The 115,343-nt window shown below is 70.2% G+C and carries 98 protein-coding genes, 5 pseudogenes and 1 riboswitch (2 of these 104 only partly in view); of the genes and pseudogenes, 51 read left to right on the top strand and 52 right to left on the bottom strand.

Annotated elements, in window-relative coordinates:
- The 6 genes from V1460_RS03535 to V1460_RS03510 form a co-directional block, all read right to left on the bottom strand.
- On the bottom strand, positions 1 to 453 hold the 5' end (the start) of the coding sequence (locus tag V1460_RS03535) for an acyl-CoA dehydrogenase family protein (protein WP_407077589.1). It extends 693 nt beyond the left edge of the window; only the first 453 of its 1,146 coding nucleotides appear in the window; it begins with the start codon at positions 451 to 453; the stop codon falls past the left edge of the window.
- A 20-nt stretch (positions 454 to 473) separates the two neighbouring features.
- Positions 474 to 2,396, bottom strand: coding sequence for a biotin carboxylase N-terminal domain-containing protein (locus V1460_RS03530; protein ID WP_338672064.1), 1,923 nt, complete (start codon positions 2,394 to 2,396; stop codon positions 474 to 476).
- A 153-nt stretch (positions 2,397 to 2,549) separates the two neighbouring features.
- Positions 2,550 to 4,160 carry a carboxyl transferase domain-containing protein gene (locus V1460_RS03525; RefSeq protein WP_338672063.1) on the bottom strand — a complete coding sequence of 537 codons (1,611 nt, stop codon included), beginning with the start codon at positions 4,158 to 4,160 and terminating at the stop codon, positions 2,550 to 2,552.
- Positions 4,157 to 5,941: an acyclic terpene utilization AtuA family protein gene (locus tag V1460_RS03520; RefSeq protein WP_338672061.1), complete on the bottom strand. Its 1,785-nt coding sequence runs from the start codon at positions 5,939 to 5,941 to the stop codon at positions 4,157 to 4,159. Before V1460_RS03520 ends, V1460_RS03525 begins: the two co-directional genes overlap by 4 nt.
- A gap of 6 nt (positions 5,942 to 5,947) precedes the next feature.
- On the bottom strand, positions 5,948 to 6,736 hold the full coding sequence (locus V1460_RS03515; RefSeq protein ID WP_338672060.1) for a TIGR03084 family metal-binding protein: 789 nt from the start codon (positions 6,734 to 6,736) through the stop codon (positions 5,948 to 5,950).
- Positions 6,737 to 6,832: 96 nt separating this feature from the next.
- A complete protein-coding gene (locus V1460_RS03510) occupies positions 6,833 to 7,936 on the bottom strand; it encodes an EamA family transporter (protein ID WP_338672058.1) in 1,104 nt (367 codons plus the stop codon).
- Between the two features lie 82 nt (positions 7,937 to 8,018).
- Between V1460_RS03510 and V1460_RS03505 the strand changes: the two are divergent.
- The 3 genes and pseudogenes from V1460_RS03505 to V1460_RS03495 all read left to right on the top strand — a co-directional run.
- Positions 8,019 to 8,210, top strand: a pseudogene (locus tag V1460_RS03505) (LysR family transcriptional regulator); the annotation flags it as partial.
- A 202-nt stretch (positions 8,211 to 8,412) separates the two neighbouring features.
- Entirely contained in the window at positions 8,413 to 9,012 is a 600-nt protein-coding gene (locus V1460_RS03500; protein ID WP_338672057.1) for a hypothetical protein, read from the top strand.
- Between the two features lie 227 nt (positions 9,013 to 9,239).
- Positions 9,240 to 9,911, top strand: coding sequence for a DUF3800 domain-containing protein (locus tag V1460_RS03495; RefSeq protein WP_338672056.1), 672 nt, complete (start codon positions 9,240 to 9,242; stop codon positions 9,909 to 9,911).
- A 271-nt stretch (positions 9,912 to 10,182) separates the two neighbouring features.
- On the opposite strand, the gene V1460_RS03490 is transcribed toward V1460_RS03495, so the two are convergent.
- The 3 genes from V1460_RS03490 to V1460_RS03480 all read right to left on the bottom strand — a co-directional run bounded on the left by V1460_RS03490 (position 10,183) and on the right by V1460_RS03480 (position 13,086).
- Positions 10,183 to 10,929 (bottom strand): class I SAM-dependent methyltransferase, encoded by a 747-nt coding sequence (locus tag V1460_RS03490; protein WP_338672055.1) that lies wholly within the window; start codon positions 10,927 to 10,929, stop codon positions 10,183 to 10,185.
- Entirely contained in the window at positions 10,926 to 12,398 is a 1,473-nt protein-coding gene (locus tag V1460_RS03485) for an asparagine synthase-related protein (protein ID WP_338672054.1), read from the bottom strand. Before V1460_RS03485 ends, V1460_RS03490 begins: the two co-directional genes overlap by 4 nt.
- A 523-nt stretch (positions 12,399 to 12,921) precedes the next feature.
- Entirely contained in the window at positions 12,922 to 13,086 is a 165-nt protein-coding gene (locus V1460_RS03480) for a hypothetical protein (protein ID WP_338672053.1), read from the bottom strand.
- Between the two features lie 150 nt (positions 13,087 to 13,236).
- Here V1460_RS03480 and V1460_RS03475 point away from each other — a divergent pair, with 150 nt between their 5' ends.
- The gene (locus V1460_RS03475; protein WP_338672052.1) at positions 13,237 to 14,577 is read left to right on the top strand and encodes a tetratricopeptide repeat protein; all 1,341 of its coding nucleotides are present in this window, start codon (positions 13,237 to 13,239) and stop codon (positions 14,575 to 14,577) included.
- Positions 14,578 to 15,395: 818 nt separating this feature from the next.
- A pseudogene (locus V1460_RS03470) lies at positions 15,396 to 15,870 on the top strand (tyrosine-type recombinase/integrase); the annotation flags it as partial.
- A gap of 116 nt (positions 15,871 to 15,986) precedes the next feature.
- Here the strand turns inward: V1460_RS03470 and V1460_RS03465 are convergent.
- From V1460_RS03465 to V1460_RS03455, 3 genes are read right to left on the bottom strand one after another with little or no spacing between them, the layout of a single operon-like run.
- On the bottom strand, positions 15,987 to 16,493 hold the full coding sequence (locus tag V1460_RS03465; protein ID WP_338672050.1) for a hypothetical protein: 507 nt from the start codon (positions 16,491 to 16,493) through the stop codon (positions 15,987 to 15,989).
- A gap of 12 nt (positions 16,494 to 16,505) precedes the next feature.
- On the bottom strand, positions 16,506 to 18,581 hold the full coding sequence (locus V1460_RS03460) for a polymorphic toxin-type HINT domain-containing protein (protein WP_338672049.1): 2,076 nt from the start codon (positions 18,579 to 18,581) through the stop codon (positions 16,506 to 16,508).
- The gene (locus tag V1460_RS03455) at positions 18,581 to 19,135 is read right to left on the bottom strand and encodes a hypothetical protein (RefSeq protein ID WP_338672048.1); all 555 of its coding nucleotides are present in this window, start codon (positions 19,133 to 19,135) and stop codon (positions 18,581 to 18,583) included. Before V1460_RS03455 ends, V1460_RS03460 begins: the two co-directional genes overlap by 1 nt.
- A gap of 123 nt (positions 19,136 to 19,258) precedes the next feature.
- Here V1460_RS03455 and V1460_RS03450 point away from each other — a divergent pair, with 123 nt between their 5' ends.
- Both V1460_RS03450 and V1460_RS03445 read left to right on the top strand, forming a co-directional pair.
- Complete coding sequence (locus V1460_RS03450) at positions 19,259 to 22,255, top strand: BTAD domain-containing putative transcriptional regulator (protein WP_338672047.1); 2,997 nt, start codon at positions 19,259 to 19,261, stop codon at positions 22,253 to 22,255.
- 36 nt (positions 22,256 to 22,291) lie between these two features.
- A complete protein-coding gene (locus V1460_RS03445; RefSeq protein ID WP_338672046.1) occupies positions 22,292 to 23,101 on the top strand; it encodes a Cof-type HAD-IIB family hydrolase in 810 nt (269 codons plus the stop codon).
- Between the two features lie 27 nt (positions 23,102 to 23,128).
- Here V1460_RS03445 and V1460_RS03440 read toward each other — a convergent pair whose 3' ends face one another.
- Positions 23,129 to 23,800, bottom strand: a complete 672-nt coding sequence (locus V1460_RS03440; RefSeq protein ID WP_338672044.1) for an HAD family hydrolase — start codon at positions 23,798 to 23,800, stop codon at positions 23,129 to 23,131.
- A gap of 266 nt (positions 23,801 to 24,066) precedes the next feature.
- Entirely contained in the window at positions 24,067 to 26,982 is a 2,916-nt protein-coding gene (locus V1460_RS03435) for an FAD-binding and (Fe-S)-binding domain-containing protein (RefSeq protein ID WP_338672042.1), read from the bottom strand.
- A gap of 200 nt (positions 26,983 to 27,182) precedes the next feature.
- Between V1460_RS03435 and serC the strand changes: the two genes are divergently transcribed.
- Together serC and V1460_RS03425 are read left to right on the top strand one after the other, a co-directional pair.
- Positions 27,183 to 28,301, top strand: coding sequence for a phosphoserine transaminase (gene serC, locus V1460_RS03430; RefSeq protein WP_338672041.1), 1,119 nt, complete (start codon positions 27,183 to 27,185; stop codon positions 28,299 to 28,301).
- Between the two features lie 335 nt (positions 28,302 to 28,636).
- Complete coding sequence (locus tag V1460_RS03425; protein ID WP_338672040.1) at positions 28,637 to 29,302, top strand: DUF4360 domain-containing protein; 666 nt, start codon at positions 28,637 to 28,639, stop codon at positions 29,300 to 29,302.
- Between the two features lie 336 nt (positions 29,303 to 29,638).
- Here the strand turns inward: V1460_RS03425 and V1460_RS03420 are convergent, their stop codons facing one another.
- Positions 29,639 to 30,649 carry a WD40 repeat domain-containing protein gene (locus tag V1460_RS03420; RefSeq protein WP_338672039.1) on the bottom strand — a complete coding sequence of 337 codons (1,011 nt, stop codon included), beginning with the start codon at positions 30,647 to 30,649 and terminating at the stop codon, positions 29,639 to 29,641.
- Positions 30,650 to 30,718: 69 nt separating this feature from the next.
- On the opposite strand from V1460_RS03420, the gene V1460_RS03415 reads away from it, so the two are divergent.
- Positions 30,719 to 31,432 (top strand): GDSL-type esterase/lipase family protein, encoded by a 714-nt coding sequence (locus V1460_RS03415; protein ID WP_338672037.1) that lies wholly within the window; start codon positions 30,719 to 30,721, stop codon positions 31,430 to 31,432.
- Here V1460_RS03415 and V1460_RS03410 read toward each other — a convergent pair.
- Entirely contained in the window at positions 31,387 to 31,671 is a 285-nt protein-coding gene (locus V1460_RS03410) for a DUF2087 domain-containing protein (RefSeq protein WP_338672036.1), read from the bottom strand. The two genes, V1460_RS03415 and V1460_RS03410, sit on opposite strands and share 46 nt — an antisense overlap.
- 134 nt (positions 31,672 to 31,805) lie before the next feature.
- Here V1460_RS03410 and V1460_RS03405 point away from each other — a divergent pair, with 134 nt between their 5' ends.
- Positions 31,806 to 32,018 carry an antitoxin gene (locus tag V1460_RS03405; protein WP_338672035.1) on the top strand — a complete coding sequence of 71 codons (213 nt, stop codon included), beginning with the start codon at positions 31,806 to 31,808 and terminating at the stop codon, positions 32,016 to 32,018.
- A gap of 69 nt (positions 32,019 to 32,087) precedes the next feature.
- Complete coding sequence (locus tag V1460_RS03400; protein WP_338672034.1) at positions 32,088 to 32,525, top strand: CBS domain-containing protein; 438 nt, start codon at positions 32,088 to 32,090, stop codon at positions 32,523 to 32,525.
- Between the two features lie 124 nt (positions 32,526 to 32,649).
- Here V1460_RS03400 and V1460_RS03395 read toward each other — a convergent pair whose 3' ends face one another.
- The 3 genes from V1460_RS03395 to V1460_RS03385 form a co-directional block, all read right to left on the bottom strand.
- Complete coding sequence (locus tag V1460_RS03395; RefSeq protein ID WP_338672033.1) at positions 32,650 to 33,357, bottom strand: class F sortase; 708 nt, start codon at positions 33,355 to 33,357, stop codon at positions 32,650 to 32,652.
- Between the two features lie 125 nt (positions 33,358 to 33,482).
- Positions 33,483 to 34,625, bottom strand: a complete 1,143-nt coding sequence (locus V1460_RS03390; protein ID WP_338672032.1) for a hypothetical protein — start codon at positions 34,623 to 34,625, stop codon at positions 33,483 to 33,485.
- Positions 34,626 to 35,046: 421 nt separating this feature from the next.
- The gene (locus V1460_RS03385; protein WP_338672031.1) at positions 35,047 to 35,571 is read right to left on the bottom strand and encodes a carboxymuconolactone decarboxylase family protein; all 525 of its coding nucleotides are present in this window, start codon (positions 35,569 to 35,571) and stop codon (positions 35,047 to 35,049) included.
- Positions 35,572 to 35,587: 16 nt separating this feature from the next.
- On the opposite strand from V1460_RS03385, the gene V1460_RS03380 reads away from it, so the two are divergent.
- Both V1460_RS03380 and V1460_RS03375 read left to right on the top strand, forming a co-directional pair.
- A complete protein-coding gene (locus V1460_RS03380; RefSeq protein WP_338672030.1) occupies positions 35,588 to 36,130 on the top strand; it encodes a MarR family winged helix-turn-helix transcriptional regulator in 543 nt (180 codons plus the stop codon).
- A gap of 74 nt (positions 36,131 to 36,204) precedes the next feature.
- The gene (locus tag V1460_RS03375) at positions 36,205 to 37,194 is read left to right on the top strand and encodes an aldo/keto reductase (protein ID WP_338672029.1); all 990 of its coding nucleotides are present in this window, start codon (positions 36,205 to 36,207) and stop codon (positions 37,192 to 37,194) included.
- 217 nt (positions 37,195 to 37,411) lie between these two features.
- On the opposite strand, the gene thpR is transcribed toward V1460_RS03375, so the two are convergent.
- On the bottom strand, positions 37,412 to 37,981 hold the full coding sequence (thpR, locus tag V1460_RS03370) for an RNA 2',3'-cyclic phosphodiesterase (RefSeq protein ID WP_338672027.1): 570 nt from the start codon (positions 37,979 to 37,981) through the stop codon (positions 37,412 to 37,414).
- A gap of 163 nt (positions 37,982 to 38,144) precedes the next feature.
- On the opposite strand from thpR, the gene V1460_RS03365 reads away from it, so the two are divergent.
- Positions 38,145 to 38,279 carry a hypothetical protein gene (locus tag V1460_RS03365; RefSeq protein WP_338672026.1) on the top strand — a complete coding sequence of 45 codons (135 nt, stop codon included), beginning with the start codon at positions 38,145 to 38,147 and terminating at the stop codon, positions 38,277 to 38,279.
- A gap of 168 nt (positions 38,280 to 38,447) precedes the next feature.
- On the opposite strand, the gene murQ is transcribed toward V1460_RS03365, so the two are convergent.
- Positions 38,448 to 39,404: an N-acetylmuramic acid 6-phosphate etherase gene (gene murQ / locus V1460_RS03360; RefSeq protein ID WP_338672024.1), complete on the bottom strand. Its 957-nt coding sequence runs from the start codon at positions 39,402 to 39,404 to the stop codon at positions 38,448 to 38,450.
- Between the two features lie 116 nt (positions 39,405 to 39,520).
- Positions 39,521 to 40,465: a MurR/RpiR family transcriptional regulator gene (locus tag V1460_RS03355; RefSeq protein ID WP_338672022.1), complete on the bottom strand. Its 945-nt coding sequence runs from the start codon at positions 40,463 to 40,465 to the stop codon at positions 39,521 to 39,523.
- Positions 40,466 to 40,531: 66 nt separating this feature from the next.
- Between V1460_RS03355 and V1460_RS03350 the strand changes: the two genes are divergently transcribed.
- Positions 40,532 to 40,888 carry a hypothetical protein gene (locus V1460_RS03350; protein WP_338672020.1) on the top strand — a complete coding sequence of 119 codons (357 nt, stop codon included), beginning with the start codon at positions 40,532 to 40,534 and terminating at the stop codon, positions 40,886 to 40,888.
- Positions 40,885 to 41,208 (top strand): DUF4031 domain-containing protein, encoded by a 324-nt coding sequence (locus tag V1460_RS03345; protein ID WP_338672019.1) that lies wholly within the window; start codon positions 40,885 to 40,887, stop codon positions 41,206 to 41,208. Before V1460_RS03350 ends, V1460_RS03345 begins: the two co-directional genes overlap by 4 nt.
- Before the next feature lie 25 nt (positions 41,209 to 41,233).
- On the opposite strand, the gene V1460_RS03340 is transcribed toward V1460_RS03345, so the two are convergent.
- Positions 41,234 to 41,881, bottom strand: coding sequence for a hypothetical protein (locus V1460_RS03340; RefSeq protein WP_338672017.1), 648 nt, complete (start codon positions 41,879 to 41,881; stop codon positions 41,234 to 41,236).
- A 172-nt stretch (positions 41,882 to 42,053) separates the two neighbouring features.
- Between V1460_RS03340 and V1460_RS03335 the strand changes: the two genes are divergently transcribed.
- Entirely contained in the window at positions 42,054 to 42,425 is a 372-nt protein-coding gene (locus V1460_RS03335; protein WP_338672015.1) for a DUF6479 family protein, read from the top strand.
- Between the two features lie 12 nt (positions 42,426 to 42,437).
- Positions 42,438 to 43,136 (top strand): copper homeostasis protein CutC, encoded by a 699-nt coding sequence (locus V1460_RS03330; RefSeq protein ID WP_338672014.1) that lies wholly within the window; start codon positions 42,438 to 42,440, stop codon positions 43,134 to 43,136.
- A 145-nt stretch (positions 43,137 to 43,281) separates the two neighbouring features.
- Here the strand turns inward: V1460_RS03330 and V1460_RS03325 are convergent, their stop codons facing one another.
- The gene (locus V1460_RS03325; protein WP_338677877.1) at positions 43,282 to 45,228 is read right to left on the bottom strand and encodes a UvrD-helicase domain-containing protein; all 1,947 of its coding nucleotides are present in this window, start codon (positions 45,226 to 45,228) and stop codon (positions 43,282 to 43,284) included.
- 405 nt (positions 45,229 to 45,633) lie between these two features.
- On the opposite strand from V1460_RS03325, the gene V1460_RS03320 reads away from it, so the two are divergent.
- Complete coding sequence (locus V1460_RS03320; protein WP_338672012.1) at positions 45,634 to 45,825, top strand: hypothetical protein; 192 nt, start codon at positions 45,634 to 45,636, stop codon at positions 45,823 to 45,825.
- 52 nt (positions 45,826 to 45,877) lie between these two features.
- Here V1460_RS03320 and V1460_RS03315 read toward each other — a convergent pair whose 3' ends face one another.
- Positions 45,878 to 47,368: a membrane-associated oxidoreductase gene (locus V1460_RS03315; RefSeq protein WP_338672011.1), complete on the bottom strand. Its 1,491-nt coding sequence runs from the start codon at positions 47,366 to 47,368 to the stop codon at positions 45,878 to 45,880.
- A gap of 37 nt (positions 47,369 to 47,405) precedes the next feature.
- Positions 47,406 to 49,049, bottom strand: coding sequence for a DNA repair helicase XPB (locus tag V1460_RS03310; protein ID WP_338672009.1), 1,644 nt, complete (start codon positions 49,047 to 49,049; stop codon positions 47,406 to 47,408).
- 108 nt (positions 49,050 to 49,157) lie between these two features.
- Between V1460_RS03310 and V1460_RS36220 the strand changes: the two are divergent.
- Positions 49,158 to 49,343 (top strand): annotated as a pseudogene (locus V1460_RS36220) (recombinase family protein); the annotation flags it as partial.
- A gap of 34 nt (positions 49,344 to 49,377) precedes the next feature.
- On the opposite strand, the gene V1460_RS03305 reads toward V1460_RS36220, so the two are convergent.
- On the bottom strand, positions 49,378 to 49,887 hold the full coding sequence (locus V1460_RS03305) for a hypothetical protein (RefSeq protein WP_338672008.1): 510 nt from the start codon (positions 49,885 to 49,887) through the stop codon (positions 49,378 to 49,380).
- Between the two features lie 150 nt (positions 49,888 to 50,037).
- Here V1460_RS03305 and V1460_RS03300 point away from each other — a divergent pair.
- Positions 50,038 to 50,184: pseudogene (locus V1460_RS03300) on the top strand (XRE family transcriptional regulator); the annotation flags it as partial.
- A gap of 396 nt (positions 50,185 to 50,580) precedes the next feature.
- On the opposite strand, the gene V1460_RS03295 reads toward V1460_RS03300, so the two are convergent.
- The gene (locus tag V1460_RS03295; protein WP_338672007.1) at positions 50,581 to 53,160 is read right to left on the bottom strand and encodes a helicase C-terminal domain-containing protein; all 2,580 of its coding nucleotides are present in this window, start codon (positions 53,158 to 53,160) and stop codon (positions 50,581 to 50,583) included.
- Between the two features lie 42 nt (positions 53,161 to 53,202).
- Between V1460_RS03295 and V1460_RS03290 the strand changes: the two genes are divergently transcribed.
- A complete protein-coding gene (locus V1460_RS03290) occupies positions 53,203 to 54,201 on the top strand; it encodes a hypothetical protein (protein WP_338672006.1) in 999 nt (332 codons plus the stop codon).
- A gap of 151 nt (positions 54,202 to 54,352) precedes the next feature.
- Positions 54,353 to 55,000 carry an HAD hydrolase-like protein gene (locus V1460_RS03285; RefSeq protein ID WP_338672005.1) on the top strand — a complete coding sequence of 216 codons (648 nt, stop codon included), beginning with the start codon at positions 54,353 to 54,355 and terminating at the stop codon, positions 54,998 to 55,000.
- On the opposite strand, the gene V1460_RS03280 is transcribed toward V1460_RS03285, so the two are convergent.
- Positions 54,949 to 55,230, bottom strand: a complete 282-nt coding sequence (locus V1460_RS03280) for a hypothetical protein (protein ID WP_338672004.1) — start codon at positions 55,228 to 55,230, stop codon at positions 54,949 to 54,951. The genes V1460_RS03285 and V1460_RS03280 overlap by 52 nt on opposite strands.
- A gap of 212 nt (positions 55,231 to 55,442) precedes the next feature.
- Between V1460_RS03280 and V1460_RS03275 the strand changes: the two genes are divergently transcribed.
- Complete coding sequence (locus tag V1460_RS03275; RefSeq protein WP_338672003.1) at positions 55,443 to 55,826, top strand: cold-shock protein; 384 nt, start codon at positions 55,443 to 55,445, stop codon at positions 55,824 to 55,826.
- Positions 55,827 to 55,893: 67 nt separating this feature from the next.
- Here V1460_RS03275 and V1460_RS03270 read toward each other — a convergent pair whose 3' ends face one another.
- From V1460_RS03270 to V1460_RS03255, 4 genes are all read right to left on the bottom strand, one after another.
- Entirely contained in the window at positions 55,894 to 56,748 is an 855-nt protein-coding gene (locus V1460_RS03270) for a 1,4-dihydroxy-6-naphthoate synthase (protein WP_338672002.1), read from the bottom strand.
- The gene (locus tag V1460_RS03265; RefSeq protein ID WP_338672001.1) at positions 56,745 to 57,566 is read right to left on the bottom strand and encodes a futalosine hydrolase; all 822 of its coding nucleotides are present in this window, start codon (positions 57,564 to 57,566) and stop codon (positions 56,745 to 56,747) included. The genes V1460_RS03270 and V1460_RS03265 overlap by 4 nt, the downstream gene beginning before the upstream one ends.
- Positions 57,567 to 57,611: 45 nt before the next feature.
- Positions 57,612 to 58,091, bottom strand: a complete 480-nt coding sequence (locus V1460_RS03260; RefSeq protein WP_338672000.1) for a DUF2771 domain-containing protein — start codon at positions 58,089 to 58,091, stop codon at positions 57,612 to 57,614.
- A gap of 111 nt (positions 58,092 to 58,202) precedes the next feature.
- Positions 58,203 to 59,609, bottom strand: coding sequence for an MFS transporter (locus V1460_RS03255; RefSeq protein ID WP_338671999.1), 1,407 nt, complete (start codon positions 59,607 to 59,609; stop codon positions 58,203 to 58,205).
- A gap of 338 nt (positions 59,610 to 59,947) precedes the next feature.
- On the opposite strand from V1460_RS03255, the gene V1460_RS03250 reads away from it, so the two are divergent.
- A complete protein-coding gene (locus V1460_RS03250; protein WP_338671998.1) occupies positions 59,948 to 60,853 on the top strand; it encodes a DUF3027 domain-containing protein in 906 nt (301 codons plus the stop codon).
- 698 nt (positions 60,854 to 61,551) lie between these two features.
- Entirely contained in the window at positions 61,552 to 64,764 is a 3,213-nt protein-coding gene (locus V1460_RS03245; RefSeq protein WP_338671997.1) for a sacsin N-terminal ATP-binding-like domain-containing protein, read from the top strand.
- 80 nt (positions 64,765 to 64,844) lie between these two features.
- Here V1460_RS03245 and V1460_RS03240 read toward each other — a convergent pair whose 3' ends face one another.
- Both V1460_RS03240 and V1460_RS03235 read right to left on the bottom strand, forming a co-directional pair.
- Positions 64,845 to 67,313 carry an HAD-IC family P-type ATPase gene (locus tag V1460_RS03240; RefSeq protein ID WP_338671996.1) on the bottom strand — a complete coding sequence of 823 codons (2,469 nt, stop codon included), beginning with the start codon at positions 67,311 to 67,313 and terminating at the stop codon, positions 64,845 to 64,847.
- Between the two features lie 98 nt (positions 67,314 to 67,411).
- Positions 67,412 to 67,696, bottom strand: a complete 285-nt coding sequence (locus V1460_RS03235; protein ID WP_338671995.1) for a DUF2530 domain-containing protein — start codon at positions 67,694 to 67,696, stop codon at positions 67,412 to 67,414.
- Between the two features lie 227 nt (positions 67,697 to 67,923).
- On the opposite strand from V1460_RS03235, the gene V1460_RS03230 reads away from it, so the two are divergent.
- On the top strand, positions 67,924 to 69,405 hold the full coding sequence (locus tag V1460_RS03230; RefSeq protein ID WP_338671994.1) for an NCS2 family permease: 1,482 nt from the start codon (positions 67,924 to 67,926) through the stop codon (positions 69,403 to 69,405).
- Positions 69,406 to 69,563: 158 nt separating this feature from the next.
- Here the strand turns inward: V1460_RS03230 and V1460_RS03225 are convergent, their stop codons facing one another.
- Positions 69,564 to 69,809 carry a ribbon-helix-helix protein, CopG family gene (locus V1460_RS03225; protein WP_407077393.1) on the bottom strand — a complete coding sequence of 82 codons (246 nt, stop codon included), beginning with the start codon at positions 69,807 to 69,809 and terminating at the stop codon, positions 69,564 to 69,566.
- Positions 69,810 to 69,952: 143 nt separating this feature from the next.
- Between V1460_RS03225 and V1460_RS03220 the strand changes: the two genes are divergently transcribed.
- On the top strand, positions 69,953 to 70,453 hold the full coding sequence (locus V1460_RS03220; RefSeq protein WP_407077392.1) for a MarR family winged helix-turn-helix transcriptional regulator: 501 nt from the start codon (positions 69,953 to 69,955) through the stop codon (positions 70,451 to 70,453).
- A gap of 58 nt (positions 70,454 to 70,511) precedes the next feature.
- Positions 70,512 to 71,900 carry an MFS transporter gene (locus V1460_RS03215; protein ID WP_338671993.1) on the top strand — a complete coding sequence of 463 codons (1,389 nt, stop codon included), beginning with the start codon at positions 70,512 to 70,514 and terminating at the stop codon, positions 71,898 to 71,900.
- Between the two features lie 114 nt (positions 71,901 to 72,014).
- Here V1460_RS03215 and V1460_RS03210 read toward each other — a convergent pair whose 3' ends face one another.
- Entirely contained in the window at positions 72,015 to 72,824 is an 810-nt protein-coding gene (locus V1460_RS03210) for a putative protein N(5)-glutamine methyltransferase (protein WP_338677875.1), read from the bottom strand.
- A 364-nt stretch (positions 72,825 to 73,188) separates the two neighbouring features.
- On the opposite strand from V1460_RS03210, the gene V1460_RS03205 reads away from it, so the two are divergent.
- Positions 73,189 to 73,746 carry a flavoprotein gene (locus V1460_RS03205; protein WP_338671992.1) on the top strand — a complete coding sequence of 186 codons (558 nt, stop codon included), beginning with the start codon at positions 73,189 to 73,191 and terminating at the stop codon, positions 73,744 to 73,746.
- A 60-nt stretch (positions 73,747 to 73,806) separates the two neighbouring features.
- Here V1460_RS03205 and V1460_RS03200 read toward each other — a convergent pair whose 3' ends face one another.
- The 3 genes from V1460_RS03200 to V1460_RS03190 form a co-directional block, all read right to left on the bottom strand.
- Complete coding sequence (locus V1460_RS03200) at positions 73,807 to 74,262, bottom strand: PIN domain-containing protein (RefSeq protein WP_338671991.1); 456 nt, start codon at positions 74,260 to 74,262, stop codon at positions 73,807 to 73,809.
- A gap of 101 nt (positions 74,263 to 74,363) precedes the next feature.
- Positions 74,364 to 74,597: a hypothetical protein gene (locus V1460_RS03195; protein WP_338671990.1), complete on the bottom strand. Its 234-nt coding sequence runs from the start codon at positions 74,595 to 74,597 to the stop codon at positions 74,364 to 74,366.
- Positions 74,597 to 74,812 carry a hypothetical protein gene (locus V1460_RS03190; RefSeq protein ID WP_338671989.1) on the bottom strand — a complete coding sequence of 72 codons (216 nt, stop codon included), beginning with the start codon at positions 74,810 to 74,812 and terminating at the stop codon, positions 74,597 to 74,599. Before V1460_RS03190 ends, V1460_RS03195 begins: the two co-directional genes overlap by 1 nt.
- A 111-nt stretch (positions 74,813 to 74,923) precedes the next feature.
- On the opposite strand from V1460_RS03190, the pseudogene V1460_RS03185 reads away from it, so the two are divergent.
- The 7 genes and pseudogenes from V1460_RS03185 to V1460_RS03155 all read left to right on the top strand — a co-directional run.
- Positions 74,924 to 75,205 (top strand): annotated as a pseudogene (locus tag V1460_RS03185) (helix-turn-helix domain-containing protein); the annotation flags it as partial.
- On the top strand, positions 75,194 to 75,376 hold the full coding sequence (locus tag V1460_RS03180; RefSeq protein WP_338677873.1) for a DUF397 domain-containing protein: 183 nt from the start codon (positions 75,194 to 75,196) through the stop codon (positions 75,374 to 75,376). The pseudogene V1460_RS03185 and the gene V1460_RS03180, both read left to right, overlap by 12 nt.
- 674 nt (positions 75,377 to 76,050) lie before the next feature.
- On the top strand, positions 76,051 to 76,575 hold the full coding sequence (locus tag V1460_RS03175) for a SigE family RNA polymerase sigma factor (protein WP_338671988.1): 525 nt from the start codon (positions 76,051 to 76,053) through the stop codon (positions 76,573 to 76,575).
- A complete protein-coding gene (locus V1460_RS03170; protein WP_338671986.1) occupies positions 76,572 to 77,609 on the top strand; it encodes a hypothetical protein in 1,038 nt (345 codons plus the stop codon). Before V1460_RS03175 ends, V1460_RS03170 begins: the two co-directional genes overlap by 4 nt.
- Before the next feature lie 512 nt (positions 77,610 to 78,121).
- Positions 78,122 to 79,582: a hypothetical protein gene (locus tag V1460_RS03165; protein ID WP_338671985.1), complete on the top strand. Its 1,461-nt coding sequence runs from the start codon at positions 78,122 to 78,124 to the stop codon at positions 79,580 to 79,582.
- A complete protein-coding gene (locus V1460_RS03160; RefSeq protein WP_338671984.1) occupies positions 79,572 to 79,778 on the top strand; it encodes a hypothetical protein in 207 nt (68 codons plus the stop codon). The genes V1460_RS03165 and V1460_RS03160 overlap by 11 nt, the downstream gene beginning before the upstream one ends.
- 45 nt (positions 79,779 to 79,823) lie before the next feature.
- The gene (locus tag V1460_RS03155; protein WP_338671983.1) at positions 79,824 to 79,973 is read left to right on the top strand and encodes a hypothetical protein; all 150 of its coding nucleotides are present in this window, start codon (positions 79,824 to 79,826) and stop codon (positions 79,971 to 79,973) included.
- 541 nt (positions 79,974 to 80,514) lie between these two features.
- On the opposite strand, the gene V1460_RS03150 is transcribed toward V1460_RS03155, so the two are convergent.
- Entirely contained in the window at positions 80,515 to 81,543 is a 1,029-nt protein-coding gene (locus V1460_RS03150) for a S66 peptidase family protein (RefSeq protein WP_338671981.1), read from the bottom strand.
- Positions 81,544 to 81,973: 430 nt separating this feature from the next.
- On the opposite strand from V1460_RS03150, the gene V1460_RS03145 reads away from it, so the two are divergent.
- A complete protein-coding gene (locus V1460_RS03145) occupies positions 81,974 to 83,998 on the top strand; it encodes a PAS domain S-box protein (protein ID WP_338671980.1) in 2,025 nt (674 codons plus the stop codon).
- A 126-nt stretch (positions 83,999 to 84,124) separates the two neighbouring features.
- Here V1460_RS03145 and groL read toward each other — a convergent pair whose 3' ends face one another.
- The 4 genes from groL to thrC all read right to left on the bottom strand — a co-directional run bounded on the left by groL (position 84,125) and on the right by thrC (position 88,546).
- Positions 84,125 to 85,747: a chaperonin GroEL gene (gene groL, locus V1460_RS03140; RefSeq protein WP_338671979.1), complete on the bottom strand. Its 1,623-nt coding sequence runs from the start codon at positions 85,745 to 85,747 to the stop codon at positions 84,125 to 84,127.
- A 417-nt stretch (positions 85,748 to 86,164) separates the two neighbouring features.
- Positions 86,165 to 86,368: a cold-shock protein gene (locus V1460_RS03135; protein ID WP_009339379.1), complete on the bottom strand. Its 204-nt coding sequence runs from the start codon at positions 86,366 to 86,368 to the stop codon at positions 86,165 to 86,167.
- 595 nt (positions 86,369 to 86,963) lie between these two features.
- Positions 86,964 to 87,242 (bottom strand): MoaD/ThiS family protein, encoded by a 279-nt coding sequence (locus V1460_RS03130; protein ID WP_338671978.1) that lies wholly within the window; start codon positions 87,240 to 87,242, stop codon positions 86,964 to 86,966.
- Positions 87,239 to 88,546: a threonine synthase gene (thrC, locus tag V1460_RS03125; protein ID WP_338671976.1), complete on the bottom strand. Its 1,308-nt coding sequence runs from the start codon at positions 88,544 to 88,546 to the stop codon at positions 87,239 to 87,241. The genes V1460_RS03130 and thrC overlap by 4 nt, the downstream gene beginning before the upstream one ends.
- 17 nt (positions 88,547 to 88,563) lie before the next feature.
- Positions 88,564 to 88,722: riboswitch (SAM riboswitch) on the bottom strand.
- A 213-nt stretch (positions 88,723 to 88,935) separates the two neighbouring features.
- On the opposite strand from thrC, the gene V1460_RS03120 reads away from it, so the two are divergent.
- The 3 genes from V1460_RS03120 to V1460_RS03110 all read left to right on the top strand — a co-directional run bounded on the left by V1460_RS03120 (position 88,936) and on the right by V1460_RS03110 (position 91,921).
- Entirely contained in the window at positions 88,936 to 89,889 is a 954-nt protein-coding gene (locus V1460_RS03120; protein WP_338671975.1) for a glucosyl-3-phosphoglycerate synthase, read from the top strand.
- Positions 89,890 to 90,126: 237 nt separating this feature from the next.
- A complete protein-coding gene (locus V1460_RS03115) occupies positions 90,127 to 90,348 on the top strand; it encodes a hypothetical protein (RefSeq protein WP_338671974.1) in 222 nt (73 codons plus the stop codon).
- Between the two features lie 70 nt (positions 90,349 to 90,418).
- Positions 90,419 to 91,921: a trehalose-6-phosphate synthase gene (locus V1460_RS03110; RefSeq protein ID WP_338671972.1), complete on the top strand. Its 1,503-nt coding sequence runs from the start codon at positions 90,419 to 90,421 to the stop codon at positions 91,919 to 91,921.
- On the opposite strand, the gene otsB is transcribed toward V1460_RS03110, so the two are convergent.
- Entirely contained in the window at positions 91,859 to 92,719 is an 861-nt protein-coding gene (gene otsB, locus V1460_RS03105) for a trehalose-phosphatase (RefSeq protein ID WP_338671971.1), read from the bottom strand. The two genes, V1460_RS03110 and otsB, sit on opposite strands and share 63 nt — an antisense overlap.
- A gap of 10 nt (positions 92,720 to 92,729) precedes the next feature.
- The gene (locus tag V1460_RS03100) at positions 92,730 to 92,966 is read right to left on the bottom strand and encodes a DUF3263 domain-containing protein (protein WP_338671970.1); all 237 of its coding nucleotides are present in this window, start codon (positions 92,964 to 92,966) and stop codon (positions 92,730 to 92,732) included.
- Positions 92,967 to 93,102: 136 nt separating this feature from the next.
- Between V1460_RS03100 and V1460_RS03095 the strand changes: the two genes are divergently transcribed.
- The 3 genes from V1460_RS03095 (at position 93,103) to V1460_RS03085 (ending at position 96,270) form a co-directional block, all read left to right on the top strand.
- Positions 93,103 to 94,071 (top strand): ROK family protein, encoded by a 969-nt coding sequence (locus V1460_RS03095; RefSeq protein WP_338671969.1) that lies wholly within the window; start codon positions 93,103 to 93,105, stop codon positions 94,069 to 94,071.
- A complete protein-coding gene (nagA, locus tag V1460_RS03090) occupies positions 94,071 to 95,216 on the top strand; it encodes an N-acetylglucosamine-6-phosphate deacetylase (protein ID WP_338671968.1) in 1,146 nt (381 codons plus the stop codon). Before V1460_RS03095 ends, nagA begins: the two co-directional genes overlap by 1 nt.
- A 115-nt stretch (positions 95,217 to 95,331) precedes the next feature.
- On the top strand, positions 95,332 to 96,270 hold the full coding sequence (locus tag V1460_RS03085) for a 1-phosphofructokinase family hexose kinase (RefSeq protein WP_338671967.1): 939 nt from the start codon (positions 95,332 to 95,334) through the stop codon (positions 96,268 to 96,270).
- A gap of 203 nt (positions 96,271 to 96,473) precedes the next feature.
- Here the strand turns inward: V1460_RS03085 and V1460_RS03080 are convergent, their stop codons facing one another.
- Both V1460_RS03080 and cdgB read right to left on the bottom strand, forming a co-directional pair.
- The gene (locus V1460_RS03080) at positions 96,474 to 97,481 is read right to left on the bottom strand and encodes a carbohydrate-binding protein (protein WP_338671966.1); all 1,008 of its coding nucleotides are present in this window, start codon (positions 97,479 to 97,481) and stop codon (positions 96,474 to 96,476) included.
- 122 nt (positions 97,482 to 97,603) lie between these two features.
- Positions 97,604 to 99,361, bottom strand: a complete 1,758-nt coding sequence (cdgB, locus tag V1460_RS03075) for a diguanylate cyclase CdgB (protein WP_338671965.1) — start codon at positions 99,359 to 99,361, stop codon at positions 97,604 to 97,606.
- A gap of 376 nt (positions 99,362 to 99,737) precedes the next feature.
- Here cdgB and V1460_RS03070 point away from each other — a divergent pair, with 376 nt between their 5' ends.
- Positions 99,738 to 100,253 (top strand): flavin reductase family protein, encoded by a 516-nt coding sequence (locus tag V1460_RS03070; RefSeq protein WP_407077391.1) that lies wholly within the window; start codon positions 99,738 to 99,740, stop codon positions 100,251 to 100,253.
- A gap of 246 nt (positions 100,254 to 100,499) precedes the next feature.
- Here V1460_RS03070 and arfB read toward each other — a convergent pair whose 3' ends face one another.
- Positions 100,500 to 100,934 (bottom strand): alternative ribosome rescue aminoacyl-tRNA hydrolase ArfB, encoded by a 435-nt coding sequence (arfB, locus tag V1460_RS03065; RefSeq protein ID WP_338677872.1) that lies wholly within the window; start codon positions 100,932 to 100,934, stop codon positions 100,500 to 100,502.
- A gap of 147 nt (positions 100,935 to 101,081) precedes the next feature.
- Between arfB and V1460_RS03060 the strand changes: the two genes are divergently transcribed.
- The 4 genes from V1460_RS03060 (at position 101,082) to V1460_RS03045 (ending at position 103,667) form a co-directional block, all read left to right on the top strand.
- On the top strand, positions 101,082 to 101,657 hold the full coding sequence (locus V1460_RS03060) for a TerD family protein (RefSeq protein WP_338671963.1): 576 nt from the start codon (positions 101,082 to 101,084) through the stop codon (positions 101,655 to 101,657).
- A gap of 244 nt (positions 101,658 to 101,901) precedes the next feature.
- Positions 101,902 to 102,444 (top strand): winged helix-turn-helix domain-containing protein, encoded by a 543-nt coding sequence (locus tag V1460_RS03055; RefSeq protein WP_338671432.1) that lies wholly within the window; start codon positions 101,902 to 101,904, stop codon positions 102,442 to 102,444.
- A complete protein-coding gene (locus tag V1460_RS03050) occupies positions 102,354 to 102,971 on the top strand; it encodes a transposase (RefSeq protein WP_338671433.1) in 618 nt (205 codons plus the stop codon). The genes V1460_RS03055 and V1460_RS03050 overlap by 91 nt, the downstream gene beginning before the upstream one ends.
- Before the next feature lie 198 nt (positions 102,972 to 103,169).
- On the top strand, positions 103,170 to 103,667 hold the full coding sequence (locus V1460_RS03045) for a DUF5959 family protein (RefSeq protein WP_338671962.1): 498 nt from the start codon (positions 103,170 to 103,172) through the stop codon (positions 103,665 to 103,667).
- Positions 103,668 to 103,821: 154 nt separating this feature from the next.
- Here V1460_RS03045 and V1460_RS03040 read toward each other — a convergent pair whose 3' ends face one another.
- Complete coding sequence (locus V1460_RS03040) at positions 103,822 to 111,093, bottom strand: polymorphic toxin-type HINT domain-containing protein (protein ID WP_338677871.1); 7,272 nt, start codon at positions 111,091 to 111,093, stop codon at positions 103,822 to 103,824.
- Between the two features lie 596 nt (positions 111,094 to 111,689).
- Between V1460_RS03040 and V1460_RS03035 the strand changes: the two genes are divergently transcribed.
- Positions 111,690 to 115,184, top strand: a complete 3,495-nt coding sequence (locus V1460_RS03035) for a DNRLRE domain-containing protein (RefSeq protein WP_338671961.1) — start codon at positions 111,690 to 111,692, stop codon at positions 115,182 to 115,184.
- A 141-nt stretch (positions 115,185 to 115,325) separates the two neighbouring features.
- On the opposite strand, the gene V1460_RS03030 is transcribed toward V1460_RS03035, so the two are convergent.
- Positions 115,326 to 115,343: the end of a M1 family metallopeptidase gene (locus tag V1460_RS03030; RefSeq protein WP_338671960.1), read on the bottom strand. 1,368 nt of this gene lie beyond the right edge of the window; 18 of the gene's 1,386 nt are visible here — the last part of the coding sequence; the start codon falls outside the window, past its right edge — the gene reads right to left on this strand; its stop codon occupies positions 115,326 to 115,328.

Here is a 115,343-nt window from a genome sequence, read left to right as displayed (position 1 = left end):
GAACACCTTGCGGCCGGTGAGCACCCAGCCGTCCTCGGTACGGCGCGCCGTGGTGGTGATCCGGTGGGAGTTGGAGCCGGCGTCGGGCTCGGTGATGCCGAAGGCCATGGTGCGGCTGCCGTCGGCGAGCCCCGGCAGCCACGCCCGCTTCTGCTCCTCGGTACCGAAGCGGGAGATGACCGTGCCGCAGATGGCGGGCGAGACCACCATCATCAGCAGCGGGCAGCCGGCCGCGCCGAGCTCCTCCAGCACGATGGACAGTTCGGCCATGCCGCAGCCACCGCCGCCGTACTCCTCGGGGAGGTTGACCCCGAGGTAGCCCAGCTTGGCGGCCTCGGCCCACAGGGCGTCACGGTCGTGGCCGGTGGCATGGGCCGATCCATGGCGCTTGCCGAGCGCCGCGACGGCGGCGCGCAGTGCGGCCTGTTCTTCGCTCTCGATGACGCTGCCCATGGTCGGGCTCTTGCTCGTGCTCATGAGGTTTCGTCCTCCTGTACGACGGCGAGAAGGGCGCCGACCTCGACCTGGAGGCCCGGGACGGCGTGGAGCGCGGTGAGCGTGCCGGTGGCGGGAGCGGAGATCCGGTGCTCCATCTTCATCGCCTCCAGCCAGACGAGCGGCTGCCCGGCGGTGACACGCGCGCCGGTGGCGAGGCCATCGGCGACACGGACGACGGTGCCGGGCATGGGTGCCAGCAGCGAGCCGGGCGCCGGCTGGGCGGTGGGATCGAGGAAGCGAGGCGCCTCCGTGAAGGTGTACGCCCCGGTCGGGGTGTCCACGTTGACCTGGTCGGCGCCGTACCGGCTGACCTCGAACTTCCGGCGCACGCCGTTGACTTCGAGGAGTACGGAGCCGTCGGACGTCGCGTCCAGGACCCGCACCCCGGGGAGGCCGACGGCTTCGCTGCCGGTGCGGGTGGTGCGGTAGCGGGCCTCGTACTCGGTGCCGCCCGTGAGGTAGCGCCTGGTCTGCGGCTGGGACGGCAGATTGCGCCAGCCGCCGACACGGGCGGTGACACCAGCTGCCGCACCGCGGCGACGGGCCGCCGCGTCGGCCAGGGCGGCGGCTAGCGCGGCGGTCTCCGTGCCGTCGGCGGCCCGGGTCAGCTCGGGCAGCCGGCGGTCGTAGAAGCCGGTGTCCACCCCGGCCTCGCGGAACTCGGGATGCCGCAGGGACCGCACGAGCAGCTCCCGGTTGGTCACCGGGCCGTGCACCCTGGCCCGTTCCAGCGCCCCGGCCAGTTTGCGTACGGCCTCGGCCCGGGTCGGCGCCCAGGCGATGACCTTGGCGAGCATGGCGTCGTAGTGGACGCCGATGGTGTCGCCGTCCGTGAATCCGGTGTCGAGGCGAAGGCCAGGACCTGCGGGCAAGCAGAGCCGGTGCAGGGTGCCGGTCTGCGGGGCCCAGCCGCGCGCCGGATCCTCGGCGTAGAGGCGGGCTTCGACGGCGTGCCCGTGCGGGGTGGGCGGCTCGGCGGACGGGAGGGCCTCGCCTTCGGCGATCCTGATCTGCAGGGCGACCAGGTCGATCCCGAACACCTCCTCGGTGACGGGGTGTTCGACTTGGAGGCGGGTGTTCATCTCCAGGAAGTGCGCCGCGCCGTCGGCGATCAGGAACTCGACGGTGCCCGCGCCCCTGTAGTCCGTCGCCCGAGCCGCTCGCAGGGCCATCTCGGCCAGGGCTACGCGCAGTTCGCCGTCGAGGCCGGGGGCAGGCGCCTCCTCGATCACCTTCTGGTGACGTCGCTGGAGTGAGCAGTCGCGGGTACCGAGGGCCCAGACGGTGCCGTGGGCGTCGGCGAGTATCTGCACCTCGACATGGCGGCCGTTCTCGACATACGGCTCGACGAACACCTCGCCGTCACCGAACGCGCTGAGCGCCTCCGCCCGAGCTGCCTCCAACTCGGACTTCAAGTCGGGGAGTTCGCGGACGATGCGCATTCCGCGTCCGCCGCCGCCCGCCGCGGCCTTCACGAGCACGGGCAGCTCGGCCTCGGTGATCGCGTCCTCGGCGAGCGGCTCGATCCCCATCAGCTGCTTGGCCCGGATCTTGGACGCCATCGCCTCGATGGCCTCCGGCGGCGGGCCGATCCAGACCAGCCCCGCGCCGATGACGGCACGGGCGAAGTCGGCGTTCTCGGACAGGAAGCCGTATCCGGGGTGCACGGCGTCCGCACCCGCCGCGAGGGCCGCCCGCACGATCAGGTCGCCGCGCAGATAGGTCTCCGCCGGGGTCGCCCCCGGCAGCCGTACGGCCTCGTCCGCGTCCCGTACGTGCAGGGCGCCGGCGTCCGCGTCGGAGTACACCGCGACCGTGGCGATGCCCAGCTCACGGCAGGTGCGCACGACACGGCAGGCGATCTCGCCGCGGTTGGCGACGAGCAGCTTCTCGATCATCGAGGTCGTCCGGGTCGTCGGGGTCGGCTGGGGCGTCGGAGTCGTCCCGGGCTTCGGATGTGTCCGGGACCGGGGCTGGGTCGTCGGTGTCATAGGGGTCGTCGGCGCTTTCGAGGTCATCGGGGAGCTCCGTGGCGTCGGGGGCATCGAGCCTCACATCCGGAAGACGCCGAAGCCGCCGCGCGCGCCTTCGACCGGGGCCGTGTGGATCGCCGACAGGCAGATCCCGAGGACGGTGCGGGTGTCGCGCGGATCGATCACTCCGTCGTCGTAGAGCCGCCCGGACAGGAACGCGGGCAGCGACTCAGCCTCGATCTGCTGCTCCACCATCGCCCGCAGACCGGCGTCCGCATCATCGTCGTAGGGCTGCCCCTTCGCGGCGGCCGACGCACGCGCCACGATCGACAGCACACCGGCGAGCTGCTGCGGGCCCATCACCGCGGACTTGGCGCTGGGCCAGGCGAAGAGGAAGCGCGGGTCGTAGGCCCGGCCGCACATTCCGTAGTGCCCGGCTCCGTAGGACGCGCCCATCAGCACGGACAGGTGCGGGACCTTGGAGTTCGACACCGCGTTGATCATCATCGCGCCGTGCTTGATGATGCCGCCCTGCTCGTACTCCTTGCCGACCATGTAGCCGGTGGTGTTGTGCAGGAACAGCAGCGGGATGTCGCGCTGGTTGGCGAGCTGGATGAACTGCGCGGCCTTCTGCGACTCGGCGCTGAACAGCACCCCCTGCGCGTTGGCGAGTATGCCGACCGGATAGCCGTGCAGCCGGGCCCAGCCGGTCACCAGGCTGGTCCCGTAGAGCGGTTTGAACTCGTCGAAGTCCGACGCGTCCACGAGCCTGGCGATCACATCGCGCGGGTCGAAGGGCGTCTTCAGGTCCTCGGGGATGATGCCGAGCAGCTCTTCCTCGTCGTATTCGGGCGGCTCGGGCAGCCCGGCGATCGCCACCGGATCGGCGTGCGCCTTGCGGTGGTTGAGCCTGGCGACGATACGGCGGGCATGGCGCAGGGCGTCCAGCTCATCCACCGCGAAGTGGTCGGCGAGCCCCGAGGTGCGGGCGTGCATCTCGGCGCCGCCGAGCGACTCGTCATCGCTCTCCTCGCCGGTGGCCATCTTCACCAGCGGCGGTCCGCCGAGGAAGACCTTCGACTGCTCCTTGATCATCACCGCGTGATCGGACATCCCGGGTACGTAGGCCCCGCCCGCGGTCGAATTGCCGAAGACCACGGCGATGGTGGGGATTCCGGCGGCGGACAGCCGGGTGAGGTCGCGGAACACCGCGCCGCCCGGGATGAAGATCTCCTTCTGGCTGGGCAGATCGGCGCCGCCGGACTCGACCAGGCTGACCAGCGGCAGCCGGTTGCTGAGCGCCACCTCGTGGGCGCGCAGGATCTTCTTCAGCGTCCAGGGATTGCTGGCGCCGCCTCGTACGGTCGGGTCGTTCGCGGTGACCAGACACTCGACGCCCTCGACGGTGCCGATCCCGGTGACGATGGAGGCACCGACGGGATAGTCGCTGCCCCAGGCTGCGAGCGGGGACAGTTCGAGGAACGGGGTGTCCGGGTCGAGCAGCAGCTCGATGCGTTCCCGGGCGAGGAGCTTGCCGCGTTTGCGGTGCCGGGCCGTGTACTTCTCGCCGCCGCCGGCAAGGGCCTTGGCGTGCTCGGCGTCGAGTGCCTCCAGCCTGGCGAGCATGGCGGCGCGCTGGGCGGCGTACTCAGGGGACGCGGTGTCCAGGGTGCTGGCGAGAACGGTCACGGGGTCACCTCCGGTGCGAGGGTCTTCTCGGGTACGGTCACAGCGGGTGCCCCGGACAGCAGGGACTCCGGGATCTCCATGTGCCGTGCGCGCAGCCACTCCCCGAGTCCCTTCGCCTGGGGGTCGAAGCGCGCCTGGGAGGCGACGCCGTCGCCGAGCAACCCGTGGATGACGAAGTTCAGCGCCCTCAGGTTGGGCAGGACATGCCGCTCCACGGTCAGATCGGCTGTTTCCGGAAGCAGTTCGCGAAGTCGCCGCACGGTCAGCTCGTGGGCGAGCCAGCGCCATTCCTCGTCCGTGCGCACCCAGACGCCCACGTTGGCGTCCCCGCCTTTGTCCCCGCTGCGAGCCCCCGCGATCAGGCCCAGCGGTGCGCGGCGCACCGGCCCCGGCGGCAGCGGCGCGGGCGGCTCGGGCTCCGGGACGGGCACGAGCTCCCGGGTGCGGTGCGGTGGCGGTGCGGGGACGGTCAGCCGCCGCCCGTCCGGAGTCACGGCGATATGCTCGACCGACCCCGCGTCCACGTACTCCGCGCCGAACACCCCGTACGGGGCGCCCTTGCCTGGGGGCGCGGTCACATGGAAGCCGGGGTAGCTGCCGAGTGCCAGCTCGATCGCGGCGCCGCTGACCACCCGGCCGACGGCCGCCGCTTCCTGGTCCCGGACCACGAGCCGCAGCAGCGCGCTGGCGGTCTCCTCGGTGGCGGCGTCCGGCCGGTCGGTACGGGCGAGCTCCCAGACGACGCTCGCGGGACGGGACTTGCCCCGGTCGAAGGCGTCCTCGACCTGCGCCCGCACCAGATCCGCCTTGGCCTCGATGTCGAGCCCGGTGAGCACGAACACCACCTCGTTGCGCCAGCCGCCCAGCTTCGCCAGACCCGCCTTGAGCGTGGGAGGCGGGGCTTCGCCCCGCACCCCGGTGACCCTGACCCGGTCGGTGTCCTCCTGGGTGAGCCGCACGGAGTCCAGTCGGACGGTGGCGTCGGGCCCCGCGTAGCGGGCACCGCCGGTCTCGTACAGCAGTTGCGCGGTGACGGTGCCGAGGTCCACGACCCCGCCGGTGCCGGGGTGCTTGGTGATCACCGACGAGCCGTCGGCGTACAGCTCGGCGAGCGGGAAGCCGGGGCGGCGCAGGTCGTGCCCCCGCAGGTGCTGTCCGGCGAAGAAGGCGTAGTTGCCGCCCGTCACCTGGGTCGCGCACTCCAGCAGATGCCCGGCGACGACGGCGCCCGCGAGCGCGTCGTGGTACCCGGGGTCGTCGGGCCGCCAGCCGAAGTACCACTGCGCCGACCCGCTGACGAGGGCCGCGTCGGTGACCCGACCGGTGACGACGACATCCGCCCCGGCACGCAGGCACTCGGCGATCCCACCGCCGCCGAGGTAGGCGTTGGCGGCGAGCGCTTCCGGGAAGCGGGCGGCGAGGTCGTCGCCCTCGACGTGCGCGACGCGTGCCGGCACGCCGACCCGTTCGGCCAGCTCGCGCACGGCGTCGGCGAGGCCCCCGGGGTTCAGCCCGCCCGCGTTGGCGACGATCCGCACCCCGCGTTCCCTGGCCAGCCCGAGGCCGTCCTCAAGCTGCCGCAGGAAGGTCTTGGCATAGCCGAGGCCGGGGTCCTTCATCCGGTCCCGGCCGAGGATGAGCATGGTGAGCTCGGCGAGGTAGTCGCCGGTGAGGATGTCGAGTTCGCCTCCGGTGAGCATCTCGCGTACGGCGTCGAAACGGTCGCCGTAGAACCCGGAGGCGTTGCCGATCCGCAAGGGCACCCGCCTGGGCTGCTCCACCACCGCTCAGGCCTCCTTCGGCGTTCGGCCCTGACCGGCCGGGCCCGCGAAGGCCTGCGCGATGTCCAGCCACCGGTCGGCCTCCTCGCCATCCGCCTGTACGGCGAGGTCGGCGCGGTTCGCCCGCTGGGTCACCAGCAGGCAGAAGTCCAGGGCCGGTCCTGTGACCTTCTGGGACGCGTCATCCGGCCCATATGTCCACAGCTCGCCGCCGGGACCGATCAGCTCCACCCGGAATGCCTGCTGCGGCGGCTCGATTCCGCGCACGAAGTAGGCGTAGTCGCGGGCGCGGACGCCGATGTGCGCGATATGCCTCAGCCGGGCGGTCGGTTCGCGTACGACCCCGACGGCGTCGGCGATGTCCTGCCCGTGCGCCCAGGTCTCCATCAACCGGGCGGTGGCCATCGATGCGGCGCTCATGGGCGGCCCGTACCAGGGGAAACGCGACCCCGGCGGCGCGGTGCGCAGCGCCTGCTCAAGCCGCTCGCGGCCCTCGCGCCAGCGGGCGAGCAGCTCGGCGGGCGGCTGCACGGCACCGGCGTCGGCCGCGCGGTCCACGAAGGTGTCGGGCTCGCTGAGGGCCTCCTCGACGTGCTTGGCGAACGCGCCCGGGTCGGTACCGGCGAGGAGCGCGACCTCGTCGGTCCAGGCGAGGTGGGCGATCTGATGGGCGATGTCCCACCCGGCGGCGGGTGTGCTGGTGGCCCACTGCTCCGCATCCAGGTCCGCGACGATCCGGTCGAGTTCCTCGCTCTCCGTACGCAGGTCGTCGAGCACGACGGCAGGGTCGGACACTGTGCGCTCCCCTCGGGACATGTCCCTCGGCCTCGGGCATGGGACCAGTGCCCCGGAGCATGGCAGCGCTCAGAGAAACAAGCAAGCGTGCTTGCTTTACATTTTTCGGACGTTCTCCCGCGCCCCGTCCACCCGGGTCTCCGTGCGGGACGCTCCGCTCGGCGCCTCACGGGCCGCTTCTCGGGACTCGCGGGCTTCCCTGGCTTCGCGGGCTTCCCGGGACTCGTCCCGGACGGCTTCAGCCGCCCGGCCGGCCTGTGTCCGCACCGCCCCCATGCTGGCCGCGATCACCAGAGTGATCGCCAGTACGTCGGCCCAGGACAGCGCCTGGTCGAGCACCAGGAACCCGGCCGAAGCGGCGACCGCCGGCTCCAGGCTCATCAGCACGGCGAAGGTCTGGGCGGGCATTCGGCGCAGCGCGAGCAGCTCCAGGGTGTACGGCAGCACCGACGACATCAGCGCGACCGCGAGCCCGAGACCGATCGTGGACGGCACCAGCAGCGCCTTGCCCGCCACGGCGATCCCGAGAGGCAGGCTGAGCACCGCGCCCACGCCCATGGCGAGGGCGAGCCCGTCCGCTTGCGGGAAGCGGCGCCCGGTGCGCGCGCTGAAGACGATGTACGCGGCCCACAACGCGCCGGCCGCAAGGGCGCAGAGCACACCGACCGGGTCGAGCCCGGACCCGCCGCCGAACCCGCCGAACCCGAGCAGGCCGACCCCTCCGAGCGCCAGCCCCGCCCACAGGAGGTTGATGAGCCTGCGCGAGACCAGTACCGAGAGCGTCAGCGGGCCCAGCACTTCGAGGGTGACCGCCACACCGAGCGGGATACGCTCCACGGCCTGGTAGAAGACCATGTTCATGGCGGCCAGAGCGGTGCCGAAGGCCAGCACGGTGCCCCAGTCGGCACGGCCGTAACCGCGCAACCGAGGACGGCAGACCAGCAGCAGCACGACTGCCCCGAGCACCAGCCGCAGGGTGACGACCCCGACGGCGCCGGCCACGGGCATCAGCATCACGGCGATCGCCGCGCCGAACTGAACGGACAGCGCACCGGCGACGACCAGGGCAACCGGCCCGAGCCCGCCGCCGCCTCCGGGCCCGCGCGGCCTCCCGCCTCGACCGGCGCCACCGTCCAGCGCGCCCGCCGCCTCGGGCAGCACGACCGCCGCGACGGCAGCCTGTTCCGTACCCGTACCCATGCCCGCCATTCCGCCCACCGATCCCACCGCTTCGCACGCGCCTGCTCCCATCCACGCTACGCAACCCCACGCCGCTGATGAAATGCTTTCTGGTCTGCGGTTATGCTCCCCACGCATAAGCATCGGGCTGCGTCATCCGCGCTGCTTCCTCGCCATCGCGGAGGAGCGAAACCTCACCAGGGCGGCCGCCACGCTGCATCTCACGCAACCCGCCGCGTCTCGCACCCTGGCCTCGCTGGAACAGCAGCTCGACGTCCGGCTGGCCTGGCGCGCCGGCGCCCCCACCCCTCGACCGGCGCACTCGTCGGGCTGGCCCGCGAACTCAGCCACGGCGAGTGAACGGTGACGGGACGGCAGCCTGATGACATGGGACCCTGAGCGCCCGTCACCTGGATGGCCACCCGAAGTCGCGCCACTCCGTCGACCGCCCGAAGCTGGCCTGGCAACCGCCCGCCGCCAGCCCTGGGAGCCCCATCGTGCCTCGCCTCAAGCACCCCGCCCGGAACGGCGCCGTGGGACTGGCCGCCGCCCTCCTGATGTGCGCTCAGCCCGTCGCCGTCGCAGCCGACGACGACACGGGCGACACACTCCGGCACGAGAGACACGACGCGGATCGGGAGAGGGACAGGGGCAGGGACGGGGACGTGCGTGGCGAGCGGCGCGACCGGGACATGAAGGGCGAAGAGGTCGAGGAAGTCTTCGTCCTGGTGGCACGGACGGCGCAGAACACCTTCATCGACATCGACGACTCCGGCGGGCTCTCCCAGGGCGACGAGTTCATCAACGGCGGCACGCTGCTTCGGGCCGACGAGGAGGTCGGCACATACGGAGAGGTCTGCACCCTGACCCGGACCGCTCCCGGCGACGAGTACGACATGCAGTGCCTGGCCACTCTGAAGCTGCCCAGGGGCTCCCTCACCCTCCAGAGCCTGATCACGTTCACCGGGACCGACCCCGGCGAGATCACCTTCGCGCTCGACGGCGGCACGGGGAAGTACCGCAAGGCCCGGGGCTTCGTGGACGCGGTCAACATCAGCGACACGGAGACACGGCTGACGGTGCACCTCAGCGACTGAGTGACACCGGCTGCCCCCTCGGAACGGCCTGTCGGCTGACGCTTGGCACGGCACTTCCGGAACACCCGAGCGTGTGGTGCCCGGGGTGCGGCGGTCGGATGCCCACCGGTCCGGTACACAGGGCCTCGTCACCCACACGGGTGAGCCGCAAGACGAAGCGCCTGCTGGCGGCATGCGACCGGTGGATAACTCCCCTTCCACGCATGGCAGATCGGTAGTTTGAGCTGGTGGCAGGACGCATCTTCTACATCGACGACTCCGGCGCCGAGAGCACCGGATTCATCGTCTACGGCTGGGCTGAGATCAATCTCGCGCACTGGAGTGCCGCTCTGCGGTGCTGGCTCGACTTTCGCAAGAAGCTGTACACGGACACCGGCATCCCGGCCGACTACGAGCTGCACGCCACCAGCTTCATCCCCGGCCGGAGCAACCCCTCGACGCATCCCGAGTGGAACCGGCAGAAGCGGCTCCGTGGCCCCGTGGTCCAGAACGCGCTCGCCACGATCGAGATCATGCCGGGCACCCGGGCCGGAGCCGTGTGGCGGCACACCACCAAGAAGGGCCGGGCCTACTACGGCGAGCGCGCCGCCGTGTACGAGGGCCTGCTGCACCGTCTGGACTACGACCTCGCCGCCACGGGCGACCACGGCATCATCGTGATGGACGGGGACGGCACGGACACCGCCTATCAGCGCGAGCACCGCAAGTTGAAACTGGCCACCCGGCACATCGTCGAGGACCCCTGGTTCATCGGCTCCCACACCAGCCAACCCGTGCAGGCCGCCGACCTGCTCGCCTACACCGCCTACCAACGCGTCCTACGGCACCCCGGCAAGCGCTTCATGTGGCACTGGTGGCCTGCGCTGCTCCCGAACGCGTACGGACCGTTCGAGATCTGAGCGGCAAGAAGGGCCCGGCGCGTGCGCCAGGCCCTTCCCGGAGACTCCAAAAGCTAGACCTGGTGATCCCGCGTACGCAGGCCAGGTCCGCACTCTGAGTATGCCATAGGAAGCCCAACGTCACACATGCTCGCCCTGGCCCGACGGCCTCCAGGCCGTGGTCTGCGTCGACGCGGCCGGGCACGACAACGTCCTGCAAGGGTGGTTGTTGCCGTCGCTACTGCCGTCAGGAGTGGGGGGCTGGTGCTGGTGCCATTTCTCGCTCCGCCGGTCACCGCGGAGTTTGTCGGGCCACCGTGTACGCGGTGGGGCCAGTAAGCCCTGTCCCTGTGTCGTCGAGCATGTCCAGGACCTCGAAGCCGGCGGCCTCCGCGTAGCGTTCGAGCTCCTGGGGGAACAGGACGCGTCTGCGGATCTCGTCTCGGGCCTCGTCGCCCGAGGGAAGCGTCCAGTGCCGGTGCATGGTGTTGATCTGGGTCCGCAGGTTCCACGTGTGGCGGATGGTGACGGTCGCGGGGCCTCTCGGGGTGTCGACCGTGGCGGTGGTCGGCTCGGTCCGGGTGATCGGGGCAATGGGGGAACACAGCACGAGCAACGCTGTCGGCTGGGCATGAGCGGCGAAGGTGGCGAAGACCTGGCTGATGTCGTTGTTGTCGTGGACGTAGGCAAGGCTGTTGCCCATGCAGGTCACTACGTCCATGCGTTTGCCGAGTCGTGCGGTGCGCATGTCGCCGGTGCGGATGTCCAGCTCGGGCCGGGCTTGGTGGGCGTATTCGACCATGCCGGGCTGGAGGTCCACGCCGATGCACTCGTATCGCTTGGCGAGGATCTCCAGGTCGCGACCGGTACCGCATCCGAAGTCGACCATGGTCCGGGCGTCCGGCTGGTGCAGCTCGATCAGGGTCTGGCACATTCCGGCGCTCGTGCTGTCGGACTGGACCACGTCGTAGAGTGCCGGATCGCGGTAGAGGAGGTTGGTGGCTTCCACGTGCTCGGCTTCCGTGTCGGGGCTGGTCACATGAGGCTTCGCAGTCCAACCTCCAGGGCGAGTACATCGCACAGCAGATCGGGGACGACCGGCGCGGAGTCGGCGTTCCTCCCCGCCTTGGCGAGAGCCTTGCCGTCAACGTAGCCGAGGTCCACCAGGATGGACTCCTTCAGCATGTCGTCCAAAACCGGCAAGCCGGAAGACCGCAAACCCTTCTCCAGGACAGCCAGGAAGTTCTCCGGTTCGGCCGGCGCGGCCACCCACTCGGGCAGCCCAGCCTGTCTGATCCGGTCGCGGAACAGCGCCTTGCCTCGCTTGTGCTCGTGCGGCAGTTGCTCCATGAACCGCACGATCCGCGGGTGTGCGAGCGGGCTCACCGGCCAGATACCGGATCGGAGGAATCCGGGGTTGTGCATCCCGAACGCCATCAGGGTCGGTACGGGCAGTGCCGGGATGGGGGCCAGGTGCTCGTTGACCTCGGCGAGCGCTCGGACTGCTCTGTTGCCGAGCCACGGTACGGGTTCGGGTGCCGGCAGTTCGGCCTGTGTCCTGGAGTGGTGGGCATTGACTTCGTCCCCGCCGCTGCCCGTGAACATCACCTCGCACCGCCGGGCGGCTGCCTGCTCGCGTACGACGTCGAACGCCTCCTGGTAGAAGGCTCCCGCCGGATCGTGCGGCTTGCGCAGAGCGCGTACGCCTCCGGGACAGAAGGGTGGGTGCTGCATGGCGGGGGTGGCCGTGTCGCGGAAGCCGCAGTGCTGCACAAGGGCCCGGCGCCGCTCGCGCTGTTGCCTGCCGGTGCTTCCTCCCACCAGCAGGCCGAAGCTATACACCTCCGGGTAGCGCGCTGCTTTCACGGCCAGGGCGACGTTCCCGGAGTCCGCGCCGCCGGACAGTTCGACGCCCACGCATCCGGTTGCCGTCGGCGCCTGGCGGATCACGTCGGTCAGCAACTCGTCCAGAGCGGCGAGTGGATCGACGCTGGGCCGCAGCGTGCGTGGCTCAAGTACGTGTTCGGCGGGCTCCGGGTAGTGGATGCTGAGCCCCGAGGAGCTGAACGTGGCTGATGCCCGTTCGGTTAGGCGGTAGACGCCTTCGAACAGCGTCTCGGACGTGTAGCGGTGCTGCCTCGTCAGCGTGCGGGCGACGACGTGCGGCACCAGGCGGTCGGCCCGCAGATGCGGTCGCAGCAGTGTCAGGTCCCACGAGGCGTGCAGTTCGCCGGCCTTCTCTGTCAGGTAGAGCGGGGCCGTACCGAAGACGCCCGCCGCCAGGCGGGCTTGTCCGGGCTCCATGGTGAGTTCGACGAAGTCGGCGTCGCCCCGTTTGTACTCCTTCGCGCGGATCCGTACGCGCGGCGCTTGGTCGTCGTTGATCTCCATGACCAGAGTGGACACGTTCGCGGGTTCGATCCAGCTCAGTCCGTTGATCCAACGGCCGCCTTCTGATCCCCACTTGGGCTCCTGGAGATCGGACAGGCGCAGACGCATCGACAACATGTAGTCCCTTTCCGATGTCGTGCGGCGAGGCGGGGCCGCGTACGGCCCCGCCCCGCCTGGCGTCAGCCCTGGCTCACTTGCTGCAGTGGTCGCCGTTGTTGTCGCCGCCACCCGGCATCTTGTCGAGCAGCGCGGCCTCGACGGCCGGGACTCCGGTGATCAGGTCGCCGGTGAACAGCTCGTCCACGTTCATCGTTTTCTCCCTTACGGTTTTCAGTGGACTCCGCGGCGGATGCTGCGGAGTTGGACCCGTCCGGCTGCCGGACCCTTGCGAAGAAGGCAGCCGGACGGAGTGCCCACCGCTTCCGACGGCGGGCCCTCCCTCATCACAGGTGGGGAGCCTGCATGCGTGACGGGGAGGAGTCAGGTAGGGGTGGATGCGGCGGCCACGCCCAGGACGAAGCCGACCGATCCCGAGATGGTGATGATCAGGAGCGGTCCTGCGTAGCGGCCGACGACTGCGGCCAACCGGTTCATAGCCGCTCCCCACGGCTGCGCTCGTTGGCCTCGCGCACTGCGGCGCTCAGCCTCGCCGCGCCGCACTGCGGTGCTGCGGGCAGAGACACGGCGAGAACCGGTTCGAGCCCGGCGGCAGGTCCGCGCCCTCGTAGGTGTCGATCCTCAATACCCCGTCCATGCCTCGCTCCTCGGTCATCCGGGCCAGACGGGCCCGTGCTTCGCTTCTCATCCCTTGAGTCCCTCAGACGACGGCTGCGGCGAGGTCTCGCCGTTCCCTGCTGCCTCTACGCAACCGCACGACCACGCTCAGCGGTACCGTTGCCGCAGCGTCAGGACTTGAAAGCCTTGAAAGTTCGTAAGGGCACGGGGAGTTGAGGGCATGGCCAAGCGTGAACCGAATGTGGCGCTCGGGCGCCTGCTCGCCGAGAGCCGGTGGACTCACCGCCAGTTCGCACGGGCGGTGAACCGCGTCGGTACGGAGACCGGAATCCCCCTGCGCTACGACGAGTCGGCAGTGAGCCACTGGCTCGGCGGCACCGTCCCTCGCGGTGCGGTGCGCGCGTGCATCCTCGAAGCCCTCTCCCGCCGCCTCAGTCGACCGGTCACCCATGCCGAGGCCGGGCTGCCCGTTCCACGCGATCGCTCCTCCGCGGCTGCGGATACCGTGGAAGGGGTGATCGACCTGGGGAGGCTGGATATGGACCCGTCCCGCCGCAGTGTCCTGGGGGCCGGCCTGTTCTCCGTGGCCGTCACCGTTCCCGGCTGGCCTGATGTGGTCGGGCGTGCAGATGCCGTCCAGTCCGGCCGCACGAGTCGCATCGGCATGAACGAAGTGGACATGGTCATCGCCATGACCGAACGTGTCTCGGAACTGGACGACGAGTTCGGCGGTCGTCACGCACGCCCCATGGCGGCCTCTTTCATGGTCAACACCGTGACCTCCTACCTACGCGCCGACGCGTCCGAGGACGTACGCAAGGCGATGCTGTCCGCCGCCTCGGACCTGCTCTACCTGACCGGCTACATGGCCGTGGACGAAGGGCTGCACGGTCTCGCGCAGCGCTACTACGTCAAGGCTCTGGAGCTGGCGGGCGCTGCCGAGGACCACCTGACGTACTGCACCACCCTGCGGGGCATGAGTGTCCAGGCAGTCGACCTCCGCCACGGGGCGAAGGCCATGGAGCTGGCCGACGCCGCTGCCGCCGCCTCCCCGAAAGCCGGCCCCCGGATGCTGGCCTTCCTCGTCGGCCAACAGGCACACGCCGCCGCGCAGACCGGCGACCGTACGGGTGCGCTTCGCTACATCCGCGAAGCCGAGGCGGCCATGGACCGTGCCGAGTCACGCGGAAAGGCGTTCGGCTCGTACGACCCCTCTTCGCTCAACTACCACGTCAGCCAGGTACGTTACGAACTCGGTGACAAGGCCGGAGCCGTCGAAGCCATGCAGCAAGCGGACCGGCTCCGCCCCGGCGTGTACCAGCGCACACGAGTACACCGTCGTGGCCTGCTGGCAGAGCGGCAGTTGGAACTCGGCCACCTGGAAGCGGCCTGCGCCACCTGGCACCAGGCCCTCGACGACTACCCCAAGGTGCAGTCCGACCGCGCCGACGACCGCGTGAAGACGATGTTCGGTCTCCTGCGTCCTCATCTGAAGAACGCGGCGGTCCGCGACCTGTACGACCGGGCACGGACGCTCGCACCACCGTCGCTGGTCACCTGACCCCATCGCACCTTCAAGCTCAGCCACGGAAAGTCAGCCACGACGGCGGGTGCGCCGAGAGATCACCCGCCACGTGTGCTTCCAGCAACCCCGCACCGGCCTCAACCACGCCTCTTCCTTCCGTCACGGCATCCACCCTGCTCCGGCCTAGCCGTTCAGCAGCGGGCTGGGCTAGTCGATCTGTGGCCTCGCCTGTGACCGCACGCCTACAACGATCGTGGCTTTCGGCTGCCGCAGCCTGACGTGGTGCTGTGCGGCGTTCAGCAGAGTCGGCCTGGCAGCGCCGCTGCGGCCGATGCGGTGCCTCCGGGATCGGGGTCGGCCCGCTTGCCTGCCACTGCGCGCCGAGTGGCCGGTGGGCGTCGCCAGCGGGGCGGCAGACAGGAGCGGGCGGCGGTCACCGGCCGCCGGCGCGCGGCGGCCCGCGCCAGCGGGACGCCCTTGAATCAAGTAAAGAAACTCCGAACAGCTCACCCACTGGCCGAGCTGTCAGCCTGGTCGTCAGGGGCCTTGCTGGCGGCGCCTCTTCGCGTCGGCGCGTCTGTCTTCGAGTTCCTTGCGGGCGGCTGCGGGATCTTCGTGGAGCGGTGGAGCGAGTCGGCCACGGCGGGCCAGTTCGCGGGTGATCTTCCGGCCTTTCTCAACCGCTGCTTAGTACGCCGTGCGGGCCTGGTTGAGCTCGTTATGGATTTGGTCGGCAAGCGCTTTGAGCTCGGCGTCGGAGAGGTGCTCGAATTCGGCGGCGGTCCTACGGGCCTGGCGTTCGATCTCCTCGCGCTGGAGGTGCTGGACGACCTTGGAGCTGTAGTTCTTGCCGGACTGCCCTCCCGACCAAGACCCGCGCCTCCGAACGCCGCGTCGCCCTCCCCACCCGTTGCCTCCACTCGCTGAAGCACCACCACGAGCAGCAGCAGCGCGAACGGGAAGCCGCAGGCACCACGTGGCAGGACAGCGGGCACGTGTTCGCCACCGCGCAGGGCAGAGCGATCGACCCGACCAACCTCACCCGCACCTTCACCACGCTCCTACGCAAGGCCGGCCTCCGCCGCATCCGCTTCCACGACCTCAGACACTCCACGGCCACCCTGCTCCCGAACAGGGCGTCGAGCTCGTCGTCATCAAGGAACTCCTCGGCCACGCCCACATCGGCGTCACCGCCACCGTCTACTACACGTCCGACTCCGCCTCCAGCGAGACGCCATCGACACCCTCAGCACCGCTCTTGATCGTCCCGTCAACGACGAGTCGAACCGCGACGACGACCCGCCGCTGTGTGGAGCCACCGTCCGCTGACGTTGCCGTCAACTACTGCCGTCACCCCATGCAGAAGCCCCGCCAGGACACACCTGACGGGGCTTCAGTTTTGCTGCTGCTATCCAGCGCGAGGGTCGCGGGATCGGGCAGCAAGGCTACACCTCACCCTCCAGCCAACGTTCGAACGGCGCAACCTCCGACAGTTCGGAATTGATCACCTTCAACCCTCTGGCGAAGTCTTCGGCCAATTTCGAGAGCATCGCGACTAGCTCACTCCGCGCAATGCTCTCGTGCCCTGGGATTGGAACCCAATTGGTCCGCGAATCGCAGTGAATCACCACGAGATCCCCGCTTGGACGGAAAGTCAAGGTCCTCTCGATACCTTGCGAGTAGAGATCAACCTCGACTTCGCGACGGTCGCGCACACCCACCAGAAGCGACGGGAGCTGCTCCATGAAGGCAGACAAGTCATACGCGACATCGAGCGGCCACTCATCACTCCCGAAGCCGCCAATGTGGAATGTGCCACCTCCAGCGTCAGAGAGGACGCTACATGCCTCCATGACCAGGGTTTCGTAATTGTCACCCGGCTCCAGACCCGCTGAAGCGAGAGCCACAGCACCAGACGGAACGGCCAGATTGAACGACACAGAGAAGCTCATCTCTCCAGCCTCCTAGTTCGGACCAATGATCGGGAATCCCGTCTTGTACAACCCATTTGGACTCGGGACGATGGTAGCGGCCCGCGCTTGGACGATACTCCCATCCGGCATGATCACCTGCCCCAACCCGTCCGGAATGCGCACCGACCTGGGCCCGGCTCCTTCGACATGGAGTCCCTTCAAGAACTCTGCAGCGGCGTCATTGTTCAGCCACTGGCCTTGCTGATTCCCGGTGCTACGAGCTCGATCGGTCAGAGCCTTCGTGTTCTTCGCTCCGGCGCCATGAGTCTTGAATGTATGACCCCACGTTTTAACGCTGTTGGAGGCCCAGTTCACGCAGCCGTTGCTGTTGTGAACGAGTACCGGAGTCTTACCCGCCAGCACATAGTACGTGTGGAAGCCGTCCACCGTGAGGTCATGGGTGCGCTGCCGGCCGTACCGGTCACGGACCTCGCGGACCTGAACGTCCGTGCCGTCGGAGGTGCGCAGGGCATCGCCGGGGCGGAGGTCCTTCGCGTCCTTCCAGCGCTTGGCGCCTGCCAGCCGGAACGGGTGGTTACCGGTCGCGGTGACCGTGGCGGGGCCGCGGGCGGTGGTCACGGTGAGGCGGGTGAAGTCCTTGTCGCCGTCCGTGGTGATGGTGTCGACCACCGGCCGTGCGGCGGTCTGCCCGCGCTCCGGGTCGGTCGCGGTCACCCGATCGCCGACGCGGATGTCCTCGATGGCCCGGTGGGTGCCGTCGGCGAGCAGGACCTGGGTGCCCGGCGGGAAGCTGTGGGGGCGTACGCATTCCGCGGAGTCCCGCTCCCGGCTGACCCGGGCGACGAGTCGGGTCACCTCGACCGCCGCGAGGGCGCGGGCGTCGATCAGGGTGTTGGCGCGCAGCGGGATGCTGTAGCGGACCGACCGGCCGCCGCTGGCCCGGGACTCCGCCTCGGCCTGGGCCTTGTACCGGGCTGCGACCGAGGAGTACACCGCACCGGCGCCCGGGTTGGAACAGGTCAGCGAGCCGGAGACCTGGTTGCCGCGGACCGGGAACGTGCCGCGTGCGCTGGTGCAGCGGCCCGCGGGCTGCCCGCCGACGGAGAAGTCCGCGCTCAGGACGGCGCTCACTTCACCCCGCGTGATGCGCCCCCTCGCCTTGCTGGAGACCTCGCCGGTGAACCGCTGGCTGGCGGTGCAGCCCGAGACGCCGCAGTTCATCCGGCCCGAGCCGTTGAGGGTGAAGTTGATGCCGTGGTCGGTCGCGTCGCCGAGCTGCCGTGTGTACTGGAGCAGCGTGTCGAACATCGCGTCGATGGCGGCTCCGGCGATCGGGGAAAGGTCCATCCCCTCGGACTTCCCCGACGCGAGTGGTCCGGTGGTCACCCGGGGGATCTCGGCGGGCACCTCCCCGCTCCGGAACCGGTCGGCCATCTCCGAGATGTCGTAGGGCTCCAGGCGCAGGACGCGGTACGGCCGCTGCTTGCTCACCAGCAACCGGCCCGCCGAGGTGTCGACTGCGAGAGCCGGCGTGCGCCCGACGGCCGGCAGGCGCTGCTGATGCCCGGAGGCTTCGGCCGAGGGTGCCTTCTCCGCCCGGTCCAGGGCCTCGGACAGCACAACCGCGAGCGCCGATGGGCTCGGCATCCGGCCCAGGGCCTCGTCCAGCAGTACGGAGCCGTCGTCAAGACCGGTCATCCACTCACTGGGGATCTTCGCCCCGGGCTTGGCCGCGGCCTTGGCCTCCGGGCCCGGAGCGGGATCCACCTGCCACCGTGTGAAGGTCTTTCCCTCGACCCGCAGGACGTCCCTGCCGTGCTCTCCGTTGCCGGAACTCGTGGTGCCGAACTGGCTCCCGCCCGCGGTGACGGTGATCTCGTTCTGCGTGATACCGGCGAGCGAGGTGTCCTCGTAACGCAGCCCCGGGGCTTGGGCCAGCGCCTCCACGGCCTGCCTGAACGGCTTCAGTTCGCGTTTGGTCGCTGCCGCGCCCGGCTGCCCGGATCCCGGGCCGTACTGCCAGACGAGCAGCCCGGCCACCATCGCCAGGAGCAGCGCACCGATCCCCCCGAACAGCAGCACGCCCCGGCGTGCCGTCTCGCGCATCAGTCGGCCCTGACAAAGCTGAGCAGCACGCCGGTGCCGAGCCACGGCTCGACCCCGCAGCATTTCCAGCCCGAGCTCTCCACCGCCCTGATCGCTTCGTCGACCCCCCGGTCCGCCCGCCCGACGGCACGTTTCCCGTACACAGGGCGGTTGAGGTAGAGCTGCACGGTGTGCGTGAACTCCCCTGCCTCCAGGGCCCTGCGGGCCTCTCGGGCCAGGGCCCAGAGGTGGCGTCGCTTCATGCTCGTCATCGGGTACCTCCGTGTTCTCTCGCGTGGCGTCTCGGCGGGGCCGACTCGCGGCAGGTCGTCCCACTCGGCGTGGTCGGCGACCGCGCACACCGCCGCATTGCGGCTGGGCAGATCGGTGGCGACCAGGGCTTGACGGCCGTCGTGCCGCCGCCTCGCCCAGGCGCTCCACGCACCCTCGCCGCCCTCGATCCGGCCGACTTCAGAACCACCGGCGACGTGGATCCGGCAAGCGCCGTCATCGAGGCCGTGGCCGTACAGGACGAGGCCGCAGCGCCCCAGGAGCAGCGCAACCTCAGGGGTCATGCCGCCTCCACCGGCGCAGTCCGCCCTTCTTCGAGCTCTGACTTGCCAACCGTGGGGCCCGTCGCTGCAATAGCGTTGAAATTCTGATGATCCGCGATGCTCGTGATGACCCTGGGAGCCCAGATGGCAGTGAGGTCGCCGGATGAACCGCCGCACCTGCGTATCTCGTTACTCGGCCCCGTGCTGGCATGGCGCGGCGCAGGAGAGACGCCGATCGGTCCGACCCGCCGACAGGCGGTGCTGGCGGCACTGGTGCTGCGCGGCGGCCGGCTGGTCAGCAACGAGCAGCTGATCGACGGGGTGTGGGGCGATCAGCCGCCGCCGACCGGACGGCGGGTCCTGCCCAGCTACGTGTACGCGTTGCGGCGCGCCCTGGACGCGCCGGATACGGGACAGGACGGCTCGGTGATCCGGGGCGGCCCGGGCGGCTACCGGTTCGCGGCCCCGGTCCGACTCGATACGGCGCACCTCGCCGAACTCGCCCTGGAATCAGGAAGGCTATTGGACTCCGGGGATGCCACGGGGGCACTGGAGGTGGCCGGTCGGGGCCTCAGCCTGTTCCGCGGGGAACCTTTGGCCGGGCTGCCCGGCCCGTACGCGCTCGGGGAACGGCAGCGGCTGCTGCTCGAACGTCGTTCTCTGCGGCAGCGGCGTCTGGAGTGCCTGCTGCGGCTCGACCGCGGCAACGAGGTGCTCGCCGAACTGGCCGCCGCCCCGGATCCGGACTCCGCCGCAGAGCCGCTGGACGAGACCGTGTTGGCGCTGAGGATACGAGCGCTGTACGGCACTGGACGGCAGGGCGAGGCGCTCGCCGCCTACGAGGAGCTGCGGCGCCGGCTCCGGGAGGAACTGGGAACCACCCCGTCAGCCGCGCTGCGGGAGTTGCACACCGCGGTGCTCCGGCACGACGACACCGCGGTCATCGGCCGCGCCCCCGCACTCCGGGGTGCGGCGCCGAGGCGGGCCGCACGCCCATCCCGCACGGTCAACGAATTGCCCGGCAACGCAGGCAGGTTGGTCGGACGCGCCGCCGAGGTCGCCAGCCTCACCGCACCCGGACCCGACAACGCCGTGACCATCGCCACCGTGGACGGACCCGCCGGCGTCGGGAAGACCTCGCTGCTGGTGCACGCGGCATGGACGCTCCGCCCCCAGCACCCGGACGGCGCCCTTTTCCTCGATCTGCGTACCCATCACTCCCCGGACGGTGGCGATCGCGACCGCCGCCCCTCCACCACCCGGCTGCTTCAGCGGCTGCTGCGCACCCTCGGAACGGCCGACTCCGATGTCCCCGACGAACGCGACGACCTGATCGCCGCCTGGCGTGGCGCCACCAGCGGGCTGCGGCTGCTGTTCGTCCTGGACGACGTGGAAAGCGCCGCACAGGTAAGGCCGTTGCTCCCAGCCGGTCCGGGCAGCCGGGTGCTGGTGGCCGGACGGCATCGGCTGACCGGACTGGACGCGGACCGCTGCGTCACCCTGGAGCCGCTGTCGGCCACCGACTCGGTCGGGCTGCTGCGCCGACTCATCGGTGACGCGCGCTCGGCGGCCGACCCCAGCGCGGTCGGCGACCTGGCCCGGTTGTGCGGCGGGCTGCCGCTGGCCCTGCGGATCGCGGGCGCGCGGCTGCAGCACCGGCCGTCGTGGTCCCCCGCCCACCTGGTGACACGGATGGCGTTGGAGGAGCGGCGCCTTGGCGAGCTCAGCGCCGGGGACCGCAGTGTGGAGGCCGCCTTCCTCATGTCGTACGAGCAGTTGAGCGAGGACCGGCAGCGGGCGTTCCGGCTGCTCGGGCACGCGCCGACACCGGAGTTCGATGCGTGGACACCCGCGGTGATGCTCGGGGTGGGAGTCGACGAGGCCGAGACCGTACTGGAGGAGCTGTACGACGCGAGCCTCGTGCTGCAACCGGGCCCGGGGCGGTACCGCCTGCACGACCTGGTGCGGGTGCACGCCCGGAAGCTGGCCGCCGCCCGGCCCGAGGAGACCGCGCGGGCCCGCCGCAGAGCACTCCACTTGTACGTCCGGGCCGGCTGGCTCACCAGCGACGACGCCCTGGGGCCGGCGGCACTGGCGGCGGCGGTGGGGGCGGCACCTCAGTGGTTCGGCTCCGCGCGGGACGCGACGCGCTGGCTGCAAGAGGCCGGGACCGACCTGGTCGACCTTCCGGGGTTCGCGGCCGCGCACGGCGAGGACGCTCTGGCGGCGCTGCTGGGGGTGGCGCTGCGGGACCACTTCCTCCACCACGACCGCTACGACGAGGGCCGTACGGCGGTGACGACGGCGCTGCACGCCACCGAACGCGACGGGGACCCGGCGCTGCGCGTCATGCTGGCCTCCTCACTCGGGCTGCTCGACTACCAGCAGGGCAGGCACGCGCAGGGCGGCGACTGGTTCCGGCGGGCGGTGCAGTACGCCCGCGACAGCGGTGACCAGACCCTGACCGCGCAGCCGCTGGCCGGCCTCGCCGTCCAGGACTACATCCGGGGGCGGCACGACACCGTCGCCGCCACGGTGGCCGAGGTGTTGCCGGGACTCGAACAGTGCGGTGACGCCTGGGGGTTGTCGCTGGCGCTGTCGCTCCGGGCGATGAGCCTGTTCGCACAGGGCGACGCGGAGGCAGCTCGTGCCGACGCGCTGGCGGCACTCGCCTGGGCCGAGCGCAACGGCCGGCCCATCCCGATCAGCCAGCGCCTGGTGATACTCGCGGACGGGTACATCGCGCTGGGCGAGCTCGCCGAGGCGCGCGAGGCGCTGCTTCGCGGTGAGGCGCTGCTTCGGCAGGCCGGGGACACGCTGCTGCTGGCGCTGACGCTGACCCGGCTGGGGTCGGTGGCCGTCGACCTCCCGGAGGCGGAGCGCCGCCACCGCCAGGCACTGGAGCTGCACTCGCGTATCTCAAGGCGTTCGGAGCCGCACCGCACCCGGCTGGAGATGGAGATCCGGCGCCGACTCGGGCAGTCGTACGCGGCGGCGGGGGCACGGTCGAAGGCGCGGCGGGAGTTCCGTACGGCGCTGGCCGTGGAGCGGGCGGCGGAACACCCGGTACTGCGGGAGCAGTTGAGGACCGCCCTGGCTGAGGTAGAGGAGGAGGTGGGAGCAGGGAGGAACGAGGGCTGAGCCGGTGCCCGCCGTCAACCGTCGCTACGATGAGCCATGACGCACCACCATCCCCGACTGATCGCCACCGACCTTGACGGCACCCTTCTGCGCCGCGGCGGAACCGTCTCCCCGCGCACCGTGCGCGCCCTGCGCACCGCAGTCGAAGCAGGAGCCGAGGTGGTCATCGTCACCGCCCGCCCGCCCCGCTACATCGACGCGGTGGCCGCCGCGACCGGAGTGGTGGGGACGGCGGTGTGCAGCAACGGTGCGCAGTTGTACGACATCACTCCGCGCAGCGTCATCAGTTCCCGCACTCTGGCCCTGACCACAGCCCGTCGCCTCGCCGCCGTGCTGGCCGAGTCCGCCCCCGGTCTCGGCTTCGCCGTGGAGACCGGCCACCAGATCCGCTACGAACCGGCCTACCAGCTCCGCCACGGCGAGCACCTCAGTGCCGAGTCCCCGGTCGCCTCGCTGGCGGACCTGTGGCTGCTGGACGTACCGATCGTCAAGCTCCTCGCCCACTCCACGCGGTTCGCGGCGGAGGAGCTGGTCGCGATGGCCGAGCAAGCGGCGGGCGGCGAAGCGCAGTTCACACACTCGGGCGGGCGCGGACTGCTGGAGGTCAGCGCCCCCGGCGTCACCAAGGCCGACGCCATCGCCGCCCTGTGCGCCGAGCGCGGCATCAGCCCGTCCGAGGTCGTGGCCTTCGGGGACATGCCCAACGACCTCTCGTTCCTGAGCTGGGCCGGGCTGGGGTACGCCATGGGCAACGCCCACCCGGACGTACTCGCCGCCGTGCCCCGGCGCACGTCCAGCAATGAGGAGGACGGCGTGGCGGCGGTCCTGGAGCGGCTCTTCCACTGAGCCTGCCGCCAGATCGGCCCGAACGGCTCAGTCGCCGGAGGCCGTCAACAGCGCTGGGAGCGTCCGCATGTCATCGAACACCACGGTGCCAGGCCCCGCCAGCCGCGCTTCGGGGGTGAGCCCACCGCAGTACCCGAAGGAACGCATCCCGGCGGCACGGGCCGCCCGCACCCCATAGGCGCTGTCCTCGACCACCGCGCACCGTGCAGGCTCGACCCCCATCGAACGCGCCGCGTGCAGGAACAGATCGGGCTCCGGTTTTCCCCGCGCCACGTCCCGGGCGCTGAACACACGATCCACCCCGAACCGCTCGCTCAGCGCGGTCCGCCGGAGGCTGCGCCGGATGCCGCCGTGGTCGCCGTTCGATGCCACGCAGTAGGGCAGGCCGAGCGTCGAGAGGCGGTCCAACGCGTCCGTGATCCCGTCGACCGGGGTCAGTCCGGCCTCCAGTGCCTCCTCGTAGAGGTGGTCGTAGGCCTGGAGCCAACCGTCCTCCAGGCGGCGCCCCAGCCGCTTCTCGATCTCGGCCGTGTACACCTCGGTGGAGGATCCGACGAAGAGTTCGAGGATCTCGGCCTCGGTGAAGGGGCACCCGAGATCGGCGGTGATGGCGGCGTCCACCGCGACGCATATCCGCTCGCTGTCGACGAGCACACCATCGCAGTCGAAGATCACCAGTTCGATGGGAGGTCGGGGCATGGCGGCCAGCCTAACGCCCCTGGACAACGCCCTTGGTGTGGCACAGGCGCCGCCCGGGGCCGACGAGTCGCTCGGCCCCGGGGGAGTTCGCCGGTCACCAGGCTGAGGCCGACAGGTGTACCGGTGAGGTCGGCGTCCGTGGTGAAGGCGACGGTCGTCTGGACGGCGTAGTCGCCGTCCTCGGGGCCGGTGCAGACGCGGCACTTGCCCGGACATCGGACTTGATACGGGCCCGCGCCACGGGGCGCCGAGTTCCAGGCGCCGGTTCACCGGTCGAGCGCCTCCGCCAGGACCTCGGCCAGATGCCGCCCCCTACGACCCGCCAGCTGTTCCAGCTGCGTACGGCAGGAGAAGCCGTCCGCGAGCAGCACCGCGTCGTCCGCCGCGGCCCGGACCGACGGCAGCAACTGGTCATCGGCGCAGGCCACCGACACCGCGTAATGGCCGCGGGTGAAGCCGAAATCGCCCGCGAGGCCGCAGCAGCCGCCGCTGAGTTCACCGATGAGGCCCGCGCTTTCACGCAGGCGGCGTTCGGGGGCTTCGCCCAGGATCGCGTGCTGGTGGCAGTGGGTCTGGCCGACGACCGGGCGGTCGACACGGGGCGGGATCCAGTCGGGGGCGTACTCGTCCAGGGCTCCCGCGAAGGTGCGCACGGAGCCGGCCAGCGTCCGGGCGCGAGGGTCCCCGGGGAGCAGTTCGGGCAGGTCGGTCCTGAGCGTGGCCGCACAGCTCGGTTCGAGCACGACGACGCCCACCGGCCCGTCTCCGCGTTCCAGGACCGGGGTCATGGTGTCCAGAGTGCCGCGCATCACGGTGCGGGCGCGGTCGAGCTGGCCGGTCGAGACATAGGTCAGTCCGCAGCAGACCCGGCCCGGCGGCAGGGACACGTCGAGACCGGCGGCCTCGAACACGGCGACCGCCGCACGGCCCACCGAGGGCGAGAGGTACTCGGTGAAGGTGTCGGGCCACAGCACGAGGCCCGTCCCCGTTGGCTGCTCCGTCCGCGTGCGCTGCCCCGGACCCGTGCGGCGCCACCAGTCGGTGAAGGTGCGGCGCGCCAGGGTCGGCAGGTCCCGCTCCGGCGCCACTGCGGACAGGCGTTTCACCAGTGCCGCCAGCGGCGGGATCCTGGCCGCCGCGTTGAGCGCAGGGGCGTACGGGGCGGCGGCGCGCAACCACTGCGGCAGGCGGCCCATGGTGTAGTGCGCGGCGGGACGCCGTCGGCCCGCGTAGTGGTGGTGCAGGAACTCCGCCTTGTACGTGGCCATGTCGACGCCGACCGGGCAGTCACTGCGGCAGCCCTTGCATGACAGGCACAGATCGAGCGCGTCCCGTACCTCCCGGGAACGCCAGCCGTCCGTCACCACCTCACCGGCCAGCATCTCGTGCAGCAGCCGGGCGCGTCCACGTGTGGAATGCTGCTCGTCGCCGGTCGCCCGGAACGAGGGGCACATCACCCCCGGACCTGGGCCTCCGCTCTCCACCCTGCACTTGGCGACACCGACACAACGCCGCACCGCTGCAGCGAAGTCCCCGCCGTCCTGCGGGTAGCCGAACCGCACATCCACCGGCGTCCTCGGCAGCACATCGAACCTGAGGTTCTCGTCCAACCGCGCGGGCCGGACCAGGATCCCCGGATTGAGCCCGCCCGCCGGATCCCACAGGTCCTTGAACCGGGCGAAGAGGTCGCTCAGTTCGGCTCCGTACATCCGCGGCAGGAGTTCCGCCCTCGCCTGCCCGTCGCCGTGTTCACCCGACAGCGAGCCGCCGTGTGCCGCCACGAGCCCGGCCAGGTCCTCCGAGAAGGCGCGGAAGCGGCGCACGCCCGGCCCGCTCAACAGGTCGAAGTCGATCCGGACGTGGATACAGCCGTCGCCGAAGTGTCCGTACGGCGTGCCGCGCAGGCCGTGCTGCGCCAGCAGCGCCCTGAAGTCCCTCAGATATCCGCCGAGTCGGGCCGGTGGCACCGCGCAGTCCTCCCAACCGGGCCAGGCTTCCGAGCCGTCCGGCATCCGGGTCGCGGTGCCGGCCGCGTCCTCCCGCACCCGCCACAGCGTCCGTTGCCCGGCCGCATCGGTGACCACGGTGCCGTCGAGCGCGTCGGCGCCGCGCAGGACCCGCTCGGCATGCGCCCGGGCCTCGGCGGCTGCGGTGCCGCCCGTCTCCACGAACAGCCAGGCACCGCCCCGAGGCAGCAGGCCCCGTACGCCCGGGTCGGGCACCAGGTCAGCCGCCATGCCTTCCACGGTGAGTGGTTCGAAGGGCAGCAGGCCGGAGGCCGCGTCGGCGGCGGCGGACTCGTCCGCGTATCCGAGCACGGCGAGCGCCCGGTGCGGCGGGGACTCGACCAGGCGCACGGTCGCCTCCGTCAGCACCGCCAGCGTGCCCTCACTGCCGCAGAAGGCTCGGGCGAGGTCGGCGCCGTTCTCGGGCAGCAGGGCGTCGAGCGCGTAGCCCGAGATACGGCGCGGCAGCCCCTGGGGGAATCCGGTACGCAACAGTGCCAGATGGCGTTCGACCAGCTCCCGCAGCCCGTTCGGCGCGGTCCCCGGGGTGTCGGGTCCGGCTCCGCGGCCGAGGCGCAGCCGGGCGCCGCCGTAGGTCACCACCGACAACTCACGCACGTTGTCGGCGGTGGTCCCCCAGGCCACGGAGTGCGAGCCGCAGGCGTTGTTCCCGATCATGCCGCCGAGCGTGCAGCGGCTGTGGGTGGAGGGATCGGGGCCGAACGTCAGACCGTGGACTTCCGCGGCGGCGCGCAGCACGTCGAGCACCACGCCCGGCTGGACCACCGCCGTACGTGAGCGGGGATCGATGTCCAGCACGGTGTTCATATGGCGGGTGAAGTCGAGTACGACGCCCGTGCCCGTGGCCTGCCCCGCGATCGACGTCCCGGCGCCGCGCGGCACCACCGGCACCCCGTGGTCGCGGCAGACGGCCAGCGCGGCGGCGACGTCGTCCACGTCGCACGGGGCGACGACCGCATCCGGGACACGGCGGTAGTTGGAGGCGTCCATGGTCATCAGCGCCCGCGCGGTGGCGCTGAAGTCCACTCCGCCGCTCAGCGCCGCACCCAGGTCGCGTTCCAGCGTCGTGACATCGTGATTCGGCGTCCTGAGGCCGCGTTCCCACGCCGTGCGACCACGCTCAGGCGCCCCGCGGTCCCGCTCAAGGCCCGTCATCGGCCTTCCTCCTCACCTCGCCGCCATGCACCCAGCCTGCCCCCGCTCACGCCTTCCCGCCCGCACGATCGAGTGAACCCGCGCATGCGTGCCGCCCGCGGTCCCTCCCTCGCGCACCGCCCGTCCCGGCCTGTGACCGCTTGTCTCATCCGCCGGACACCAGCCCCTGCGACCTGGCAGTACCGACTAGGCTCCGGCTCGTGGCCGATATCCAGATTCCCGCTGACATCAAGCCCGCCGACGGCCGTTTCGGCGCAGGCCCCTCCAAGGTGCGGACGGAGGCGCTGGACGCCCTGGCCGCCACCGGTACGTCTCTGCTCGGTACGTCCCACCGCCAGGCCCCGGTCAAGAACCTGGTCGGCTCGGTACGCGAGGGCGTGTCCGAGCTGTTCCGGCTCCCCGACGGCTACGAGGTGATCCTCGGCAACGGCGGCTCCACCGCCTTCTGGGACATCGCGACGCACGGTCTCATCGAGAACAAGTCGCAGCACCTCACCTTCGGCGAGTTCTCCTCGAAGTTCGCCAAGGCCGCGAAGCTGGCCCCCTGGCTGGCCGAGCCGACCGTGATCTCATCGGCTCCGGGTACGCACCCGGAGCCGCGTGCCGAGGCGGGCGCCGACGTCTACGCCTTCACCCACAACGAGACCTCGACCGGTGTCGCAGCCCCGCTCAAGCGGGTCGCCGGTGCCGACGATGGTGCGCTGGTACTGGTGGACGCCACGTCCGGGGCGGGTGGACTGCCGGTCGACATCGCCGAGACAGACGTCTACTACTTCGCCCCGCAGAAGTCGTTCGCCTCCGAAGGCGGCCTGTGGATCGGTGTGTTCTCGCCCGCCGCGCTGGAGCGCGCCGAGCGGATCCACGCGTCCGGGCGGCACATCCCGGAGTTCTTCAGCCTGCCGACGGCGATCGACAACTCCCGGAAGAACCAGACGTACAACACCCCCGCCCTGTCGACCCTCTTCCTGCTCGACCAGCAGCTGAAGTGGATCAACGGTCAGGGCGGGCTGGACTGGGCGGTTCGCCGCACGGCGACTTCCGCGCGGGCGCTCTACGGCTGGGCCGAGGAGTCGAAGTACGCGGAGCCGTTCGTCACCGACCCGGCCAAGCGGTCCCAGGTCATCGGAACCATCGACTTCTCGGACGACATCGACGCGGCGGCGATCGCGAAGGTGCTGCGGGCGAACGGGATCGTGGACACCGACCCGTACCGCAAGCTGGGGCGCAACCAGCTGCGCGTGGCGATGTTCCCGGCTGTCGACCCGGCGGACGTGCAGGCGCTGACGGCCTGCGTCGACCACGTCATCGAGAAGCTGTAGGCGGCGACGCTGCTCCAGGCGAGGGTCCGGCCGTGACGGCCGGGCCCTCGCCTGCGTTTCGACGCATCCGGCGTGCGTACGCGGTGCCGGATGCGTGTAGGTGGCGTGCAGGCCGCGTGTGCGTACGGCTGATATCCGCCCTATCGGGCTCCGTGCGCCCTCCCTACGATCGGCAGCGATCCGACGCAGCGAGACACCCGCGTCATGGGATCGGCTGGACCCCCCACGGTTCACCGCGTGCACCCGGTACGCCTACCGGACCACGTGGTGCACCAGGTGCACCACATGCACCATCGACAGGCCACCGACCACCATCACCGATCGGAGCGCTCAGCATGCCCCGTGCCTTACGCACCGGCGCCGCCGTCACAGCGGTACTCGCCTCCACACTCGTCGCCGGCAACGCCGGCGCCGCCAGCGCGTCCAGTTCCAGCATCGTCGCGCCCCCCGACAAGATCGTCATCGAGATCGCCACGGTGAACGGATCGGGGTGCAAGGAGGGGACGGCGGCCGTCGCGGTCTCTCCCGACAACACCGCGTTCACGGTCACCTACAGCGACTATCTGGCCAAGGTCGGAGGCAACGCCGACCCCACCGACTTCCGCAAGAACTGCCAGCTCAACCTGATCGTCTACGTCCCGTCGGGCTTCACCTACGCCGTCGCCAGCGCGGACTACCGCGGCTATGCCAGCCTCCAGCCCGGCGCCAGCGCCATCCAGAAGGCCTCGTACTACTTCCAGGGGTCGCCGGACACGGCGGCGAGGAACCACGCTTTCGCCGGACCGTACGACGACAACTGGCAGGCCACCGACACCACCGAGTGGGGACAGCTGGTCTGGGCTCCCTGCGGTGTGAAGCGCAACTTCAACATCAACACCGAACTCCGGGTGAGCGCCGGCACGTCCAGCCCGTCGGCGGTCAGCTTCATGACGATGGACTCGACGGACGGTGAGATCAACACCGTCTACCAGCTGGCCTGGAAGGAGTGCCCGGAGCCCTGACCGGCAGACCCGACCGGGCCTGACCGGGCCTGACCGGGCCTGACCGGGCCTGACCGGGCCTGAGCCTCCCCCGCCCCCTGACCCGAGTCGGGTGAAGCAGCGTGCTGAGCACGGAGCCCGCAGAGCTGAACGGAGCATCGCACAGCACCGCTCCACGGACCGAGGTCCACGGCACGTGCAAACATGGCGCGGGCTCGGGGCGGCCGTCGGAACGCTGTCCACGCGCTTCCGATCGGGCGCCCCGGGCCACCGGCCCGACAGGCCACGATTCCGAGTTGCGCCGTCCGCCCGTTGGACGCGGGCAGGCGGGGCCGTCGAGACGCGGCGCGGGTCGCTCTACCGGCCACCCCGCCGTCTGGCCCGCACCGCGAACACCACCACCGCCACAGCGACCAGCAGACCGGCGGGCACAGCCAGTCGCTCCCCGTTCACGTCACCGCCGCCCGTGCCGGAGGCACCTCCGGTCCCGGAGCCCCCCGACGAGTCGGCCGCCCCGCCCCCGCCGTCGCCGCCCTTGCCGGGTAGTTCCCGGCGGACGACATCGCTCTGCTCCCCCTCCGTGCCGAACATCAGCGCCTTGCCGTCGGACGTGTACGTCACCGACTCGGACTGCCCTTGCAGCGGAGCGCTGACCGCGTGGTCGGCGCCGAGCCGGCCATCGGTCCAGGCGTAGCCGCGAGCGCTGAAGTAGGAGCGCAACACCAGCTCCTTGCCATCGGGCGAGAACGCGCCGTCCGTCACCCATGGCACCTCGCCGATCCTGCGGAAGACGTTGGTCCCGCTTGACACGAGCCGCTCGGGGCCCTCGTAGAGCCCTCCCCCGCCGTCCTTCTTGCTGGCGATGTAGACCCGTCCCGTCTTCGGATGGACCATCAGCGCCTCGGCGTCGCGCGGCCCGTCGGCGTACCGCACGGTGTACTGCGTGGCGCGGACGGTCGCGTCCTTCAGCTCGCTCGGTTCGGCGAAGCGGTAGATCCAGACATGGTCCCAGCTGCCGTTCAGGTTGTCGCCGATGTCGCCGACGTAGACATCGCCGTCCGGGCCGACGGAGATCGCCTCCATGTCACGGGGTTTGCCGACACCCTTGAGGGTGATGGTGGCAACGGTCTCGCCGGTCTTCGAGTCGACAGCGAAGACCCGGGGCTCGTCCTGGTCGTTGTGCGTCCAGTAGATGCCCGGGTGGGCGCGGCTCGCGGCGAGACCGCTGGATTCGGTGATCCTGGGGTCCTTGATCGTGAAGTCTCCCCCACCGTCGTCGGCGGCGGCGACCGCGGGCATGGCGACGCCGGCAGCCATCAGCGAGACGGCGGCAGCGGCGGTGATCACAGTCCTACGCAACGAACGCATGCCCCAAGTGTCCATCGTCACGTCACCGGCCAGGACCGCGCCCCGCGGGGGTCGGCGATGATGGGGCCCATGCGTTTCATGTTCGTCGGTGACTCCATGACCATCGGCCGCGCCGGCGACTACACCTGGCGCTATCGGATGTGGCAGCACCTCAATCGGTCGTTCGGTGGCCCGTACAAGATCGTCGGCCCGCGCTGCGAGCTGTACGACGCCATGGCCGACGCCGCTGTTTCGACGGACTACGCCGACCCGGACTTCCCGTCCCACGCCCGCCGCCACCTGGCCGGCTGGGGCGAGGGCTGGCTGCACATGGCCCCGCTGATCGGGGACGCGGTGCGCACGTCACGCGCGGACGTCCTGCTGGTCTCACTCGGACTGATAGACCTCGGCTTCTACACGAACAGCGACCAGACGGCCGACAACGTCCGGAGGTTCGTCGCCGCCGCCCGCAGCGCGAACCCGCATGTCAGGGCTGTACTGCTGCCCGTCATCCCCAACGTCAGGGCGCTGGCGGACGCGCCCTTCGCCGCCGAGTGCGAGCGCTTCAACGAGCTGCTCGCCAAGACCGTGGCCGACCTGGACACCGACACCGCGCCGCTGCTGTTGTCCTCCACGCCCGACGCGTACGACATCCACACCGACACCTACGACGGAACCCACCCCGGTCCTTCGGGCGAGCACAAGCTGGCGGGCGCGTTCGCCGACGCGATGCACCAGGCGTGGGGCCTCGGCGGTCCCTACTCGGCCGTCGCCGAGCCCTGGGCCTCGGCGACGCGGCCGTAGCTGCGGCCGTCCCTGGTACGGGCCAGCAGTCCGGCGACAACCAGGTAGCGGCGCAGCGCGGCGGCGTCGTCGTGCACCGTGCGCAATGCGTCGTTGACCTCGGACTCGGTGTAGTCGCGATCCGTCTCGAAAAGGGTGCGCGCGAGGTGTCTGAGCAGCTGTTCACGCCGAACGGGCCTGCGGGGGATGGTGGTGAGCCGCCCATGCGAGAAGAGGGCGGCCACGTCATTGGCGGACATGGCGGGAAGCCTCCAGCACCGCCGACCGGCGCGGCAACGGGTTTTCCCTGACGGGCCGCGAAGGTGCGGGCAACCGGCCGGGGGGTGACCCTGGGAGGCGGGGGGCACATCTCAAGACCTCAGGGAGGTCGTCCATGTCCATGATGGACAAGATCAAGCAGATGCTGAAGGGCCACGAGCACCAGGCGTCGCAGGGCATCGACAAGGGCGGCGACACGGTGGACGAGCGGACCCAGGGCAAGTACAGCAGGCAGGTCGACACAGCCCAGGACAAGCTCAAGCAGCAGCTCGGCGAGCAGCCGGGACAGACGGGCCAGCCCGGCCAGGACCGGCCCCCGCAGCCCTGACCAGCGCACAGACTCACCGCGCTCACCGGCTCACGGCAGGAGGGGCGCGGAAGGGCACGGAAGGGAACCATGACCCGGAACCAGCTCACCGCCCGCGACATCATGACCAGCGGCGTCCAGTGCATCGGCGCACACCAGTCCCTGCGTGACGCGTCGCGGATGATGCGTGATCTGAACGTCGGCTGTCTGCCCATCTGCGGTGACAACAACAGGCTCACCGGCCTGATCACCGACCGCGACATCGTCGTCCAGTGCTGCGCTGAGGGCATCGACCCCTCGACCGTCCAGGCGGGCTCACTCGCCGGGGAACTCCACTGGATCGACGCGGGCGCGGGTGCCGACGAAGCCCTCGCAATGATGGAACAGCATCTGATCAAGCGCCTTCCGGTGATCGACGTGGCGCATGGCCACCAGCTCATCGGCATGATCACGGAGGCGAATCTGGCGAAGAACCTCACGGACTCGCAGATCGCGGAATTCGCCACCCGCGTGTACGCGAACGTCTGACATCCGGCACCGTCAGGGCGGCGCCTCGTACGTGCACGTCATACGACGTCTGCGTCCGGGTGCCGCTCAGACCGCGCCGGACCCGGTCAACGGCGTCGGCACGTCGAAGGGTTGGCGCTCGGAGTCAGGCCTTGCGTGAGGATTCGAGGTGAGCGAAGACCACCACGTTCTCCTTGTAGTCCTTGGCCTTGTGGTCGTACTGCCCCCCGCAGGTGATCAGCCGCAGTTGGGCGGTCGGGGCGTCGTTGTAGACACGGGCGCTGGGGAACTTCGCCTTGCTGAAGGACTCCACAGAGTCGACCTTGAAGGTGGCGACCTTGCCATCCGCACGGGTGACCTCGACCTTGCTGCCCTTCTTGAGCGCCTTGAGGTTCACGAACACCGCCGGGCCCGTCTTCGTGTCGAAGTGGCCCGCGACGATGGCCGTGCCGCGTTCGCCCGGTGTGGCACCGCCGTTGTACCAGCCCACGAGGTTCTTGTCGTTGGCCGGCGGAGCGTTGAGCTGGCCCGATGCGGCAAGTGTCAACGGGGTGAAGGGCGCGTTCACGGAAATGGTGGGGATCGAGATCCGCTGGGGGATGGAGCGGATCATGGCAGGCCCGGGACCCGCGGGGGGACTGGCCGTGAGGGGGTTGGGGCCGATGAGGCTGGGCGTGACCACCACAACGGGCTGGGCCGGCTGGAGTTGGAGCGTGGACGCGTCGAAGGAGCCGTAGACAAGGAGCGCGCCCGTACCCACGGTGGCGGCGGGCCACAACAGGGCCTGCCGAAGAGAGGTGAGTGACCCGATGAATGACGGGGCCGGCTCATCGGACGGCTGCCGGAAAGTCATGTGTCCGCCTTTCTGTGCTGTGAACCGGCCTGACGGGGGCAGGAAGACGTCTGCGCCGCGGCCACCGTCCGGTTTCCGGACGGTGGCCGCGACAACGCGGCGATACGGCTGCGGGACGAGCCGTATCAGGCGCCGGCACCACCGGAGGCGTTGCGGCGACGCAGCTTGTACACAGCAGCGCCCACACCGCCGAGCATCAGGATCGAACCGGCTGCCAGAGCGCTGCCGTTCGAGGCGAGGCCACCGCCACCGGTCTTGACACCACCGTCAGGCTTGTTGCCGTTGCCGTAATCGCCCTTGCCCCCCTTGTCGTAGCCACCCTTGTCGCCCTTGTCGTAGCCACCCTTGTCGCCCTTGTCGCCCTTGTCGTAGCCACCCTTGTCGCCCTTGTCGTAGCCACCCTTGTCGTGACCACCCTTGTCCCAGTCGCCCTTGTCGCCCTTGTCCCAGTCATCGCTGTTCACGACGCCGTTGAGGGCACCACCACCGGCCTTGACGCCACCGTCAGGCTTGTTGCCCTTGTCGTAGCCACCCTTGTCGCCCTTGTCGTAGCCACCCTTGTCGTAGCCACCCTTGCCGTGACCACCCTTGTCGTAGCCACCCTTGTCGCCCTTGTCGTAGCCACCCTTGTCGTAGCCACCCTTGTCGTAGCCACCCTTGTCGTGGTCACCCTTGTCCCAGTCGCCATCGGCTACGACACCGGCAAGAGCGCCACCACCGGTCTTGACGCCACCCGAGGGCTTGTCGCCCTTGTCGTAGCCACCCTTGTCGTAGCCACCCTTGCCGTAGCCACCCTTGTCGCCCTTGTCGTAGCCACCCTTGTCGCCCTTGTCGTAGCCACCCTTGCCGTAGCCACCCTTGCCGTAGCCACCCTTGCCGTAGTCGTCCTTGCCGTAGTCGGACTTCGAGTAGTCGTCCTTGCCGTAGTCGGACTTCGAGTAGTCGTCCTTGCCGTAGTCGGACTTCGAGTAGTCGTCCTTGCCGTAGTCGGACTTCGAGTAGTCGTCCTTGCCGTAGTCGGACTTCGAGTAGTCGTCCTTGCCGTAGTCGTCCTTGGAGTAGTCGGACTTGCCGTAGTCGTCCTTGCCGTAGTCGTCCTTGCCGTAGTCGGACTTCGAGTAGTCGTCGCCGTAGTCGCCATCGCGGCTGGAAGCGGCGCCGGTGGCACCACGGTCGTCGGCGACGGCGATGGCATAGGCGGCAGGAGCGGTGACCGACAGGACCGCGGTGACCGCGGCCGAAATCCACAGGGTGCGGGCAGAGCGCATGGATCCATTCCTTTCGCCGCGACTGCGACGGCCGACACATCATCAGCTCATCGATTCGCAGCAGCGACTGCCTTCACCGTCAGCCGAATTCCGGGGACGCACCATTCGAGAACGCCGCATTCGAGCTACACCGTGGGCTTTTCGGGTGGCGATCGGGCCGATAATCACCCATTGGACGGCCCCCCGAACCGCACCCCCTCACCCGGACCGACGGGCGCGCCCTGCCCCGAAGCCCGCCCCCAGCCTTCCGCCACCCCCGGCAGGGGGCCCACGAAGCCCGGAATAACCGGGGAATTCCCGGCAACGCCCCGCTCGCAGGCCCGGCGCCATCGCCTAGCACGCCGTCCGGCATGACCTGATGCTGCGTCGGGACCTTGGCGTGTCGCCGATCGTCGGCGTGTCGCGGGTCGGTGCCGCGGGATCAGTCCCCGAGCCCCGCGCCCGTCAGACGGTTGGCGTACGTGGACATCGTGTAGGCCCCGATGCCGAGCACGACCTCCAGGGCGTTGCGCTTCGTGTAGCCGAGCGTCAGGAACCGCCGCAGCTCATCGTCACTCACGGCCCCGCCCGCGGCGACAACGGCGAGAGTGAACTGCCGCACCCCTTCGAGGCGCTCATCGGGCAGCGGACGCTGCTCGCACAGCGCCGCAGTCAGGTGCTCGTCCGCACCGAGGGCACGGAGCTTGCCCGTGTGCATCACCACGCACACATGACAGTCGTTGCGCACGGCGATGGTCATGATGACCACCTCGCGAGCCACCGGCTCCAGCGTGCCACGCTCGAACGCCCCGCTGACATGCAGGAATCCCGTGAGCAGCTCGGGCGACTCGGCGAGTCGCGCCACGGCTGACACCGCCTCGGGCAGATGCCCGAGGTTGGCCGACACCGTCTCCAGGGCCTTGCGGGCCGCCTGCGGAGCGCTCTCCAGGGTGTGCTCGGTGAACATGCCTCCCCCTCCTAGAATGGACAACATGGTTGACCAAAATAAAGTAAACCTGGTTGTCGAATTCGGCAAGGGGGGCAAGGCTGGCACGAACAGCAAGGGCTATGAGCTGCCCCTGCTCCTCTTCGCGGGCTTCCGTACCCTCATCGACCGTCTCCACAGCGAGCTGGCACGACAGGGTCATCCGGACCTCAGGCCCGCATACGGCTTCGCGCTCCAGGCGATCGCGGCACCCGGAGGCGGCCACCCCACGGCGAGCGAGGTGGGGCGGCGTCTCGGGGTGTCAAAGCAGGCGGCCGGGAAGACCGTCGACCGGCTGGTCGTGCTGGGGTACGCCGAGCGCACCGACGATCCCGCCGATGCCCGTCGCAAGACCATCCGCCTCACCCCGCACGGCGCGGACGCCCTGGCCAGGTCGGCGGCCGTCTTCGACGAACTGCGCGCCGAGTGGGCCATGGCCCTGGGTACGAAGCAGCTGTCCCAGGTGGAGGACGGGTTGCGGACGGTCGTGGCGGCGGACTCGTTCCGGCTCGACGCGGCGAGCTGGTTCGGCGCCATGTGACACGGCTGATCCGATGGCGGCGATCAGGTGAGCACCCTTGCCCCGAGCGGACCTGACGCAGTTGGCTTGAGCCCATGGAGTACACGCAGCTCGGACGCACGGGACTCAAGGTCAGCCGACTCGTCCTCGGCACGATGAACTTCGGACCACAGACCGACGAGGCGAACAGCCATACGATCATGGATGCCGCACTCGACGCGGGCGTCAACTTCCTCGACACCGCCAACGCCTACGGCTGGGGGGCGAACAAGGGCCGCACCGAGGAGATCATCGGCAACTGGTTCGCCCAGGGTGGCGACCGCCGGGACAAGGTCGTGCTCGCCACCAAGGGCTACGCCAACATGGGCGCGGACGGTGCCGCCTGGCCCAACCACGACAAGCTCTCGGCGCTCAACATCCGGCGCGCCGTGGACGCCAGCCTCAAGCGCCTCCGGACGGACCACATCGACCTGTACCAGTTCCACCACGTCGACCGGGACACCCCGGTCGAGGAGATCTGGCAGGCCGTCGACGTACTGATCAAGCAGGGCAAGATCCTCTACGCCGGCTCATCCAACTTCCCCGGATGGAAGATCGCCCAGGCCAACGAGGGAGCCACCCGGCTGGGCATGGTCGGGCTGGTCAGCGAGCAGTGCCTGTACAACCTCGCCGAGCGGCGCGCCGAGATGGAGGTCATCCCCGCCGCCCAGGAGTACGGCCTCGGGGTCATCCCCTGGTCGCCGCTGCACGGCGGGCTGCTCGGTGGCGTGATCAGGAAGGAGGCCGCGGGCGGGCGCCGATCCGAGGGGCGCTCCGCGGCTTCGCTCGCCGACACGTCCGTACGGGAGAAGGTGCAGGCTTACGAGGACCTGGTGGACAAGCACGGGCTGGCTCCGGGCGAGGTGGCTCTTGCCTGGCTGCTCACCCGTCCGGGCGTGACCGGGCCGATCGTCGGGCCCCGCACGGTGGAGCAGGTGGCTTCGGCGCTGCGCGCGGTCGAGCTGAAGCTGAGCGAGGACCTGCTGGGCCAGCTGGACGAGATCTTCCCGGGACCTGGGCCGTCACCGGAGGCCTTCGCCTGGTAGCCGGTAGCCGGGATGATCCCGGAGAGCCACGACTGGCAGTCGCGCTCGGTCCTCAGCCTCGGTCAGCGGCCGAGCGCGGCTGCCACCGCCACGATCGCGAACATCAGCACGAGCACACCGGCCATGATCCGGTTCCTGGTCTTCGGGTCCACCCTTCGAGCGTAACCGGCGCGCCGGAGTGATCCGCCCACGGGGCCCTGAGCGGGAGCGCCCGCACTCAGCCCCCGGAGCCCAGCGGCCAGTTGCCGACGACCTCGTAACGCGGCTGGGCGCCAGGTTCACCGCCGCCCGGCAGGTTGCTGCGGATCAGCAGCAGCTCGCCCACAGCCCACGGGGCGCCCTCAAAGGCGTGCAGCTCGTTCACGTACGGCACGAGGTCCACATCCGCGCGGGCCCTGGCAATGGTCAGATGGGCCTGGTAGCGGCGGTGCTCCTCCATCGCCACGCCTGCCCGCCGGGCCGCGGCGTCCGCTCGCTCGGCCAGCATGCGCATGGCGTCGATACCGCCCGCCGCACCGACCCAGAGCGCCCGTCGGCCGAAATGACCGCCGCCGTGCAGCCGCAGCGGGAACGCCTCGCTGCGGTGTGCCGCACGCCTGAGCCGCTCGCGCAGGTCGGGCAGCAGCGACTCGTCGACCTCCCCCATGAAGGCAAGGGTGAAGTGCCAGCCGGGACGCCCCGTCCAGCGCAGCCCTTCGGAGCCGGGCAGGGTGTGCAGGCGATCGACGACGCGGCTGAGTTCGCTGACGGCGTCCGCGGGCGGCACCAGGCCGGCGAAAAGTCTCATACGGCGAGTCTGGCAGCCCCGCCGAGGTGAGGAGACCCTTTGTCCGCCTGTCCGCACCGCCTGTCCGCGCTGTCCGGCGGCCCGTTCGGCGGTGCCCGCCCGCCACTCGCGCCCTGTCGCCCGCCTCAGCGCCGGATACACGCCCACGTATCGGAACGGCTTGATGCACACCATATGGACGGCGCCGAAGATCCCGTTGGCCGCCGACCACGGCAGACTCGACCGCGCTCAGCTGCTGGAGCTGACCAGGAAGTGGCTGCTGAGGTTGGGCCGGGCCGCGATCACGACGACCGCGTAGCCCAACGCCGAGGCAGGCGTCGACCCTCCCGTGGGGAGGTCGGGAGGGACGGCCGGCCCGCCGTGGCAGGATGCGCTCAGGATGCGCAGGAAGCACGCCGCCGCGACAGAGGTGTGCACCGAATATCTCGGACGCATATGCGATTCACCCCCGGCGACCCGCCTCGTCTCATTCACGCAGGGCGGCCCGCAGATGGCCGCTCGCCTTGTCGAGACGGGCCGTGGCCGTCGGAGCGTCCACGTCGGCGAGGAGCATGAGGATCGCCGGCTTCACCTCACCGTCGGCCGCCGTCAGCGCCGCCTCGACCTCTTCGACCGGCGCGCCAGTCGCCAGCGAGACGATCCGGCGGGAGCGTGCACGCAGCTTGTCGTTGCTGGCGCGTACATCGACCATCAGGTTTCCGTAGGTCTTGCCCAGGCGGATCATGGTGATGGTCGACAGCATGTTGAGCACGAGCTTCTGTGCCGTACCCGCCTTAAGACGCGTGGACCCGGTGAGAAGTTCAGGTCCCACCACGACCTCGATACCGTGATCGGCGGCAGCGGCGAGCGCGCTGCCGGAGTTGCAGGACAAGCCGATCGTCAGCGCCCCGGCGGCACGGGCGTGCTCGACCGCCCCAAGGGCGTACGGAGTGCGGCCGGAGGCCGAGACTCCGACCACCGTGTCATCGGCGCCGAGACCGATGCCTTCCAGGTCCCGCACCGCCAGCTCCACCGAGTCCTCGGCACCCTCGACGGCACACGTCAGCGCATCGGAGCCGCCCGCGATCAGACCGATGACCTCGTCGGGTCCGGTGTTGAAGGTCGGCGGACACTCGCTGGCGTCCAGCACACCGATCCGGCCCGCCGTGCCCGCGCCCGCGTAGACCAGCCGCCCGCCCCGGGCCATGCGCTCCGCCGTGGCGTCGATCGCGGCCACGATGGCGGGGAGCTGCGCGGCCACAGCGCCGGGAACGGACCGGTCGTCGCCATTCATGATTCGGGCGATCTCATACGTCGGCAGCCGGTCGATCTCGGCCAGCTCGGGGCGGTACGCCTCGGTGGTGAGGGTGGCGAGCTGGGCACGGAGCTGCTCGATGTCCTGCGCCAGGCCTTCTGCGTCCTCTGCGTCGTACGGGGAGGTCATGACCGAGTCGACTCCTTCGAATGCGACGGGGGTTGCCACTGGAGACGGCGGGGCTGGGGGCTCGGGACCGGGGACTGGACCTGTTTCGGCTTCGGGGGGGGTGGCCGGGGCGGCGGTCAGCGGTTGCGCGGTGCATGGCGGTGCGCCAGCGCCTCGTACGAAGCGGACAGGGCCGGCGCCGCCGTGTCGTAGGTACGCTGGGCCACACCGATGAACAGACAGTCGACCACGAGCAGCTGACTCGTGCGCGACGACATCGCCGCCGGGCGCAGCTCGCTCTCCCGCGCCGTGGAGGTGGTCAGGATGTGGTCCGCGTACTGCGCGACGGGGCCGTCGGGCCGGCAGGTGATGGCGATGGTGGCGGCGCCGCGGTCGAAGGCCACCCGCAACGGCTCGATGATGTCGCCGGTCGAGCCGGAGTGGCTGATCGCCACGGCCGCGTCGCCGCCGCGCAGCTGCACGGCGTTGGTGACGGCGAGGTGCGGATCGCTGTGGGCATGCGCGATCAGGCCGATCCGCAGCAGCTTCTGTGCGAGGTCCTGGGCGACCAGCCCGGACGCTCCGACACCGTAGACATCGATACGGCGCGCACCGGCGAGCACGCCCACGGCGGCGGAGAGCTGGGCGGGGTCGAGACCTTCCGCGGTGTCGGCGAGGGTCTGCTGCTCGTCATGGGCGAGCTTGGCGACGACATCGGCGATCGGGTCGTCCACGGCGATGTCCGCCGTGACGGCCGGGGCGCGACCCGACTGCTGCTGGGCGGCGATACCGGCGAGGGCGAGCCGCAGATCCCGGTAGCCGGGATAGCCGAGGAGCCGGGCCGTGCGGACGACGGTGGCCTCGCTGGTGCCGGTACGCACGGCGAGTGCGGTGACCGTGAGGGCCGCGCAACCGGCCGGGTCGCCGGCGACGGCCTCGGCGACCGCCCGCATGGAGCGGGTCATCGAAGGGCCGAGCATGCGCACCTTCGCCGCGAGCGCGGCAGGTGCGACCGGCACGACCCGCGAAGACGGCGGCGCCTCCGACGCTTCGGTGAAGGTTTCCTTCACATCACCTGTCACCACTGAAAGATATTTTCGGCGCCGGGGGCCCGTCAACCGCTCCCAGCCCCGGGGGACAATGACGCCATGAACGACGTCGAACCGCTGGAGCAGGCACTGCACGCGGCCCGCGCCCTCGTGCTCGCCGACCTCGCGGCTCGCGATGTCGCCCATGCCGAAGTCGTCTCGATGGTCGAGCAAGCGGTCACACACCGCCGCTGGTGGGTGGAGCAGTGGCCGGAAGGAGCGGAATACGTCGCCGGGCTGATAGCCCAGGACGTCCAGGACGCGCTGCTGGAACGGTACGGACGTTGGCCGCTGTGCCCGGTCTGCGTGTCGGGCGAACCCCACGCGCTGGATGTCGAACCGGAGCTGGGCCCCGACCCCCACTGGGTGTGCGGCAAGGCGGGCGTGATCGTCGCCCCGGTCGGCCGGCTGCCGTGACGGTCTACATCGACCCGCCGAACCGGCCGGGCCATGGACGTATGTGGTCGCACCTGGTCAGCGACGCGTCGTTCGATGAGCTGCATGCCTTCGCCGAGGCCATCGGCTGCCCACCGCGCGCCTTCGAGCGCGACCACTACGACATCCCCGCGCACCGCTACACCGACGCGGTGCGGGCGGGCGCGGTGGAGATCGGCTCGAAGGAGCTCGTGCGCCGCCTCACACAGGCGGGACTGCGGCGGCGCAAGCACGGTCGCGGCGAGGGCCTCGACGACGGCCGCCAGGAAGGCCACGGCAAGGGCCGCAGCCACGGCGAGTAAGCCGCCCGCGGGTCACCCTCGCGGATCACCCCGGCCCCAGCAGTTCCAGTTCGGTAGCCAGATTGTGCCGGGCAGCCGCTTCCCACTCCCGTTCCCCGTGGGGCGTACGGAAGAGGCGGGGCAGTGCGAGCAGATGCCGGAGCACGTCCGCACGTCCGACGCGGAAAGCCTCGTCCGGGACGAAGCCGTACTCCTCGCGGACGGCGGCGGCGTAGGCGGCGTACCCCTCCGGCGCCGACGCCAGGACCGCGAGGTCGGCGTCGCACAGGACGGCGCCGTTGCGGTCGCCGTCCTCGGCCGCGTGGCTGACGGTGAGGCGGACCAGTCTGGCGACCTCCTCGGTGTCCCGCCGCGCCAGTCCGGCCTCGGGCAGGGCCTTCTCTGCGAGCCGCGCGCTGCGCTCCTCGTTCATCGAACGCTCCGGGTCGTACACCGCGTCATGGAACCAGGCGGCGAGACGCACGAGGTCGGCGTTCTCCGCGTATGCGGCGAGGGTGTCGACATGGCCGAGCACAGCCGCCAGATGGTCGACGGTGTGGTACCTGCGCTGGGGCTCCGACCAGCGACGGAGCAGATTGTCGGCATAGCGGTACGGATCGGGGAGACACGCGTCCTCGCGGGCCGCGAGCAGAGCGCTGCACCAGCGGGAACGAAGATCATCGAGGTCGGCCATGCCCCCATTCTCACGGCCCCTCCCCCACCTCCCGCAGCACTTTCCGCGCCACCCTTCTCGCCCACTTCAGCCATATCGGACGATAATGGGCATATCGGACTCCTGTGCCGTTGTTGCTGTTGTCCTCAGTTTCCTTGTTGCCGTTGCGCCGACGTGAAGGCCGGAGGCAGACATGAACTCCATGACGATCACCGATCAGGCAGCCGCATCGCAGCTGGCCGGGATCGGCCCCTTCATCATCGGACTCGTCCTGATCGCGCTGCTCGCGGGTGCCATGTGGTACGAGGGGCGGCGCCGGGCCCAGCAGAAGCCGCCGCTCCCCGAGGAGCAGCCGGTCCGACCGGATCACCCGACGCACATCGAGGAAGCCAGGGAGCCGGATGACGACGCCTTCCCCACGGACGGCGCGAACCTGCTGCCGTACAACATGAAGACCTACAGCAGCCATGCCGTACCCACCACCGCCGCCGAACCGGCGGCGAAGCCCGCCGGGCCCGACGCGCACGGTGAACCCGGCGAACGCGATGACCCCAACACGCCCTAGGTGGGGAGGCATATGGGCAACCGCGCCCTCCTGGAAGTGATCGCCCTCGACGCGCTCGACGCGGTGGCGGCGGAGGCCGCGGGAGCGGACCGCATCGAGCTGGTCGCCGACATGGCGTCCGACGGGATCACTCCCACCCGCGGCACCTTCGCGTCGGTGCGCGCGGCGGTGGACATCCCGGTGCGGGTGATGCTGCGGCTCAGCGGTCTGCTGACGGCCGGTGACGCACGGGACGTGGATGCGCTGGTCCGCGTGGCGCAGGGGTTGCGGACCGCGGGCGCCGACGAGTTCGTCATGGGCTTCCTGGACACCCGGGGCAACCCCGATCTGGTGACCATCGAACGGCTCGCCGCCGAGATCGAGGGCTGCCGGTGGACGTTCCACCGGGCGATCGACGGCGCGGTGGACCGGGACGCACTGCGCAGACACCTCGCCGAAATCCCGGGGCTCGACACATACCTCACCGCGGGCTCACCGGCGGGCGTGTCCGAGGGGCTACCGGTCCTGCTCTCGGAGGTAGCCCGGCAGGGACGGCCGGGCTACCAGGCACGGATCATGGTGGGCGGCGGCCTGCGCCTCGAACACCTCCCCGCGCTGCGCGCCGGAGGTCTCGACGCCTTCCACATCGGCAGCGCGGCCCGGCCGGACGGCTGGGCCGCGCCGGTGGCCCGGTCAGCCGTCCGGGCCTGGCGTGCGGCACTGGACGGCTGACCGGGCGGCGGACGCCGTGTCCGGGCGACGGGTCGAATCCCGAACGGCCCGAAGTCGGTCAGAACGGTCAGGACCGCCTGCGGGGCGCCGGGTGACGAGCGTCCGAGGGATGCGGTAAGGGCGGCGGCCACTGCGGCCAGGCGCCTCAGTCCGCGAGTTGCGCCGGGAGCGGCGCCGCGTGCAGGACCACAAGCCCCGACACGGCACGGGTCAGCGCCACATAGAGGCGGCGCAGCCCGGTGCGTTCGTCGGGTTCGCCGTCCACGACCGCCGCGGGCTCGTCCAGCACCACGTAGTCGTACTCCAGGCCCTTCGCGAGCGATGCCGGTACCAGCGTCAGCCGTGCGTCGGGCGTCGTCTCCGCACCCGGCGACAGATACGGCATCCCCGCGTCCGCGAGCGCCAACGCCAACTCCGGCAGACGCGCGTCGGCGGCGATCAGCCCGATCGAGCCCTCGTGGCGCAGCGCCTCCGCACACGCGGCCACCACATCGGCCGCGCCCGTGGACCGCCGGACCTCCAGGGAACCGGGCGACTCACGCACCGAACGGACCTCGGCCAGCCCGGGCGACATGTGCGACAGCAGCCGCGAGGCGTACGCGATCACCTCGCGCGGCACGCGGAAGCCCGCCGTCAGCTCCTCCACCGCGGCGTCCGGCTTGCCGAGATGCGCGAGCGCCTCGGCCCAGCTCGCGGTGGCCCAGGGAGTGGTCCCCTGCGCCAGGTCGCCGAGCACCGTCGCGGAACCGGTCGTACACCGCCGCCCCACCGCCCGGTACTGCATCGGGGACAGGTCCTGCGCCTCGTCCAGGACGACATGCCCGAGCGAGTGGGTGCGCTCCACCAGGTCCTTCGCCTCGTCGATCAGCACGGCGTCGGCCAGTGACCACTTCGCGCTCCGGGCGGAGCGCGGCGGCTTGAGCCACAAGATGGTCTTCTGCTCGTCGCCGGTCAGCACACCGTCCGCGTGCGCGGCGAGGAAGTCGGCGTCCGAGAGCAGCCGCAGCAGCAGCTTCACCGGGTCGACGGCGGGCCAGATCTGATTGACCGCCGCCTTCACGGCCGCGCTGCGGGCCACCGCGTCCTGCACCCGGTCGTCCGGCGCCTCACCGGCCTGCTCCATGCGTACGAGCACGGCGTGCGCGATGCGCTGCGGAAGGGCGTCGCGGGCGGCGCCGTAGCGGATGTCCCGTTCCAGCAGTTCCCTGACGATCTCCTCCACCTCATAGGCCGGGATACGCCAGCGGCGCGAGCCGCGCACCACCACCAGGGACTCCGACGGCATCACCACATGGGAGCGGAGCGCCCTGCGCAGCACCTCCGCCATCCGGGCGTCGCCCTTGACGATCGCGGCCTCCGCATCGTCCTCGCCCCCCACCTCCACATGTGCGACGAGGTCCTCGACCGTGGCCTGCGCGACCTCCAGCTCACCGAGTGCGGGCAGGACCTGCTCGATGTAGTGCAGGAAGGAGCGGTTGGGCCCGATGACGAGGGTGCCGGTGCGGGCGAGCCGCTCGCGGTGCGCGTACAGCAGATACGCCACCCGGTGCAGTCCGACGGCGGTCTTCCCGGTGCCGGGACCGCCCTGGACGCACACGGTGCCGGACAGGTCCGAGCGGACGATCTCGTCCTGCTCGGGCTGGATGGTGGCCACGATGTCGCGCATGGGCCCGACGCGCGGACGCTCGATCTCCCGCTGGAGCAGCAGGCTGGTGCGCTCGGCCTCGGCCGGGTCGGTGAGGTGCTCGTCCTCGTACGCCGTGAGGTCGCCGCCGGTGTAGCCGAAACGGCGGCGCAGGGACACGTCCTGCGGGTCCTTCTTGGACGCCCGGTAGAACGGCTGGGAGACCGGCGCACGCCAGTCGATCACCATCGGGTCGCCCTCGGCGTCGTGGACGTGCCGCCGGCCGATGTAGAACTTCTGCCCTTCCTGAGTGGTGTGCAGATAGTCGAGCCGCCCGAAGAACAAGGGGGTGTGGGCGTGATCCGCGAGCGCCTTGACGCGCTCCTCGATCTGCGCTTCGAGTACGGCGGCGTTGACCCAGTTCGCGGTGACATCGCGGATGTCGAGGGACTCGACGTCCTCCCGCATGCGGGTGAGCGCGGTGCGGGACGCCGCCAGATGGGCGCGCTCGCGGGAAAGGGGGTCAGGGGCGTGATCGACGGAATCGTGCGCGGGCACGGGACTGCCTCCGGAGGCTGCGGCAAAGGTACGTGTCGTCTACAGCGGTACTCGGTGAACTACGGCGTCAGGTACTGCACGACCGGTTTCCGTCCGGACGGCGGCTCTCCGCGGAGGGAGGCGGGCAAGACCGGCGATTCTATCCAGCCCGTGGGGGCGGGTCGAACGAATTCACTCCCCGGTCCCTTGGGAGTCCCCTTGGGTCGGGTGCCCGTCTCAGGAATGACCACGTATGCCGAAAGTGGTAGAGGTCCGCACGAAGAGACGGGACCTTGGACCGATGTATCGAAGACGCAAGAGCACGACCATGGAGTCATGAGCACAGCGACCTTCCACACAGCCGCCGGCCCGGGCCGAGGCGCCACCGCGACGGGCGCCGCGAGCCGTCACTCCCACCTACTCGGCGACGCGCTGCGAGCGGTCAAGGTCTTCGCGGAGGCGGCCGTCGGCATCGTCATCCTCGGCGAGTACGGCGAAGAGGCCGGGGTCGCACGCCGACGCCGCTGAGTACGCCTCGTCCGCCCTCACCGGCATCGTCGCGGGCGTCGCCCCACGGGACCTACTGACGTCTGAGCGAACGGCTCACGCCCGCCGCCGTGGTCGTGGCCAGGATCCAGCCGGTGACGATCAGCAGATACGACAGCCACTGGTATCCACCCTGCGGCGCGAAAGCCCCTTCCTGCCCGAATCCGATGATCGGCAGCAGCAGATCCAGGGTGTAGAAGACCGGATTGAAGTCCGGCGCCTCATCAGACTTCAGCGGCGGCGGATGTTCCAGCGCGAACGCCGCACTCCCCACCAGCAGCAGCGCCACCAGCCATCCGGCCGCCCTCATCGGGCGGAAGCCGTAGCCGACGGTCACGTCCTGGAGGTGCCCCCAGAACCTGGCCAGCCGCGGCAGCGTCCGCCGGTGCCGACGTAGCTTCGCGAGCTGCACCGTACGGGCCGCCGCCTCATCGCCCACCGTCCGGTACGCGGCGGCCAGTTGCTCGTAGCCGAACGGCAGGTAGCCGGCCTCCTCACACTCCAGCAGCGGCAACCGCTCCTCGGGCGGGAGATGCGGCGCGAGCACCCGGTAGCCGAGGCCGTCGACCCTGATGAGCTCAGGCCACACACCGGCCGGCACATGCAGCAGGTCGATCTGGGCACGGCGCATGTTCACCATGCCCTCGATCGGGGCGGCCTCACGCAGCCACAGTTCGCCGATCACCGCGCTGCTGGTGCGCAGGGCCTGACCGTCCGGGTGGGACAGCCGGGCGTACGCGAGGTTGAGCTGGCGGGGTATCCGGGAGCCGCTCACATTGATACCGCCATGGGAGCGCAGCCGCATGGCACGCAGGTCGGAGCCCACCGACAGGTTCTCGGCGTGCAGGGCGTAGTCCCCGTCCGGTGACGCGTGCAGTTCGGCGTCGTCGAGGTTGACCTGGCCACCCACGGAAGCATCGTTCAGTCGCACCTGACCATGTGCGACGAGGCCGACGGCCCAGACATCGGTGGTGAAGGCCGCATGGTTGAGGTGCAGCACGGCGTCGCCATCCGACTGCTCTTCGCCGGGCGGCGCGCCCGACGAACCCAGCCGGGCGCCGTTGATGAACAGCGCCCGCACCTGGGCACCGGACAGTCGCACCGGACCCGTGATGCGGCAACACGTCAACCGCAGCACCAGATCGGCGCGGAGCGCCCCGCCGCTGAGTCCCGGCAGCACCGATTCGCTCAGCACCAGTGCGCGGACCGTCGCCCCGTACAGCTCGGGCGCCTGCTCGAAGTAGCAGGCGCGCAGCCGGATACCGTGCCCCACCGTCCCGTACTTGAGGTCGAGTTGCCCGGTCACCCGCGCACCCCACACCTTCAGCCCGGCTATCTCCCCGTCGCGCGAGGGCCCGTCGAGCAGCAGCGCACGCAGCACCTCGGCGCGCACGGTCCGCTCGGGCCCCCAGGAGGCACCCCCGTCGGGGTCCTCCTGGGGGTCGTCCCGGAAATCGACAGCCAGGTCGTGCGGGAACGCCTCCCAGACGCGGCGCTCCGCATCCGTCAGATCGCTGATCTCCATCGGACCGGATGGTGTCCCGCCCCCATCCGGGTGTCAACTACACGTTGCCGTCCATCAGTTCGTCGGCGTCCACGATCCGATACGCATACCCCTGCTCGGCCAGGAACCGCTGCCGGTGGGCCGCGAAGTCCTGGTCGATCGTGTCGCGCGCCACGACCGAGTAGAAGTGGGCCTTGTGCCCGTCCGCCTTGGGCCGCAGCACTCGCCCGAGCCGCTGCGCCTCCTCCTGCCGGGAGCCGAAGGTGCCGGACACCTGGATGGCGATGGTGGCCTCGGGCAGGTCGATGGAGAAGTTGGCGACCTTCGACACCACGAGGACCGAGATCTCACCGTTGCGGAACGCGTCGAAGAGCTTCTCGCGCTGAGAATTCGGCGTCTCACCCTTGATGACAGGCGCGTCGAGGTGCTCGCCCAGCTCGTCCAGCTGGTCGATGTACTGGCCGATCACCAGGGTCTGCTGCCCCTGGTGCTTGCGTACGAGCGCCTCCGTCACCCTGCGCTTGGTGTCGGTGGTCGCGCAGTAGCGGTACTTCTCCTCGGTCTCCGCCGTGGCATACGCCAGCCGCTCGGACTCGGTCAGATTGACTCGCACCTCGACGCAGTCGGCAGGCGCGATGTAGCCCTGCGCCTCGATCTCCTTCCAGGGCGCGTCGAAGCGCTTCGGCCCAATGAGCGAGAACACGTCCGACTCCCGCCCGTCCTCACGCACCAGCGTCGCCGTGAGCCCGAGTCGGCGGCGCGCCTGGAGGTCGGCGGTGAACTTGAACACCGGCGCGGGCAGCAGGTGCACCTCGTCGTAGACGATCAGCCCCCAGTCGCGGGAGTCGAACAGCTCCAGGTGGGAGTAGATCCCCTTCCGCTTGGTGGTGAGCACCTGATACGTGGCGATGGTGACCGGCCGGATCTCCTTCTTGGCCCCGCTGTACTCACCGATCTCGTCCTCGGTGAGCGAGGTCCGCTTGATCAGTTCGTGCTTCCACTGCCGGGCGGAGACCGTGTTGGTGACAAGGATCAGCGTGGTCGCCTTGGCCTGCGCCATGGCCCCGGCACCCACCAGCGTCTTGCCTGCCCCGCAGGGCAGCACCACGACCCCGGACCCACCGTGCCAGAACCCCTCGACCGCCTGCTTCTGGTACGGCCTCAGCGCCCAGCCCGCCTCGTCCAGGTCGATACGGTGCGCCTCGCCGTCCACGTACCCGGCGAGGTCCTCGGCGGGCCAGCCGAGCTTGAGCAGCGTCTGCTTGATCTGACCGCGCTCGGACGGATGCACGACCACCGTGTCCGGGTCCAGCCGCGCACCCACCAGCGGCTGGACCTTCTTGGACCGCAGGACCTCTTCGAGTACCGGCCGGTCGGTGGTGGTGAGCACCAGCCCATGGGTGGGGTGCTTGACCAGGCTGAGCCGCCCGTATCTGGCCATCGTCTCCGCGACGTCGACCAGCAGCGCGTGCGGCACCGGGTAGCGCGAGAACTCGACGAGGGCGTCCACGACCTGCTCGGCGTCGTGCCCGGCGGCCCGGGCGTTCCACAGACCGAGCGGGGTGACGCGGTAGGTGTGGATGTGCTCGGGCGCCCGCTCCAGCTCAGCGAAGGGCGCGATGGCGCGACGGCAGGCATCGGCCTGGTCGTGGTCGACTTCGAGAAGCAGAGTCTTGTCACTTTGGACGATCAGGCAGGACACGCATACCTCCGAAAATAGGACCGTCCCGTGACAGACAGCACACCCGCCACGGCCCGGGCGCCGCCCCGAGCCAGACGGTCCAAGGGCGTCTCGGCAAGTGCGCCGGGAATGCGCGCTGCCATCTGCGTACGACTTTCACGCGAAACAGGAGAGTCTACCTCGCCGGAGCGCCAACGGGCGGCGTGCGAGGCGTTGTGCCAGGCCAGAGGCTGGAACGTCATCGCAGGAGAAGAAGACATCGACGCGTCCGGCTATTCCCGCGGACCGGACCGTCCGGGCCTGCAACGGGTCCTGTCCGACCGTGCCGGTCGCAGCGATCAACGAATGGCTACGACCCTGTCTCGCGCGTCATCACGTACGCGTTCCCGATGTCGGGATCGCCGTAGAAGAAGAACAGCCTCAACTCGTCGTGCTGATCGCGGTCCACGTAAAAGGACCACGCGTATGTCGATGGGGGTTCGGAAGCCGAGGTGTCAGTGGCCGTCGTGGGGGAACGGCTCTCCACCCGGGTCCGGGCTGTCAGCGCGAGCCGGACGGCCTGTCCGCCGTCGTCGTCGGCCAGTTGCCAGGTTCCCGTACCGGAGAGGCGCCAGCCGTCCTCGAAGTCGAAGTCCTGTCCGTCGAGCTTTTCGAAGAGAGCCGTTCCGTCTTTGCGAAGCACCACGCGGGTCCCCTCGACGTTTTCCCAGCCCCCGGCGACTTCGGCCGCCGTGGTGTCGTGGATCCCGGTTCCCCCGTAGTACTGATAGGGGCCGGCGCACGCCGTCAGAGCAGCCAGAACCACCATCAGGCCACCGAGGGCCGCCCCCCACGCATACAGCCTGCGTCCGCCCGCCACCAGGCCCCCTCCAGCCCACATCGGCCAACGGATACGAGTGGGCCGTGGAGAGATACCCTGCCAGAGTCGTTGAACGCGTTCAACTCTGCGACTGCAGAGGTGTCGCTTACCGCCCCGGCCCTTGCGTCCAGCGCTGCCCGCAGCCACCCGGTCGAGCCGACCGGACGGCGCATGGCCGGGAAGTGGGTCGGCTTCGGTAAGGACTTCGACGTGAATACCGGCCCCTGGGAACTGCGGCTGGTGGACCGCTCCACGAGCAAGGCCACGATGGCGAGGTACAGCAAGCCGCCAGAGTGATTCGCGCTGACACCACGGGGCGGTCCCAGGCAAGTGCCCCATCCGACGACGGCCTCACAACGCAGTCGGGCGGGGCTTTCGGTGCACTCCCTGGCGTGCTAAGCGTAAGCGGCCGGTTCCGGAAGTCCTGCGGGGGTTGATCAGGCGCCAGCGCGACGGAGGATTCTTCCTGACGGCCGGTGGTGTGCCGGCCGAAAGGGGCAGTCGCGTGTGACCGGTCGGACCGGGGCGGTTCACGTTCCGTCGGCCGCGAAAGGCATCCGGCGCGCGGCGTACGTCCGGCCGTGGCCCGCGTGCACCGCAGGGGCGGTTTGGGCGGTTCGTGGGCCATCGGCCGGACCGCCTTCTCCCGATGCCAGCTCTGCTCGCTGTCGCCGAAGGGCTCTTGACGGTGCGTCAGGAGTGTGGCTCGTCCGCCAGTTCCGCGACGCCCGTGATCCGGTGCAGCGGGTAGGTCCGCACCTCGTCGGCCGTGTGGTCGTACGCCGTGACGAAGCCGCCCTCCACGCGGACGGGGGCGATGACCCGCTGGCTCGCGGCGCCGTCGGCGTTGACGTAGCCGATCCAGAGGGCGGAGCCGGTGAGGGCGGCGGCCTGGACGGTGGCCAGGGTTTCGGCGGGAGTGGTGCGCGGGAGACGGCCTTCCCCGGGAGCTGTCTCGGCGGGGACGGCCTCGGCGGGGGCGGGTTTGCGGGTGGCGGTCGCGGCCAGGTCTCCGGCGCGGATCGCCCTCACCGCCGCGCCGAGCAGCGTGTCGTCAGGTGCCGGGGGGCCGTCGGGTACCGGGACCGGTGGGGTGCGGGGCGGGGTGCGGTGGGCGTCGGCGCGGGTGATCAGGACGTCGCCTTCGGCTGACTCCGCGGCGGGGGCGAAGCCCATCGCCCGCAGGCCATCCAGCAGGCTCGCCGGGTCCGCCTGGGCGGCCAGCACCGTGGGTGCGAGGCGGCGCAGACGCAGCGGCTGGGACCGGCGGTCGGCGAGGATCTCGTCGAGCACGGAGTCGTCGTCGCAGCGTACGTAGGCCGATGCCGATCCGATCCGCAGGTGGCCGTGCTTGCGGGCCACGTCGTCGATCAGATAGCTCAGCGGCTGCGGCACCGGCGTACGGCTGTGTCTCGCGAGGAAGGCGTGCAGATCCGCCGCCGCCTGCCCGGCGTCGAGCGCGCGTCTCACGGATGCGGGCGTGAACCGGTACACCGTCGCGCCACCCTTCGACTCCACGTCCGCGAGCACGTCGAGGGCGTCGGCGAGCGGTCGCTCCAGCGGGCCCGGCGCTACCGCCGTCAGGTCGGCCTGGAGGAGCACATGGTCCAGCGGCGGCGGGAACAGCGGGGCGATGGCCGCTGCCGCGAGCCGGTCCCCGTCGGCGGAGGTGTCCGCGGCGAGCAGGGCACGGGCCGCCGACGAGAGGGCGCCGCGGCCGGTGAGGCCGAGGAGTTCGGCCTCCATGAGGGTCCAGCCCGCGATACGCGTACGCAGGTCCACGGTGTCCGGACGCGCGGGCCGTACCGGGCGCTCCCAGCGCAGCCGGGCCAGCACCGAGTCCGGGTCGGCGGAAGCGCCGGGCGGCTGGTCCGCCAGCAGGTGCAGCACCCGCCGCCGCACCTCCGGGGCCGGGCCGCGGTCGAGGTCCGGGCCCAGCGCCGCCAGCGTGCGGCCCTTGGCGTCCTGGCCGCCCACCACACCCGGGGTACGGGTGGCGGCGAGCCACGCCGCCACCAGCGCCGTCCAGCGGTCGGCGGCCGGGAGGTCGAGCCAGGTGTCGTACGCGGGGGTGGGTACGAAGCGTTCGTCGGCCTCCCCGTCCGATCCCAGCAGCCCCGCCCCGTAGGCGAGCTCGATCCAGAAGGCGGCGATCGGCTCGGTCACGTCCAGCGTCGCCGCCGTCCGCTTGAGGTCGCGCGCGCTCAGCCCGCCCGCCCTGAGCACCGCGGGTCCGCCGGTCTGCCAGTCCTTGAGCAGTTCCTCCATGGTGGCGAGTGCCGTGTACGCCTGTCCCGCCGCCGTGCTGTCCACAACCTGTGGACCGTGCTCGGCCGCGACCACCACCTCCGGTGCCACTGGTTCCGGCGTCCGGTGCGCCCTGCCCCCGCGCAGATGCAGTGCCGCCTCACGCGGCAGCACGACCGTGCGCGGGGACGCGGGCAGCAGCAGCCCGTGGTCCCGCAGCCAGCGCACCGGAGGGGTCGGATCGGCGGTCACCTCGCCGTACGGCGGCCCCCACACCAGCCGGTCCAGCACCGCCAGCGCATCCGGCGGCGCGGTGTCCAGCAGCGCAGCCATCCGCTCCCGGTCGGTGAACAGGGCCGTCAACGCCCCCACGGCCGACACCGAGTCATGCGTCCCCGGCAGCCCGACGACGGCGAGGATCTCCTGGAGCCGCTGCGGCGACATACCCGCCGTGGCTTCGGCGACGGTCGGGCCGAGACCGGTCGGGGATGGCGCCGACGGGGACGGGGCGAGCAGTTCGCGTGCGGTACGCACCAACCGCAGCCGGTCGTCGTCGCCCCAGACCAGCGCCTGCTCGCGCAGCACGGCCAGGGCGCGGGGCAGTGCGGCGGCGATCGCCGGATCGCCCGCGCCGCCGCCGTCACCGCCGTCACCGCCGTCACCGTCATCGCCTGCAAGCAGGCCGAGTACGGTCGCGTACGAGGTGGGTTCGGCGGCCACCGCAAGCGCCTGCGCGGTCTGGAGCGCGAATCGGTCGAGCCGCTCCAGCGCGCGTACGACGGACCCGCGCGTGCCCGCGCGGGTGGCGAGCTGGGTGATGTCGTTCGGCACCGGGATCAGCAGGTCGGGGCGGGCTCGCAGCAGCGCGGCCAGCCCTGCGTCACCGCGGGCTCGCAGTGCCTCCGCCAGCGTGCGGGGCGCCGGACGCCCCGCATCGCCGTTGCCGCCTTCGCCGCCGCTGTTGCCGCGTTCGCCGACCGTACGTACGGCCACGTGCGCCTCCAGATCGAGCTCACCGGTCCCCATCCGCCCCACGTTAGCCCGTGTTCCCGCGCTAACGTCAGGACCGTGGGGATCGAGAGCGATCAGCTTGTCTTCGACTACCTGAGCCGGGTCGGCGATCTGGCCCAGCAGCACCAGCTGCCTTCCGGGGCCAGGATGCAGCTCGTGACGTCGTTGCGGAACGAGATCGACCGGCAGCGCGCCAGACACGGCACGGACAACCCGGCCGCCGTGCGCCGCATTCTGGGACGTCTCGGCACACCTGACGAGGTGGTGGCCGCGGCGTCGCCCGACGGCGCCGGGTCGGGCGGCGAGCCCGCCGTGCCGCCTCGGCCGGCCCCTGCGCGGGTGCAGCGGACGCCGCGTGTGCCACGCCCGCGCGTGGCTTCGGATTCGGCCGCGTCACCGCCGCATCTGGCCGGGACGGACGAGCTCGGCACATCCGGGGGCGAACCCGACTGGTGGCGCATCGGGCCGGACCCGGCGGACAGCGGGATCGGCGGCTTCGTCGGCGGCGTGGAGATCCCCGAGATACTGAAGCCTCCGCCGGGCGAGGACGCGGAAGCGGACGGTGCCGGGGAAGCGACAGCCGGCGGTGGGGCAGGCGTGGAGTCGGCCGTGCCCGCCCGGCGCCGGTGGCTGCCAGGGCTGCGCCGCCGTACCGCCGGGGAGCCGGGAGAGCCCGCCGGCGCGGGTGAAGTGGGCGGGAAGACGGCGGCCCGGCGCTCGCTCGGCAACCCGTTCCTGCTGTTCGCGGCGGCTCTGCTGGTCATCGGCACGATCCTCGGCTCCTGGCTCGCGCTCGGCCTCGGCTGGCTGCTCGCCTACGCCTCCGGCACCCTGAGCCGCGGCCAGGCGAAATGGGCCGTCCTGGGCCTCCCCGGCGCGGTCGCGGGCGGCGCGGCGGTCTGGCTGTGGGGCCGCGTCAACGGCCGATGGGGCGAGCCGATCCCCCCTGGCGGCGACGCGATGGCGGACGTACTCGCGGGGGCCTGGCCCTGGGTGCTGCGTGGCGCGGCGGTCGCGACGGCGCTGTATCTGGTGTATCGGGCCCGCAAGTCCTGAGGGCGGGGGCCGGGACGTCCCGAGAATGGCGGCTTCTCCGGATTGCGGTGAGCCGAGCCTTCATCGGAGGCGGGCACCCCGATTGGGCCAGGGGCGCCGCTCCGGCATGGGCGCGCTCCCCGGCGAAGCGCGCACCGAGGAGAATGGACGCATGCGCACGCTCACCATCGGGTTCGACCTCGATATGACCCTGATCGACTCGCGCCCCGGCATCCACGCCGTCTACCGCGCCCTCGCCGCCGAGGCCGGGGTCCACATCGACGCCGACCTCGCCGTCTCCCGGCTCGGACCGCCGGTTGAGCGGGAGATCGCGCAGTGGTTCCCCGCCGAGCGCGTCGAGGAGATGGCCGGGCGGTACCGGGAGATCTACGCCCTGCACGCGATAGTCGCGAGCCCCGCGCTGCCGGGTGCCCTGGAGTCCATCGACGCCATCCGGGCGGTCGGAGGGCGGGCGATCGTGGTCACCGCCAAGCACGAGCCGAGCGCGCGCCTGCATCTCGACCATCTCGGCATCGAGCCGGACGCGCTGATCGGCAGCCTGTGGGCGGAGGACAAGGCTGGGGCGCTGCGCACGCACGGGGCCCAGGTGTACGTCGGCGACCACACCGGCGACGTACGCGGCGCCCGGACAGCGGGCGCGCTGTCCGTCGGCGTGGCGACGGGACCCTGCGGGGCGGATGAGCTCGCGGCCGCCGGGGCGGATGTGGTGCTCCCGGACCTCACCGCGTTCCCGGAGTGGTTCGCCGCCTACGCGGAGGCGGACGGAGACGGAGAGGCGGAGCGGGCCTCGCGGCGCTGAGCCGCGATGGACCGGAGCACTCCGGCACCCGCGATCAGGAATCCGAGCCCCATCAGCATGCAGACGGCGTAGGCAACCGGCGGAAACGGCTCCGTACCGAGAAACAGCGGGGCCACTGTGACGAGAGTGGCCACAGTGCCGATGATGAAGACGATCCCGCCGGCGCGTACCAGCCCATCACCGGGCCCAGCGGCGGAACGGGACGAATTCGTTTGGGTTTCATGAGTCACTCGACCAGGGTAGTTCCCAGCGCACGGAAACCACCGGGGACGTCTTGTCAGCGGGCCCGGGACCATTAGCCTATGGGTGATGGCGGGTCAGACAACGACCCGCTGCAGTGCTATCCAGAGCAGTTTTCACACCAGATTTCCACTGCTTACCATATTCACCATATCTACCACAAGAACCCTAATTCCCGACGAGTACGAGGACGAGGACAGACGTGCCTACCGGCAAGGTCAAATGGTTCAACAGCGAGAAGGGCTTCGGCTTTCTCTCCCGCGACGACGGCGGCGACGTCTTTGTCCATTCGTCGGTGCTTCCTGACGGAGTCGACGGCCTCAAGCCGGGACAGCGCGTGGAATTCGGCGTTGTCGCAGGTCAGCGAGGGGATCAGGCTCTCTCGGTGGTCATCCTGGACCCGACCCCATCGGTCGCCGCCGCGCAGCGCCGCAAGCCGGACGAGCTGGCCTCGATCGTGCAGGACCTGACGACGCTGCTTGAGAACATCACGCCTCAGCTTGAGCGCGGCCGTTACCCCGACAAGGCGCACGGCAAGAAGATCGCGGGCCTGCTGCGCGCCGTGGCCGACCAGCTCGACGTCTGAAGCGTGTCGTAGAGGCAGCGAAATCCGGCCGTGGGACAGAGTCCCACGGCCGGATTTCGGTCGGGCCTCAGGGGAACGCCAGCGCCTCCGGCGCGATCGGCGGCACAAGCCCCTCCGCCGCCGCACGGGTGAGCAGCCCTCGCACCGCCGCGTATCCGCTCTCACCGAGGTCCGCGGTGAACTCGTTGACGTACAGACCGATGTGCTGGTCGGCCACCGCCGGGTCCATCTCCTGGGCGTGTTCGATTACGTAGGGCCGTGACGCGGTCGGGTCGTCCCAGGCCATCCGGACGGACGTACGGGCCGCCTCGGCCAGCACCCCCAACGTCCCGACACCCAGCGAGCGCTTGGCGATGATCGCGCCCAGCGGGATCGGCAGCCCGGTCGTGGACTCCCAGTGCTCGCCCATGTCGGCGAGGCAGTGCAACCCGTAGCCGGGGTAGGTGAAGCGCGCCTCGTGGATCACCAGCCCCGCGTCCACCTTGCCGTCCCGCACGGCCGGCATGATCTCGTGGAACGGCATGACGACGATCTCCCCGACGCCATCGGGGACCCTGTCGGCCGCCCACAGCCGGAACAGCAGATACGCCGTCGAGCGCTCACTCGGCACCGCGACGGTCCTGCCCGCGAGCTCCCGCGCGGCGCCCGGCTCGCGGGTCAGCACCAGTGGTCCGCAGCCCCGGCCGAGCGCGCCGCCGCACGGCAGCAGCGCGTATTGGTCGAGCACGTACGGCAGCACCGCGTACGACACCTTCAGCACATCGAACTCACCACGCTCGGCCATGCCGTTGGTGATGTCGATATCGGCCAGCGTCACATCGAGCCTCGGCGCGCCCGGGACCCGACCGTGCGTCCACGCGTCGAACACGAACGTGTCGTTGGGGCAGGGCGAGTAGGCGATCTTGAGAGTGGTCGACGTCATCGGGCCTCCTCCTCGATTACGGGCCTGGGCCCGGCCTTGGGCCCGGAACCGGCCGCGGGGCCGAGTGCGGGTCCGAGCCCGGCGAACGCGAGCCGCAACACGTCGAGCGCATCCCCGATCCGCCAGGCGGCGCGGTCACGCGGGCCGACGGCGTTCGAGACGGCACGGATCTCCAACACGGGAATGCCGTGCGCCGCCGCGGCCTCCGCGACCCCGAAGCCCTCCATCGCCTCCGCGGCGGCTCGCGGATGACGCACGGTCAGCTCCGCGGCGCGGGCGGCCGTCCCGGTCACCGTGGACACGGTGAGCACAGGACCGTGGACCGCGTCCAAGGCATCGGCGAGCTGTGCCGAGAGCGGGGACGGGGCGTGGGTCGAGCGGCCGAAGCCGAGCGCTTCGACGCCGAGATAGCCGTCCGGTGTCTCGGCGCCGAGGTCCGCGGCCACGATCGAGTCGGCGACCACGAGCGCGCCGATCGGGGCCGTCGGGGCGAAACCGCCGCCGATGCCCGCCGAGATCACCAGGTCGTACGCGCCGTTCGGGTACGCCCCGCTCATCAGCGAAGTGGCGGTCAGGGCCTTCGCGGTGGCCGCGGCGGCGGCCGCCGGCCCCACACCCGCCACCAGCACGTCGACGTCCAGACCATCGACTCTCAGGCCGTGGGCGCTCAGTCCGTGGACCACGCTGCCTGCGGTCGGTCCTTCGCCTCCCTGACGCGCCCCGCCGCCGGGGGCGATGGGTGCGGCGGTGGCGGAGGACAGCCCGGCGGCAACGGATTCCGCTTCCACCTGCACCGCTGTAACGACGAGTACGCGCATGAGCGAGCCCGGTCGGCTCAGACCCTCCCGGTCCTCCCGGCTTTCCTAGGACTCCTTCTTGAGCGTGAAGTGCCAGATGCCGGTCAGTCGCTGGCCGGTGGTCTCCACGATGCTGACCTGCGCGGTGTTGGTCGTCTCGCCCGTCTGGGAGGAGAAGAACGCGCTGGCGGGGATGGACCGGTACGTCTTGTGGTACGGCTCCTGCTCGGCCTGCTGGCCGCCGATGAACAGCGTCCAGCCGTTCTCTGCCACCTCGGGCTCGACACCGAAGCGGACCCGGTCGTCCGCGCTGACCTCGACGGCCTGGCCGGCCTTCTTGTTCAAGCAGCCCTGGATCAGCGATTCCTTGATGGGGTCGCCGTCGTTGTAGCAGGCGGCTTCGGTGCTGACCGAGTTCGTCCCGACCGTCACGGTCGCGAGCGGCGTCGGCTTGTCGCAGGCGGAGAGTACGAGGAGGCCGGCGGACACGGCACCGAGGGCGGCGACGGCCCGGCGGCGCTTGCCGGAAGAGAACGCAACGGTCATGGGCCGAAGGCTATCGGGCGCCCGGTGTCCCGCCGCGCGGGGGTGCGGCGTGGCGCCGACCAAGGCCCAGGTGCACCACGTACACCTCCCGCATCAGAACGGGTGGCCGCGTCACCGCACCCGTACCACCCGCACCGTGCGCGGTGGCGGCAGGCTGCGCCGGGAGGCCACCACCAGACCGCGCAGCGCCAGTACCGCGCCCGTCGCGAGGATGGCCGCCGCCACCGAGATACCGAGCACGCCGTTCAGCGGCAGCGCGATCCCGATCGCGCCACCGGCAACCCATGCCACCTGGAGCAGGGTCTCGGCGCGGGCGAACGCCGAGGTCCGCACCGCCTCCGGCACGTCGCGCTGGATCATCGCGTCCAGCGCCAGCTTGGACAGCGCCTGGGTGAGACCTGCGACCGCGCCCAGCACCGCCACCATCACCGGGCTGAAGAACACCGCGGTGAGCACCGCCGCCGCCAACGCGAGCAGCAGCCCCGCCGCGATGATCACCTCAGGCGGCCGGTGCCGCACCCATGCCCCGATCGTCGTACCGCAGGCATTGCCGACGCCCGCCGCGACACCCACCATCACCAGCGACGCCGCCGCACTCTGCCCTTCCAGCGGATGCACCCGCAGCAGGAACGCCAGGAAGAAGATCAGGAAGCCGGACAGCATTCGGTGGGCGGCGTTCGCCTGGAGCCCGTGCAGCACGGAGGGCCCCACGGTACGCAGGCTCGGCTTGCGCTCACCGTGCGTGAGCATGTGGGCCTTGTGCTCGCCCTTCGCGGAGTCCACCTTGTGCGGCAGGGTGAACGCCAGAAACGTTCCCGCCGCGAAGATGGCGCAAGCACCGTAGAGCGGCCACGCAGGGCCGATCTGCTGGAGCCCGAACGCGATAGGCGCGGCGATCCCGGTGGCCACCAGACCGGCCAGGGTCACCCGTGAGTTGGCCTTCACCAGGGCGAAGCGCGGCGGCAGCAGTCGAGGTACGACGGCGCTGCGGACGACGCCGTACGCCTTCGAGGCCACCAGTACGCCCAACGCAGCCGGATACAGCTCGATACCGCCCGTGGCGACGGCGCCCGACATGGTGAGCGCCAGCAGCGCGCGGGCGGCCATCGCACCGGCCATCGCGGCGCGCCGACCGTGCGGGATGTGGTCGAGGAGAGGGCCGACGACGGGGGCGAGGAGGACGAACGGCGCCATCGTGATGGCGAGGTAGAGCGCCACCCGGCCGCGGGCCTCGTCGGTGGGTACGGCGAAGAACACCGTCGATGCGAGCGCGACCGTGATCATGACGTCGCCCGCGCCGTTCACCGCGTGCAGCTCGATCAGCTTGCCGAGTCCGGACTCGCCCGCGCCATGTGCGTGTGTCGCCCGGCGAATTCCTCGCGCCGCGCCGGTGAACGGCCGGCGCAGGGCGCGCCCGACGGGTCCGATCCGTTCCCCGGCCGATCGCAGGGCGCGGCCGACCGCCCGGGCCGTCCTGCTCAGCGGCCCGGGCGCGGGGGACGACCTCGCGGCTGTCACGTCGTCATAGTGCCCCACGAGACCTCATCCGGAACGGGTATGAACCGCTATTCGGACGGGCAGGTGGGCGGTAGGACGCGGAGGGGGGTAGCGTGCGTAGCGCGCCACCGGCGGTGGTTCCCGGCCGCGCGCCTCTTCGTCATCCCGCAGAATGGGTGGTGGTAGGTGCGTGCGCACGGGACTGATTGCCCGGGCGCGGACGTCGATGCGGCACTCCCCCGGTGTTCCGGACCCTGCTCCGGGCCTCTGGACGGATTCCAGCCGCTCCGCCCGCGGCCCGTACATCGTGGATCGTCCGGCGCGCACCCGTGAGACGGCGTAGGAGAGAAGCGAGACCTGTGAGTGCTGCGACGACGCGAAGCCGTACCCCTGACCGTCTGTGCGCCGAGGCGGTAGACCTCGCCCGGGCGGCGGCCGAGGAAGCGGCGGCGCCGGGGGTGGTGGGGGAGCACGTCGGGGTCGTATCCGAGGGCGACCGCGTGGTCACCCATTTCTTCGAGTCCAAGGAGCCGGGCTACCGCGGCTGGCGCTGGGCGGTGACGGTCGCCCGGGCGTCCCGGGCGAAGGTCGTCACGCTCGACGAAACCGTCCTGCTGCCGGGTACCGACGCTCTCCTCGCCCCCGAGTGGGTGCCGTGGAGCGAACGGCTGCGGCCCGGCGACATGGGCCCCGGGGACCTGCTGCCCACCGAGGCGGACGACATGCGCCTCGAACCCGGCTACTCCGGCGAGGACGCCCCGCCGCCGAACTCCGCGGTGTCGGATGAGATGGCCGACCGGGTGGAGGCCGAGGACGCCGAGATCGTCTCCCGTACCCCCTCACGCGGCGCGATCGGCGCGGTCGCGGAGGAACTCGGGATGCGGCGCGCCCGGGTCCTGTCCCGGTACGGGCTGCACACGGCGGCCGACCGCTGGGACGACGCGTTCGGAGCGAAGACCCCGATGGCGCAGGCGGCGCCGGCCACCTGCGTGTCCTGCGCCTTCCTGATGCCGCTCGGCGGGTCGCTCGGGCAGGCGTTCGGGGTGTGCGCGAACGAGTTCTCACCGGCTGACGGGCGGGTGGTGTCCTTGGCGTACGGCTGCGGGGGCCACTCCGAGGCGGCCGTCATGCCGAAGCCGCCGAGGCCGGCCGCGCCCGTGCTGGACTCGATGCGGGCGGACGAGTTCCCGCTCCGGCCGGCCCCGGACAGTGGATCCGTCCCGGACCACGCGGACGGGTCCCCCGACGACCTGGGCCACAGCTAACGGCTTTCGTGGCGTGCTGCGACCGGTGTACGGGGCACCTCGGGGTGGCTCCGGTATGCCCCGTTCACCGGGCCTCAGGACGTGTGCGTGAGCGTCTCGCCGCCGCCGACGCTGCTCAGCGACACCCGTAGCCGCGAGATCCCCGCCGGGAACGCCTCGCCGAGCGAGATGCGTACCTCATGGGTGCGGGAGGCGCCGGCCTCCAGGCGGCCGACGCACCGGCGAGGTACGCCTCGAAAGCGGCGCCGCTGACCGTTGGTCAGCTCCGGGTGCCGGAGAGCCCGGTGAGTCGGACGTCGAGGTTCTCGGACTGCTTGTGGTCCAGGCCGAAGCCGACGGACCACCGGGGTGCCGGCCGTCAGCGGCACTGCGGCGGCGACGACAGAACGGCACGAAAGACGCGTGCGCATGATGCAGGTCCCCCAGGGATACGCAGGCTCGGAAAATCCGAGGGTGGTCTGGCGGTTGCTCTCGTCCCGGTCCCCCCGGTGCCGTCGGCCGTACCGCCGCCTTCGCAGGGATGGACGTGCGACCCCCGGCAGGGTTGCAGGTGGCTCAGAAAGTTTTTTTCGAGCGGTGCAAGGCAGGCGGGAAGGGGCCCGCGGCGCGGGACGCGGTACCTTCAGGCCGCACCGGTGCACGGTCGGAGGTACACCGGTACCAGGGACGGAAGAGAACGGAAGAGAGCGGAGACGGGCGTGAGCGTCAGGACGACCGAGGGTGCCGATCCGTTCGGAACGGCGCGGCTGCGGCGCGGTGTGCTTGACGCGTGGGGGGCGAGCCCCGCGCGGTTCCGGGAGGATGCCAACGCCGAGGAGGACCTCGCGCTCGGCGGCTACCGTGACCGCCTCGTCGTCGAGCTGGCCCAGAACGCCGCCGACGCCGCAGGCCGCGCCGGGGTACCAGGGCGGCTCCGGCTGACCCTGCGCGACGGCGTCCTCGTCGCCGCAAACACCGGCGCGCCGCTCGACGCCACCGGGGTCGAGTCACTGAGCACCCTGCGGGCGTCCGCCAAGCGGGAGAACGACCAGCGCGCGGTGGGCCGCTTCGGAGTCGGCTTCGCCGCGGTGCTCGCCGTCAGCGACGAGCCCGCGGTCGTCGGGCGGCACGGCGGCGTCCGGTGGTCACTCGCCGAAGCACGCGGGCTCGCCGCGCAGGCCGCCCAGGGCAGCCCAGGTCTCGGCGACGAGCTGCGCCGCCGCGACGGGCACGTACCGCTGCTGCGGCTCCCGCTGCCCGCCGAGGGCACCGCGCCCGACGGCTATGACACGGTGGTGATCCTGCCGCTGCGCGACGGGACCGCAGAGGATCTGGTCGCCAGGCTGCTGGCGGGGGTGGACGACGCGCTGCTGCTCACGCTGCCCGGTCTGGCCGAGGTGGTCGTGGAGACCCCGGAGGGGGCCCGGACGCTGCGTCGCAGCGAGCAGGGCCCGTATGTGCACATCGAGGACAGCGTGCTCGGCGTCAACCGCTGGCGGGTCGTCACCCACGACGGGGCCCTCGATCCTGCGCTGCTCGCCGGTCGCCCCGTGGAGGAGCGGCTGCGCCCGAACTGGAGCGTCACCTGGGCGGTGCCGGTGGACGGCGACGGGGCGCCGTCGTATCCGGCGACCGCTCCCGTCGTCCACGCGCCCACGCCCACCGACGAGCCGCTCGGGGTTCCCGCCCTGCTCATCGCGACCCTCCCGCTCGACACGGCCCGCCGCCACCACGCGCCCGGGCCACTCACCGACTTCCTGGTGCAGCGAGCGGCCCAGGCGTACGCCGAGCTGCTCGGTGACTGGCAGCCGGTGGGCACCGGCACCATCGACCTGGTGCCCGGACCACTCGGCAAGGGCGAGCTGGACGGCGCCCTGCGGGCGGCGATCCTGGAACTGCTGCCGCGTGTCGCGTTCCTCGCCCCGGCCGCGCCCGCCGCCCCCGCCGCGGGGTCCGGCGAGCCCTCGTCCGACGACGTGGTGGCATTGCGGCCCCTTGAGGCAGAGGTCGTGGAGGGCGCGGGCGCCGACACCGTACGCGTTCTGGCGGATGTGCTGCCGACGCTGCTGCCCGCGGGGCTCGAACGACGCGTGGAGCTGCGCACCCTAGGCGTGGCGCGCGTTCCGCTGACCGAGGCGATCGACCGGCTCGCCGGGATCGAACGGGACCCTTCGTGGTGGTGGCGGCTGTACGACAGCCTCGCCGGGGTGGACCCCGAGCGCCTTTCGGGCCTTCCGGTGCCGCTCGCCGCCCCCGGCGCCAAGGGCTACGAGGACGAGGCCGGGGAAGAGCAGGACGACGAGGCCGGGGAGCGAGGGGCCGTACTCCACGCCCCGCAGCGGGTGCGCACCACGATCGGTCCGCGCCAGGTTCTGCTGCCGACCCCCGACACCCCGCAGGGGTTGGCCAGGTTCGGGCTGAAGGTGGCCCATCCGGAAGCCGCGCACCCCCTCCTGGAGAAGCTGGGTGCGCTGCCCGCGACGCCTCGCGCCGTGCTGACGACCCCGCAGGTTCGGGCGGCGGTCGCGGCATCGCTCGACGACGACGTGCCGCTGTGGGACAGCGCCGAAGTGGCACCGGACGCCGACGAACTCGCCGACATCGTGCTCGCACTGGTGCGGGACGCGGGTCTGGAGCCGGGCGACGAGCCGTGGCTGGGCGCGCTCGCCCTGCCGGACGAGGACGGCGAGCTGTCCCCGGCCGCCGAGCTCGTGCTGCCGGGAAGCCCGTTCGCCTCCGTGATGCGCGAGGACGAACTGGCTTCGGTGGACGCGGAGCTGGCGGAACGCTGGGGCGAGCAGCCCCTCGCCGCCTGCGGAGTGCTGGCGAACTTCGCACTGGTACGGACCACCGATGTCGTACTCGACCCCGACGAACTCGACCCCCGCGAAGGGGACTTCCCCGAACCGGACGACGCCGGACTGCTGGACGCCGTGGACGTGTGGTGCGAGGACGTCCTCGACCGGCTGCCCGACACACCCGTGCCGCCCGTGGCCACGGAACTCGTCGCGGTGCGCGATCTGGACCTGGTGGACGACGACCGCTGGCCGCAGGCTCTCGCCCTGCTGGCGCAGCCGCCGCTGCGGGACGCCCTCACCCAGCCGGTCAGGGTGCTGCTGCCGGACGGCACGACGGAGACCATCCGCCCGTACACCGCGTGGTGGCTGCGCGACCACCCGGTGCTCGACGGCCGCCGCCCGGCCGGTCTGCGGGCGTCCGGCGGTGATCCGCTGCTCGCCGGTCTCTACGACTCGGCGGACGCGACGGGCTTCGAGGACGAGCAGGTGCTGCACGCCCTGGGCGTACGCACCTCCGTCGCCACCCTGCTCGACGAACCGGGTGGCGCCGCCGAGCTGCTCGGCCGCCTCGCCGACCCCGACCGCCCGGTCAGCCCCGCCCAGCTGCACGCCCTCTACACCGCTCTCGCCGATCTGGACCCTGAGCAGGTGACCCTGCCGGACGAGCTGCGCGCGGTGGTCGACGGCGAGGTACGGGTGGTGGAAGCGTCCGACGCCCTGGTCGCCGACGCTCCCGACCTGCTGCCCCTCACGGCCGGCCGGCCGCTGCTGCCGGTCGCCCCGGATCGGGCGGCGGACCTGGCGGAGCTCTTCCAGGTCGGCCGGCTCAGCGAGGCGGTCGACGCCGAGGTGACCACGGTCGGCGAGGAGCATGACGTCCCGCCGTCGGTGCACGCCCTGCTGGGCCCGACCACCCCGCGCTCGTACGTCGAGCACGAGGAGCTGCTCGCGGGCGGCATCGAACTCGACTGGCGCCGAACCCCCGACGGCGCCATCCACGCGGCCACGCTGGAGGGCGTCGCCGCGGGCCTGGCCTGGGCGGCGGGCCAGTGGCCGCGCCGCTTCGAGGTGGCGGCCCTGCTGGAGGACCCGTCCCGGACGGAGGAGCTGGCGCGGGACCGCTGGTTCGACTGAGCGGACGGAGGTGCGGAGCACGTGCGGTCGTCCGTCCGCGGAGGTCGTCGAAGTCTGGGCGGTGGGGGCTTCACGCCCCTTCAGGCGGGGAAGCGCCGGTCCACCCACCGCCACGCGAACTCCAGCCCCACCGCCGCCGCCACCGCGATACCCACAGCCGTCCAGGGCATCGTGATCCCCACCAGCTTCAGCGCGAAGAAGTCCTGGAGCCAGGGCACCACCAGCACCAGCAGGAACCCGAAGGCCATCGCCAGCACGAGGCCGAGCCGCCACCAGGTGTACGGGCGGGCGATGATCGCCAGGACCCACAGCGCGACCAGGAAGAGGGTCAGGGTCGCGGCGCTGGTCTCCGCCTCCAGGGCGCCCGGGCCGCCGTAGTGGGAGCGGGCGAGCAGATAGGTGAGGAACGTGGCCATCGCGGCGATGATGCCCGCGGGGATCGCGTACCGCATCACGAGCCGTACGAAGTGCGGCTTGGCACGCTCCTTGTTGGGCGCGAGGGCGAGGAAGAACGCCGGTACGCCGATGGTGAGGGTGGACAGCAGCGTCAGGTGGCGGGGCAGGAAGGGGTACTCCACCTGCCAGCACACCACCAGGACCGCCAGCAGCACCGAGTAGACCGTCTTCGTGAGGAAGAGGGTCGCCACCCGCGTGATGTTGCCGATGACCCGGCGGCCTTCGGCGACCACCGACGGCAGGGTGGAGAAGCTGTTGTTGAGCAGCACGATCTGGGCGACCGCCTTGGTGGCCTCCGAGCCCGAGCCCATGGAGACCCCGATGTCGGCGTCCTTGAGTGCGAGTACGTCGTTGACACCGTCGCCAGTCATGGCCACGTTGTGGCCCCGGGACTGGAGGGCGTCGACCATGTCCCGTTTCTGCCGCGGGGTGACTCGGCCGAAGACCGCGTTGGCGTCGAGCTCGGCGGCCATGGCGTCCCGGTCGGCGGGGAGCCGGCGGGCGTCCACGGTGTGCTCGGCACCGGGCAGCCCGAGCTTCCCCGCGACCGCGCCCACCGACACGGCGTTGTCGCCGGAGATGACCTTCGCCGCGACGTCCTGCTCCTCGAAGTAGGCGAGGGTTTCGGCGGCGTCGGGCCGCAGCCGCTGTTCCAGGACGACCAGGGCAGCGGGACGGACACCGGCCGCGGCATCGGACGCGTCAAGCTCGTCCGTCTCGGGCGCCGCGCGGGCGAGCAGCAGCACCCGCAGCCCCTTCTCGTTGAGCGCGTCGACGTCCGCGAGCGCGGGAGCGTCCGACGGAAGCAGCACGTCAGGCGCCCCGAGCAGCCACGCGGAGCTCTGGCCGTCGCCCTCGCTGAAGGCGGCGCCGCTGTACTTGCGGGCGGACGAGAACGGCAGCGAACGCGTACAGCGCCAGTCGTCGCTGTCCGGATACGCCTCGATGATCGCCTGGAGCGAGGCGTTGGGCCGGGGATCGGACTCCCCCAGCGCACCGAGCACCTTCTGCACGTAAGCCGGGTCGAAACCTCCGAGGACGCGCAACTCGGTGACGTCCATCCCGCCCTCGGTCAGCGTGCCGGTCTTGTCGAGGCAGACGACGCTGACCCGGGCGAGACCCTCGATCGCCGGCAGTTCCTGCACGAGGCACTGCTTGCGACCGAGCCTGATCACCCCGATCGCGAAGGCCACGGAGGTGAGCAGCACCAGCCCTTCGGGGATCATCGGGACGATCCCGCCGACGGTCCTGGCGATCAAGTCCTTGATGTCGTCGCCCTTCACCACCATCTGGCTGACGATCAGACCGATCGCCGTCGGGACCATCATCCAGGTCACGTACTTGAGGATGGTGGAGATACCGGACCGCAGTTCCGAGCTGACCAGGGTGAACCGCGACGCCTCCTCGGCGAGCTGCGCCGCGTACGCCTGCCGCCCCACCTTGGTGGCGGTGAAGGCGCCCCCGCCCGCCACCACGAAGCTGCCGGACATCACCTGGTCGCCGCACCGCTTGAGCACCGGGTCCGCCTCGCCGGTCAGCAGGGACTCGTCGACTTCCAGGTTGTCCGCCTCGGCCACCTCACCGTCGACCACGACCTTGTCGCCCGGTCCGAGTTCGATGAGGTCCCCGAGCACGATCGCGGATGTGGACACCTCGGCGGCGACCCCGTCGCGCCGCACGGTGGGTTTCGCCTCACCGATCACGGCGAGCCCGTCCAGGGTCTTCTTGGCCCGCAGCTCCTGGATGATGCCGATACCGGTGTTGGCGACGATCACGAAGCCGAACAGGGTGTCCTGGAAAGGCGCGACGATGAACATGATCACCCACAGCACACCGATCAGGGCGTTGAAGCGGGTGAAGACGTTGCCGCGGATGATGTCAGCGGTGGACCGGCTGCTGCGCAGGGGTACGTCGTTGATCTCGCCGCGCGCGACCCGTTCGGCCACCCCGGCGGCGGTGAGTCCGCCCGGGCAGTGGTGGACGGGCGGTGCGACGGGGTGTACGGGGTCGAGTTCCGCTCCCGCGTCGATGAGCGCACGGCCCTGGCCCGAGGCGGGCTCGGGGCGGCCGTCGCTCCCAGCCCGTTGCGTCATGCTCTCGACGGTACGGCGGGACGGGCGGGTTCACCCGCCGAGGAGGTCCGGATCAAGTCATGATCAGGACCGGTCTCCGGGGCCAGGTCTCCGGAGTGTCAGGTCGCGGGGTACACGGGGTCCCCGTCCCCGGCGGCGGCTGCCTGCGCGCGCTTGATCGCCGCATCCCGCTTGCGTACGTACCAGATGCCGATCAGCCCGAGTCCGCCTCCGGCCAGGCAGGTCCACACCCACCAGGTCAGCTCCCGCTCCGCGAACCAGCCGTAGAAGGGGACCTGCACGAGGAACAGGACGAACCAGATGATCGTGCCGCCGGTGATGGTGGCGACGACGGGCCCCTCAAGGGGCTCGGGTGCCTCGTGCCTGGGGGTCCACTTCGCCATGCGGCCAGTGTAGGGGGCTGCCCCAAGCGCCCGACGGGCCCCCGACGGGCTGCTGCCGAGGCTCTACCGCAGTCATCTACGCGCGGAGATACCAATCTTCATCTTATGCGTTCATACTGAAGCGGTTTACGCCCGGCCCGAATCCTTCGTATGAACATCCAAGGAACATTCGGAAAGCTCCGAGTAGCATGCGAGGACCGGCAAGTACCCCTTTCATGAGGTCCCGCATGCCCCGCACGCCCCCCGCCACCCCAGCGGACAACCCGCAGACCCCGGAATCCGCTCCGGAGGCGGGTGGCCACGGCGCCCCACACGGCCCGCTCGACCGCTTCTTCAGCGTCTCCGAGCGAGGCTCCACGATCTCCCGCGAGGTACGCGGCGGCTTCGCCACCTTCTTCGCGATGGCCTACATCATCGTCCTGAACCCGATCATCCTCGGCAGCGCGAAGGACATGTACGGGCACCAGCTCGACAGCGGCCAGCTGGTGACCGCCACCGTGCTCACCGCGGCCTTCACCACCCTGCTCATGGGCGTCATCGGCAATGTCCCGATCGCGCTGGCCGCCGGGCTCGGCGTGAACACCGTCGTCGCGCTCCAGCTCGCACCGCGGATGAGCTGGGCCGACGCCATGGGCATGGTGGTGCTCGCCGGCCTCATCGTGATGCTGCTGGTCGCGACGGGCCTGCGGGAGCGCGTGATGAACGCCGTGCCGCTCGGCCTACGCAAGGGCATCGCCATCGGCATCGGCCTGTTCATCATGCTGATCGGCCTGGTCGACTCGGGGTTCGTCTCCCGCATCCCGGACGCCGCCCACACCACCGTCCCGCTCCAGCTCGGCCTCACCGGCCACCTCGGCGGCTGGCCGGTACTGGTGTTCGCCCTGGGCACGCTGCTCACCCTCGCGCTGATGATCCGCAGGGTTCCAGGTGCCATCCTGATCTCGATCGTGGTGATGACCGGCGTCGCCGTCGTGATCCAGCTGGTCGCGAGCCTGCCGGGCACGGCATGGGGCCTCACCGTCCCCGGGTGGCCGGGCAACCCGGTGGCGACACCCGACTTCGGCCTCGTCGGAGAGGTCAGCCTCTTCGGCGGCTTCGAGAAGGTCGGACCACTGACGGGCGCGCTCTTCGTCTTCACCGTGCTGCTGTCCTGCTTCTTCGACGCGATGGGCACGATCCTCGGCGTCGGCGACGAGGCGAAGCTGACGGACGAGAAGGGCGAGTTCCCCGGGATCAACAAGGTCCTGATCGTGGACGGCATCGCCGTCGCGGCGGGCGGGGCGACCTCGTCCTCCGCCAACACCTGCTTCGTCGAGTCCACGGCGGGCGTCGGCGAGGGCGCCCGTACGGGTCTCGCCTCCGTCGTGACCGGCGCGCTGTTCGCGGTGTCGCTGTTCCTCACCCCGCTCGCCACGATGGTTCCGTCCCAGGCGGCGACGCCCGCGCTACTGGCGGTCGGCTTCCTGATCCTGGCGGGTTCGGTCAAGGAGATCGACTGGAGCGACTACACGGTGGCCGTGCCGGCGTTCCTTGCCATGGTGATGATGCCCTTCACGTACTCGATCACCAACGGCATCGGCATCGGCTCCATCGCCTTCACCGTGCTGCGGCTGGCAGCCGGGCGCGGCCGTGAGGTGCCGGTGGCGATGTACGTCGTCTCGGCGGTGTTCGTCTTCTACTACGCGATGCCCGCCCTGGGGCTCACATAGGTCGCACCGCCCCATCCGGCCCACGATCGGGCCCCGCCCGCCCGGGATCCCCGGCTGCGGCTCCACTCAGACGGAGGCTCGGCTCGGGACCCACCCGGACGGGACCGGCCCCATCAGTGGGGATTCGCCCGATCGGGTGAGTCGGTCGGGACCGTCACTCAGCGCCCGGGCCGGCCGTGGATCCCCGCCGCCCCTGCGGCTCCGGGGCCGAACCCCGGGCCGGCCCCGGGGCCGTAGAACCTCTCCGTCTCATCGACCGCCGCCTTGAAGCGTTCGTCGAAGTCGTCGCGCATGAGCGTCCGGACCACATAGTCCTGGACGCTCATGCCGCGTTTGGCGGCATGCTTCCGGAGCCGGGCAAGCAACTCCTCGTCCATTCTCAGACTGAGCACTGTCGATGCCATGTCAGCCAGGTTCGCTGGCCGGAACCGCTCGGCGCGTCACTTTCCGGCCTCGGGTCACCCATTCGGGTGACGCTTCGTACACCCGCCGCGCCCCACGGAAACCGGTTGGTACTTAGGCTGCGTAATGAGTTACGCTAATGAACATGCCTGACCTTTCCCGTCCCGCGGTGAACACCACAGCGGCCGAGGGCACACCGGCGGACGCCGCGATCGACGCCGCCGCGGTGGACTCCCTCCGCTCGGCCGTGATGCGGCTGGGCCGGCGCCTGAAGCACCAGCGCGTCGACGAGTCGCTGAGCCCCACCGAGATGTCGGTGCTCGGCACCCTGGCCCGATGCGGTTCCGCCACCCCTGGTGAGCTGGCCCGCAGAGAGCATGTGCAGCCGCCGTCGATGACGCGCATCGTGGCACTGCTGGAGGCCAAGGGGCTGGTCCGGCTGGAGCCGCACCCCGATGACCGCCGGCAGAAGGTCGTCAGCCAGACCGAGCAGGCCGAGGCCATGCTCGAAGAGAGCCGCCGAAAGCGGAACGTCTGGCTGGCGTCCCTCGCCGAGGGTCTGGACGAGGACGAGTGGGCCAAGCTGCGCGCAGCGGCCCCGGTACTGGAGAAGCTGGCACACCTGACCCCACCGTCCGGGAACTGATCAAGCCGATCGGAACGCCCCGGACGTTCACCCGATCGGCGCAAGGAGGCGAGCCCTTTTGAGTACGGGACACGGAGCAGACTCCGCACCCGGACCGACCCCGAACCGCAACCCGAACCCCACCCCCGAGCCGGCACCCGGGCCACCCGTCGAGGACACGGGGAAGAAGAGCACGACCTTCTCGTCCCTCAAGGTCCGCAACTACCGGCTGTTCTTCACCGGAGCCATCGTCTCCAACACGGGCACCTGGATGGCCCGGATCACCCAGGACTGGCTCGTCCTGAGCCTCACCGGCTCCGCGGCCGCCGTCGGCATCACGACGGCCCTCCAGTTCCTGCCGATGCTGCTCTTCGGCCTCTACGGCGGCGTCATCGCCGACCGGTATCCCAAGCGCAACATCCTGCTGCTCACACAGACCGCGCTCGGACTGTGCGGGCTCGCGCTCGCCGTCCTCACCCTCTCGGGACACGTCCAGGTCTGGCACGTGTACCTGATCGCGCTCCTGCTCGGCATGGTCACGGTGGTCGACAACCCGACCCGGCAGTCCTTCGTCTCCGAGATGGTCGGCCCGGACCAGATCCGCAACGCCGTCAGCCTGAACTCGGCGAACTTCCAGTCGGCCCGACTGGTCGGCCCGGCCGTCGCCGGTGCCCTGATCAGCATGGTGGGCAGCGGCTGGGCGTTCCTGCTCAACGGGCTGTTCTTCCTGGCCCCCGTGATCGCGCTGCTGCGTATGCGCACCAACGAGCTGCACAGGGTCGAACGCGTCCCACGCGGCAAGGGACAGCTCCGCGAAGGGCTGAAGTACGTCGCCGGGCGGCCCGAGCTGATCTGGCCGATCGTGCTGATCGGATTCGTCGGCACCTTCGCGTTCAACTTCCCGATCTGGCTGACGGCCTTCGCCGACCAGGTCTTCCATGTCGGCCCCGGCGGCTACGGCCTGCTCAACACCCTGATGGCGGCCGGTTCCCTGGCGGGCGCGCTGCTGTCAGCCCGCCGTGGCTCCTCCAGGCTGCGGATGCTGGTCGCGGCGGCGGCTCTGTTCGGCGCGCTGGAGATCGTGGCGGCCCTTTCGCCGTCCTTCTGGATGTTCGCGCTGCTGCTCGTACCGCTCGGCACGATCGGCCTGACGGTCAACGTCACCGCGAACTCCTCGGTGCAGCTGGCCACCGACCCGACGATGCGGGGCCGGGTGATGAGCCTGTACATGATGGTCTTCTTCGGCGGTACACCGCTGGGCGCCCCCTTCGTCGGCTGGATCACCGACACCTACGGCGCCCGCGTCGGCTTCGCCACCGGCGGCGCGGTCTCGCTGGTCGCCGCGGCGGCGATCGGCCTGATCCTGGTACGGGTCGGGGGCCTGCGGATGCGCGTGGACCTGCGGCAGGGCCGCCCACGGGTGCGCTTCGTACCACGCGAACAGCGCGAGCTCACCGCGGTGGCCTGAGGGAGACCGTGTCTCGCCGTAAGGCCCGTGAGACGGGCCCGGCCCCCGGCCGGTCCGGGCCCGTTCGCGCCCCCCTGTCGCCCCCTTCCCCGTGACCGCAGAAGGGGTGCCCGATCAGCAGGCTGCACCCGACGAGCGGTTCCTCGGATCGCGTCCGCTGAAGGGTTCGGCGGGTCGCGACCCGATGACGACGGTCGCGTACCACTCATCCGAGGTGGCGACCCTCGGCACCAGCCCCCCGCTCGCCACCGCGTCCACCGCCGCCGCCGCCTGCCGTTCGCTCGTCTCGAACAGCAGGCACCCGCCCGGCGCCAGCCACGACCGCGCCTGAGCCGTCACCCGCCGCAGCACGTCGAGCCCGTCCGCACCGCCGTCCAGCGCGACCAGCGGCTCGTACATCCGGGCTTCGGCAGGCAGCAGTTGGACGTCCCCGGTGGGTACGTAGGGGACGTTCGCGGCGAGGATGCCGATCCGTCCCCGGAGCTCACCGAGCAGCGGCGCGAAGAGGTCACCCTGGTACACCCGCCCGCCGTACGCCTCCACGTTGCGCCGGGCGCACCGCACCGCCGCCGGTTCGACGTCGGCGGCGTGCAGTTCCACCTCACCGTCCAGGCCGGCCGCGAGTGCGGCTCCCACCGCGCCCGTACCGCAGCAGAGGTCCACGACGAGGGTCGCGTCCGGGCGGGCGTCGAGTGCCTGCCGTACGAGGAACTCCGTACGGCGCCTGGGCACGAACACCCCGGCTTCCACGGCGATCCGCAATCCGCTGAACTCGGCCCAGCCGAGTACGTGTTCCAGGGGGTGGCCTTCGGCGCGCCGCTCGACCATGGCGGTGAGTTCGGCAGGGGTGCGTGCGGTGGACAGGATCAGTGCCGCCTCGTCTTCGGCGAAGACACAGCCGGCGGCACGCAGCCGGGCAGTGATGGCGGCGACGGCGGTGGCGGCGGCGGCGGCGGGCGAGTCGGGAGAAGAACCGGGAACAGAGGTGAGTGACACGGAGTCGGAAGCCTTTCGGAATACCGAGCGGGGCTCCCTCGACCGCCTACGACGACAGCGGCGGCGACGGCACAGAGGCGAGCACCCGGCCTGCAACAGCGGTAATGGGTCCCACCTCCTCTTTCCGGTCATGGCACAACGGGAGGCAAACTCTACCGGGGCTCACCTGCTGAAACCACCACACATGCGCCACGAGAGCCGCATGACCATGAGCGGGGTGCGAGCCCCGCGGGCCGCCCGCCGTACGCTGCCGCCTGAACCGCACCCCGTCAGCCGCCAGTTGGGAGCCCCCGTGAGTGATCGACCAAGCCGCCAGGCCAAGAAGCCGTTCCTTTACGTGGTCGTGTGCGCGTCCGGCATCGCGGACGATGTCGGCACGCTGATCAGCGCCGCGCAGGGAAGGCAGTGGGATGTGGGGGTCGTCGCCACACCGCAGGGGCTGAAGTTCATAGACGCCCAGGCCGTCGCGTCCCAGACCGGTTTCCCGATCCGCTCCGCCTGGCGCTCCCCGGGCGACCCGCGCCCGCTCCCGCCCGCTGACGCGATCGTGGTGGCTCCTGCCACGTTCAACACGATCAACAAGTGGGCGGCCGGGATCTCCGACACCCTGGCGCTCGGCATTCTGTGCGAGGCGTACGGCTTCGGCATCCCCACCGCCGCCCTGCCCTACCTCAACTCCGCCCAAGCCGCTCACCCGGCATACCGGCAGAGCCTGGACAGGCTGCGCGAGATGGGGGTCCTCATCGGCTCCCACGAACCGCACCCGCCGAAGGCGGACGGTGTGGCCGACAGCTTCCGCTGGGAGGAGGCTCTGGAGCTGATCGCTCCCCACCTGTCCGGCCGGCCGTAAGCCCCTGGCTTCCGTCCTCCTCGGCATGCTGCTGTGGCCGCAGCGATGTCGAAGCGTGCTTCACCAGCCTGCCCGCGCACCTCCGCGTCGCGGTCCATCGTGGGCATTGTGCTGTTGGAGCTCGACGGCGAATCTGGCAGCGGTCACGAAGTCCTCGTCATCGTGCAGAACGATCAGGCCAAGGTGCGCAGCTGTCGCGCTGATCTGAAGGTCCACGGCGGACAGCGCCTGGTGTGCACCATTCTCGGCAGCACGGCGTCGGATTCCACCGACCCATTGCGCCGCGCCCTCGGGAACAGGGGCGTCCGCGTACAGCTCGGCGAACATGGCGCTGCGCTCCTCGTACTCCTTCAGGTCGCGCGCCGAACGAAGGAACTCCGCCCGCTGCGGATGGCAAGAACGGACGGCGCCGTCCAGGGCGGTCTCCTGCCAGGCAAAGCGGAGACGCTCGTCGCGGAGACGCTCGTCGCGAAGCAGACGCCACAATGCGGACGAATCAAGCAGATATTCGCTCACTGAGAGTGAGTCTCCTTATCCGCACGATGTGCGGCTTCGGCTCCCTCTATGTTCCAGTTCCTCGCGAGTTCGACGCGGTGGGCCCGGCACCGCGTACCCGCTCACGGCAGCCGCCCCTCCCGGTTGACCTCCCTGACGCGAGCCCGCAGCACCTCCCCCGGCGTCGCGGACCGCAACGCCTCGGACGGGCAGTCCCACTCCCGGCCGCCGCCCGGGGGGCGGAGCTGGACATAGGGGCCCGCGGCGTCCATGACGCGGCCGATACGTCCGTCGCGGGAGTCGACGGCGAAGTCCCCGCGGCGGAAGCGGGGCGGCAATGGCGGGAGAGCGTCCATCAGCGGACCTCGTACAGGACGGCCGCGAGGCGCAGCGCGGTGTCCAGGTTGCAGCGGCCCAGGTCGACCAGCGGGTAGCCGCCCTCCTCGCTGGTGAGCGACAGCAGGTCCACCCGGATGGACGGCAGGGTCACTCCCTTCGAGTCGAGCTCGGCCCTCAGTTGGGCGACGACCTCTTCCGCCGCGCGGATTCTGTCTGCCGGTGGGACGTCCATCGGATACCTCCACTCTGGGTGTTCGCTTTCCGTACACAGCGTGGCGGGCCGAGGGATAGCCTGGCCAGTATTGGCGGCCAAACAACCCCACCTGCGTGACAGGGAGTTGACATGCCTGGTCCGAAGTGCCTCGACCCGTTCGCTTCGCCTCGGGCCCTGATCGGCGCGGAGTTGAGACATCTCCGTGAGCGTGCGGGCCTCAGCCAGCGCGAGCTCGGCGACCTCCTCCATGTGAGCGCCACCTTCATCGGGCAGCTTGAGGTGGGCACCCGGCGGATACAGCTGGGCCTCGCTCGCAGGCTCGACGAGAGGCTCGGCACGGGAGGGTTCTTCGAGCGCAACTGCACGGCTTCCGGCAGGTCGAAGTATCCGGACCACTGCATCCAGGTCGCCAGCTGGCGCAAGTCCTCCTACAGCGGTGGCAGCGGCGCCAACTGCCTGGAAGTCGCCGACGACCACCCCGGTATCGTCCCCGTCCGCGACTCCAAGGACCCCGAGGGCCCGAAGCTGGTGTTCCCGGCCGCCGCCTGGACCGCGTTCGTCACCGACGTCAAGCACTCCTGAGCAGAGCAGCGACACCCGCATGCCTCCGGTTCACACGATCCGGGGGCATGCCGCGTAAGGGCTGTCCCGTAATCCGCGGTGGATCAGAGCGCGGCGTCAGGTGTATGGGGTCTCCCCCGGCCCTTGGGGCCGAGGGGACGCAACGCAAGGCGGAGGGTCGCCCGCATACTGGGTGTATTCGGGCGATTCGACAACGCAGCGTGGGGGCACCTCCCGGCGAAGACAGGGGGAGTGCCGTAGCTGTCGTCGCGCGCCCGCCGGGGATTACGGGACAGCCCTTAGTCGGGCAGACCGGCGCGGCGCGCATGCCGATCGCTTCCCCGCCCTGAGTGTCGCCTTCTCCTCGGTGGCCGAGTCGGGCGGAGGTGACCAGGCCTGGGAGTTCGGGCTTCAATTATCCTGGACGGGTCGGCCGTGCTGATCGAACGCGACGACAGCTGACGGGTGCATGCTCCGGCGCACCGCAGACGGCAGCCGACGGGTGGCACCGACCGGCCCCCACGGCGAGTCTGCCCCCGGGCCGGGCGTCAGTTCCTCACTTCGTCACGCCGGGGCTGCCACCGGGGAGGTTCGGCGCGGCGCTCCAGGCCCCGATGGAACCTCCTGAAGGGGCCACGTTGTCGAGTGGGTGGCAGGGGTCCGCAGGGGACTCGCGCCCTCAGGGGGAGTGGTTCGTGGGTGACGGTGGTTCGGATCGGGACGCGGAGTTCTCGGACTTCGTGGTCGCGGCACACAGCTCACTGCTGCGCACGGCCCGTCTGCTGACGGGAGATCCGCACACTGCCGAGGACCTCGTACAGGCCGCGCTCGTACGGGTGTATCTGCGCTGGAGCCGCTCTGCGTCCTGGGCTTCGCCTCAGGCATACGCCCGCAAGGCCGTGGTGCATCTGTACGCGACCTGGCGCAGGCGCCGCTGGCACACGGAAGTCATCCGCACGGAGCGGGGCAGCACCCCGGACACACACGACATGGCGGGCAGCGCGGAAGCCCGGCTCGAACTGAGCCGCGCCCTGGCAGCTCTGCCGCGCGCCCAGCGGGCCGTGGTGGTGCTGCGCTTCTACGAGGACCTGTCGGTGGAAGAGACGGCCGACCTGCTCGGCTGTTCGCCCGGGACGGTCAAGAGCCGCACCAACAGGGCCTTGGAGCGGCTGCGCGCCGGGGGCGCGCTTGCCGGGTACGCGGGAAGGGGCACGAGATGATCGAGCAGGACGAGTACGAGATCCGGCAGGGCCTGCGAGAACTGGCGGAAGCCGATGGCACGGGAGGCGCGGCGCCCGTGGCAGCGGTGGTGGCCCGGGCCCGGCGGGTCCGCCACCGACGCCGGTCACTAGCCGCCGGAGCGGCGACGATGCTCGTGGCGGCGGGAGTCGTCGTGGGCACTGGCTGGAAGCCGGTGGGCACCGACAACGGAGCCCCGATCGCCGGCCCGTCCATCGCCGCGTCCGTCCGCGGACCGAGCGGCGATGAATTGGCCTCGCGCGTCACCCCCGGCTGGGGGGACCGCCCGCCGCAGCCTCCATCGGCGGATGGCGGCCCCCTGGACACCGGCCCGCGCAAGGCCGAGGACGGTGTCCGTTACCGCTACGACCTCTCGCGAGCCTGCGGTCTCGAGTACGCCGTGTTCGGTGGCCGCGTGTGGCAAGCGGAGCAGGCTTCCTCCGCCCTCTCCTGGGATGCGGACGCGGACCGCATGAGGGGCTTCATACGTTGGGAGACCGGCATCAACGACCGCGCCGAGCCTGACCTCGCGATCTTCGAAGCCGATATGCCGAACGCCGACACCACCGAGATCATCTTTCGACCGGCGCCGGGCACCGCGAAGCCGGAGTGCCTCGACAGGGAGCCGGAGCGCCGCCACTCCGAGGCATTCGCCGCGACGGTCGGCCCTCGCGACCCGGAGCCCGGCGTCCGGTACGTCTACGACTGGAACTCGGTCTGCGGCGCGAACTACATCGTGTTCGGCGGCGGCCTGTGGAAGTCCGATGATCTTGGTGGCCCGAAGGCCTTCGCGCTTCTCACGAACGACCGGCCCGGTCCTGCCTTCATCAAGCTCTCGGAAGACCGCGAAACCGCCGTGGTGGAGGGTGCTCGGATCAACGCACAGGACAAGCAGGTACTGAAGGAAGGCGGCTACGCCTACCACCGCGTGGACGACTTCGAGGCCGGCGACCTCAAGCGCTGCCGGGACGGCCTTGAGGCACTTCGGCGCATCGCGCGGGAAGGTACCCCGTGAAGCGTGTTGCGACAGCGGGCCTGGGATGCGCACCACTTGCTCGGCAAGGCCCCGCAGCGTCCCGCAGAAGGGTTCGTCCAGAACGGGGGCAGAGGCCGCGCTCGCGGCGGGCGACGACCTTGCCCTCGTTTCGGCCGCGGCGGAACCCGGCCCGGGACACGAGAGTGGAGCGGCTCTGCTCAACCCCCTGGAAATCACAGAACCGTTGATCCTACCGACCGACGAGCCTACAGGTCGCCTTCACGGCATGGAGTGACGGGACGCGTCACCATGGCCCGTGCGGCGGCGTCCGGTCGGGGGACATACGAGGCCCGTTGGCGGCACTCTGACCTGGGAGGACACAACTCCAGGATGCCCTATATGACATATGCCGGATTTGCGTTATCTGCGTGTTTTAAGGCGCTGGATCGACTTGTCCGTTCATGATCTTTCCGGCCGGATAACCCGCGAACAGCTTGGTTCTTCGGCTATCAGCGGATGATCGACCCGGCACCGAACGGAGCTCCAACCTGATGACACTACAAACCCGCACCGTAGCCCGCAGGCGAACCGCGTCTCGACTGGTCGCCGCAGCGGCATGTGCGGTTCTGCTCCAGGTGGCCGGTGGCATGCCGACCGCGATGGCAGCCGGAGCGGCTCATGCGGCCGCCGGGCAGAGCGGCACCACCACCCGCGCCCTACCCGCCGACTGCCTGGCGCAGAACGTCTACATCCTCGCCGGACCCAGGGGCCGATCCGAGGGCACGTCGGTACAGCAGGTGGATCTGGGCAGTGGCGCAAGGACCGAGATCGGGAACTTCACCCCCGCTGCCGGGGTCGCGGTCAACGGGCTCGGCATGATGCCCGGCGGCACGATCGCCTGGGCGGTGTCCGAGGAAGAGGACTCCGGTACCGGGACGCAGACCGTGTTCCAGCTCGATCTGAACACCAACACCACCACCATGTACGCCGGTGCGGCCAAGGTGGGCGACGACGATGCGCGGGAGACCGTGCGCGGGGCGATGAACCCGACCAACGGCTGGTTCTACTACTCCCACTCCGCGGAGAACCCGGCCGACTCGAACCGCCCGACCACCCAGGTCATCTACGCGTTCGACACCGTGAACAACGTCAGCATCGGCGCCGTCGGCACGCTGACCGACCCGCGGTTCAACGGCAGCTCCGGCGACATGGTCTTCGACTCCGCGGGCAATCTGTACATGGTCATCTCCACTCCGGAGAACCTCGCCCCCGGCGGGATCAACTCGGCACTGGTGCGGATCAACGAGGACCTGCCCGCCATCCCCGGCAACATCGCGCTGACGGCGGACCTGCTCGCCGACCTGCCCGACGGCGCCGCGTACGGCGTCACCCTCGGCGCGGACGGCTACCTGTACACCACCCGGGCCCGAGTGACCCCGGCCGGTGAGCTTTTCAAGATCAACCCGAACAGCGGGGCGCTGGTCTCCAGCACGCAGATGACCGCCCCGGCCGACACTGACCCGACCCCGGTCGACGCGGGCAACTGCTCGTACGGACCCAACGTCGCCTCCCAGGTGGACCGCCCCGGACGAGCCGAGCCGAACGACCAGTTCACGGTCACCATCACCGGAAACGGAGTGACCTCCGGCAATTCCGGCACCACGACCGGCGCGGACCCCGGCCCGCAGAACACCCCCGAGGAGATGGCAGGACCGCTCCCCAGCGTCGCGGGCGCGACCTACGACTTCACCCAGGAACCGGCGAACGGCGCCGACCCGGCCGACTACACCACCACCTACGAGTGCGTGGACACCGCGCACGGCAACGCGCTGCTGACCCAGGGCACGGGCAGCTCGTTCCAGTACACCGTCCCGGCGTCCGGCGACGGCCGCGGTGTGGCCGTGCTCTGCACCTTCACCGACACACCCGTCACGACGCCGCCCGCCCCGTCCACCCTTGAGGTCGTCAAGACCGCCGTGGTCCGTGACGTCGAGGGCGGCCGTGGTCCGTGACGTCGCCGTGGTCCGTGACGTCGAGGGCGGCCGTGTGGTCACGTACGCCCTCAGGGTCACCAACACCAGCACCAACCCGGCCACCGGAGTCCGGCCCGAGGACGACCTGTCCGACGTGGTCGACAACGCCACGTACAACAACGACGCTCAGGCGTCCACGGGCGGGATGAGCTATGAGGCGCCGGAGATCGTCTGACTCGGCGGCCTCCAGCCGGGCCAGAGCGCGACGATCACCTACTCGGTGACCGTCGAGCCGGACGACCAACTGGTGAACAACGTCACCGCCACCGCACCGAACAGCAACTGCCCCGGCGATCCTGAGTGCAGCACCACCACCACGACCCCGGTCGGCGAGGACCCCGACCCGGGCCTGACAGCGGCAACCGACTGAACGCTTCCGAGTCCCGAGCGAAGGGCCGGGGCTGCGCGAGACGCGCAGCCCCGGCTTCTTTCGTGCATCGTCCGAGTGCTTTCGCGTACGCCCTGAAACTTGAGCTTCGGCACTCGGGCCCTGCTTTGACGCAATGATCGAATAGCTTCAGCCCGTACGCCCATCCCGGGAGTTGACTTTGCGCGATGCACTTGCAACGTATGGCCATCAGGGGCTGGCTGTGCCGCATCCGAACAGGCCCCGATGGTGCGCGAGCACCAGCCGGGGCTTGACCGCCGAGATCGCAAGGAGCGATCCGATGACTGACAGCCAGTTCGGTTCGACGTCCCTGCCCGCGCACGGGCCCGAGCACCCGATGGCCGAACCGGGATACGGCAAGCGGACGGTTTCCCGCCGGCATCCGGCCACCACGTAGGCTTCGGGCCACTCGACCATACGGCCTACGGGGGATCGTGCCAGCACCTGGGGCCGCTGGAACTGGTCGGGAACCGCTGGATCATCGGTGACCCGAACCGCAAGGAGGAAGGCGGATGCGGAAGCCTCAGTCCAGGACCTGCGTCAGTTCGCTCCGGCTCGGCGAGTGGACGACACGGCCGAGCGCTCCGTTGACGATGGGCATGTAGGGCGGCACATGGCCGCACTCGACATTCGCGATGATCGGCACATCGAGGGCTCCGAGTGCGTCGATGACGGCCTCGTGCTGGCTGAGGGAAGGGCTGTCCGGCGCCTGGGTCCGGCCGACGAGAACCGCGTTCGCCCGGTCGAAGAAGCCGGCGAGCCTCATTCCGTGGAGGTTGCGGCAGATGCTGAAGGCATCGTGGCCGAACGCCTCCACATAGACGAGGAGTCCGTCCGGTGACGTGCTGTCGGCGAAGGCCGACGTGTCGAGGTAGGACGTCCCCGCGAGGTTGCACAGGATCTCGATGCAGCCGCCGATCAGCCTTCCCTCGGCTCGCACCTCCCCGTCCCCGTCGAGCCGGGTCCACGTGCCGACGGCGTCGAGCGTGTAGTCGCGCGCCTCGGGAAACATCGCGTAGTCGTCGAAGCCGACGGTCCGGTGGCGACCGGGCGGGGTCTGGGTGAAACGGTGGCCCGCTGGAGCCGCGACGATATCGAGCCACGATCGCAGCCCTTCGGGCACCCGGTAGGGCGTGTCCATGAGGTTGTTGCCGTGTACGGTCGCCACGCCGGTGAGCAGCGTCAGCGGTGTGAGCACGGTCGACATGTCGGAGTAGCCGACGACCCAGGTGGGCTCCGCCGCCCGCAACCGGTCCCAGTCCAGCAGCGGTACCAGGTCGATCGCGGTCTCACCGCCCCACGGCGGCACGACGGCCCTGATGGTGGGGTCGGTCAGCATCGACATCAGCTCGTCGGCGCGATCCGCGGCCGAGGCGCTGGCGTGCCCGGAGCCGTCCATGCACCTGCCTGTGACGACCTCGTATCCCCGGGCCTGAACGTATCGGACGGCGACGTTCAGGCGTTCGTTCAGCTCCTTCGGGACTCCGCTCGACGGGGAGGTGACACCGATGCGGTCGCCGGGGCGCAGGGGGCGCGGATAGCGAATGGACATATGCCGGATTCTGGCAGGGCGGCAGGCCCGAAGGCCATCGGGTTTCGCTGCCGGGATCCGGCTCGCGGGGCTACGGGCTCCGGGGGCGCGGACGTCCCGAGGACACGGCGGGGCGCGCTCGGTGACGTCGAAGTCCTTAGCCGCTGCCAGCGGTCCCGTTCGGGCTCACCGAGGGAAGAGTCCGGCGGACATCGGGGGCGGGCACCCGGCTCCGCGGCACCGCACCGGCGGAGGACGGACCGAGCGGAACAGCGAGATCAAGCCACCGACGTGCACCAGAAGTTCAGGCCAACGCATGCTGCTGCACGAACCGAATCAGTGCCGATCAGAATCGGACTCCCTGCGGCACACCGGAACGAACTGCGCTGGGATGGTCCGGATACGGCAGTCGTGGGCACCGTAGTCGGCAGTATCCGTCCTGGAGGCAAGTATGGAAGGCTTCACCGCGTCAGTCTCATTGGAGTCCGACCTAGCAAAGTCGGCCCTGGAGACTCCGGTATGCCAGTGCGGGAACCGGGAGCGGACGGGGGCCTCGGTCCCGCAGAGCGAAGCCCCGCCCGGGTCGGCGGAGGAGCGGTTCCGGGGGCTGCTGGAAGCGGCGCCGGACGCGATGGTGATCGTGGACGACGGCGGGACCATCCGCCTCGTCAACGCCCAGACCGAGGCCCTCTTCGGCTACCAGCGTGAAGAACTGCTGGGACGACCCGTCGAGATCCTCGTACCCCACCGCTTCCGCGACAACCACGCCACCCACCGCAACGGCTACACCGACAACAGACAGGTACGCCCCATGGGCGCCGGTCTCGAACTCCACGGCCTGCGCAAGAACGGCACCGAGTTCCCCGTCGAGATCAGCCTCAGCCCACTCGAAACCACCGACGGACTCCTCGTCTCCGCCGCCGTACGAGACGTCAGCGAACGCAAGGCGGCGGAGGAAAGGTTCCGTTCGCTACTTGAGTCGGCGCCGGACGCGATGGTGATCGTGGACGACGGCGGGACCATCCGCCTCGTCAACGCCCAGACCGAGGCCCTCTTCGGCTACCAGCGTGAAGAACTGCTGGGACGACCCGTCGAGATCCTCGTACCCCACCGCTTCCGCGACAACCACGCCACCCACCGCAACGGCTACACCGACAACAGACAGGTACGCCCCATGGGCGCCGGTCTCGAACTCCACGGCCTGCGCAAGAACGGCACCGAGTTCCCCGTCGAGATCAGCCTCAGCCCACTCGAAACCACCGACGGACTCCTCGTCTCCGCCGCCGTACGAGACGTCAGCGAACGCAAGACGGCCGAGAACCAGCTCACCGCGCTGTATGAGCAGCAGCGGCATGTCGCGCTGACCCTCCAGCGCAGTCTGATGGGCACACCGCCCGCCGTCCCCGGGCTCACCACGGCCAGCCGCTATCTGCCGGCGACACAGGGCGCGGGTGTGGGGGGCGACTGGTTCGACCTCGTGCCGCTGGGGGCCGGACGGGTCGGCATCCTCATCGGCGACGTGATGGGGCGGGGCCTCGAAGCCGCAGCCATCATGGGGCAGTTGCGCTCGGCGGCGCACGCACTCGCGAAGACCGGAATGCAGCCACGGCAGCTGATGCAGTCACTGGACGCCATCGTCGCCGAGCTGGACGGCCCCGACCAACTGGTCACCTGCTGCTATCTGGTGCTGGCACCGGACGCGGGCGAGGTGACCGTGTGCTCCGCCGGCCATCTGCCGGCCCTGGTCGCCGAGCCTGGCCTGCCGGTACACGCGCTCGACGCGCCGGTGAGCGTGCCGCTGGGGGTCGGGGACCACCTCCACCAGCAGACCACCCTGGCAGTGGCGCCCGGCTCCAGCCTCGTCCTGTTCACGGACGGGTTGATAGAGACGCCCGAAGGCGATATCGAGGACCAGCTCGACGCGCTGGTCCACGCGCTGGACAAGGCATTCGCGTCCACGACCGGACTTGAGGACGCCGTGGACGACGTGCTCGCCTCCGTGCTGCCCGCCACCGAGCACCACCACGACGATGTGACCCTGCTCATCGCCCAGCTCCCCGCCGCTCCCCTGGCCACGGCATCGACCAAACTCGCCGCCACCGCCACCTCGGTGTCGAAGGCGCGTGCGTTCCTCACCGCATCGCTGCGTGCCTGGGGCCTTCACGGCCTCGTGGACAACGCGCAGCTGCTGGTGTCCGAAGTCGTCACCAACGCCATCCGGCACGGGCAGGGCCCGGTGCGGCTGAGCGTGCGCCGCAACACCACGGAGCTGACGGTGGAAGTGAGCGACAGCAGCCACCATCTGCCGCAGCCGCGCATCGCCGACGCGGACGACGAATCCGGCCGGGGGCTGATCCTGGTCGACACGCTCGCCGGGAGCTGGGGGGTGCGGCCGAACGACGACGGCAAGACGACCTGGTTCACGCTGCCGCTGGAGGCCGCATTGCCGTCATCGTCGCAGCTCGCCGCCGGGTGAGTGGACGCACCGTCGGGTCAGCGGACGGATCGTGGAAACGCCCGAGGGCGGCACCCCGGGGAGTGGGGTGCCGCCCTCGGTTTCAGGACGGTTGACCAACCATCGCTCGAAGAGCGTTCAGGTTGATCAGAAGTCCATGTCACCGCCCGGCATGCCGCCCGGAGCAGCCGCAGCGGCCTTCTCCGGCTTGTCGGCGATGACGGCCTCGGTGGTGAGGAACAGCGCGGCGATGGAGGCCGCGTTCTGCAGCGCGGAACGGGTCACCTTCGCCGGGTCGATGATGCCCTCGGCGACCAGGTCGACGTACTCGCCGGTCGCGGCGTTCAGGCCGTGGCCCGGGGTCAGGTTGCGCACCTTCTCCACCACCACACCGCCCTCAAGGCCGGCGTTGACGGCGATCTGCTTCAGCGGGGCCTCAAGCGCCAGCTTGACGGCGGCGGCACCGGTGGCCTCGTCGCCATCGAGCTCCAGCTTCTCGAACACCTGGGAGGCCTGGAGCAGGGCCACGCCACCACCGGCGACGATGCCCTCCTCGACGGCCGCCTTCGCGTTGCGAACGGCGTCCTCGATACGGTGCTTGCGCTCCTTGAGCTCCACCTCGGTCGCGGCACCGGCCTTGATGACGGCCACGCCGCCGGCCAGCTTCGCAAGGCGCTCCTGGAGCTTCTCGCGGTCGTAGTCCGAGTCGGAGTTCTCGATCTCGGCGCGGATCTGGTTGACGCGGCCCTGGACCTGGTCGCTGTCACCGGCACCGTCGACGATGGTCGTCTCGTCCTTGGTGATGACGACCTTGCGGGCGCGGCCCAGCAGGTCGACGCCGGCGTTCTCCAGCTTGAGGCCGACCTCCTCGGAGATGACCGTGCCACCGGTGAGGATGGCGATGTCGCCGAGCATGGCCTTGCGGCGGTCGCCGAAGCCCGGGGCCTTGACGGCGACCGACTTGAAGGTGCCGCGGATCTTGTTGACGACCAGGGTCGACAGGGCCTCGCCCTCGACGTCCTCGGCGATGATCAGCAGCGGCTTGCCCGACTGCATGACCTTCTCCAGCAGCGGGAGCAGGTCCTTGACCGAGGAGATCTTGGAGTTGGCGATCAGGATGTACGGGTCCTCCAGAGAGGCCTCCATACGCTCCATGTCGGTGGCGAAGTACGCCGAGATGTAGCCCTTGTCGAAGCGCATACCCTCGGTGAGCTCCAGCTCCAGACCGAAGGTCTGGGACTCCTCGACGGTGATGACGCCTTCCTTGCCGACCTTGTCCATCGCCTCGGCGATCAGCTCGCCGATCTGGGTGTCGGCGGCGGAGATGGAGGCGGTGGAGGCGATCTGCTCCTTGGTCTCGACCTCCTTGGCCTGGTCGAGCAGCGCACCGGAGACGGCCTCGACGGCCTTCTCGATACCGCGCTTCAGAGCCATCGGGTTGGCACCGGCGGCGACGTTGCGCAGGCCCTCGCGGACCAGAGCCTGGGCGAGGACGGTCGCGGTGGTCGTACCGTCACCGGCGACGTCGTCCGTCTTCTTGGCGACTTCCTTGACCAGCTCGGCGCCGATCTTCTCGTACGGGTCCTCGAGCTCGATCTCCTTGGCGATGGAGACACCATCGTTGGTGATCGTGGGGGCGCCCCACTTCTTCTCGAGGACGACGTTGCGACCCTTGGGGCCGAGCGTCACCTTGACGGCGTCCGCGAGCTGGTTCATGCCGCGCTCGAGGCCGCGCCGTGCCTCCTCGTCGAACGCGATGATCTTGGCCATGTGAAGTGGTCCTCCCGGACTTGGGGGTCTCCCCGCACCCGAGGGCTGCGGGGGAGGATTGCTTCGGGACCGCGCTGGCGCCCGCGACGGACGGCCTGCATGCCTGTGGTTCCTTGCCCCACGCGGCCTGCGGGCCTCACCGACCCGGTCCTTCGTTGTCACTCTCACTCGTAGAGTGCTAACGCCAATGATTAGCACTCGGACCCCGAGAGTGCAAGCGGCTTCGAAGAAGCCTCGGATAAGGGTGGTGGTCGGTTGGGGCCTCCCCGCCGAAGGCAGGGGAAGGGAGGGAGCAAGCGGGCTCCGAAGAAGCCTCCCGGCGACCGCCGGAGTGCCGGGACCCGGGCAGCACGGAGGGCCCGCACCCCCTAGGTACGGGCCCTCCGTGACGTGATGCGCAGTTCTTCCGTCCGGCGCTCAGCCGGCCAGCCGGACCATGTCCGCCTGCGGCCCCTTCTGACCCTGCGAGATCTCGAACTCGACCCGCTGGCCCTCCTCCAGGGTGCGGTACCCGTCCATCTGGATCGCGCTGTAGTGGACGAAAACATCCGCACCACCGTCGACCGCGATGAAGCCGTACCCCTTCTCCGCGTTGAACCACTTGACGGTGCCCTGAGCCATGCCTAACTCCCCTATTACTGGCCCTTGCACAGGTCCACACTTCGCGGACCCGGGTCAGACCTCGCCCACGAAGAGTTCCCGTGAGTTCCCATGCCGGAAGCAGCCGGAAACCCTCATGAACGTGCGCCGGAACGCGTCGACCGCGGCTGAATGTATCTGTCCAACTGCCCTCTGCAACAGGTCAAACGGACGAGAAATCTGAGCATGGCCGATCGGGCAACCATGCTCAACTCCGAGCGTTCCCGGGCAAGTCGGGCCGGGCAAAGCACACAAAATGCGCAACTAGCTCGAACACTTTGGCTGTTTTCTATCGCAGGCAGAAGGATTCTCATATGCCCACGGCACAACCAGCGAGGGGAGACGAGCCCAACTCTACCGTGCGGCGCTCAACGGAATCGCCCCCTCCGCAGAGCTTGCGGAAGGGGCATACCGGGTGACGGAACGTGCTGTATCCAGGGTCAGCAAGGGCCGCCCGGAAGCGGCGGGGGCGCGACACCCGAGGGCGCGGAACGGGCCGTTCCAGGAGCGCTCGAAGGCGTCCGGAAGCGTCCCGAAGCCCGTGGTCCCAAGCCCGGACTTGAGGCGTCCGAGCGGCTCAGCAACCGCCGGCGACGGCGGGGATGATCGACACTCCGGCACCGTCGGGCGTCGCCGTCTCGAGACCCTGCTCGAAGCGGACGTCGTCGTCGTTCACATAGACGTTCACGAAGCGGCGCAGCTTGCCCTGGTCGTCCAGCACGCGGGCGGCGATGCCGACGTGGTTCTTCTCCAGGTCGGCGATCACCTCGGCGAGGGTGGTGCCCTCCGCCGTGACCTCGGCCCGGCCGCCGGTGTAGGTGCGCAGGATGGTGGGGATTCGGACATTGACGCTCATACGAGGCCAGCCTCTCGGAAGGAGTCCAGGTTGGGGCGGATGACAGCGGACATACCCGTGGTCGGGACCACCGCGTCGAGAGTCTTGAGGCCATCACCCGTGTTGACGACGACCGTGGTGAGCGAGGGGTCGATGGCACCGGCCTCGATCAGCTTCTTCGCCACACCGAGGGTGGTACCGCCCGCGGTCTCGGTGAAGATGCCCTCGGTGCGGGCCAGCAGCTTGACCGCCGCCACGATCTGCTCGTCCGTGACGTCCTCGACGGCTCCGCCCGTGCGGCGGCAGATGTCCAGGACGTAGGGACCGTCGGCCGGGTTGCCGATCGCCAGCGACTTGGCGATGGTGTCCGGCTTCTGCGGGCGTACGACGTCGTTGCCGGCCTTGAAGGCTGCGGACACCGGAGAGCAGCCCTCGGCCTGGGCGCCGAAGATCTTGTACGGCTTGTCCTCGACCAGCCCCAGCTTGATCAGCTCCTGCAGGCCCTTGTCGATCTTGGTGAGCTGGGAGCCGGACGCGATGGGGATGACGATCTGGTCGGGCAGCCGCCAGCCGAGCTGCTCGCAGATCTCGTAGGCCAGGGTCTTGGAGCCCTCGGCGTAGTACGGGCGCAGATTGACGTTGACGAAGCCCCAGCCCTCGCCTGCCGGGTCGCCGATGAGCTCGGAGCAGAAGCGGTTGACGTCGTCGTAGTTGCCCTCGATGCCGACGAGCTCGCCGCCGTAGACGGCGGCCATGACGACCTTGCCCTGCTCCAGGTCGTGCGGGATGAACACACAGGATCGAAATCCGGCGCGGGCCGCCGCGGCGCCGACGGCGCCCGCGAGATTTCCGGTGGAGGAGCAGGAGAGGGTGGTGAAGCCGAAGGCCCGCGCCGCCTCGATGGCCTGCGCGACGACACGGTCCTTGAAGGAGTGGGTCGGGTTTCCGGAGTCGTCCTTCACATACAGACCTCCGGTGACGCCCAGCTCACGGGCCAGGTTGTCGGCCTTGACGAGCTTCGTCCAGCCCGGGTTCAGATTGGGCTTGTCGGCCACGTCGGCGGGGACGGGCAGCAGCGGGGCGTAGCGCCAGATACTGGCCGGGCCGTTCTCGATCCGCTTGCGCAGGCTCTCGGGGTCGCCGGTGGGCAGGTCGTACGCCACTTCGAGCGGACCGAAGCAGAGCTCGCAGGCGAAGACGGGGCCGAGCGGGACGATCGCGCCGCACTCGCGACAGGAGAGCCCGGAGGCGGAGCCCAGGTCGACGGTGCGGGAAGTCTCGGAAGCGCCGGGGGTTTCGGGGGTGGCGTCTGTCTGTACAGCCATGGAGGCGAGGCCCTTTCTCCTCATCTTCCTCATGGCGCATCTCGCCATGAGACGGATTTGGCACCTTCCCTAGCCGGGAGCCTCGCGCGCCGCGGTGCTGGCACCGAGCTACGAGACCGGCTGGAGGGTTGCCGGGGCTTCAACGGGCCGTTTCCCTCTGCCCCTCTGGATGAGCGGTATGTGATTGTCGGCGGATGCGACAGCGACGCGTGCCGCACGCGACCGCGGTGGGTGCGATCCCGCACTCCCGCCCTATGCGGTGCGGTGTGCGCGATGCACTCGGCGGCGATCGGCATGCGATGGTCGTCCGCGTTGTTCAAGACTGTAACCGACCCCCCGGGGCGCTGAGACGGATCGTCCGATCCGCGAGACAGAGAGATGGAGATCACGTGCTGGAAGAGGTGGAGCGCTGGCTGGCCCGGCGGTCCTGGTCCGTGGCAGACCGCCCGCTCGACCGGCTCGTCGGCGCGAAGCGCGCGGCCCGCGGCGGTGGCACGGTCAGCGTGGTGCTCCCAGCCCTGAACGAGGAGGCGACGGTCGGTGAGATCGTCGGCGTCATCCGGCGCGAGCTGATGACGGACGAGGTGCCGCTGGTGGACGAGCTGGTGGTGGTGGACTCCGGCTCGACGGACCGCACGGCGGAGGTGGCGGCGAAGGCCGGGGCCCGGGTCGAGCACCGGGACGCGATACTTCCGCGGCTGCCGGCACTGCCAGGCAAGGGCGAGGTGCTGTGGCGCTCCCTCCTGGTGACCAGCGGAGAGATCGTGTGCTTCGTGGACGCGGACCTGAGGGAGTTCTCGGCGGACTTCGTGTCCGGGATCGTCGGCCCACTGCTGACCGAGCCGGATGTGGCGTTCGTGAAGGCGATGTACGACCGGCCGCTCGGTGACACCCCGGGCCAGGGCGGGCGGGTGACCGAGCTGGTGGCCAGGCCGCTCCTCAATCTGCACTGGCCACAGCTCGCCGGCTTCGTCCAGCCGCTGGGCGGGGAGTACGCGGCGCGGCGCTCGCTGTTGGAGCGGCTGCCGTTCCCGGTCGGCTACGGGGTCGAGCTCGGGCTGCTGGTGGACGCGCTGCACACGACCGGCCTCGACGCACTGGCCCAGGTGGACGTGGGCGTGCGACTGCACCGGCACCAGGACGGGCAGGCGCTGGGACGGATGGCGGCGGCGATCTACCGCACGGCCCAACTGCGTCTGTCACGCGGACATCTGGTGCGGCCGGCGCTGACGCAGTTCGAGCGGGGGGAGAACGGTTTCGTACCGCGGACGCATGAGGTGGACACGGAGGAGCGGCCTCCGATGACGGAGATCACGGAGTACGCGGCACACCGGGCGGCGTGAACGCGGACAGCGACCTCATACGACGACGCACACGGCCAGGTACGGCGACGTACAGCCACGCACCCACGCGGGTCCGCAGGTCCGCACATCCACACGTCCGGACAGAGATCCACACACCGCCGGGATGCCGGGTACCGGCACCGCCGGGATGCCGGGTACCGGCGCGGCGTTGCGCGGCTTGATCGATGAGATTGTCTACCTTTCCGAGGTATGACCATTTCACTGAAACCTCCGCGTATGTCCTTGATCACCCTTTCTCTCTGCTCGCTCTGCGCCATGGCGGCCGTGCTGCTGTCCCCGGGCCCGGCCTCGGCGGACACAGGCGGGCTCACCGCGACCAGCCCGACCAGCACCAGGAACGAGCGGTTGTGGCTGCTCGGCGGGGTCGCCGTGACGATCACGGCGGCCGGGGTGATCGCGAAGGTCGCGACCCGGGGCAGCCGTCACCGGGACTCCTGAGCGCTCCCGCCGGGGAGCCGTCCGGGCCTCTGTACGTTTGAGCGGATACACCACGGGCTAGGTTGCCGACATGGTCTCCGAGCGCGCGGCGCAGGTACTCGTCGCCTCCAACCGCGGTCCGGTCACATACGCCTTCCGTGAGGACGGCACGCTGGACGCCCGGCGCGGCGGCGGCGGTCTGGTCTCCGGACTGTCGGCCATCGGCCCCGACGCGGGTGCCCTGTGGGTGTGCTCCGCACTCGGCGACGGCGACCGCGAGGCGGTGCACCGAGGGATCGCCGAGCCGGGCGTGCTGATGCTCGACATCGACGCCGCCGTGCACGCCGACGCGTACAACGGCATCGCGAACTCGGTGCTCTGGTTCGTCCACCACATGCTCTACCAGACTCCGCTGGAGCCGGTCTTCGACCAGGAGTTCCGGCGCCAGTGGATCGCGTACGAGGCATACAACCTCGCGTTCGCACAGGCGCTGGCCGAGGCGTCGGGACCCGGCGCGGCGGTCATGGTGCAGGACTACCACCTGGCTCTGGTACCGGGGATGCTTCGGGAGCTGCGTCCCGACCTGCGGATCGGCCACTTCTCGCACACACCGTGGGCGCCGCCCGAATACTTCCGGATGCTGCCGGACGACATCGCCGAGCAGCTGCTGCTCGGCATGCTCGGGGCGAACCGCCTCGGCTTCCTGACCCAGCGCTGGCTCGCCGCCTTCGAAAACTGCTGCGAGTCGGTGCTCACGGGTTACGACGTGGCCGCGTACTGGCCCAAGGACGACCAGCCGCACCTGGACTACCGGCTGCCCGGAGGCCGCCGGCGGCGGACCATGCTCGGGGTCCACGGTCTCGGCGCGGACGCGGACTTCCTGCGGGAGCGAGCGCGGCAGACGGACGTGGACGAGCGGATGGCGGCACTGCGCGAGCAGGTCGGCGGGGACGGCAGCCGCCGGACGATCGTCCGGGTCGACCGCACCGAGCTCTCCAAGAACATCGTGCGCGGGATGCTGGCGTTCCGGGCGCTGCTGGACGAGCACCCCGAGTGGCGGGAGCGCGTGGTGCATATCGCGTTCGCCTATCCGTCCCGCCAGGACCTGCCGGTCTACCGCGACTACACGGCGGAGGTCTCCCGGGTCGCGGAGGAGATCAACGCGCAGTACGGCACCCCCGGCTGGACCCCGGTGATCCTGCACGTCAAGGACGACTTCGCGCGCTCGCTGGCCGCGTACCGGATGGCTGACGTCGCGCTGGTCAATCCGATCCGGGACGGGATGAACCTGGTCGCCAAGGAGGTCCCGGTCGTCTCGGACACCGGCTGCGCGCTGGTGCTGTCGCGTGAGGCCGGCGCCTGGGCGGAGCTGCGCGACGACGCGCTGGTGGTCAATCCGTTCGACGTCACCGGTACGGCGGACGCGCTGCACCGGGCGCTGACCATGCCGGACGAGGAACGGGCCGAGCGCGGCAAGCGCCTTGCCGCCGCCGCGACGGCACTGCCGCCGCAGCAGTGGTTCCTGGACCAGCTAGCGGAGCTTGAGGCGCTCGGCGAGAGCGGCGAGGAAGCCGACGACCGCAGCCGGCCCTGACAGCACGACATCGGCCCGCTCGGCCAGTTCGGGGACCTCGGTCCCACTGGCCAGCAGGAGCCCCGGGACCCCGTCGGAACGCAGTTTCCCGACGGCGGCGTAGGCGGCGAGGTCGCCCAGGTCGTCGCCCGCGTACAGCACGGCTCCGGCCCGCCGCTCGTGTACGTATTCGGTGAGCGCCACACCCTTGTCCACGCCGGGCGGACGCACCTCGAGAACCAGCCGGCCCGGCTCGACGATCAGCCCGTGGCGGGACGCCAACTCGGCGATCGGAGCGCGCAGCGCCTCGAACGCGGCCTCGGGGTCATCGGCACGGCGGGTGTGGACGGCGACCGCTCGCCCCTTCTCCTCGATCCAGCTGCCCCGTCCGGCGGCGCCGACCGCGTCGAGCACTCCGGGCAGCTCCGCGCGCACGGCATCCACACCGGGGTCCGGGGCGGGAGCGCGCACCTCCCCGCTGACGGCGTCCCAGCGCTCGGCGCCGTAGTGGCCGAGGACACTGAGGTGTTCGAGCCCCGGGACCCCGGCGAAGCCCCCGTACCGCACGGCGACACCCGCCGGACGCCCCGTCAGCACGGCAACGGACCCGACCCGCGGTGCGAGCGCGGCGAGCGCGGGGACGGCGCCGGGGTGGGCACGTGCCTGCTCGGGGTCGGGCACGATCTCGGCGAGAGTGCCGTCGAAGTCCAACGCGACGGCGGTGTCCTGCGGCCGGTCGATGATCGCGGCGAGTGCGTCACGCCCTGCGGGGGTACGCGGCTCCGGCAGTGCTTCGGCGTCATGCGGGTGGCTGCCCATGGCCCCGACCCTAGCGGCGCTCCCGCCGCGCGTCGCGGATCCGGCGCAGCCGGTTCACGGTCACGGGGTCGTGTTCGGCCGCGCGGGGATCGTCCAGGAGCGCGTTCAACAGCTGGTAGTACCTGGTCGCCGACATCCCGAGCCGCTCCCGTATCACCCGCTCCTTGACCCCGGGCGCGGGCCAGTCGCTCCGCTCCAGGGCGAGCACGGCGAGGTCGCGCTCGGTGAGAGGGCCAGCGTCGGTCATACGAGCACGATAACGGTGCGCTCGCGGATCGTTCACGGGGTGCCCACCCCGCGGATCGGGGGACCTCACCCGGCCCGCCTCCACGGGAGGCGCAGTGGACTAGACCTTTCTGGGGTCATCGCGCCAGACTGTACGCGTGAGACACGTCATCGCCCTCGATGTGGGCGGCACCAGCATGAAGGCCGCCCTCGTCGGGCCCGACGGAAACCTGCTCCACGAGACGCGGCGACCCACCGGGCGCGACAGGGGCCCGGACGCTGTGGTCGGAGCCGTGCTCGGGTTCGCCGACGAGCTACGCGCGCGGGGCGAGTCCCGCTACGGCCGTCCGCCGCTCGCCGTCGGCCTCGCCGTCCCCGGGATCATCGACGCCGGGCAGGGCATCGCGGTCTACGCGGCGAACCTCGGCTGGCGTGACGTACCCCTGCGCCGGCTGCTCGCCGAGCGGCTCGGCGGCGTACCCGTCGCGCTGGGGCACGACGTCCGCGCCGGGGGGCTCGCCGAGGGCAGGCTCGGTGCCGGGCGGGGCTCCGAGCGGTTCCTGTTCGTGCCGCTGGGCACGGGCATCGCCGGGGCCATCGGCATCGGCGACGCCATCGAGGCCGGGGCCAACGGCTGCGCGGGCGAGATCGGTCATATCGTCGTACGCCCCGGCAGCGGCGGGGCCCTGTGCGGCTGTGGACAGCGCGGCTGCCTGGAGACCCTCGCCTCCGCCGCCGCCGTCTCCCGGGCCTGGGCAACGGCAGGCGGCAGCCCCGGCGCGGACGCCGCCGACTGCGCCAAGGCAGTCGCGTCCGGCGACCCCCGCGCCGTACAGGTGTGGCAGGAGGCGGTGGACGCGCTCGCGGACGGGCTGGTCACCGCGATCACCCTGCTGGACCCCGGCACGCTGATCATCGGTGGCGGTCTGGCGGAGGCGGGGGAAACCTTGTTCTCACCCCTGCGGGAGGCCGTTCGGGCACGGATCACCTTCCAGCAGCCACCCGCGATCGTCCCGGCCGCCCTCGGGGACAGCGCGGGCTGCCTCGGCGCGGGACTGCTCGCCTGGGACCTGGTGACGGCCGGCACGGGAAGCACGAGCGATGCGACAACGGAGGTGACCGCCTGATGGCCGACCGGATGGTTCTTGCGGGCGCCCGGGTCGTGCTGCCCGGCGGGATCGCCGAGAACGGGCGGGTGATCGTCGACGGGGCCCGGATCGCCGGGCACGCCCCCGAAGACACACCCGCGACCGACCTGTCCGGCCACTGGCTGGTCCCGGGCTTCGTGGACCTGCACAACCACGGCGGCGGCGGCGCCTCCTTCACCTCCGGCAGCGCCGATGACGTGCTCACCGGCGTCCGCACCCACCGGCGGCACGGCACGACCACCCTGGTCGCCTCCACCGTCACCGGCGACATGGACTTCCTGACCCACCAGGCCGGGCTGCTCTCCGAACTGGTCGAGCAGGGCGAGCTCGCGGGCATCCACTTCGAGGGCCCCTTCATCTCCCCCTGCCGCAAGGGCGCGCACAGCGAGCCGCTGCTGCGCGACCCCGACCCGGCCGAGGTGCGCAAGCTGCTCGACGCGGCGCGCGGCACGGCGAAGATGGTGACGCTGGCCACCGAACTGCCCGGTGGCATCGAGTCCGTACGGCTGCTCGCCGAGCACGGCGTGATCGCGGCGGTAGGCCACACGGACGCCACGTACGAGCAGACGGTCGAGGCGATCGAGGCAGGCGCCACGGTGGCGACGCACCTGTTCAACGCGATGCCGGGGCTCGGGCACCGGGAGCCGGGACCGGTGGCCGCACTCCTCGAAGACGAACGCGTGACCGTCGAACTGATCAACGACGGCACTCATCTGCACCCCGCCGCCCTGGAACTCGCCTTCCACCGCGCGGGACCCGACCGGGTCGCCTTCATCACGGACGCGATGGACGCGGCCGGCTTCGGGGACGGCGTCTACCGTCTCGGACCGCTGGAGGTCGCGGTACGGGACGGGGTCGCCCGACTGGTCGACGGCGGCTCCATCGCCGGGTCCACGCTCACCCTGGACACGGCCTTCCGGCGGGCCGCGACCGTGGACGGGCTTCCCGTGGAGGACGTCGTGCGGGCGGTGTCGGCCAATCCGGCGCGACTGCTCGGCCTCTACGACCGGGTCGGCTCGCTCGAACCCGGCAAGGATGCCGACTTGGTGGTGCTGGACGCCGACTTCGTACTCAAGGGCGTGATGCGCAAGGGCGCATGGGTGGTCGAGCCGGGCGTTTCCTGACACCTCGCCACCGGAGGGCGGGGGAACCGGCTGAGGGGGGCTGGGCCAACCGCCGTCTCTTTGGCATGATCAGGCCCTCCAGCCAAGACCACGCAGTCCCCGGGGGTGTCAGCAGGTGATTCTCACGGTCACGCTCAACGCCGCCCTGGACATCACCCACCGGCTCCCCGAGCTGGTCCCGGGCGCATCCCACCGGGTCGCCGAGGTGATCGAACGGCCCGGCGGCAAGGGTCTGAACGTGGCCCGCGTGCTCGGCTCGCTGGGATACGAGACCGTCGTCACCGGCTTCGCAGGGGGACCGACCGGCGCCGTACTGCGTGAGCGGCTGGCCGGACAGCCGCAGCCCATACGCGACTCCCTCGTACCGATAGCCGCGAACACCCGCCGCACCCTCGCCGTGGTGGAGACGACGAGCGGCGGGACGACCCAGCTCAACGAGCCGGGCCCGCAGGTCACCGCCGACGAGTGGGCCGCGTTCCTGATGACGTACGAGGCGCTGCTGCCCGACGCCGAAGCCGTCGCCCTGTGCGGCAGCCTGCCCCCGGGCATCCACGTCGGCGCCTACGCCGAACTGATCCGCCGGGCCCGCACCGCCGGCGTCCCCAGCGTCCTCGACACCAGCGGCGAGCCCCTGCGCCGTGGCATCGCCGCCCGCCCCGACCTGGCCAAGCCGAACGCCGACGAGCTGGCCCAGCTCACCGGCTCCCGCGAGCCCGTACGCGCCACCCGCGACGCACGCCGCCGTGGCGCCCACACCGTGGTCTCCTCGCTGGGGCCGGACGGCATGCTGGCCGCCACCGCCGACGGAGTCTGGCGGGCAACCGCACCGGCGAAGCCGAAGGTCGCCGGCAATCCGACCGGCGCGGGCGACGCTGCCGTCGCGGGACTGCTGTCAGGCCTGGTCGATTCGCTCCCCTGGCCGGACCGGCTGTCCCGCGCGGTGGCCCTGGCGACGGCCGCCGTACTGGCCCCCACGGCGGGCGACTTCGACCGGGCGGCGTACGAGCGACTGCTGCCGGGGATCGCCGTGACGGAGCTGCTGTCCGCGGCCTGACCGAGCCTGCACCGGCCTCGGCACGTCGAGGTCGTCCGCAACCCGGCCGACCGCGCCTGCCGTGCCCGCGCCGGGTTCACCGAACACCTCGGCGGCCGCCCTGCCGAACGCCTCACCCCGGCCGTGTCCGTGTCCGGCGAGGCTCGAATCCCGCGGCCAGGGGGCCTGACGGAGTCCCCGCTGGTCAAGGTTCTTCGCCTCGCCTAGTCGGGGTTCTTCGCCTCGCCCTGCTTCAGCGACACCTGGTCGAGCAGCGCGTCGCACGAGTCGCCCTGCTCGCAGGAGATCTTCAGGGTGTTGGAGCCCTTCTTGAGGTTGACGTAGGAGTAGGTGCGGGTCCAGCCCTTCTCCCAGTCGCCCTCCTTGGCCTGCGCGAAGTTCGACATGTTGATGGACCGCGGCTGCTCGTCGTTGACCGTGAGCGAGGTCTTCGCGTCCTTGCCGGGCACGCTGTAGGTGATGAACAGGGTGTAGGTGCCGTCGGCCGGGACGTTCACCGACCAGCGGGCCGCCCCGCCGACACCGTTGAACTGCACGTAGGCGCCGTTGGTGCCCTTCGCGCCCTTGATGTCGGTCCCGAGCGTCGCCGGGGGCGTGAGCTGGAGCGTCGCGGCGTTCTGCCTGGGCAGCTTGGCGGGCGGGCTCTTCTTGTCGCCCGCCTTGCCCTCCGGCTCGTCGCTCGGCTTCACCTGCTCCGCGGGGGCATTGCTCTTGTCGGCCTGATTGCCCTCGTCGTCTCCGCCACTCGTGATGAGCGCCACGCTGATACCGACGAGCACCACCGCGACGACCGCGATGGCACCGGCGATCAGACCGCGGGTGTTGGGCCCGCGGCCTCGGCCGCCGTCGTCATGGCCGCTCACACCGTACGCAGAGGTCTGGCGGGTGGGGGCGCCGCCCGGGTAGGTCTCCGGGGCGGCGTACTGGGCGCTCGGCTGGTGCGGGTAGCCCTGTGACTGCTGGCCGTGCTGCGCTTGCTGGCCCTGCTGACCGTAGGCGTGCTGTGACGGCACCTGGCCGTACTGGCGCTCGCCGACCGTTCTGACCTGGTTGTACGAGGTCCTGGGCACGCCGGGCTGCGCGGCCGGGCCGGGGTAGCCGTAGCCGCCCTGCCGGGGAGGGGTGGCACCCTGGCGCTGCCCGTCCGCATACAGGTAGCCGAACGGATCGTCGTCCTCAGGCGTGCTCGCGCCGTTGTTACCGGCCGTCATCCCTGGGTCACTCCTATCCTTGCTCGCCAGCCGTCGCCGACCGGGCGAGCCTACCCCGTCCTGGTCACTCCAAGGACGGGCCGGACGCTCGGCCGGTTCCCGCCCGGTCTGGGAAGCGGGGGCTATCCGGCGCGGCGGTGGATCTTGGCGCGGGACCGCTTCTCGATGTACATCCGCTGGTCGGCGGACTGCAGGACCTCCTCGACGGACATCCCGCAGACCGCCCAGCCGATGCCGAAGCTCGCCCCCACCCGGACCGCCCGCCCGTCCACCCGGATCTGCGGGATGATCGCGTTGCGCAGGCGGACTGCGAGGTCGGCGGCGTCGGCGGCGCCGAGGCCGTCGGCGAGTACGACGAATTCGTCACCGCCGAGTCGGGCGACGGTGTCCCCGTCGCGCACCGCGGTCGTGAGCCGACGGGCCACCTCGATGAGGACGGCGTCGCCGGTGTTGTGGCCGAACCGGTCGTTGATCGACTTGAAGCCGTCCAGGTCGCAGAAGAGGACGGCCAGGCCCTTGGTTCCGTCGTCGTGCTCGCTGTCGGGCGCCACGGCGTGCACATGTGCGTCGTACGAGCCGCCCGGCGCGTCGATGTCGAAAGCGAAGCCCGAGCCGTAGCCGTGCGCGGGGGCCTCGCCCGGGTAGCCGTCGTGGCCGTAGCCGTGGCCGCCGCCGTAGGTGTCGGTGTACCTGTCCTGGTCGGCGTACCCGTCCGGGTACCGGTCAGCCTCGGCGTACCCTTCCTCGTCCGCGTACCTCGGCCCGTCCGCGTACCTGTCCCCGTATCCGCTCCGCCCCGGGTTCTCGCAGAGCCGCGCGCTGAGCCGCGCGCGCAGTTCCGCGTTGTTGGGCAGGCCGGTCAGGGCATCGTGGCTGGCCCGGTGGGCGAGCTGGAGCTCATGGCGCTTGCGCTCCTCGATGTCCTCGACATGGGTGAGGAGGAAGCGGGGCCCGTCGGTGGTGTCGGCGACGACGGAGTTGCGCAGCGACACCCAGACGTACGAGCCGTCACGGCGCCCCAGCCGCAGCTCGGCCCGGCCGCCCTCGGCAGAGGTGCGCAGCAGGGTGCCCACGTCGTCGGGATGGACCAGGTCGGCGAAGGAGTAGCGCCGCATCGCGGACGCGGGGCGGCCCAGCAGTCGGCACAGGGCGTCGTTGGTGCGCAGCAGTCGCCCGTGCTGGTCGCCGCCCATCTCGGCGATGGCCATGCCGCTCGGGGCGTACTCGAATGCCTGCCGGAAGGATTCCTCACTCGCCCGAAGGGCCTGCTGCTCGCGTTCGAGGCGGACCAGGGCGCGCTGCATGTTTGCCCGGAGGCGGGCGTTGCTGATCGCAATGGCGGACTGCGAGGCGTACATCTGAAGGGCTTCCTGCCCCCAGGCGCCGGGCCGCCGCCCGTTGCGGGGTTTGTCGACCGAGATCACGCCGAGGAGCTCGCGCCCGCCGCCGGACGCGTACATGGGCGCGTAGAGCCGGTCCTGCGGATGCCATTCGCCTTCGAAGCGGGGCTCGGGCCCTTCGGTGTACCACTGCGGAACGTCGTCCTCCAGGAGCACCCAGCCCTCGGTGTGGGGTATGAACCGGAGGTCGCCCCACTCCTCCCCCATGGACAGCCTGCGCTCCCACGAGGCACGGGAGCCGACCCGGCCTGTGATCAGGGCTTCGGCGGCGGAGTCACCGGCGAAGGCGGCGACGACGAGGTCCCCGTCGGGGCGCACCAGGTTGACGCACGCCAGCTCGTAGCCGAGGCCTGCGACGATGCCGTCGGCCACGGTCTGCAAGGTGTCCGCCAGGCTGCGGGCCGTGTTGAGATCGGTCACGACCTGATGCAACTGCCGCAGGGTCGCAAGACGGACGTACGGCTCCGACTCGGTCTCCATCGCTCGCTCTCCCCGCGACCTCAACAGCTACGTGACTCCAGGGTTCTCAGTCGGTCCTCTCCATGGCCTGTCCACGCCACTGAATCACAGCGCGCTGCCCACCCGGTACACAGGGTCAACAATTACCGCCCTCTGTGACTTAAGTCACATTGAATGATGAACGGTCAGATCGAGGGGCGTAGGGAATCCCCACGTTCGCCGAACGTTCCTCAACGCAAATTCCGGACTCAAGTCCTAGGACTTGACTGGTCCCATGGCCCGATGTGGCCGCGACAACGACGAGGTTAGCGTTCCGATTGTGCTTCCGACGACTCAAGCCCCCCGTACCGCCGGTACGTCCGCAACTGCCACCGCGGCCATCCCCCATCCTGAGGGGGTGAGCAACGACGAGTTCCGTGCCGCCCTGTCCCGTCTGGCGGCAGGCGTGGTGCTGGTGACCGCGCATGAGCCCCCGCTGAGCGAGGACGGCCCGCGCGGCGAGGACGCCGGCATGACCGCGACCTCGTTCACCTCGGTGTCACTGGACCCGCCGCTGGTGCTGGTGAGCCTGCGCAGCGGCTCACGCATGGACGACCTGCTCACCGAACAGCCGCTGTGGGGCGTCTCCCTGCTCGCGGAGCAGCAGCGCCACATCGCGGGACGGTTCGCCATGAAGGGACGCATCAGCGACCGGCTGCTGTTCGAGGACATCCCCTGGACGCGGGGCGAGGTCTGCGGGGCGCCGCTGGTGGGGGGTGCCCTGGCGGCGCTGGAATGCCGCACCGAACAGCGGGTGGAGGCGGGTGACCACACACTGGTCATCGGCCGGGTGCTGAAGGCCACCCTGCCCGGCGCGGAGAGCGGCGGCGGTCCACTGACGTACTTCCGCGGGAAGTACCGCCACCTGGGCTGAGGCCGACGAACCAGCATGAGGCCGGGGCTCGAAGGGACCCACGAGGCGGGGCCCGACGGGACGGCACGGGCCAGGCTGAACGACCGGGCCGAGACTTGCCGGGGCCAGGCTGAACGACCGGGCCAGGCGCTCAACGCCTGGGCCACGTCCACGACCGGTCCGGTCGAACGACCGGGCCAACCGGCCAGAGCCCGGCGAAGCCGAGGGCTCGGCAACGGAAGCCGGGGGCTCACCGAAGCCGAAGGCTCACCAATCCCGCCCGCTGCGCCCCCGCTTGGTCTCGGCGCGCTGCTTCTTCTCCCGCAGCCGCCGTTCGTTGATCCCGCGCGGGATCTTCGTGGCCCGCCGCTGACGCGGCGGCGGCGCCGTGGCCTCGGCGAGCAGCGCGGCCAGCCGCACCGCCGCGGTCTCGCGGTTGCGCCACTGCGAGCGGTGCTCCGATGCGCGTACGGCGATCACGCCGTCGTTCAGTCGCGAGGCCAGCCGCTCAAGGGCGCGGGTCTTCCACACCTCGGGCAGGGCCTGGGTCGCCGCGAGATCGAAGCGCAGCTCGACCTGCGAGTCACTGGTGTTGACGTGCTGCCCACCCGGCCCCGACGAGCGCGAGAAACGCCACATGAGCTCGGCCTCCGGGAGAGAGACGGAGCCACGGATGGGATAAGGACCGGACATGGGTCCTATGGTCACCCCGGTGGCGGAGCCCGTCACCTTCTTTTCGCGTATCACTCCTCTGCGGGGAACCGCCCGATCCACCGTCTGCGTTAGGGAGGGTGAGGTACCCACTCGACGCAGGATCACAGGTATCAGGAACCAGGAAAGGGACTTCCCATGGCTGTAAGCCTGTCCAAGGGCGGCAACGTCTCCCTCACCAAGGAGGCACCGGGCCTGACCGCCGTCACGGTGGGCCTCGGCTGGGACGTCCGCACCACCACCGGCACCGACTTCGACCTCGACGCCTCCGCCATCGCGGTCAACCCGGGCGGCAAGGTCGTCTCGGACGGCCACTTCGTCTTCTTCAACAACAAGTCCACCCCGGACCAGACGATCGTCCACACCGGTGACAACCGCACCGGCGAGGGCGGCGGCGACGACGAGCAGATCAACGTCAACCTCCAGGGGCTCCCGGCCGACGTCGAGCGCATCGTCTTCCCGGTCTCCATCTACGACGCCGAGAACCGCACCCAGAACTTCGGCCAGGTGCGCAACGCCTACATCCGCATCGTCAACCAGGCCGGCGGCACCGAGATCGCCCGCTACGACCTGAGCGAGGACGCCGCGACCGAGACCGCGATGGTCTTCGGCGAGCTCTACCGCAACGGCACTGAATGGAAGTTCCGCGCGGTCGGCCAGGGCTACGCATCGGGCCTGGTGGGCATCGCCCAGGACTTCGGTGTGAACGTCTGACGCAGCCCACCCGCATCAGTCGGGGGCCGGACCTCAAGGTCCGGCCCCTCGCCTTTTGGCATCAGGCCCCCTCGAAGACCAACCGGACCGGAACCCCGAACGGGTCCGGGGTCGGCCTGTCGGGCAATAGCACCGACCGAAGTCGCTGGAACACCAGCGCGAACCGATCCCGGTGCGTACTGAGGTTGAACTCGCGATGACGGCTGGTCGTGACAGTTCGTGATCCCTGCGGTATGCCGGGTTCATGAGGTACGCGCAGGGAGGCGGGCTGACGCCGAAGGGGCAACAGGCCCGGGAACGGGTGCGGTTGGAGGCAGGCGCGCGGTTCGGGCGGGGTGAGAAGACCGCTGAGATCGCGGCCGGGTTACGGGTCGGCAAGCGGCAGGTAGAGAAGTGGCGCCGGTCCTGGCGCGAGGGCGGCCTGGACGCCCTGCGCTCCAAGGGGCCGATGTCGGTGGAGCGGCTCTCGCCCCGGCAGTGGGAGCGTCTGGAGCGGGAGCTGGCACGGGGACCGCTGGCGCACGGCTGGGACGAGGGCCAGGGCTGGACACTGGTGCGGATCAAGACGCTGATCGGGCGGATGTTCCACGTCGGCTACACCGTGCAGGGTGTGTGGAAACTGCTGCGGCGGCACGGATGGTCCGCGCAGGTGCCCGCTCACCGGGCGATCGAGCGGGACGACGAGGCGGTCGAGGTATGGAAGGACGAGGTGTGGCCGCGGGTAAAAGTGCCGCGGCGGACCTGGGCGCCTACATCTGCTTCGAGGACGAAGCGGGCCAGGGGCTGAGGCCGCCGAAGGGACGTACCTGGGCGCCGCGCGGCCAGACCCCGGTGATGCGGGTACGCGGCAGCAACCGGGGCCGGGCCTCGGTGGCCGGCGTCGTGTGCTTCAAGCCCGGTGCCCGGCCGCACTTCTTCTACCGGCTGCACGTCTGGCGCGGACGCAAGGGCGAGCGCAAGAGCTTCGCCTGGAGGGACTACCGCGAGCTGATCGTGCTCGCGCACCACCAGCTCGGCACCCCGATCGTGTGGGTGTGGGACAACCTGAATGTCCACCTGACCGGCGAGCTCGCGGACTTCATCGCGGAGAACGAAGAGTGGCTGAGGGTGTTCCAGCTGCCCTCCTACGCTCCCGACCTCAACCCGGCCGAGGGAGTGTGGTCGCTGCTCAAACGGTCGCTGGAGAACTTCGCCGCCGCCAACCTCGATCACCTCGTCCGCGTCATGAAGCGCAAGCTGAAGAAGATCCAGTACCGCCCGCACCTGCTTGACGGCTGCCTCGCCGAGACCGGCCTGTTCATCGAACCGCCATGACCAACCCGCCCGCTATCGCGAGTTCAACCTCAGTACTGCCGTCAGACCGCCTCACAAACCCGCAGCAGCCCTGCCGGAATAGACTCCACGCAGCCGATATTTACCACGGCTGCCACGCCGGAGAACTTAGCAGGGCACCCGTCCGAGGACGCTGACCGCATAGACGCCTCGGACGCACTAGAGACGGATCATGACATAGTGAACGCAGAACTATGGATGCTTACGACACGGCGGGATGACATCGTGGATTTGATCAAACTGTCGGACGGCGACAACAGCGTCCGCGTACATGTTCTAGGCCGGCGCGGACCCGGAATTCTACCAGTACACGACTTGCTCGATGCGGAGATCACCGTGGAGAGCAGTTTCGTCAGCGGGCGCCTCAAGACCTGTTTCTATATCTCAGACCTGGAGGAGTGGTCCCTGGCACTGGATGCCCTCGGCGCGGGTCAGGACGCCGAATGGCTGGACACCGGCAACGGCCCAGTAATCAGGATCGAATTGCCCGACGATGATTGCGACATCCCGGCAGTTCATATCGAGGACGCATCCGGCTCCGGCACGTCGGCAACCATCCCAATCGTCCTGGATTACGGGTGGATTGAGGAACAGCGCGAGCACCTCCATGAGGCAATGCGCGCCTGGCCGAGCGAGGTACTGAAGACGTCACCAGGCGCTTACGAATGGCGTCACTGACGAATCTCTTCGAAGCCACGTGGCTTCCACTAGACCGAGAACGTACGGGCAGAGCTTCGATGAAGGCTCTGCCCGTACGTCATTTATCAGTGCGGCATTCGGATGCGTTGTCCGCAGCGACTGTGACGGCACCAGTCGCAGCCATCAGCTGCCGCTACTGCATGAACGTTCTACCCATGTACCAGCCAGTATCGTCGAATGCTTCAATCGACACGGCAAATGGAACATTGCCACCTAGGCGATAATGAGGCGTTGCCGAATACATGATGACATTACCCTTCGAGACATACTCGGCAATTTCTTTCTCGAATTCATTCATAGGACCATTGTCGATGGCCGCCGTCGTCCTGACGAAGTTTTCCGGCGTATTTCCTGAACCGCCCAGCGCCTTCGGGAGGAGATGCCCACGCGCGTCTCCATTGGCCCCGCTCACGAAGCCCGGAGGGTCCATACTCCTCGACGCTTTCCCCCCTGTGCCGAGCATATCAGGGGTGACTTCCGCAACTATTCCGGAACGGCGTCCATCTGCGCCGATACTCCCGTAGTCGATTTCTCCGCAGGTGTTATGGACCAGCACCGGCGTGGTTCCCGCCAGCACATAGTACGTGTGGAGATCTGCGACGGTGAAGTTGTACGTGCGGACGAGCTTTGTGTAGGCGCGGTTCTCGGTGACCTTGGCCCGGCTGCCGTCGGCAGTGGCAAGCATCATGCCGGGCTTGAGTTCCCCGGCCTTGACCCATGCGCGCTTCGCCGGAATCCAGAAGGGGTGCTCAGCGGTGGCGGTGATCTTTTTAGTGGCGGCTGACGTCTTGATGCTCAACTCGTGAAGCTTCTTGACGCCCTTGGTGCTGATGAGAGCGGTCACGGGTCGTGCGCCCGTCTGGCCCGTCTCGGGGTCGGTCGCCAGGACATCGTCGCCGACCTTGATGTCCTCGATGTTCTTCTTGGTTCCATCGGCCATCAGGACCGCGGTACCAGCGAGGAAGCACTGGGGCTTGGTTGCCGCAGAGACCCCGGACTTGGCCCCGCCGGCAGCCGCGCTCGTGGCCGTCTTGCCGGCGACTGCTTTCGCGATCGCCTTCGCACCCGTGGTCGCGGCCTTAAAAACAGCTCCGCCGACGATGGAGCCGGCGGCTCCGACCGCGGCCCCGGTGCCTACGGCGCTCGCGTACCCGCCCAGGGAGTGGTCCGCGTTCGGGTCGAGTGCGTTGCCCACCGCTCCCGCGACGGCGCCTGCGATGGCTCCGCAGGCCGCTCCCACAGCCACGGCGCCTACGCCCGCGGTTGCCGCTCCTGCGGCGACCGCGGCGGCGCCGCAGGCCACGCCGACGACGATCTCGGTGACGATGGTGATAGCGGTGGCATGCTCCTGCATCCACCCCTTCGTCTTGCACCACCAGTCACACGGCGCCGGCTTGGTGACCGTCACGGTCTTCGTGATGGTGTAGGTGGTCGCGGTGGTCCCGGGGGGCGCGGGATTGTCGCCCCCGCTGTCGCCTTCCTTCTTCTTCTTTGCCGCCTGCTGACGCTCGTACTCCCGTAGATCCGGGTCGTAGAGGCCGGTAGGGTCGCTGCGGCTGATCGGGCTGTTATGGCTGTACGCGTACCCGTTCATCTGAAGCGGGTCGGCGATGTCGATGAGGGGGTCGGCGGACAGGAAGCGCCCCGCCGCCTGGTCGTACTCGCGGGCGCCGATGTGCGTCAGCCCGGTGGTGGAGTCGTCGATGCCGACACCGAGGTAGCTGCGCTTGTTGGGCCAGCTGGACGGCTTGGGGCCACGTGCCTCGCCGTACGGCTTGAAGGCGCGGCGCGTCACCGTCTGGGTGCTGCCGATTTCGACCGTGGTGTTCGCGGTGCCGAGGTGGTCCGCGATGAGGACGTTGAGCTTGTGGCCGGAGTAGGAGCCGTTGGTCGTCGTGCGGACGACCGTGGGGGCACCCGCGTGTCCGTAGGCGCGTGAAGCCCTGATGATCTTGCCGGTGGAGTCGGTGGTGAGTTCGGTCTCGCCCAGGTAGAGGGTTGAGCCCGAGGTCGAGTTCTCCAGGATGCGGTCGCCCGCGGCGTCGTAGACATAGCTCGTCTTGACGCCGTTGCTGGTGATCGTGTTGAGCTTGTTCTCCGCCGTCCAGTCCAGGCTCTGCGAGGTGGTGGAAGTGGCGGACGTGGACAGCTTGCGGGTCTGTGTGTTGCCTACCGCGTCGTTGGTGTACGTGCTGCCCTGACCGGCTGCGGTCGAGGTGACCGACGTCAGCGTGTGGGGCTGCTTGACGGCTCCGGTGGTGCCGTAGCCGTAGGTGAAGCTGACGTTCTTCGTCGCGTCGGCGGTGTTGTGCTCGGTCAGTCCGGCGCGGTTGCCGAGCCAGTCGAAGGTGAAGGCCTGGCGGTAGGCGGTGGTGCCGGTGGAGACCGTGCCGCTTTCGGGGGCGGCGTCCTTGAGGGAGTCGGTCAGCGCCGAGTCGGGGCTGGTGGTGTCGCCGGCCGTGTTGGGCGCGTTGGCGACGGGGCCGCTTGAGGACACGCCGTCACTGCGGTAGCCCCAGGTGTCGCCCCCGGAGGAGCGGCAGCCGGTGCCGGAGCCGCCGGGGGTGATGTCGGAGGTCCAGGCATGGACCAGCTCGCCGAGTGCGTCGTAGGTGAAGCACTGGTTGTCCCAGGTCGAGCCGGTCGAGTCGGTGAGCTTGCGGGCGTTGGAGGTGATGGTGCCGGAGGCGTCGTAGGAGTAGTAGCTGTCGGAGATCCGGTGGGTGTTCGCGGTCTCCCGGTCGGTCACCGTGCGCTGGAGGCGGCCGGAGTGCTGGTTGACGAAGTTGGTCGTCCACACTCGGTAGGGCTGAGGGCCGCTGACCGTGCGCAGCACTTCCCCGTAGGGGGAGTAAGTGACGTCGGATGTGTACCAGTCCAGACCGGAGGTGGACTCGGGCAGGCCCTCGGCGTCGTAGCGCGTGACGACCTTCTCCGCGGCCAGGCCCCCCTTGGCCGGGAGGGTGACGGACAGCGGCTTGCCGGTGGGGGTGTAGGTGTACAGGTACTTGTACGTGCCCGACAGGCCGGCGGTCGTCGCGTTGGACGGGACGACGGTCTCCCGGCCGGTGACCCGGTACTCGGTGTCGTAGCCGGTGACGCGGCTGATGTAGTCGCCGCCGCTGGTGTGGCGGATGGCAGAGGCCGGCTGGCCGACCGCGCCGATCAGGCTGTCGTAGGTGAACTCCTTGACCGGAGTGGCCGTTGCCGAACCTTCGCGGACGGCGGTGATGCGGTCGAGCGCGTCGTATGCCGTGTACGTGGTCTTCTCGCGCGCGTCGGTGGTGCTGATCTTGCGGTCGGCGTTGTCGTAGGTGATGGAGGCCGTGCCGGTGTCCGGGTCGGTGGACTCCTTCAGACGGCCGCGGGTGTCGTAGGTGTACGTCCACGTGTTGCCGGCCGGGTCGGTGACCTTGGTGCGGTCACCGCGGGCGTCGTACTCGTAGCTGGTGGTGCGCCACTCGCTCGTGCCCGCGGTGTAGTGCCGGATCGAGGTGACCCTGCCCAGCGCGTCGGTGTAGGTCTTCGTGGTCGGGGCGGTGGCGCCGGCGGGATCGCTGAGGACGGTGGTGTCGCCGTACTCGACCGTCGAGGCGCGCTGGTACACCTTGCCGTGGAACACGGACGTCTTCACGACACGCCCGAGTCCGTCGTACTCCGTCCTGGTCTTGCTCGGGACCAGGGACTCGGACTTGCGGGCGAACAGCTCGGTGCTCGGCGAGTTCCTGGCGAGGTATCCGCCGGTCTTCTCCTGCAGCAGACCGCGTTCGTCGTACTTGGTGTCGACGATGACCCGGCCCGCGCCATGGGCTTCGGCCTGGGTCTGTACTTCACGGCCGAGACCGTCGTAGATGGTCACCTGACGGCTGTACGTGCCGTCGTCCTTCAAGGACTTGACGGTGACGGAAGCCGGGGTGGTGTCCTCATCGGTCACCAGGGCCGTCCGGTAGCTGAACTCGACGCTCGGGCTCTTGCCACCGGAGGAGCGGGCCGGCGACCAGCCCTTGACCAGGCGGCCGAGTGCGTCGTACTCGCTGCGGGTGACGCGGCCGTTGGTGTCGGTCGCGGTCAGCGGCAGGCCACGGCCCGGGTCATAGGTCGTGGTGGAGCTGTGCCCCATGGGGTTGATGGTGGTGACGGAGGTGACAGGTCCACCCGTGTCACCGGGGGTGTAGACGGTCTCGCTGGTTCCCCGCTCCGGAGCGGTGACCTTCCGGACCCGGCCGAGCGGGTCGTAGGTGGTCGTGGTCACCACGGAGTGGGAGGTACCCGTGCCGTTGATCTCCGCCGACGAGGTCGGCAGGCCCTTGGTGGGCGCGGCTCCCCAGCTCTGCCCGTCGTACGACGTGCGGACCGAGCTCAGCAGCTGCGTCGCGGGGTTCGCGGCATCGAAGCCGGAGCAGGGTGTCGCCGTGGCGCGGGCCTCCTTCTGCCTGCCGATGATCCAGGAGGAGGTGTTGTGGACGTAGCTCGTCCGGGTGCACACCTGGTTGCTGAGCGTCTCGCCGCTCGTGCCGTTGGGCTTGACGACGGACATCTCCACCTCGGTGGGCAGCCCGTAGGTGTCGTCGACGCCGGTCGTCTGGGTCCGTACCGTCTGCCAGCTCGAACCGACGGTCTGGATGGCGTCGGTGTGCCCGACCCAGGTGCGGTGGGCGAGAAGCGGATCGAGATCGGTGCCGTCTTCCGCTTCGCGCGTTCGGGACGCGGTCTGCTTGGACTTGGGGAAGGTGAGAGCGCGCTTGACCACTTGGCCCCGGGAGTGCTCGTACGTGAGCGTCTCGGCGGTCATGCCGGCGAACTGCTCGGCGTCGTCGGCGACCAGCTCGACCGCGTTCCCGGAGTCCTTGACCGGGCCGCCCGTGCCCTGGAAGTAGCGGGTCCTGGTGTAGGACCGCGTGTTGGCGGTGCCGCTCCTCTCGCTGCCCCGGAAGGTCTTCACCTCGCGGTATCCGCGCCATCTGCTGTACGTACGCAGGGAGGGGCGGATGAACTCGTCATCACTCCTGGCCCAGGCAGGGCCGGTGTACTTGTACGTGGTGACGATGGGCAGGCCGTGGGTCGTGACCTTGTCGGTCTCGGCCACGAAAGCCACCACGTACTTGTTGAACCAGGCCTTGGCCGGGGTCTTCTCCTCTCCGTCGGGGGACCAGCGCACCGGATAGCAGGTGCCGTTGCTCCTGCCCTCGTCGGTATCGGGCTCGGCGGAGCATCCGCCGGTGTACTCGACTTCGATGTCGGCGCCGTTCTCGGTGGCGACCGTGCCGATGCGGGGGCGGGTGAAGCCCGGTGTCTTGTCCCCCGAACCGGAAGGCACAAGGCTGGGAAGCTGGCGGTCCCTCAGACGCTTGCTGAGCGGCGAGCGCGTACCGACCGTGTACGGGCCGAAGCTGACGCCGTCCTTGGACTGGAGGGTGCCGGTGGTGGCACCGGGGCTGTACCCGGTGCGGGTGATCGAGTCGAGCCAGAGGGAGGGGGCCGTGTCGTACCAGTCCTTGGGGAAGGACTGGTGGAGTGTGTACGTGTCCACCTTCTGGAGTCCGCTCGTGGTCGAGCGCTGGGCGTAGGTGGTGACCGACGACAGCCTCAGCCGGGTCCAGAAGGAGGGGAAGGAGGGGCAGAACTTCGAGGTGGACTTGCAGTTGAGATTGCCGGGGCTGTCCCACCAGAGGCGGTAAGCCCCCGGGTCGTCGGTCTTGTCGAAGTTGCCGCCTTCGCAGCTCGTGGCGGATTCCAGGCAGCGCTGAGCGGCCACCAGGTCGACCCTCGCGGACGGCTTGGTGAGGTCCGAGGATCGCATGCCGTACTCGATGGAGTCCGGGTAGGCGGCGCGGTCGTAGGCCTCGGGCGTCCTGAGCTTGTTCCGGACGGCGTAGTAGTTGACGGACTGGTGCCAGTCGATCACCATCGCGTTGCCGTGGACGTCGACGACCTTGTCCAGACCCCACTGCCAGGCCTGCTGCTTGCCCGTCCCGCACCGTGACTCCGCGAACGTCGCGGCGTGGCACGGCTCACCCGGGTGGTTTCCGAAGACGGGCACCGTGGAGACCGAGTCGGTGTTCGCGTGGCCGCCGCCCACCGCGTTGAGACCGTAGTAGTACACGGTGCCGTCGGTGGTGGTGACGACCCAGTGCTCACCGTCGTTGTCCCCGTTGGTGGCGCCGGTCCTCAGCTGGACACGGGTGCCGTCGTCGTTCTGGGGACGGTACACATCGGTGTCGCCGACCCGGACCAACTCGGTGGTCCGGCCGTTGAGTGTCATCACGGCGTTGTGGGACACCCAGCACAGGTCGGATGTCTTGTCCTTCGCCGCTGTGTTGTTCGGGGTCCCGGCACGGAGTGTCCTGGTGTCGTCCTTGCAGGTGCGGTAGCGGCGCTCGATACGGCCCGGGTCGTAGTCCCAGCCCTCCCCGATCCACGATGCCTGCGGCGAGGAGACGGCCGTCTTGCCGTCCACGGTCTGCGAGTTGTACTCGAAGGAGACGTTGGGGGACGGTCCGGCCGGGGCCGGCGGAACCGCCAGCGGATACGACCAGGTGAACGCTCCGGACGAGCCACCGGCCGCCCATGAACCGCTGAACGCCAGGGGGGTCGCCTTGAACGAGCCGCCCTCGCCCGCTCCGGAGTCCGTGACACCGAGGACCGCCTTGTCGCCCCCGGCCACGGCTGCCACCTGCGTACGGTAGGCGGCCTGTACGACGGCGGGCCCGCCGGTGCGGTCGGCGGAGGGTGCGACGGCGGGTGTGACAGTGCCGTCCGCCGCGGTGTCCACGGTCGCCGTGACCGTCCCGTCCGCGGTGTCGTTGACGGTTTCCAGTTCCTCGTACGCCTGGCACGCCTCCTCGTCAGGTGTGGTCAGGTAGCACTCGGGGAACTGCACGATGCGCAGGCGGGACGCCCAGTCGGCGCCGTAGAGGTTCTTGAACTTCGCGTAGTCGAACCGCACCGACAGCGGAACGGACCCGGTCGACGGCGCCTGCACGGTGAAAACGGCACCATCGACCCCTTCGGCCGCACCGGCTGTTCGCGCCACGACGGTGGCCGCCCACTCGCCCTGCGGCGCGGCTTCGCCATCGGCCTGGCCGAGGCTGACGGGCAGGTCCTCGACCTGCTTCATGCCCGTCTGGACCGCACCGGAAGTACCGGCCGTACGCGCGGAGGCGGGGGTCACGGCCGAGCCGAATGACACCTTTCCGATGTCGGCGGGCGGGACGGTGGTCGTGCCGGCGGGAGCCTGCACCAGGTCCTCGGGCGTCTCGGTCTTCAGACTGTCGAGACTCTTGTTGACCGTTGTGCCGGAGACCGGTTCGTCCTGGTCGAGCTTCTCCAGGACCAGCTCCTCGCGCCCTTCCCTGGACGGGTCCGGCGGGATCGCCAACGCCTGGGAAGGCATCAGCCCCACCATCAGCGCGACACCCAGCGCCGGCACCAGGCCGCGACTGAGACGGCGTCGGCGGGCTACAGACAGACGGGACACGCCAGAACTCCCCGGGACCAATCGGAGCGGCACCAGGGCTGGACCGCGCAGAACTCACCTATGACCGGGAAATCTTGTGAGGCACTCGTGAAGGAAATCCAGAGTATTCGCGATCGAGTGGTGATGATCACGCCGCATAGTCGTTCAGAGCCTGACGAGACAGGGCGAGGTCGATCAACCACCCGCCCCGACCGAAAGCACGACGCAACTGATTACTTGTCAGTAAATTGAATCTTTGATTCCGAATCAGACCAAAAACCATTCGGCACATGCACCGTTGGCACCTGATTGCCCTGATATCGGCGTCACCTCACGGTGTGTGGACTGCGCACAGACCCATACGCACAGGAGCACCCGGCTGCTCATGCGCCGCCTCATGAGAAGGAATCGGCAGATGACGACAGCCAGGGCATGAGCCATGATCTGGTCGCCCCGTCACCCGCAGCAGCGCCTTCCGTGACGGCGTCATATCCCGGGCCGGCGATCAGAAGTGATCCGGCACCGAGGGGGAAAGGACCTCGCCCATGTCGCAACGCCGATACCGCCTGCCCGGTCGGCGCACCATCGCCATAGCCTGCGCGGCGGCCGTCGCCGCGACCGGGCTGACCTACGCCGGATTCGAGTACGCGCGTTCCGGAGCCGACGCCGAGTTGCCCGCGCGCACTTCCGAAGTGAGCGAGTCCGAGGCGATCGACCGCGCGGCGCGGAGCGGCGAAGCGGTGGAGGCCACCGCGCTCCGCACGCCCTACGCGACGACATGGGCGCGCCCCGACGGTCTGATGACCCGCACGATCCACGTATCGCCCGTACGCGCCAAGGTCGGCGGGCAGTGGAAGCCGATCGACCGGTCACTGCACCGCACCAGCCGCGGCTGGGAACCGAAGGCCACCAACACCTCCATCGTCTTCTCCACCGGCACACATGAGGGAGATGGCGGGAGAGCGCAGAAGGCCGGCGCCGAGCGTGCGACGCGCACGAATGCGCGCCGCATCCCACTGCTCAAGAACACGACGGTCGAGGAAGAACCGACCGCGAACCCGCTCGTCACCCTGCAGTCCGACGGGCATGACATCCAGCTCACCTGGCCCGGCCCCATCCCGGAACCGATCATCAGCGCGAACCAGGCGCTCTACCCGGAGATCATCCCGGGCGCGGACCTGGTGCTCACCGCCGACGACGACGGATTCGGCCAGCTGCTCGTGGTGAAGGACCGCACCGCCGCCGCGGATCCCCGGGTCGGCCAGCTCTCCTACGGCCTCACCTCGCCCACGCTGACATTCCGGCTGGACCCGCAGTCCGGCATCGTCAGCGCCGAGAATCCCGACGGCGACGAAGTGGCCCTCTCGCCCACGCCGCTGATGTGGGACAGCGCGGGAGCCCCGGCAGTCACCGACGGCGAGGTAGGCGCCTCCGCGCAGCCCACCGAGCCCGAAGTGCTCCCGTCCGAGACCACCACACCGTCCGAGTCCGCCACCCCTTCGGAGACGCCGTCGCCTTCGGCGGACGCCGATGACACGAGTGGATCCGACGAGCAGACGGACCCGTATGAGGAGGTGCTGCCTTCCGCGAGTGACGAACCGGCGCCGCCGGTCTCGGAGTCGCCACTGCCCACCGCGCCCGACGACCCGGCTCCTGAGCCCTCGCAGACCGGAGCGGCGGCCACCCTGTCGCTGCCAGGCATAGAGGGCCCGTCGCCCGACTCCCACGGGGCACTGGTCGATGCCGACCTGTCAGGGGCGAACTGGGTCCTGACCCCGGATGCCGATCTCCTGACCGATCCCGCCACGGTATTCCCCGTGTTCATCGACCCCTCGGTCAAGAAGCACACCCAGAACTGGACCACCGCCTACAACCGCCACCCCAAAGCCACCTTCTACAACGGCAAGGGGTTCAACAGGAACGGCACCCACGAGGCGAGGGTCGGCTTCGAGTCCGACACCTGGGGCACCTCACGGTCGTTCTTCAACCTCGATTTCGACGAGTCCCTCCAGGGAGTCATCTTCACCGACGCCAGGCTGCGAGTGTTCGAGACGTATTCCTGGTCGTGCAACGACCGTGCGCTGAGTGTGCATCTCACCGGCGAGATCACCTCCAGAACCAACTGGAGCAACGCTCCCAAGCTCTACGACGGCAACAAGATCGACACTGAGAGCTTCGCGCACGGCTACAAGTCCGGCTGCCGCAAGGCCTATGAGACCTTCGAGGTGAAGAAGGCCGCGCAGAAGATCGCCGACAGGGGGCTGGACTCCATCACGTTCGGTATGCGCGCGGTGAACGAGAAGTCCCAGTACTCCTGGAAGAAGTTCAGGGCGAACGGTGAGGACGCCCCCGTCCTCGTGCTGGACTACAACCGGCGGCCCGAAGCCCCCACAGAGCTCGACCTGGGCCCGGATGCCAAGTGCACCACCAGCGAGCCCTACGTCCGGATGGGCGCCGGTGACATCACCTTCACGGCCTCGGCCAAGGACAAGGACAAGAACCTCGACTACTTCGACTTCGACCTGTGGCAGGTCGGAAAACTCTCCACCACCGGCGATCTGCTGAAATCCACCGGCAAGGTGTCCGTAGGCAGCGACACCTACTCGGCCCGGCGCACCACCCCTCGCTTCTCCACCGACTCGCTCACCAACGGCGCGGTGTACTCCTGGCGCGTGAGGGCCGTCGACGACGCGGGCGCGAGCTCCGGTTTCGCACCCGCGAAGACCCCCTGTCGGTTCGTCTTCGACACGCAGGCACCCAAGCCGCCGAAGGTCAGCTCCTCGGACTTTCCCAACGCCGACGGCAGTGAGAACGGCTTCGGCTCCGACGCTGAGGACGCCATCTGGAGCGCCAAGAAGTTCGGCTCTTCCGGCACCTTCACCGTGCGGGCGCTGAGCAGCGATGTCGTGCGCTACGAGTACGGCTTCAACTCCGCCTACTACACGGGCTCCGTCTCCCGTACCGCCGGCACCGCGACCTCCGTGAGCGCGGCGATCAGCAACGCCAAACCGCCCACCGCCGGCCCCAACGTGCTCTATGTGAGGGCCGTCGACCAAGCAGGGAACGTCTCCGAGCCGACCAAGTACTTCTTCTACATCACCCCGCGGGATCAGGCGGACACGCCGGGCGACTTCACCGGGGACAAGCTCCCCGATCTGCTGACCGTCACCAAGGACGGCAACCTCCGCCTCTACCCCTCGCAGGCCAAGAGCGACGACCTCACCAAGGGCACAGGGGACCTGGACTACTCCATGTCGGCCGCCTACCGCGACAATCCGGCCAAGGACCCCAACGGCGACGACAGGCCCGTCTATGTCGCCGCCCCCTCCGGCCACTTCGACGACGCGCTGATCACACACAACGGGGACATCTACGGAGCCGACGGCCTCCAGGACCTCGTCGTCCGCGTCGAGGGAAAGCTGTGGGTCTACCCCGGTGACGGCTACGGCGCAGTCAACATCGACAGGCGGCGCGAGATCCTGCTGCCGGACGACGCACCCGCCCCCGCCAGCCTCACGCAGATCGTCTCGGCCGGGGACGCCACGGGAGACGGCAAGGCCGACTTCTTCGCCACCGTCGACGACGACCTGTGGGTACTCACCGGCTACAACGGTGCGACCATCAGCACGGTGACCCGCCTCGCGTCCTCGGGCTGGGACACTCGCGACATCGTCACCGCCCAGGACATCACCGGCGACGGCGTCACCGACCTGGTCTTCCGGAGCGACGGCACCTCCAAGCTGTACCTCCGCGAAGGCATCGCCGGCGACCACGGCGTCGAGCTGGGCTCGCTCGCCTACGCCGCCGACTCCGCGGGCGGGGCCGACACCACGTACGGCTCGGCAGGCTGGCACAGCGACAGCATCCCCTTCCTGATCGGCACTCCCGACGCCAACGGCGACTCCATCCCGGACATCTGGACCGTGCGGTCCGACGGCTCCGTGCGCTTCTACGCGGGCGGCAGGACGGTGCTTTCAGGATCGGGCACCGAGTACATCGGCGCGTCATCCTGGTGGAAGACCCGCCAGGCCATCGGCTGACAGCACGCGGCGCCCCGGGGCAGGGCCGGACCCTGAGGTCCGGCCCTGCCCCGTTCAAGGCCTGCGTTCCTGCGGCCGGCCGGGGGCCGGATGTACTCGTCGTTGCGTGCCCGGGCGGCGGCGAGTGTGCGAGCGGCCGCCTCAGGGCTGGTCCGGCTT

The sequence above is a fragment of the Streptomyces sp. SCSIO 30461 genome (genome assembly GCF_037023745.1).
GTDB lineage: Bacteria > Actinomycetota > Actinomycetes > Streptomycetales > Streptomycetaceae > Streptomyces.
The sequence above is the reverse complement of the archived record's forward strand: the minus strand, read 5'-3'. Positions and strand labels throughout refer to the sequence as shown.

Coding starts and splice junctions, on each gene's coding strand:
- V1460_RS03530 (WP_338672064.1), bottom strand. CDS start 2,396: ATGATCGAGAAGCTGCTCGTCGCCAACCGCGGCGAGATCGCCTGCCGT.
- V1460_RS03510 (WP_338672058.1), bottom strand. CDS start 7,936: ATGGGTACGGGTACGGAACAGGCTGCCGTCGCGGCGGTCGTGCTGCCC.
- V1460_RS03485 (WP_338672054.1), bottom strand. CDS start 12,398: ATGTTGTCGATGCGTCTGCGCCTGTCCGATCTCCAGGAGCCCAAGTGG.
- V1460_RS03480 (WP_338672053.1), bottom strand. CDS start 13,086: ATGAGAAGCGAAGCACGGGCCCGTCTGGCCCGGATGACCGAGGAGCGA.
- V1460_RS03475 (WP_338672052.1), top strand. CDS start 13,237: ATGGCCAAGCGTGAACCGAATGTGGCGCTCGGGCGCCTGCTCGCCGAG.
- V1460_RS03465 (WP_338672050.1), bottom strand. CDS start 16,493: ATGAGCTTCTCTGTGTCGTTCAATCTGGCCGTTCCGTCTGGTGCTGTG.
- V1460_RS03460 (WP_338672049.1), bottom strand. CDS start 18,581: ATGCGCGAGACGGCACGCCGGGGCGTGCTGCTGTTCGGGGGGATCGGT.
- V1460_RS03455 (WP_338672048.1), bottom strand. CDS start 19,135: ATGACCCCTGAGGTTGCGCTGCTCCTGGGGCGCTGCGGCCTCGTCCTG.
- V1460_RS03450 (WP_338672047.1), top strand. CDS start 19,259: ATGGCAGTGAGGTCGCCGGATGAACCGCCGCACCTGCGTATCTCGTTA.
- V1460_RS03445 (WP_338672046.1), top strand. CDS start 22,292: ATGACGCACCACCATCCCCGACTGATCGCCACCGACCTTGACGGCACC.
- V1460_RS03440 (WP_338672044.1), bottom strand. CDS start 23,800: ATGCCCCGACCTCCCATCGAACTGGTGATCTTCGACTGCGATGGTGTG.
- V1460_RS03435 (WP_338672042.1), bottom strand. CDS start 26,982: ATGACGGGCCTTGAGCGGGACCGCGGGGCGCCTGAGCGTGGTCGCACG.
- V1460_RS03425 (WP_338672040.1), top strand. CDS start 28,637: ATGCCCCGTGCCTTACGCACCGGCGCCGCCGTCACAGCGGTACTCGCC.
- V1460_RS03420 (WP_338672039.1), bottom strand. CDS start 30,649: ATGCGTTCGTTGCGTAGGACTGTGATCACCGCCGCTGCCGCCGTCTCG.
- V1460_RS03415 (WP_338672037.1), top strand. CDS start 30,719: ATGCGTTTCATGTTCGTCGGTGACTCCATGACCATCGGCCGCGCCGGC.
- V1460_RS03410 (WP_338672036.1), bottom strand. CDS start 31,671: ATGTCCGCCAATGACGTGGCCGCCCTCTTCTCGCATGGGCGGCTCACC.
- V1460_RS03405 (WP_338672035.1), top strand. CDS start 31,806: ATGTCCATGATGGACAAGATCAAGCAGATGCTGAAGGGCCACGAGCAC.
- V1460_RS03400 (WP_338672034.1), top strand. CDS start 32,088: ATGACCCGGAACCAGCTCACCGCCCGCGACATCATGACCAGCGGCGTC.
- V1460_RS03395 (WP_338672033.1), bottom strand. CDS start 33,357: ATGACTTTCCGGCAGCCGTCCGATGAGCCGGCCCCGTCATTCATCGGG.
- V1460_RS03390 (WP_338672032.1), bottom strand. CDS start 34,625: ATGCGCTCTGCCCGCACCCTGTGGATTTCGGCCGCGGTCACCGCGGTC.
- V1460_RS03385 (WP_338672031.1), bottom strand. CDS start 35,571: ATGTTCACCGAGCACACCCTGGAGAGCGCTCCGCAGGCGGCCCGCAAG.
- V1460_RS03380 (WP_338672030.1), top strand. CDS start 35,588: ATGGACAACATGGTTGACCAAAATAAAGTAAACCTGGTTGTCGAATTC.
- V1460_RS03375 (WP_338672029.1), top strand. CDS start 36,205: ATGGAGTACACGCAGCTCGGACGCACGGGACTCAAGGTCAGCCGACTC.
- thpR (WP_338672027.1), bottom strand. CDS start 37,981: ATGAGACTTTTCGCCGGCCTGGTGCCGCCCGCGGACGCCGTCAGCGAA.
- V1460_RS03365 (WP_338672026.1), top strand. CDS start 38,145: ATGCACACCATATGGACGGCGCCGAAGATCCCGTTGGCCGCCGACCAC.
- murQ (WP_338672024.1), bottom strand. CDS start 39,404: ATGACCTCCCCGTACGACGCAGAGGACGCAGAAGGCCTGGCGCAGGAC.
- V1460_RS03350 (WP_338672020.1), top strand. CDS start 40,532: ATGAACGACGTCGAACCGCTGGAGCAGGCACTGCACGCGGCCCGCGCC.
- V1460_RS03340 (WP_338672017.1), bottom strand. CDS start 41,881: ATGGCCGACCTCGATGATCTTCGTTCCCGCTGGTGCAGCGCTCTGCTC.
- V1460_RS03335 (WP_338672015.1), top strand. CDS start 42,054: ATGAACTCCATGACGATCACCGATCAGGCAGCCGCATCGCAGCTGGCC.
- V1460_RS03330 (WP_338672014.1), top strand. CDS start 42,438: ATGGGCAACCGCGCCCTCCTGGAAGTGATCGCCCTCGACGCGCTCGAC.
- V1460_RS03325 (WP_338677877.1), bottom strand. CDS start 45,228: ATGCGGGAGGACGTCGAGTCCCTCGACATCCGCGATGTCACCGCGAAC.
- V1460_RS03320 (WP_338672012.1), top strand. CDS start 45,634: ATGAGCACAGCGACCTTCCACACAGCCGCCGGCCCGGGCCGAGGCGCC.
- V1460_RS03315 (WP_338672011.1), bottom strand. CDS start 47,368: ATGGAGATCAGCGATCTGACGGATGCGGAGCGCCGCGTCTGGGAGGCG.
- V1460_RS03295 (WP_338672007.1), bottom strand. CDS start 53,160: ATGGGGACCGGTGAGCTCGATCTGGAGGCGCACGTGGCCGTACGTACG.
- V1460_RS03285 (WP_338672005.1), top strand. CDS start 54,353: ATGCGCACGCTCACCATCGGGTTCGACCTCGATATGACCCTGATCGAC.
- V1460_RS03270 (WP_338672002.1), bottom strand. CDS start 56,748: ATGACGTCGACCACTCTCAAGATCGCCTACTCGCCCTGCCCCAACGAC.
- V1460_RS03265 (WP_338672001.1), bottom strand. CDS start 57,566: ATGCGCGTACTCGTCGTTACAGCGGTGCAGGTGGAAGCGGAATCCGTT.
- V1460_RS03260 (WP_338672000.1), bottom strand. CDS start 58,091: ATGACCGTTGCGTTCTCTTCCGGCAAGCGCCGCCGGGCCGTCGCCGCC.
- V1460_RS03240 (WP_338671996.1), bottom strand. CDS start 67,313: ATGACGCAACGGGCTGGGAGCGACGGCCGCCCCGAGCCCGCCTCGGGC.
- V1460_RS03235 (WP_338671995.1), bottom strand. CDS start 67,696: ATGGCGAAGTGGACCCCCAGGCACGAGGCACCCGAGCCCCTTGAGGGG.
- V1460_RS03230 (WP_338671994.1), top strand. CDS start 67,924: ATGCCCCGCACGCCCCCCGCCACCCCAGCGGACAACCCGCAGACCCCG.
- V1460_RS03225 (WP_407077393.1), bottom strand. CDS start 69,809: ATGGCATCGACAGTGCTCAGTCTGAGAATGGACGAGGAGTTGCTTGCC.
- V1460_RS03220 (WP_407077392.1), top strand. CDS start 69,953: ATGCCTGACCTTTCCCGTCCCGCGGTGAACACCACAGCGGCCGAGGGC.
- V1460_RS03195 (WP_338671990.1), bottom strand. CDS start 74,597: ATGGACGCTCTCCCGCCATTGCCGCCCCGCTTCCGCCGCGGGGACTTC.
- V1460_RS03190 (WP_338671989.1), bottom strand. CDS start 74,812: ATGGACGTCCCACCGGCAGACAGAATCCGCGCGGCGGAAGAGGTCGTC.
- V1460_RS03170 (WP_338671986.1), top strand. CDS start 76,572: ATGATCGAGCAGGACGAGTACGAGATCCGGCAGGGCCTGCGAGAACTG.
- V1460_RS03165 (WP_338671985.1), top strand. CDS start 78,122: ATGACACTACAAACCCGCACCGTAGCCCGCAGGCGAACCGCGTCTCGA.
- V1460_RS03150 (WP_338671981.1), bottom strand. CDS start 81,543: ATGTCCATTCGCTATCCGCGCCCCCTGCGCCCCGGCGACCGCATCGGT.
- V1460_RS03145 (WP_338671980.1), top strand. CDS start 81,974: ATGGAAGGCTTCACCGCGTCAGTCTCATTGGAGTCCGACCTAGCAAAG.
- groL (WP_338671979.1), bottom strand. CDS start 85,747: ATGGCCAAGATCATCGCGTTCGACGAGGAGGCACGGCGCGGCCTCGAG.
- V1460_RS03135 (WP_009339379.1), bottom strand. CDS start 86,368: ATGGCTCAGGGCACCGTCAAGTGGTTCAACGCGGAGAAGGGGTACGGC.
- V1460_RS03130 (WP_338671978.1), bottom strand. CDS start 87,242: ATGAGCGTCAATGTCCGAATCCCCACCATCCTGCGCACCTACACCGGC.
- thrC (WP_338671976.1), bottom strand. CDS start 88,546: ATGGCTGTACAGACAGACGCCACCCCCGAAACCCCCGGCGCTTCCGAG.
- V1460_RS03115 (WP_338671974.1), top strand. CDS start 90,127: ATGTCCTTGATCACCCTTTCTCTCTGCTCGCTCTGCGCCATGGCGGCC.
- V1460_RS03110 (WP_338671972.1), top strand. CDS start 90,419: ATGGTCTCCGAGCGCGCGGCGCAGGTACTCGTCGCCTCCAACCGCGGT.
- otsB (WP_338671971.1), bottom strand. CDS start 92,719: ATGGGCAGCCACCCGCATGACGCCGAAGCACTGCCGGAGCCGCGTACC.
- V1460_RS03100 (WP_338671970.1), bottom strand. CDS start 92,966: ATGACCGACGCTGGCCCTCTCACCGAGCGCGACCTCGCCGTGCTCGCC.
- nagA (WP_338671968.1), top strand. CDS start 94,071: ATGGCCGACCGGATGGTTCTTGCGGGCGCCCGGGTCGTGCTGCCCGGC.
- V1460_RS03080 (WP_338671966.1), bottom strand. CDS start 97,481: ATGACGGCCGGTAACAACGGCGCGAGCACGCCTGAGGACGACGATCCG.
- cdgB (WP_338671965.1), bottom strand. CDS start 99,361: ATGGAGACCGAGTCGGAGCCGTACGTCCGTCTTGCGACCCTGCGGCAG.
- V1460_RS03060 (WP_338671963.1), top strand. CDS start 101,082: ATGGCTGTAAGCCTGTCCAAGGGCGGCAACGTCTCCCTCACCAAGGAG.
- V1460_RS03055 (WP_338671432.1), top strand. CDS start 101,902: ATGAGGTACGCGCAGGGAGGCGGGCTGACGCCGAAGGGGCAACAGGCC.
- V1460_RS03050 (WP_338671433.1), top strand. CDS start 102,354: ATGGAAGGACGAGGTGTGGCCGCGGGTAAAAGTGCCGCGGCGGACCTG.
- V1460_RS03040 (WP_338677871.1), bottom strand. CDS start 111,093: ATGGTGGGGCTGATGCCTTCCCAGGCGTTGGCGATCCCGCCGGACCCG.
- V1460_RS03035 (WP_338671961.1), top strand. CDS start 111,690: ATGTCGCAACGCCGATACCGCCTGCCCGGTCGGCGCACCATCGCCATA.